This window comes from Bacteroides sp. 1001136B_160425_E2 (assembly GCF_015559655.1).
In the GTDB taxonomy this organism is placed as follows: domain Bacteria; phylum Bacteroidota; class Bacteroidia; order Bacteroidales; family Bacteroidaceae; genus Bacteroides; species Bacteroides luhongzhouii.
In genome coordinates this window covers 1-115343 of sequence record NZ_JADMQH010000012.1, presented here as the reverse complement: position 1 = coordinate 115343, position 115343 = coordinate 1, and the positions used below count along the sequence as shown (strand labels likewise).

Genomic DNA, 115343 nt, shown 5'->3' with positions numbered 1-115343 from the left:
CCGATTCCTAAACTGTCAGCACGGTGATAATAGGAAGGCATCCAATCGGGACGGGCATTGGGAATATCGCACCAGGGTTCCGGTCCGTAATGATGTCCCCAAGCAAAAATATGATGCAAGCCAAGCGGCATCATGTAGTTTACCACTGCTTCTCTTGACTTCTGAAGAACTTGGGAATTGAGTAGAGAGAGTTGAGAGAATAGTTGTTCTTTCTCTTTTTGCGCAACTTTTCCTGTTAAAAGATTGGACTGTGTATCAACGACCGGAAGAAAAGTCTGCCTCAACCACTCTTCACCGATTTGTTCGGAAGAAAGTGAATGTTTCCACGCCAGACGGCCGAAAGCATACCAGTTGGCTTGGGCAAAAGGATGTCCGCACCAATTAGTGTCATCACCGATATTGGTGACACCGGCAATAGCAGTCAATGAATGAGGGAACAAAGAGCCGTCCGTCACACGGGCAATAGTAGAACCTTCACCCTGCATGTATGTATCGCTATCCAGACACTCTTTCCACATAGGAGCAAGAAAAGCAAGATGGTTAGAAAAGCCGAGATATTCCTGTGTTATCTGGAATTCGGGCATAACCGCTGTTTTCTTCATCGCTCCGAACAACGGACTGAATGGTTCGCGAGGTTGGAAATCAATCGGGCCGTTCTTTATCTGCACAATGACGTTATCCCGGAATTTTCCGTCCAAAGGTTCAAATTCAAGATAAGCTTGTTTGGCACGGTCGCTGTCGGTAGGCGAGTAAACGAAAGCGCGCCACATCACGATGCCGTGATAAGGTTTCAATACATCGGCAAGCATATTAGCTCCTTCGGCATGAGTACGCCCGTAGTCACACGGTCCGGGTTGTCCTTCGGAGTTTGCTTTCACCAAAAAGCCTCCGAAATCGGGTATCAGCGAATAGATATCTTTGGCTTTCTTCTTCCACCAGGCAATCACCTCTTTATCTAACGGATCGGAGGTGGATAAACCACCTAAAGCAGCCGGAGAAGAGAAGTTGATTGAAAGATATATTTTCAAGCCATAAGGACGGAAGATGTCTGCCAGAACCTTGACTTTCCGCAAATAATCATCAGATAATATCTTAGGACTTGCATTGACGTTGTTTATCACAGTAGCATTGATACCGATGGAAGCATTGGCACGTGCGTAGGCTTCATAGCGGTGAGAAACAACAGAAGGAAGTTCGTCCCATTTCCAAAGCGAATGTCCGGCGTAACCACGTTCGATTGTACCGTCCAGATTATCCCAATGATTCAAGATACGAATTCGGTAATCCGGTTTCTCGGAGACATTTAAAGACTTCAATGTTGATTCGGATAATTGTCCGGTAGCTTGCAGACGAAGCAGATGATAAGTTCCGTAAAGTATTCCTTGCTCACCGGAAGAGGTAATTGTCAGATGGTTGCCGTCTTTAGAAGCGCGGATGATGTATCCGTCATTTCCTAATGCACGCAGTTCCTTATTTTTCTGTATTTCCAACGTTATGGGGATTCCTCCCTGCCAAAAGTTCTGTAATTCGGAAACGGCGATATTTAATGTAGGAGATTGTTTCTTATTCATTATTATTGCTTTTGCTCCCGTTGGATAACGAAGCCACAAAGCGCTCCCATCTTCTGCATAAACAGAAGGAAAACAGAATAAAAAAACTAATATCAATATAGATATAATCCTCATAAGTAAATGAATCAAATTATCAGTTAATGACTATTCATCCAGTCCTTCAATCGTGATGATTTTTCCATCAGCATCGTATTGCAGTTCACAGACTTTCAGGCTACGAAGCCAGGTTTTCCCTTCGGAAGGTACGCAATCGTGATGGAACAGATACCATTTACCTTTGAACTCAACAATAGCATGATGAGTAGTCCATCCCACTACCGGAGTCAGGATAACTCCCTGATAAGTAAATGGTCCATAAGGATTGTCACCTATCGCATAACAAAGTAGATGGGTATCGCCTGTAGAATAAGAGAAATAATATTTCCCATTATATTTATGTACCCAGGAAGCTTCGAAGAAACGACGTTCTGTATCTCCTGCTGTCAGAGGTTTACCGTTTTCATCCAGAATGACTAACGGACGCGGTTCTTCCGCAAACTCCATCATGTCATCACTCAAACGAACAACACGGGATGGTAAGGCTTCCTCCTTTCCTTCGGGTAAAATGGCTGATTCTAATGCTTTATTATTCCGGTAACGTTGAAGCTGTCCCCCCCACAGTCCGCCGAAATACATATAATAATTACCATCCCCATCATTCCAGACAGCCGGATCGATGCTGTAACTTCCTTTCATCGGGTTTGCTTCCGGAATAAAAGGTCCGTATGGTTTATCGCTCACAGCTACTCCGATACGGAATATGTCGTTTTGGTCTTTCAATGGAAAATACATATAATATTTACCGTCTTTAAAAGCAACATCACAGTCCCAAAGCTGACGGCCTGCCCAAGGAATATCTTCCGTAGAAAGTACAACCCCGTGGTCAGTAATCTCTCCATTCATTACATCATCCATAGAATACACATGGTAATCTTTCATATTGAAATGATCTCCGTTGTCATTTTCGGAAATACCGCTTTCCCAGTCATGAGAAGGATAAATGTAAAGCTTACCATCAAATACGTGTACGGCAGGATCGGCCATATAGTCGCCGGGCACTAAATATCTTTTTTCTGTTTTCATGGTTTTATTCTTTTTACAAAGTTATAGTTCTAAATTAGCTTTATAAATGGGTATTTAATGAGTTCAAATTTGCAGAGGTCGTGTACAGCTCTATACAGAGGTCGTGTACAGCTCTATGCAGAGATCGTGTATAACCCTATGCAGAGGTCATGCAAATTTGAGTCCATTTCGTTAAATTATCATTTCTGCATTGCCTCATTGATAATCAAACTGACTACGGGTTTCGGCTGATAACTGCGGTCGAAAAGTAGCGGATAATCCGTACGCCCTCTCATCGGCCAGTCATTACGCCAAGTATCCAGATCGGTTACCCCCCAAAGGGTAACTCGTGTGATGATATCCTGATGTTTCAAAAACAGGCGGAAGAAATCATTCATCCGTTCGGTCCATGCTTTCGATACATCCTCCGGTAATCCATTGGGATAAGGATTCATATCCTTTTTATATTCGAACGAAGCGGAAACTTCTGCACCTATGTTTTGCTTCGGTGTGGGCAATACCGTCAGATCGAGTTCTGTAACCATCACTTTCACCCCTGCCTCTGCAAATGCAAGCATACTCTTTTCAAACTCGCCGACCTGCGGATAGTCCATACCGATGTGTCCCTGCATACCTACCGCATCAATACGGATGCCACGCTTTTTCAATGCTTTCACCAGTTTTACGACTCCTGCCCTCTTTCCGGGATTAGCCATAGAAAAGTCGTTGTAGTAAAGTTCTGCGTTCGGATCAGCCTCATGTGCATATTGGAAAGCCAACGGAATATACTCTTCTCCCAAAATCTCATAAAACTTGCTTTTGCGATAAGACCCGTCATCTTCTATCGCCTCATTCACTACATCCCAGCCTATGATACGGCCTTTATATCGTTTCACAATAGTAGTGATATGATCTTTCATCCGTTTCTTCAAAACTTCCGGAGAAACATTCTTTCCTTCCCCATCCACACAGAACCAAGGAGAAAGTTGTGAATGCCATATCAAAGTATGTCCCGTGATGACCATCCCGTTCTTCTCCCCAAAAGCAACAAATTCATCCGCTTGCGTAAAGTTATAACGATTTTCCTCCGGGTGCATCTCCTGACTCTTCATACAATTCTCCGCTACAATAGCATTAAATTGTTCCTGAATTACGCGCACTCCTGCTTTATCCTGACCGGACGCTTGTCGTGTATTCACCGCTGTTCCTATCAGGAACTTACCCTTCAAAGCTTCTTTCAAAGTCTTTTTTTCTTGTGCAAAAGCTACCGAAGTACTAGTTATCAGGGCCACAACAGCCAACAAAAAAACTGCGGTTGTTCTTGTCGAAGTCTTCATATAGTCTATCTATTAGTTATAGTTATTAATCAATTGTTTTCCAGACGGCGTTTTGCCAAATCGTCCTGAATATGCTCATTCAACTTCTTAGAAATAGGATAAAAAAACAAAGCAATTACTCCTACAAAGAAAGTGATGGCAGGAATCACGCTAGATGTCAAACGAATGCCGAAAATAGCGCTTTCCGTCTGCACTGTATTAGAAACAAAACCGAACGAATCGACAATTGCACCGCAAATAGCTCCCCCTATACCCAGTCCGGCTTTCAGGGCAAAGACTACACCTGCAAATACAAATCCTGTCGCACGACGATGGTTCACCCATTCGGAATGATCGGCAACATCTCCCATCATTGCCCAAAGCAATGGAATAGTAGGTGCGTATGCCAAACTCTTCAAACAGTTAATAATAAAAATCGTACTGATGTTTGTCGAATCTACCACAAAAAACAGGGCTGTAAAAAGAGCTGTCAATGTCAGGCAGATCAGAAATACATTTCGCTTGCCAAAGATATTGGAAAGAAATCCGGAAAGCAATATTACACCCGCCAAAGTGATAACCTGACCAATCATATTGAACAAACTGAAACCTACAGCAAACACATTACTATGATCGGGTTGCGCAATCAGTCCGAAAGCATCAAGAAAGGTGTGCCACATTCCATAAGTTTCTCCTTCTACCCGTACTAATCCGAAGTTCTGCAAGAAATCAAAAAGGGCTGTTTTATCTACGAAGTAATTAAAGTAGTAAGACATACTGCTTCCCCACATAGCCAATGTCGTAAACAAAAAGAGGGTTAGGATAAACATCGCTTTCCATGGACGGCTGCTTACGATATCTTTGAAATCTTGTTTCACGGAAGTTTTCTGCCCCACGGGAGGCGTGATACGCTCTTTGGCGGAAAAAAATGTGATTACTAAAAGAACAACTCCGATGATGGCAAACAGGGTAATCGTCAGGAACCATCCACGTTGGTCATCGCCTTGCCCGAACTTGGAGACTAACGGCAAAGTAAGTCCCTGCACTATAAAAGTGGCGATTGTAGCAGTCACAAAACGGACGGACGAAATACTGGTGCGCTCCTTTATGTCACTTGTCATCACACCGCCCAAAGAAGCATACGGAGTATTATTGAAGGAGTAAATAGACATTAATAAGGTATAAGTGATACCTGCATAAATAATCTTCCCACGCTCACTCAAATCGGGTGTCGTAAATGCCAGAATGAAGAATACGGCAAAAGGAATAGCTGTCCACAACAACCAGGGGCGATATTTACCCCAGCGGGTGTTGGTCCTGTCGGACAAGATACCTACCACCGGGTCGACAAATGCATCGAAAATACGTGCGACCAACAATATCATACCTGCTGCTGTTGCTTTGATTCCAAAAACATCTGTATAGAAGAAGAGTTGGAACATCATCATCATCTGGAAAATCAGGTTCGCCGAACCATCACCCAAGCTATAACCGATTTTCTCGGCCATCGACACTTTTTGAGTCTGTGTTTTCATGGTACTACTATCTTTTTTAATTTATTTGACTCTTTGTTGAAAGACTGCCTGGGAAACGCGTTGTCCCAACGTCTTTTTATCCAATGGATGAATATCATTCCATTCTCCTAAATCACCGTTTTTAATTAGAGTGACATTTTTATTTGTATTGGCTACTTCTGCCTGCACTTTCCGGAATTCCGCCCAGGCAGCACGTCCTCCTTTATCTTCAGGTGAGAGGAAATCCGCCAGTTCAATCACATAGAAAGGCATATCAGGTCGATTCCAACGCTGTCTCCAATCTGCAATCATCGCCGTCAACAAGTCTTTATATTCATTTCTGCGAGACACATTCGATTCACCCTGATACCAGATAACACCGGATACCGTATAATTCAATAAAGGAGCAATCATGGCGTTATAAAGTCCCACGGGTTTATAATGAAAAGCTGTCTGTCCCGGAGCAGCAGGCATGGGAGCACCAAGACGATATCTCCAGTTACCTTCGAGACTAATCTCCGATTCTCCTTTTTCCGGCTGACCTTTTCCGAAAAGTATCTTATAAGGCTTCTCCTTTACAAAGTGAGGGAAGCCGCCATAGCTGAAAAGGCGTATGGTTATCGTATTTTTTCCAGCTTTCAACAATCCGGCGGGAATGGTATAAATACGTGGTGGATATTGATAAGAAACTGTTCCCACAAACGTACCGTTCACATAGACGGAGTCTGCATCTACAATACATCCCAGACGGAGAGTTGCCTTTTCTCCCGCTTGTTGCCCGGACACTTGAAAATCTTTTCGGAACCAGTGGGAACCATTGATTGTATTCAATCCGTTAGTAGCCCAGCCGGAAGCAAACAAGTCAGTCGGTGTCCAATCACTGTCATCATAGTCGGCAGCATACCAAGGGGTGGCTTCATGCATTCCTTTATCTCCCTGATACAGTGTTACATTCCAGGCACGGCTTTTCTTGCTCTCTTCTTTTTTCATTGACTCTACCAAGTCATCTGATTCGTAGATACGTTTTTCGTTCAGATAATAAGGAAAAGGCTTCAAACCTTCCTCACTGATCCACGCTTCTACCGGTGAACCTCCGACACTAGAGTTTATGATTCCTACCGGAATTTTTGTTTTCTGAAAGTAATCTTTAGCAAAGAAATAAACCAAAGCAGAAAATGACATTACATTTTCAGGAGTCATAGCCTTCCAGGAGATTCCCGGAATATCTGTCTGCGGAGCATGAAAGTTATACAATAGAGGAGTTTTTATATAACGTACCATCGGATAATTACTGTCTGTAGATATTTCATCCCGAAAACGGTCTGTAACCCGTGAAACGGGTAATTCCATATTCGACTGACCGGAACATACCCAAACGTCCCCCACAAGAATATCCTTCAATTCTATATCATTAATAATCATCGTGTAAGGTCCACCAGCTTTCAATGCAGGTAAGGTTACTTTCCAGTTGCCTCGTGCATCAGCAACGGTCTTATATTTCTCTTTTTGGAAAGTGATACCAACAGTTTCATCAGGATCAGCCGTCCCCCAAATATTGACAGGCTCCCCACGTTGAAGCACCATTCCGTCGGAAACAAAAGCGGAAAGTTTAACCTTTGCTTCGCCCAACACAGCGAAGCAAAGGAACACAACTACTAACCCAACCTTATAAAACCAATACTTATTCATTATCCATTCTTTTATGTCTTTATTTCATAGTAATCCGGAAAGAGAAACAATCCGTCCTGAATTCCACTTTGCAAACTTAGGAAGTTTCTCTCCGCTTACCCAGAATTTTTGATTCAAATCATTAGTCGCTTGTTACATCATCGTTTACGTATGTTACAAATACTTGTCGTAATGTTACACCCAAATTGAGATTGCCGATGAATAGGAGGAAAATGAAGGATTTAGAAAGAGCGGATCACAGTAGTTATTGTTATTCATTCTATCTATTTTAAGATGATACCAGCTACTGTAATCCTTACTTTCTCCCTCTTTTATGTTATAAAATCATTTATTGCAAATCTCCGGTAAAGTCCTCGCTGACGTCTTTGCCAGCCAAACCGTCGGCTACTCCTTTGTAAGCATGCTTGCGGGCATAGTTTGCATCCCAAAGGTTAGGAGCATCATTCGGTATCCAATTCACATGTTCTTTTTCATTATCTGATACTCCCCAAATGGTGATACCATATTGCTTATCCACTGGAATATACTTTTTATACATATCAATTACATACTGATACATTTCTGCCTGCTGTGCCAGATTTTCAGTAGTGGGCGACGATGTATTAACCTTGATATCCAACTCGGATACTTTTATCAGCTTACCGGTAGCACCCAGTTTCTGGAACATTTGAGCGATATTGTCTTTATTGGAATCAATAGCAATATGCATTTGTGTACCAATACCATCTACTTTGGCCCCTTTGCTTTCAATGTATTCTACATATTTAATCAGACCATCGCATTTATTGAGGTTATACTCCAGATTATAATCATTAATGAATAGTTTGTCATCCGGGTTTCCATACTGACGCGCAAGTTTAAAGGCTTCTACCGCATAATCTTTCGGAGTTAAGAAGTAATCCTGCCAATAGAATTCATCAGATGCCAAATCAGTTTTGTCTTTACCACTCTTAATATCTGATGTTTTTCCGTCATCCATCGGTTCATTAACTACATCCCATGCATGAACGTGGGATTTGCAATGAGTGACCATCTTAGAAATCCAGTCTTCCATCGCATCTCTAATGATTTCAGCTTTTTGTTCATCGGTCTTTTCGATAATAGTAGGACCGGAAGCGCGGGTAATAGAACGTGTCTCCATCACTTTTTCCGATAATACAATATTATCAAAATAATAATCACCTGCACTAACTCCGAAATTGATGCATAGACGATTCATATCCTCTTTAGACACTGTAAATTCTTTCTTAAACTCTGTCCAAGTCGCACTCACACTTCCATCTACATAACATTCACCTGCATAACTGGTTGAATTCTGAATTTGAATCTGGAAAACTGTTGAAACACTTGCTTTAATCATCGCAGAGAATTCATAAGTCTTGCCCACTTCCAAAGGAGTATCAAGACCATATCCGGCCTGTGCCTTATATGCATTGCCAGCTCCCCCATCAACAGAGCTAGTCAGTTTCATCGAGTATGAACTTCCATACCCTTCACCTTCTTCCGAAATAACAGCCTTTCCACTACTCCAGGCTCCCCATGGACTAATGGTCTTACTTTCAAAGTCACCATTACTAATGAGATTTACAACCGTAGGCTCCGCATCTTTATCTGTCACTACAATATTGTCTACATAATAAGTCACATTTGGTAAATAGCCAAATTCAAATGCAAATTGAAATGTAGTACTCGTAAAATCATTCACAGTAATTTTAACCTGTTGCCATTGAGATGTCGTTTCAAAAGCTTCCGTCCAATTACCACCTGTGGCATACCAGTCTTTATATGGATAGTTATTCTCCAATCCACTAAAGGTCAACCTAGCTTTCCCTGATTCATCCGAACGGACAAAAAATGAAATTTCATAATTATGTCCGCTTACTGCAGATATGTCTGGAGTATATAATTGTACAGAATGAGATGCTGTTACAGATGATCCTACCGCAAACTTCAGCGCTTTGGAAGTTGGCGTCAATCCTTCTCCTTCCACAACAGACATGGCATCACTTCCATTCTTACGATTCCAACCATCAAAAGTGCCATCTTCGATGCCGGATAAGTCTAATAAATTACTTCCAGCCGGTCCCGGAATAACCTCCGGCGCTATCAAGCTATTCAGATAATTCGCATTCTGGTTAGAATGCCAAACCAGACAGTGACCATAAATGCTGATACCGGCTTCTGCCGTCTTGGTAAACAACTGGTCGACCTTATCAAACTTCAAATTGCCTTTAGAATCGACCATAGGTCCATGTTTCATAGCATAGCCAATCGTCAAGTCATTAAAGTTTTCATTTACGATATTGGTCGTTGTCTCGTCACCAAGATATTCATCCATCCCTACTCCAATACCCAACTTAAAGTTGGGATCGGATAAGTATTCTTTCAATGGTTTGTAGCGAGAAATTTTTTCAGCCAACTGCAAAGGTAGTTCGGAAGAAGTAATCGCTCCATGTGCCGGGTCTTTATACCACTCCATTTTATTATCGTCGCACGATGTCAATATGAGAACTGACAAAGCAACAAACGGAAGCATATTTCTGTATTTCATAATCGTTTCAATTTAAAGTCATTATTATTCTGCGTCTTCTCCGTTATCTGGGAAATCTGTATAGTCCGGCTTCGTCAAAGGCACGACACGCCAGTTATCAATATAAATTTTCACAGAAGTAGCTTTGGACAGAAATTCTGTTTCTTTATCCGAGCTTGCACCCGTAATCTTATCCAGTGTGATATCTGAATTTTCAAAATAGAAACCGAAGTTAGCATAAGAAGCAGACGCACGAGTAGCAGCCACATCGGCAAAAGTAACCCAAGCTCCACTAGATGCTTTCGATTTATAGAATTCACTGAACGGAACAGTTACAGTCTGCCAACCGGTTGTCTGGAATGGAACGATTTTTCCATCTACAATCCATGGAACATAATTGTAACAATCTCTCTCCCATTCTCCGCCATTGAATCCGTTCTGACCACATATCTTTAAGAATCCGGATTCAGACCAAGGTTCAGGCACATAAATTTCAAACTGAATAGCACATTCGGCAACAGGAGTTTCAGCAGGAACACCTAGCGTCAGCCAGTCAGGATCAGTGCCATTACCGGCTGTCCAAACTTCAGCACAACGATTTTTCGCCGCAGCTATCGGCAACTGTCTTTCCAACGGTAAGCGGCAATAAGCACCTTGCGACACATTTCCTTCGCCAATCGAAGCTGATTCTAATTCAGTTGTTTGAATCATACTTTCAGCATCGCCCCATGCTCCTTGCGCACCCACTCCATCAAAGTTCAACAACAAGCCTTTCTTATAATTGAAATAAGCAGGAGAATAAGCACCACCATTAGAACCTTCCACGAAAATAGCACCTCCTTCATCAGAAACTCCGGCAGGCATGTCTACCATAAAATATTCACCGTCAGGATCAGAGATTATATCATCTGTTACCACCACACCTCCGGGAAAGACAACTTTTGCTATTTCCGTCAATCCAGTTCCATAGACAATAACAGGCTCACCCACATTCGGCATACAGTTGGATATTTTTGTTATAGACGGTGCAGCAGCACGAATCTGGAAATCATAAACATATTCACCCCCATCTTTCACCAGACGAATCGTATTACGTACATTCTCGTCTGCCTCTGTTGTAGGAACTTTACTGTTTACACTAACCAGAAAAGATTTATTCGAAACAAACACCGGATTAAAATAGCAGTTATATCCATTAATATACACCTTCTTCAATCCGTTGAATCCTTCACCTTCAATTCGTATCAGTTGCCCCAAACGGGCAAAATCAACCAAACGGTCAGGAACATCAGACTTTGCATCTTCCAAATAAACTCCCGTAATACTCATTACAGAACTTCCTCCGTTATTATCATCGTCGTCATCACACGAAACAAATGAACAAGAGCAGATGAGCAGACTCACCAATAAGCCAAAGGCCTTTATGCTGTTTTTATATATCAAACTTTTCATTCGTATTCTCGTTTTTAGTTAAACAAATCGGTTATTCTGTCTTCCTTAAATACGTAAGGAACAGGATCTGCTTTCAGCAAAGGATTTTGTACCGTCTCCGATTCCGGATATGGAAGGAGGAATATACTGGAATCAACATCTCCAATAGCACGCTTGGTCTCATCCGAATCTTCATCCCTCTTCAACGTTTGTGTCTCCGAGTCCCAGATAACAGGAATAGCAGTACCTCTATCCTGTCCTGTGATATAATTTAGTACTTCCTGCTGTTTATAGTAAGCTCTACGCACCAAATCGTACCAATATTGTCCTTCCAGACAGAGTTCCAGTCTACGTTCACGACGAATATCTTCATAAGAAATAGAACTTTTAGGTTCCAGCCCGGCACGTTTACGTACCTTATTAAAATACTCCATTGCATCAACATCATCCGTTGAAGGGTTATTTCCTAATACAGCCTCTGCATAAATCAGATATACTTCTGCCAGGCGCAACATATAAGTATTGATAGGAGTACTACCGGAAGTGATCTTCGCATTATCTTTACTGGAACCACAAACGTATTTCTTACAATAGATTCCGGAAACAGTACCCGATGCTTTCTTCTCACAGGTATATCCTCCGGTTGCCTTTTGTATTTCAGGATAGTAGTCGCCATAAGCCATCCAAGTCGGCTGACGTCGTTTATCCCCTTTTTCATACTCCCAAATCACGTCTGGTTGTGCAAAAACATAACCACCCCATGCACGGTCATTACCAGTGATAGCCGATTCGCAAGCGAAATAATCCTGTATCGTGTTACATTCTCCATACGTTCCGTTACTAACCCATTGCAAGGCAAACAATGTTTCTGAATTGTTATTATTGTCAATCATAAACAGATCGGCATAATCAGTCATCAATTCAAAATTTCTATTTTCTATCACCTTTAAAGCTGCTTTCTTTGCCAAATCCAAATAATTCTGGTTACGGGTCGCACTATTAGGGTTACTACTGTAGCCAGCATACGTCAGATAAACACGTGATAATATTCCAAATGCACTGTATTTATTTACACGTCCGGCAGCGGAAGAAACTTCCGGCAAATATTTAGCGGCAAACTCTAAATCACGTATTGCAAACTCATAAACATCACTAACCGGACTGGTATTCACAATCGGATTGGCTACCAGTTCATCCGTGTTCTCATTAATAATAACATTCCCCCATAACATCGCCAAATAGGAATAAGCAACTCCACGCATAAATCGTGCTTCAGCTATATATGGATTCTTCACTTCTTCACTATTGGATGAATTCCCTTTAATTCCATTAATAATCTTATTGGTTTGCTGCACAACATTATATAATGCCCCCCAAGCTGAAACCAATGGTCCCGTCAATCCGGTTTCTGTCAAGTCGGCAAAAGGATAGACATAATTAGAGGTAGTTGCACAAAGATTGAATCCGCGTCCGTCACCCAGTCCATAATAGAACTTATCGTTAAAGTCGAACCACACTTTATTATACAAAGGTGCCGTTGCTGCCCGGAAGTCATCTTCCGTTTGATAAAAGTTGTCTCCTGCAATATTGGAGTTATCTTCAGAATCGAGGAAGTCACTGCATCCTGTGAACGCTAAAGCCACAGCCAACATGAAAGAGTATATGTATTTACTTGTTTTCATATTTAGTCACTTTAAATGATTAAAAAGTTAAATTCAGACCGAATGTATAAATTCGCGGAGAAGGATAACGATAGTTATCGAAGCCTGTCAGCAATGCATCCTGATTAGCAGAACCGATTTCCGGATCCATACCTTTATATTTCGTGAAGGTATATACATTTTGCAGATTGCAATAAAGTTTCAGATTCTGAATACCAATCGGTGCCAGCCATTTACGTGGAAATGTATATCCGAAAGAAATAGACTGAATACGCAGGAAAGAACCATCCTCTACAAATCTGTCGCTAAAACGGTAATTAGAATCATCCGTGCCTTTAGCAATAGCCATACGGCAAGCATAAGGGTCGCCTCCCACAATCTGTATATTCCGGTAATCATCCGGACCATTCGGGTCAATCAAAGCCAACTGTGCATAGTCTAAAGCCGATTTCAGAATATTATTGTTACCACGTGGATTTTCCAGTTCACGACGTCCCCAGTTTACGACTTCATTACCTACTGATCCTGTCAGGTTAATGCTCAAATCAAAACCTTTATAAGAGAAAGTATTTCCAAAGCCAAAAGTAAAGTCCGGTTCAGGATTACCTATATAAGTACGGTCTTGTTCATTGATAACTCCGTCTTTATTTACATCTTCAAAGATATAATCACCAATCCATACACTATTTTTAGAGATAGACATACCTTCGGGCAACGCTACCGGCTTGACAGCTCCAGAAGCATCTTTATAATAAAAATCTGTTGCCTTTTCAAAGCGCCCAATCACTTTATAACCATAAAACTGCCCGATAGGGTTTCCTACTGATGTACGAGTCAGTACTGTTATCGTTTCACCAGTCTGATTACTTTTATCTATCAAACTGGTCGCTGTATCCAGTGATTTCACTTTATTACGATTCATTGAGAATACTACATTACTCCTCCATTGGAATCCGCCTTTGTCGATATTCACAGTATTTAAAGTCAATTCAATTCCTTTATTTTCCAAAGAGCCTACATTCTTCCAAGGCGCGGAAGTGGATCCCTGACCGGAAGTTCCGACATAAGCAGGCAGAGGCACTTGTAACAACAAGTCATTAGTCTTCTTGTAATAAATATCAGCGATCAATTCTATTCTGTTCTGGAAAAGATTAATATCAAGTCCGAGATTACTTGAATAAGTTGACTCCCACTTCAATTCAGGATTAGGAGTATTACCAGCCAGTAATCCAGTTCCCCAAACAGTAGCTACGGATGAATAAATAGCTTTGTAAGCATTATTGGGCACATTCTGATTACCTACAACACCCCATCCTAAACGGAGTTTTAGATTATTAATAATATTGTTGTCCTTCAAAAAAGATTCATTGGAGACTTTCCATGCCAACGCTGCTGACGGAAACCATCCCCAACGATTATCTTTGTAAAATTTGGAAGAACCATCACGACGAAGAGTAAAGGTAAGCAGATATTTGTCATCATACGAATAGAACAAACGACCGAAGTAAGACAAAATTGAACTTTCTCCGCTATTACCGTTATTCTTAGCCGTTGCAGCATCACCTAATGTCAAGTCAGTTGCTGCATTAGATAAATATCCCATACGACTTCCCATCAGATATTCCCATTTACTTTCCTGCATTTCCTGACCAATCATCGCATTCACATTGTGTACGCCAAAAGTCTTCATATAATTTACAATATTTCTCCAACTCCAGAATTTATTATATGACTTGGAGAAAGTACCCTGACGATCTGTATTTTCAATCGCGCCAAAAGTATATGAAGGATCAAATTTATACGTATTAGTCACACCATAATCAAAAGACAATTCTGTTTTAAATGTCAGTCCGTCAATGATAGTAGCTTCAGCGTAGGTATTTGCACGGATACCCATTTTCTCATTACGGTTATCCTTTATCATGGCAAGCCCTACCGGATTGGTCTGTACCCACTCGTCTGTATCCGGTCCGTCGAATGTGCCTTCTGCATTACGAACAGCAACACTCGGACTCTGTAACAAAGCAGTTCTAATCAACGACTCATCAGACACTGTCAACTTCTGACGAGAATTACTAAATGCGAAATTAATACCCATTTTCAGATACGTTTTCACTTGTGCATCAAAACTCCCCCGTAAGTTCAGACGTCTGAAACCCGAACCGATGGCAATACCGTCCTGATTGAGATAACCTGCTCCTAAAGCATAGTTACTTTTATCGGTTCCTCCGGTAACAGAAAGGTTATGACTGGTCATCATGGCTTTAGAAAACATTTCATCCTGCCAATCTGTACCATCACCCAATAAATCCGGACGAATAAAATTATTATCTTTGTTTACAATTCCCCAATCGTTTCCTGAATAGTCTTTGCCAGAACGAACATTCTTATGTTCTGCATATTCACGCAGATTCAGCATATCCAGTTTTTTGGGCATTTCCTGCCAACCTATATACCCGTCATATGTTATTTGCGCCTCGCCTTTTTGCCCACGCTTGGTAGTAATCATAATTACACCGTTTGCAGCTCGCGCACCATAGATAGCAGTAGCAGAAGCATCCTTTAAAACGTCCATAGAAACAATATCGGAAGGGTTAATAGATGCCAGGGCATTATCACTTCCCGAGCCTGTAGAGCCATCAATGATAACGCCATCAATGACAAAGATAGGCTCATTGGAGGCATTCAACGAATTGATACCACGAATACGTATAGAAGAACTACCTCCGGGCATACCACTATTGGCTTGTACCTGCACACCGGCAGCACGTCCTTGTAGTACCTGGTCAATGGAAGTCACTACAGACTTTTTAATGGCTTCATCATTGACCGATACTACGGAACCAGTCAGGTCACTACGTTTCATCTGACCGTATCCAACTACAACTACTTCATCTAATGCTTTTGCATCCTCTTTTAAAATAACATCAAACTGTTTTTTCCCAGCTACAGGAATTGTTTGTGTCTGATAACCAATAAAAGAAATCTTCAGGCTACCTTTAGCTGATATATTCAACTTAAAGTTACCATCCAAATCGGTAACTATACCATTGGTAGTACCAGCTTCTACTACACTAGCTCCGATAATCGGTTCGCCCGATGCATCTTTGACCACTCCCGTCACGGCAACAGTCTGTGCCAATCCCCATATAGGGAAGAGGCAGAAAAGAATAATAAGACCTAACGGTCGGAAATAATGATTTGTGCTTTCCATAAAATCATTTTTTAAATTAATAATGATAGTGGTTAATCCAAGTTTTAGGTTTCTCTCTCTTATATAATAAGGAATAGAAAAAAGATTCATGTTTTCATACGCAGTTATTATTTTAAGGTGTCCAACAATTCTTTTTTTTGACTAATGCAAATTTATGGATAATATATCAAGCAAAGGTGGAGATTTTGTTTCAAGCAATTGACAGGCGGTTACATGCATTTGCATGTACGTTACAGGCTATTGCACACTCGTTACATACCCTTTCCAGAAGCTCTTTAGAAGGGGGTATGCGTAACATCAGTAAAAGGAAAAGTAACAAAGCTAATACTCTTTTTAATTTAATATATTATCTTTGTCTATGCAAAAAGCGGAAATAACCCTTGCTTATATGAATATGAAGGCACAAATCTTACTCCTTTTTTCTATATACTGCTTCCTGATAGGAGGTACTCCTGTAATGAAAGCACAAACCGGCAGATTCTATTCAACCGACAAAGAACTTTCCAACAGTTTAATTAATGCTGTGTATCAGGACAGGAAAGGTTTTATTTGGATAGCTACTGAAAACGGACTCAATAAATTCGATGGAACACGTTTCTCTATTTATCGACATAATGCCATAGATAGCACTAGCCTGAAAAACAACTATGTACGAACATTATTCGAAGATAGCCGCGGTAATTTTTGGATCGGTTGCATTAATGGGCTACAACGATATGACCGTGCCACTGATAGTTTTCATGAATTATTTATCCCTCGAAAAGATGGACGAAAGAACCCACATATAACTTCCATTATTGAACGGCGGAACGGAGATCTTTGGATAGCGACTTCCGGACAAGGGGCCATATCACTGAAGAAAGACAGTCACCCCACTTCTTTCCATATCGAAACCGAACTGACAGAACGAATGGGGAGTAACTACCTCAACGTAATATTTGAAGATTCCCGGCAGAATTTATGGATTGCTACTGAAGAAAAAGGACTTTACCGTTACTCACCGGAAAGTAAAGAGCTTAAAAGTTACAAAGCTCCTCATAATATAATAGGTGATGATGTTTCTGCCATTTGTGAAGACACTCACGGGCAAATCTTTGTAGGAACTCTAACCAAAGGGCTTTTCAAATTATCGGCCCGTCAGGAAGGAGATTTCGAACCGGTTCCCTATCAAAACCGTATGAACCTGAATATCCGGACTCTTATCCTTGACACCCGGGGAAAACTATTTATAGGAACGGATGGTGAAGGAGTAAAAGAATACCAGCCTCAACAAAATACTATTGTGGACAGCGAAATTAATGCCGGTCCCTTTGATTTTTCCAAATCCAAAGTTCATTCATTAATCGAAGATAAAGATCATAACTTATGGTTGGGTATCTTCCAGAAGGGTTTGATACTGGTGCCCGGCATTTCAAACAAGTTCGATTACTATGGCTATAAATCGATACATAACAATACCATCGGCTCCAGTTGTGTCATGGCCATTCATACAGATGAACAAGCGACAATCTGGATAGGCACAGATAATGACGGGTTGTATGCTATAAACGAGCAGGGAAAACAATTGCGTCACTACACCCATCAGGCAGGTAACATCCATTCAGTCCCCGGAACAATTCTATGTCTTTATGAAGACTCTAACCGGGAACTTTGGCTCGGATCTTACTTCGATGGCTTAGCCCGGATGAATAAGCAAACCGGAGTATGTCAGGATGCCACCTCACTTTTACAAGGTAATCTTAGCGCAGGCAAACCGAAGGTTTCCTGCATCATTGAAGATAAAGATAAGAATCTGTGGGTAGGGACCTATGGTTCCGGATTGTACAAAATAAATCTGCCAACGCAACATGTCACCTATTACGAGTCTACCCGCAATGAAAACAACGACTGGAGTATCAATCGTCTTCCAAACGATTGGATTAGTTGTTTGCTCGAAGACAAAGAAGGAATGATATGGATAGGTACTTACAAGGGACTGGCAGTACTCAATCCTCAAACGGAGAATTTTATCAATTATAAAAAGCAAAACAATCTCCTCCCTGGATATGTAGTTTACAGTTTATTAGAAAGTACCAACGGAGATATTTGGGCCGGAACATCGGAAGGGCTGGTCTGCCTGAATAAAGACAAATTAGTACCTGTGCTTTTCACTACTGCCGACGGTCTCCCCAGTGATATTATTTGTGGTTTGGCCGAAGATGAGGAAAAGAACATCTGGATCAGTACCCACCAAGGTATCTCTAAACTGAACCCTCAAGAAAAGAAGTTTATTAACTACTATGCTGGTGACGGTTTACAAGGTAATGAGTTTACCCGCACCGCTGTATTTAAAGATAAACGCGGCAAAATATTCTTTGGAGGTACCAATGGAGTGACTGCCTTCCATCCCCAAGATATCACTGAAATTAAAAAAGAAATGAATGTATTGATTACCGGCTTCTACATTGGTAACCGCCCAGTGAAGAAAGGTGATAAATCCGGTAATAATATTATCACAGATGCTGCAGTTATGGATACAGAACAATTTACATTGGCATATAATGAAAATACATTCAGCATTGATTTCTCCGTATTAGAATTCAGCAATCCGGAACGGATCAGTTATCAATATAAAATAAAGGAATTAGGAGACGAATGGATCAGTACACAACCGGGAACAAACCGGGTGACCTATAGTAGCCTGAAACCAGGGAAATACACCTTTTCCGTACAGGCACGTGACCATAATAATTTTTCCAATATCCGCACAGTTACTATCGTCATCACCCCACCTTGGTATCAAACCTGGTGGGCTAAAGTGTTCTGGGGATGTCTTGGAGTATTATTGATCTATGCCCTCACTATGTACATCCTGTCACGCATCCGCCACCGGCAAGAAGTGATGCGACAAAAACACATGGAACAGATCAATGAAGCCAAATTACAATTCTTCATTAATATCTCACACGAGATACGTACTCCGATGACTCTCATCATCAGTCCATTAGAAAAGCTACTGGCCGAACATTCCGATAAACAATCGGTTTATCTCATGATTTACCGGAATGCCCAACGTATTCTACGCCTTATCAACCAATTGATGGATATACGAAAGTTGGATAAAGGGCAGATGCATCTTAAATTCCGGGAAACAGATATCGTAGGATTTATCAATGATTTGATGCAGACCTTCAACTATCAAGCTCAAAAAAAGAATATCACATTTACTTTCGAGAAAAAACTGAAAGATACCCGTTCTCTAAAAGTCTGGATTGATTTAAACAACTTTGACAAAGTATTAATGAATGTTCTTTCCAACGCTTTCAAATATACACGTGAAGGAGGGAATATCGAGGTATTATTAAAAACAGGTCATAATGATACTTACCGGGGTGCTTTAAAAGATTACTTCGAAATTGACATTACCGATAACGGAATTGGTATCGATAAAGACAAGATAGAACAAATATTCGAGCGTTTCTATCAGATTAACAACGATATGACGCAGTCGAATTTCGGTACAGGAATCGGATTACATCTTTCGCGGTCATTAGTAGAGCTACACCATGGTATCATTAAGGCAGAAAACCGGGAGGACGGACAAGGAACCCGTTTCATCATCCGTCTGCCACTAGGTAGTAATCACCTGAAAGCAGATGAACTGGAGAATCCGGAAGAAACCGGAAGCGAACTGACCATCTCTCAACTTCCCAAAGACTCTTTATATGAAACAGAAGAAGAGGAAACAAAAGCTAACGAATATAGAAAACCAAAAGCCAAAACGCGCTATCGTGTCTTAATAGTGGAAGATGATGACGAAATACGTCGCTACATACGCAGCGAACTGGATACTGATTTCCGCATCAGTGAGTGTACGAATGGTAAGGAAGGATTGGAAAACATCTTAAAGGAGAAGCCGGATTTGGTAATCAGTGATGTCATGATGCCGGAAATGGACGGAATTACCCTTTGCCGAAAAATGAAACAAAACATCAACGTAAACCATATACCTATTATATTATTAACCGCCAAATCAAAAGCCGAAGACCAGATTGAAGGATTGGAAATCGGAGCAGATGCGTATGTCATAAAACCTTTCAATACCGAACTTCTACGCACGACTATCAGCAACCTGATAGCTAACAGGGAAAGATTACGTAGCAAACTCGTCGGTGAAAAACAAGTAGAAGAGAAAATTGTAAAAATAGAAATGAAATCCAACGATGAAATACTGATAAATAAAGTGATGAAAACCATCAACGATCATCTTGCTGATCCTGCCCTTAATGTAGAGATGTTAGCATCCAATGTTGGTATGAGTCGCGTACATATGCACCGTAAATTAAAAGAATTGACAAATCAGTCTGCACGTGACTTTATTCGTTCCATCAGACTGAAACAGGCAGCCAATCTGCTGCGTGAAAAAAACTTGAGTATCTCGGAAGTCGCATATGCCACAGGTTTTTCCAACCTCTCTCATTTCTCCAATACATTCCGGGACTTTTACGGAATCTCACCTACAGAATATAAAGAACAACCGGACGTTCCGCAAGAGTGAAATTTACTTGTACATAATCAACGCAGACTGACCAGGAATAATCACCTCCGGTCCGGTTTGCGTACCCAATCCACGCACATCTATCACTCCGTCTTTGCATACTACCGTATATTTGCCAACAGGAACTTCCAGTCGTGCAGGAGTCGTACGGGAATTAAAGGCTACGATAATATCTTCCCAGCTATCTCCATTCGCACGTTCTTTGAGTCGGAACGCAATCAGGTTTTGTCCTTCAACCGGAAGGAACTCCAGATGTTTCCGGACCATTTCTGCATTTCCCATACGGAAAGCCGGATGAGATTTACGAAGCTCAATGAGCCGTTTATAGTATGTAAAAACATCTCCGTTCGTCGTTTTGCGTCTCCAATCAATGGCATTGATGGCATCCGGACTTTTATAACTGTTGTCTATCCCTTGTTTATCACGCATCACTTCTTCACCTGCATAGATAAAAGGAATTCCCTGTGAAGTAAAGACTATCGTTTGTGCCAATTTATCAAGTCGAACCAACTGTTCAGGAGTAGCTCCCGGCATACTTGCCTTCAATCGATCCACCAGACACAAACCATCATGGCAGGAAACATAACTAATCATCTGGGTAGGCTGTTCCGCCCACGGTTTCTGACTATAATTTACGGAATCACAGCGTACTTGCGGGTGCTTGATAGCTCCAACAATTCCGAATTTTACACTCATTTCTCCCCCCGGAACCCCGGCAAGAAAAGCCCCTTCCTCCTTTTTCCATACAGGGCCGCAAAGCCCGTCACGCAATTCATCCGAGAAAACAGCAATTCCGGGCATATGGGAAATATTTCCTTTCATCGCCAATGAATCTGCCGGATATTGAGGAGCTTCGGCCGCCCAACCTTCTCCATAGATACAAATAGTAGGATCGACTTTATTGACTGCTTTTCGAATCTCGTTCATTGTTTCAATATCATGCACTCCCATCAAGTCAAAACGGAAGCCGTCAATATGATATTCTTTTATCCAATATAGAACGGACTCTATCATGAACTTACGCATCATAGGTCGTTCACTAGCCGTTTCATTGCCACATCCTGAACCATTTGCCAATGTGCCGTCTTCTTTCTGACGGTAAAAATAGCCGGGAACGGTACGCTCAAAGTTACTTTCAAGCGTATTGAAAGTGTGATTGTAAACCACATCCATTATTACCCTAATTCCGGCTCTATGCAGTGCTTGTACCATCTGCTTGAACTCTTTCACACGAGTGGCAGGCTGATAAGGATCAGTTGAATAAGAACCATCCGGCACATTGTAATTCGCTGGATCATATCCCCAATTATAGTGGTTTTCATCTAATTTTGTTTCGTCGATAGAGGCATAATCAGAGGAAGGAAGAAGATGCACGTGTGTCACTCCGAGTTCTATCAGATGATCGATACCTGTTGGTTGATTGCCAGAATTCACCGTCCCATGTTCAGTCAGTGCAAGGTATTTGCCTTTATTCTTTATTCCCGAAGTAGAATCGACAGAGAAGTCACGATGATGCATCTCATAGATAATCATATCAGCAGGAGATTTCAGAGAAGGACGTCGGTCACTCTCCCACCCCTCCGGATTGGTAGTCTTCCAGTCGATGATAGCAGCACGCTTCCCGTTCACTCCTACAGCGTGAGCATTGATTCCCGGAGTATCCCCTTGCCATTTATCGTTGATTTTTACATTGAAAGCATAAAATTTGCCGAGCAGGTCTTTATCTACTGTAGTCACCCAGGTTCCATCCTCTCCGGGTTCCATCTTCACCGTTTCGTAGGCATGCCCACCCTCACCCGCATCATAAAGCATAAGGCGCACTTCTTCTGCTGTTGGTGACCAAAGGAAGAATTTGGTTGCCGACGGCGTATATTCCATTTCTGTAAGGCTTCCCGTACGAATCGGATATAATTCAAAAGAAGTATACTCCTTTTTCGCAGGAGAACAACTCATCACTGTTGTCACTGTAGTCACACCTAATATTGCTAAATAATTATTTCCCATCTTCATCTCAGACCTCCCCTGTGATACTTCACCTTATATCTATAACCCCTTATAATCAAATGTTTTATTTCACTTTATCCGGATTCTTCGCAATAAAATCCTTCCAACTACTATACCCTTTCTCCATTGTCGGTCGCCCCATTTGCAGGAAATGACAATAGGCTGCTGCCAAGCCATCCGTTGCATCCAGAAAGGTAGGCATATCTTCTTTTGAAAACCGGAGCATCCGCTGCAACATATCCGCAACTTGTTCCTTTGATGCCTGCCCATTTCCGGTGATAGCCATTTTTATCTTCAAAGGGGCATACTCGGTGATTGGAATGTCGCGGCTCAAAGCTACTGCCATTGCTACCCCTTGTGCACGGCCTAACTTCAACATCGATTGCACATTTTTACCGAAGAAAGGTGCTTCAATAGCCAACTCATCCGGTAGATAACTTTCAATAATACTCAACACCCGTTCATGGATATGACGAAGTTTCAGATAGTGATTGGCAAATTTACGCAAGTCGATAATCCCCATCGCAATCATTTCGGGTTTGGTTCCTCTCACCCTTAAAACCCCATATCCCATGATTGTCGTACCGGGGTCAATCCCCAGGATTATCTTTTCTTTTACCGGTTGAATCACTCTATCACCTCCATCAAGGTCGGAAATCCGACCACTTTATCTTTAAATATTTTTGCCAGTTCGTCATTCAGTCGCACCCCCTGTTCCAAATGCCAGCGATGCAATAATCCACTGCTTTCTACCTCCCATTGCAAAGAATACGCACTTCCTTCTTCCCGATGACTCAATATCCGGCAAATGCGGGGTGCCTTCAACGCACCGTGTTTCTGTACTTCAGGGATGTAACTCTCTTTTATCCAAATCAGAAAATTGTCGTGAACGTCATCGTCCACTTGAAAAGTTGTATTATAAATCAGCATATCTTAAATTTCAAACTAATTATTTACCGCAAACATAGCAATTATTTCAGAATATTGCATTATATTTGCGCCAACAAAAAGGATTCGTTTACAAACGTTATCATATAAGACAAAAAAGGGGCGTTAGCTCATCTGGCTAGAGCGTAACACTGGCAGTGTTAAGGTGATCGGTTCGAGTCCGATACGCTCCACTAAGCAGGGAAATCAAGAAATTGGTTTCCCTTTTTTAGTTAAACTAAAGCCCGACTTCGCTTAGTCGAGCGATTTTTGGGGCAAATCATTTAATAAGATTAATTTATAATGCAGCCGCAATTTTTCTAATATTATCAAGTCTCTCCTTTAGCTCATCGCTATTTCCAGCCATATCCAAATTGTAATTCATATTAGAAGTAAAACCGCCCATCATGCGATGGGGGGATCTGCTCTAGTTTCAATATTTCAACATTAAAATCATTACTCCGGCAAACTAAAATAAAAAAGGACCTTTATTCAAGGTCCTTTTTTATCACTTCGTCCATTTCTTTTATACGTTTCTCGCGGTCTTTAATAGGACCGTCTTTCTTGTCATTCTTGAATACGTCATCGGCACGGTCGGCAACCTCGCCGCTCCATTCTTCAAACTGGTCTTTAGCCGGACGGCCATTCGGTTCGATATTTTCTTCGGCTATCGAATCATGCCTGTTAATCATATCATCCATAAGTTCTCGTTTTAAAAGTTTATGGCTATAAGACAATACAAACGAAGAAAAGTTTTCTGTTTTAATGATTTTTGAAGAAATCAGTCATGTTATTATACTATCAAAAGTACTCCAACATAATCCGGCTATTACAGAGTAAAGGTTGTTTCATCGGCGAGAAACTACAGTTCCATCAGTGTGAAACTATAGTTTCATCAGTAAGAAACTAATAGTTCCAAGCAAGAGAAACTAAAGTTTCAAACCTGTGAAACTAAAGTTTCAAGGCATAGAACAAACAGTTTCAAGCCTTGAAACTATCAGTTACAAGGCAGATCCCGCCCCGTAAGTACAAGGATAATAATAGAATAGCTTATCTACCTATGGTTAATACGATTAATTTTAAGCAATGAGATTTCATTTGTGATTTTTACTTGATTCGGGTATGCATCTCTATCATATCTTTGTAGTGCGTTTATCTCTCCTTGGCTTTGCTGTGACAGCATTATTGCCGTCACAGTGCTGTCACCATGTTGCTGTCACGCCATTATTTTATCATTATCAATCAGTTAAGTCACAATCGGTGACAGATGACAGCAAATTTATTTTTTTTATTTATTAGGGAGATCCTAAGTTCAAGTTATAAATGCAATATCTCTTTTTATTAATTGGACTTTGAATGCAAGGTTGCTTATTTATTCCGATAGAGTTGCGGACGGAAAGGAACATAAAGAGTGTAATTACTATCCGCCGGCTTTCCTCCCGCCAATGCAGGTGACCACTTCGGCATTCCTTTGACAATGCGGAGGGCCTCCTCTGCAAATTCTGGATGAGTGGAACGCAGAATATGAGGGCGAAGGATAACCCCTTCTTTATCAATGGTAAACTCACACAAAGCATATCCCGAAACATTCTTCTCTAAAAGTCCTGCCGGATAAACCATTTCACTGGCAATATATTCTTCCGGACTCATCGCAGAGAAATGAGCTGGTTCTTCCACCTGCTTTCCGGAAAGCGTCTTTGCACGGGGACCTACCGGATAAATTCCAACATACATCGGTTGTTTATAAGCATCCGGCTCTTCCTTACTACGCTGTTGCAATACTTTCAATAAAGAAGCAGCCTCTTCCGCCAATGTCTGTTCCGAAATATTCTCCCCCCGGGATAACATATACGCCGACTGACAAACCAATACAAGACGTTCCATCAACGTTCCTTTTTCCGGCGACCATTTACGTCCCATCCGCTCTTTGCCTTTTGCGTCCGTAGAAGAAAAGTAATAGACAATTCCATCCAAACCAGCCGTAGAACCATCCAAATCCTGCACCTGTTCTGTCACCAAACGGAAGATGGCCCCTAAAGACTGATACAGGGAAGCACTGATGACAACCGATTTTGTATCCACCGTCACCGTCCCCTTCTCCGCCTGCCAGTAGGTACGGGATAGTGTGTTCGAAATCAGCGTATAACGCCCGTTCTTCCTTTCTACTGACATTGCATACTCCGGCGAAAAGGAAGGGATAGCTGCAAAACGCGCATAAGGCTGTTTCTGAAAGCCAGCATTAAGTAAAGAAAACACACTACGGTAATATTCGCCTAACTCGCCTGTATAAGAAGAAAAAGGTTTCACCGGCTCCAAATAGTCAATCTGGGCCGCCAGGCGAAAAGAAAAGGTTAAAAGCAGAAGACAGAAAACAATCTTTTTCATAAGTTGCCGGATTTTCGGTACATATCGGCAACAAAGATACAAATTATTTCGATGGTTCGTGATAAAATTATATCTTTGCACGGTTTTTACTAAGAAACTGAATAACAATACATCGAAAATATGATAGCTAAGATTGAACAACTTCTGAAAGAGGTGGAAGCCTTACACGCCTCCAATGCCGAAGAACTCGAAGCTCTCCGCATCAAATACCTAAGTAAGAAGGGAGCCATTAACGACTTAATGGCAGATTTCCGTAATGTAGCTGCCGATCAGAAAAAAGAAGTCGGCATGAGACTGAATGAACTGAAGACAAAAGCGCAGGACAAAATCAACGCGCTGAAAGAATTGTTTGAAAGTCAGGACAATGATTGTGACGGATTGGATTTGACGCGTTCGGCTTATCCCGTGGAACTCGGTACACGCCACCCGCTCACCATTGTAAAGAACGAAATCATCGATATCTTTGCCCGCCTGGGATTCAGCATTGCCGAAGGTCCGGAAATTGAAGATGACTGGCATGTATTCTCGGCACTCAACTTTGCCGAAGATCATCCGGCACGTGATATGCAGGACACTTTCTTTATCGAAGCTCACCCGGACGTTGTATTGCGCACGCATACTTCTTCCGTACAGACCCGTGTGATGGAAACTTCACAACCTCCTATCCGCATCATCTGTCCGGGACGTGTGTATCGTAACGAAGCAATCAGCTATCGCGCACACTGTTTCTTCCATCAGGTAGAAGCACTGTATGTAGACAAAAACGTATCGTTCACCGACTTGAAACAAGTTCTGTTGCTTTTCGCTAAAGAAATGTTCGGTACTGATACAAAGATTCGTCTGCGTCCGTCTTATTTCCCGTTCACTGAACCAAGTGCTGAAATGGACATCAGCTGTAATATCTGCGGCGGCAAAGGTTGTCCGTTCTGTAAACACACCGGCTGGGTAGAAATCCTCGGTTGCGGTATGGTAGACCCGAATGTGCTTGAATCTAACGGTATAGACAGCAAAGTATACAGCGGTTATGCTCTCGGTATGGGTATCGAGCGTATCACAAACCTGAAATATCAGGTGAAAGACCTCCGTATGTTCTCTGAAAACGATACTCGCTTCCTGAAAGAATTCGAAGCGGCATATTAATAATGTGCTAAATTTACCAGTATGCCAATGTTCCCAATGAAACCGTCGGACGGTGATCGGGACATTGGCATATTCATCAACAGACCAATCAGACCAACCGCCCCGGGTTCCAACCCACGCGAATCGGCCGATTGAACGATCATTCATTATGGCAAAGGATAGACTCATTACTCCCAGTTATTGTTTCATCTTGGCAGCCAACTTCCTGCTCTACTTCGGCTTTTGGTTGTTGATTCCTGTTTTGCCGTTTTATTTATCCGAATTTTTCCAAACTGGAAATTCCACTATTGGCATTGTACTTTCCTGCTATACGGTAGCCGCCCTCTGCATCCGTCCGTTTTCCGGTTATCTGCTCGACACGTTTGCCCGCAAACCTCTTTATTTATTTGCTTACTTCATCTTTATGATGATGTTCGGCGGATACCTGATAGCCGGCTCCCTTACCTTATTTATTATATTCCGAATCATTCATGGCGTCTCTTTCGGAATGGTTACAGTAGGAGGAAACACGGTAGTGATAGACATTATGCCATCTTCCCGCCGCGGAGAAGGCTTAGGCTATTACGGGCTCACCAACAATACAGCTATGTCTATCGGACCGATGTTCGGACTGTTTCTGCACGATGCAGGAGTCTCTTTTGCTACAATCTTCTGTTATGCATTCGGTTCCTGCATTTTAGGTTTCCTATGTGCCGGTCTGGTGAAAACTCCCTATAAACCTCCTGTGAAACGGGAACCGATTTCACTCGACCGTTTCATTTTGATGAAAGGACTGCCAGCCGGACTTAGCCTGCTGTTACTTTCCATCCCCTACGGAATGACAACCAACTATGTCGCCATGTATGCCCGCCAAATCGGATTGAACACACAAACCGGATTCTTCTTTACCTTTATGGCTGTCGGCATGGCAATCTCCCGCATCTTTTCGGGGAAACTGGTGGATCGTGGAAAAATAACGCAAGTAATAATGGCCGGATTATATCTGGTTGTTTGCAGTTTCTTCCTGCTTTCAGCCTGTGTTTATCTGATTCAATGGAATGATACTGTTTGCAACATCCTGTTTTTTGGTATCGCATTGTTGATGGGGGTCGGATTCGGGATCATGTTTCCGGCATTTAATACGTTGTTTGTCAACCTCGCCCCCAATAGCCAGCGGGGAACAGCCACTTCCACTTATCTCACTTCCTGGGATGTAGGAATCGGTATCGGTATGCTGACCGGCGGATATATCGCAGAAATAAGTACATTTGATAAGGCCTATCTTTTCGGAGCCTGCCTGACGGTAGTTTCCGCTATCTATTTCAAACTAAAAGTGACGCCTCATTACCATAAAAACAAGCTACGATGAGAAAGAAAGAACGTTATGAGAAAGTAATCGCCTGGTTTCAGGACAACATTCCTGTAGCCGAAACCGAACTGCATTACAACAATCCGTATGAGTTGCTGATCGCTGTTATTCTTTCTGCACAATGCACGGACAAACGGGTGAATATCATTACCCCTCCTTTGTATAAAGATTTTCCGACTCCGGAAGCACTGGCAGCCACTACACCGGAAGTTATTTTCGAATATATACGAAGCGTGTCCTATCCGAACAACAAAGCCAAACATCTGGTTGGCATGGCAAAGATGCTGGTGAATGACTTCAACAGTCAGGTGCCCGACAATCTGGACGATTTGATAAAGTTGCCCGGTGTAGGAAGAAAAACGGCCAATGTCATCCAGTCGGTAGTGTTCAATAAAGCTGCAATGGCGGTAGATACACACGTATTCCGTGTCAGCCACCGCATCGGACTGGTGCCGGACAGTTGCACCACTCCGTTCAGTGTGGAAAAAGAATTGGTGAAGAATATTCCGGAAAAACTCATACCGATTGCTCACCATTGGCTCATTCTGCACGGTCGTTATGTTTGTCAGGCACGCACTCCCAAATGTGACACCTGTGGTTTGCAAATGATGTGCAAATATTTCTGTAACACCTATAAAGTTACGAAAGAGGAACCAAAAGCCAAGAATAAATAACGATTTAATAGCAAGGAACCGAAATAAATAGTAACTTTGCGGTCGTTCTAAAAGAAGAATTTTAAAAACACTTTTAAATAAAAATAGAGTATTATGCAGACAATTGACAAATTCAATTTTGCCGGTAAAAAGGCATTTGTTCGCGTGGACTTCAATGTACCCCTGGACGAAAACTTCAACATCACAGATGACACTCGTATGCGTGCAGCTCTTCCTACTTTGAAGAAGATCCTGGCAGACGGCGGAAGCATCATCATTGGCTCTCACCTGGGCCGTCCGAAAGGCGTTGCCGATAAATTCTCTTTGAAACATATCATCAAGCACCTGTCTGATTTGCTGGGCGTTGAAGTTCAGTTCGCTAACGACTGCATGGGCGAAGAAGCTGCTGTAAAAGCTGCTGCTCTGCAACCGGGAGAAGTGCTGTTGCTCGAAAATCTTCGCTTCTACGCTGAAGAAGAAGGCAAACCAAGAGGTTTGGCTGAAGATGCAACTGACGAAGAGAAAGCTGCTGCCAAGAAGGCAGTGAAAGAAAGCCAGAAAGAATTTACCAAGAAATTGGCTTCTTATGCTGACTGCTACGTAAACGACGCATTCGGTACAGCTCACCGTGCACACGCTTCTACAGCATTGATCGCTAAATATTTCGATGTAAACAATAAGATGTTCGGTTACCTGATGGAAAAAGAAGTGAAAGCCGTTGATAAAGTATTGAACGACATCAAACGTCCGTTCACTGCTATCATGGGTGGTTCCAAAGTTTCTTCTAAAATCGAAATCATCGAAAACCTGTTGAGCAAAGTAGACAACCTGATCATCGCTGGTGGTATGACTTATACATTTACTAAAGCAATGGGCGGTAAAATCGGTATCTCTATCTGTGAGGACGACAAACTTGACCTGGCTTTGGATTTGATGAAGAAAGCAAAAGAAAAAGGTGTAAACCTGATATTGGCTGTTGACGCTAAGATTGCTGACGCATTCTCTAACGATGCCAATACTAAATTCTGTGCTGTTGACGAAATTCCTGACGGATGGGAAGGCCTTGACATCGGTCCTAAGACTGAAGAAATCTTCGCTAACGTTATCAAAGAATCTAAAACTATTCTTTGGAACGGTCCTACAGGTGTATTCGAATTTGACAACTTCACTCACGGCTCACGTGCAGTAGGTGAAGCAATCGTTGAAGCAACTAAGAACGGCGCATTCTCACTTGTTGGTGGTGGCGACTCTGTAGCTTGTGTCAACAAGTTCGGTTTGGCTAGCGGTGTATCTTATGTTTCAACCGGTGGCGGCGCATTGCTCGAAGCAATCGAAGGAAAAGTTCTTCCGGGTATCGCTGCTATTCAAGAATAATAGAACTAGATAATTAGTTAATTTTTTAAATAGTTAATAATAAGAGGGCAGTTCTTTGTGAAAAGAGTTGCCCTTATTCATAAAAACGAGGTATGAAAAAACCGATACTACTTTTTTGGTTCATCCTTTTCTTCCTTTACTCCTGTCAGAGTAAAAAAGGAGACAGCTCTTTTTTACCTCTAACCGAACTGCAACCACTCACCCTGGGCATGATGCCTACACTGGACGGACTCCCTTTCCACATAGCTAAAACACAAGGTATCTACGATTCATTAGGATTGGACCTGAGCATTCTTTCATTCAACTCCGCCAACGATCGCGACGCCGCTTTCCTGATTAGGAAAATGGATGGCATGATTACCGACTATCCCAGCGCAATAGTGCTGCAAGCTATCCATCATGCTGATTTAGGATTTATCTTGAAAAATAATGGTTACTTTTGCTTCATTGTCTCTAAAGAAAGTAATATCAACCAACTGGAACAACTCAAGGAAAAGAATATCGCTGTGTCACGCAACACAGTTATTGAATATGCTACTGACCAGTTATTAAGCAAAGCCGGAATCAGTCTTTCGGAAATGAATATGCCGGAAATCGGTCAGCTTCCTCTCCGCCTGCAAATGTTGCAGTACAATCAGATCGACGCCTCTTTCCTGCCCGACCCTGCCGCATCTATCGCCATGAACAGCAAACATCGTTCATTGGTGAGCACACAAGAACTGGGCATTGATTTTACAGCTACCGCTTTTTCACGAAAAGCGCTCAACGAAAAAAGAAAAGAAATCGAACTACTCATCACAGGCTATAATCTGGGAGTAGATTATATAAAAATGCATCCACAAAAGGAATGGGAGCAAGTGCTGATTGAAATAGGTGTACCGGAAAATCTGACAGGACTTGTCGCCCTCCCCAATTATCAAAAAGCAAAACGCCCTTCGGCTGAAGGGATAGATAAAGCTATACAGTGGTTGAAAGAAAACCACCGAATCCCCGAAACCTACGCTGAAAAGAATCTGATTGACACAACGTATATCCCCACAATATCAACCAAAATCAAATAACAACTAACTCATGCGAAAAACACTACTCCAATTCTTAACCTTTGTTTTATGCATTACAGGTATGCAAAATCCGCTCCTGGCACAGGAGCAGACACCATTAAATCAAGTTGTCAACACACTGAAAGAACGGATTAGCCTCTCCGGATATGCCCAATTGGGATATACTTATGACGATGCAGCGAATCCGGATAATACATTCGACATCAAACGAATCATTTTCATGGCACACGGAAAGATCACCAAACGGTGGACTTGTGATTTTATGTATGACTTCTACAATGGAGGCATGTTACTCGAAGTGTATACCGATTATCAGTTTCTCCCCGGACTTACGGCACGTATCGGTGAATTCAAGGTTCCTTATACCATAGAAAATGAATTATCTCCTACCACAGTAGAACTCATTAATTGTTATTCGCAGTCTGTTTGTTACCTGGCAGGAGTAAGCGGCAGCGATAAGTGTTACGGAATGACGTCCGGACGGGATATCGGTATGATGCTTCACGGGAAATTATTTCGTGACTTCCTGCAATATAAGGTGGCTGTAATGAATGGACAAGGATTGAACACCAAAGACAAAAACAGTCAAAAAGATGTGGTCGGTAACTTGATGGTTAATCCGCTGAAATGGTTATCCGTGGGTGGTTCGTTTATCCGCGGAACAGGACATGCCATAGCAGATTCGGAATATACCGGAATCAAAGCTGGAGAAAATTACGCCAAGAAACGTTGGAGTGCAGGAGGGGTTGTCACCACTTCCACCTTTAATCTGCGTACGGAATATCTCGGCGGAAAAGACAGGAATGTGAAAAGTGAAGGTTTCTATGCAACAGGCAGCGTACGCTTCGCCCGGAATTTCGATTTCATCGCTTCTTATGACTATTTCAACCCGAATAAAGCTGCCGACTTCAAACAGAATAATTATATTGCAGGCGTACAGTACTGGTTTTATCCCAGATGCCGCTTACAAGCACAATATACTTTTTGCGACAAGCAAGGAGACGGACAAAAAGACTCCAATCTGATACAGGCACAAGTGCAGGTAAGATTTTAATTTAACGAAGAATCTTATATTATCAGGCACGGATTACATAAACCAATTAATAACAGAAACCAAGAAATCATGGAACACAAAATCGCCGAAACCAACGCCCGAATAGACGTGGCCGACGTATTAAGAGGATTAGCAGTAATGGGAATTATTCTCTTACACAGTATTGAACACTTTAATTTCTACTCCTTCCCGGAAGAAGTACCTTTTGAATGGATGAAATTTACCGATCAGGCTATTTGGAGAGGATTATTCTTCACATTCAGTAACAAAGCATACGCTGTATTTGCCCTGCTCTTCGGTTTCAGTTTCTATATTCAAGACAACAACCAACAACGGAGAGGGAAAGATTTCCGCTTGCGATTTTTATGGAGATTATTCATTCTCTTCATTATAGGACAGTTCAATGCCGCCTTCTTTACCGGTGAAATATTGACTATGTATGCGATTTTAGGAATTATCCTTCCGATATTCTGCCGGATGAGTGACCGCACGGTTATCATCTTCGCTACTTTACTAATTTTACAACCTATCGATTGGGGGAAATTGATTTATGCTTTGTGTAATCCTGACTATGTGGCAGGAAAAAGTTTGGCAGGTTATTATTTCAGCATTGCTTTCGACGTGCAAAAGAATGGAACGTTCCTCGAAACAGTCCGCATGAATATGTGGGAAGGACAACTGGCCAATATGACCTGGGCACTGGAACATGGACGTATCTTACAGACACCGGGATTATTCTTATTCGGAATGCTTGTCGGTCGCCGCAAATATTTCCTGTACAGCGAACAGAACGAACGCCTGTGGCTAAAGGCATTGGCCGTTTCACTTCTCTGCTTCTTCCCCATCTACGGATTGAACAATATGTTGCCGGAATTCATCGAACGAAGTGCCGTCCTTGTTCCCCTCCAATTGATTTTAAGTTCATTCAGCAGCCTTAGCTTCATGGTATTGCTGGTAACAGGATTACTGCTGACTTTCTACCGCGTAAAGGACCGCAGCTTCTTTATGCGTTTCACATCTTATGGTAAAATGAGTTTAACAAACTATCTCGGACAATCTATTTTCGGTTCTCTTTTGTTCTATCATTGGGGATTCGAACTTGGAAGGTATTTAGGAATCACTTACAGTTTCCTTTTTGGCATCCTTTTTGTTATATTACAAATGGTATTCTGTTCGTGGTGGCTCCGGCACCATAAACACGGTCCTTTTGAGGGTCTCTGGAAACGTTTGACCTGGATTGGAAAAAATAAATAATAAAATAATGATGAACGAAAAAACGATTAATGAACAATACGCATATATACGTACTTTACTTGAAGAGAAAAGACTCAAAGAGGCCCTAATGCAGTTGGAATCTTTGCTGTGGCAGTGTCCCGACTGGGATTTGCGCACTCGCCTGGAACAATTGCAGACCTCTTACAAATATATGCTGGAATACATGAAACAGGGAGCAAACGACCCTGAACGGTGGAATCTGTATCAGAAAATGGTAGCAGACACCTGGGGAATTGCCGACCAATCACGTCTGCTCATGTTGGATAATGCTTCATCAAGATACTATCATGAAGTACGCCGCACTCCCGTATCGGCGGACTTGGCTAACTATGGTATAAAAACAATATTACACATGCTGGAGTCATTTAATGACGACTTGGCAGTCAGCGGATTACTGTCTGACGAAAAGATGGATGAAGTATTAAAGCGGCATGAAGATACGCTCAAGTTTATGTTTATAAGAACATGGACAAACAGCGCATGGACTCCCGAAGACGAGGAAGACGCAAAAGCCATGCTTACCTCGGAATTACTTCCGGGAGATGACTTATGCTTATTTGTCAGTGCCCTTACATTGAGCTTGATGGAATGTTTCGACTTACGAAAAATAGTGTGGCTGCTCAATGCTTACGAACACCCTAACGTCAACATCAGCCAACGGGCATTGGTAGGTACAATGATTATTTTCCACATCTACAGAAACCGTCTTCCTTTTTATCCGGAACTCATCAAAAGGGTAGATCTGATGGAGGAAATACCTTCATTCAGAGAAGACGTCGCACGTATATACCGCCAAATGCTATTATGTCAGGAAACGGAAAAGATTGATAAAAAGATGAGGGAAGAGATTATTCCTGAAATGCTGAAGAATGTCTCCTCCATGAAAAATATGCGGTTCGGTTTTGAAGAAAACGATGAAGAAAACAATGATATGAACCCGGATTGGGAAGATGCATTCGAGAAGTCCGGTCTGGGGGATAAATTGCGTGAAATGAACGAACTGCAGCTAGAGGGCGCAGATGTGTATATGAGTACTTTTGCCGCATTGAAAAATTATCCGTTCTTCCGCGAGGTACATAACTGGTTTTATCCATTCAGCAAACAACAGTCCAATGTGCACAAAGCAATGAAGCAAGCGGGAAATCAGGGAGGCAGTCTGTTGGACTTAATTCTTCAATCGGGATTTTTCAGCAACAGCGATAAGTACTCGCTCTTTTTCACGATTCATCAATTGCCACAGTCGCAACAGGATATGATGTTGAGTCAGCTGAACGAACAGCAGGTGGCAGAATTGGCAGAGAAATCGAATGTTGAAACAATGAAGAGGTTCAATGAACGTCCGGGGACGGTCAGCAACCAATACCTGCACGACTTGTACCGTTTCTTCAAACTTAGTGTACGCAAGAGTGAGTTCAGAGATATTTTTAAAGAGAAACTCGATCTTCATCACGTTCCTGCACTTGACAATATATTGTGTTGGAAAGATGTATTGTTCCCCATTGCCGATTTTTATCTGTCAAAAGAACGTTGGGACGAGGCTACCGAAATTTATGAAGAACTGGAGTATATCGGAGGATTCAAAGGAGAAAGTGCGGAATGTTATCAGAAGTTTGGCTATGCATTGCAGAAAAGAAAAAAATACGCAGAAGCTATTCAGGCTTATCTGAAAGCAGACACGCTGAAGCCGGATAATATCTGGAACAATCGCCACCTGGCTATTTGTTACCGGCTAAACAGAAACTATCAGGCTGCACTCACTTATTATAAAAAGGTAGAAGAAGCTGCTCCGGAAGATACCAATGTGACTTTCTATATCGGTAGTTGCCTGACTGAATTGGGACAATATGAGGAAGCTCTGAATTATTTCTTCAAGTTGGATTTCATCGAGAACAATTGTATAAAGGCATGGCGCGGCATCGGTTGGTGCTCGTTCATCAACCAGAAATATGAACAGGCGATGAAATATTATGAAAAGATTATTGGACAAAAGCCGCTGGCTATTGATTATATGAACGCAGGACATGTGGCCTGGGTAATGGGAGATATTCAGAAAGCTGCCGCTTTCTACGGAAAAGCCATTACGGCTAGTGGAAACCGGGAAAGATTCCTGGAGATGTTCCATAAAGATAAAGACTCTCTTCTCATACAAGGGATTCGGGAAGAAGACATTCCTCTGATGCTGGATTTATTATAGTCTCCTGCATCTTTCAATTTGGGATATTCAGTAAATGTCCCTGCTTAAGAATACAGAAAAAGGCTGTCTCAAAATAGAAAATGAGGCAGCCTTCTCATATTATTGGGTTGAGTAGAGATGAGATAGTCAGATAGATTCACGAGCCCTACTATAACTTTTTCAACTCTCCATACAACTTCTGTATGGGAAGTCCCATAATATTATAGAAGCTACCTGAAATTGATTTCACCCCGATATACCCGATCCATTCCTGAACGCCATAGGCTCCTGCCTTATCCATCGGCAGATAGCGATCGACATAATACAGGATTTCATCTTCTGACAAGACATCAAACAATACTTCGGAGGAAGCAGTAAAGCTTTTTTGCCATTCGGTGGTAGCCAGGCAAACACCTGTGAAAACCTGATGAGAATTTCCCGAAAGAGCACGAAGCATTTCAATGGCTCCTTCCCTGCCCTCCGGTTTTCCAAGTACTTTTCCATCCAGCCAGACTATGGTATCTGCTGTAATCAATAATTCTCCCGGCTCCATCATGGTACGATAGGCATCCGCCTTTTCACGAGCAATATATTCGGGTATTTCAGCACCAACCAATGTATCCGGATATGACTCGTCTACATCCGGCAATGTTCTGACTACATAATCTACTCCCAAGCCTGACATCAGTTCTTTCCGACGGGGAGAATTGGAGGCTAATATAATCTGATATTTCTTTAAGTTATCAAGCATTATTTTATTTACAATTTGACGATTTACTATTTATGATTGAAAATACTTTTTATTGATGTTACCAGTTGATCTCACCAGCCGAAAGCATCTTCTGCCATCCATAGACCATGAGCTTTCAATACCTGCTCCACTACATCACGCCCGCAACCACGTCCGCCGTCTGCATAAGAAATATACTTTGCTACGGATTTCACTTCCGGCACGGCATCTTTCGGACAACATGGAAGTCCGCATTCACGCATCACTTCAATATCAGGAACATCATCTCCCATATAAAGAATTTCATCATCGGTTAATCCATATTTATCACGAAAATCACGATAATCGTGTATCTTGACGGCAGATCCCATATACAGATCCTTCACTCCCAGTCCTTCAAAACGGATACGCACTGCTTCTGTACGACCACCGGTGATGATGGCTATGTGAAGTCCCTTTTTCACAGCCAACTGGATAGCGTACCCATCTTTGATATTCACGGTACGCATCGGTTCTCCGGAAGGATGCAGAGGTACAGTTGTCGAACTCAATACTCCGTCTACGTCAAAAGCTAAAGCCTTGATACGAGATAAATCATAGTTGATGGTGCTCATGGATACTTTTGCTCATTAATTTATATATTTCCTGCAATGCCGGAGAATCTACCAACATGGCAAGATGATTGCTAATCACATTCTCATCATAACGGACAGCGGGTCCGGTCTGTGCATCATGCGGTGCCAGTTCGTGCACTTTACGTGCTGTTTCGTCTATCAGCGGAAGCATGACATCAAAAGGCAAGTTATACCTTTCAAGCAAATCAGCAGCTAATGCATACATGTGATTTGTGAAGTTACAGATAAAAACAGCTGCCAAATGAAGGCTTTTACGCTGCTCGGAAGAAGCTTCGTAAACTTTCTCCGAAAGAGCGGCAGCAACAGCTTTCAAGAACTCTACATCTTCCGGTCGTTTCGCTTCAACAAAGAAAGGTACTTCCTGAAAATTGACTTCACGTTGTTTGCTGAATGTCTGCATCGGATAAAATACCCCATACCGTTCTGCATGCCCTTCCCAGATACTCATCGGGATACTTCCCGCTGTATGCACCAACAATGAATTCTGTTTCCCTTCTGTTATCTGCGGCAACAAATCTACCAAAGCGGCATCTTTCAAAGATACGATATACAATTTGGCATCTTTGGAAATTTCCTGCAAATCTGTGGTATATTCAGCTTCCACTTTCTCGGCTAAAGTACGGGCAGATTCCATTGTCCGGCTATATACCTGCACAATGCGGAATCCTTTATGATAGAGAGCTTTCGCCAGATTAGTAGCCAGGTTGCCTGCACCGATAAACACAATCGGTGTATCTTCTATACTTCTCTTCATTATTTCTTTACCGTTTTGCAAACCAGAATAAAATGATTCCGACAATGAGCAGAGTCAATGGCAACAGATACCCGGATAACGAACCCAGCAATGATATTACCAGACTGATATTCATCACCAGCCAAAGACCAAGCAACACAAAACCAATTGATTTGTCACGTTTAAAAATAAGAAAACAGATCGAAGCATACAATAACATATTGTCCTTATTCATCACCCAAGGTAGTCCAACAGTAGAGAAATGAATCAGTTTATCAATCAGATAAAGTGCTCCGATAACGATAAAGGTAACAGCAGTAGCCAAATAAGTATCTTTGCTGTTACTCGCTTTAGCAGCTCCCATATTTATTTTCCTCCGAATTTATTTATGTGAATTTTCTCCCATTGAAGATGTTCTTCGTTGAAAGGTTTACGTTCCATCCCTTTATGTCCGATAGCAATAACGGAAAGAATTTGAAGTTGCAAAGGAATATCCAGGATTCCATGAACAAATTCATCGGAAGGCATTCCGGTAGCAGTGAAACGTTCGCGAACCTGCACCCAGCAGCTTCCCAAACCCAAATCTTCAGCCTGCAACTGTATCATGATGGAAGCAATAGAAGCATCTTCAATCCAAACATCACTGGCCAACGGATCGGCCATTACCACAATTGCTAAAGCTGCGTCGGCAATGAATGAAGAAGCCTGTTCCTTGCAATGAGACAATTCTTTCAATACCTCTTTATCATCAATCACTACAAACTGCCAACTATTACTACGTTTGGAAGAAGGAGACATCAAAGCTGCTTTCATCAACGTAACTACCTGATCTTGTGTCAACTCTTCATCGGTGAACTTCCGCATACTACGACGGTTCTTTATTAATTCACTGAAATTTTCCATATTATTTTTTGGTCTCATTTGATTAATGTATGCAAAGATAATGCAAACCGAGCGTAATAGGAAATAAAAGTATCTTTTTCATTTCTATTGTCAGAAGGGAATCTATGACATGAAAAGAGCGCCAAATACTCCACTAAATGAAGAATATATTGTATCTTTGCACAGATAAATAATTTCATTATGAAAAAGCGAATTACACAAGACGATTACATTAAAGCGAATCGTAAAGCTAGCCGTGAGGCAGAAATCGAGATGTACGGGCACCCTATTTGTCACAAACGAGTGCACCAGTCAAAGAAAGTATATAACCGCAGAAAGATAAAGGCAGCCGATAAAAAGCTGCCTTATTTTTTTGTCTTCAAAATGGCGTCACTATCCCCCAGACATAGCGACACTATGCAATAGAAATGGCGTCACTATCATGATAGGATAGTGTCACTATATTTAGGAGGTTAAAAAAGAAGGTTATCTATTTACCTATCTATCTAATTATCTATACAATCCGAGTTAATTCCCCGGTCGTAGAATCAATAATAAACCCGTAGACTGTCACATCTGAAGGGATCAAAGGATGGCGCACGATAAAATCGACTGTTCCTCTCACCGACTTTTCCGTATCTTCGAAACCATCCAGCCACGAATGAAAGTCAACTCCGCAGAAGCGCATCATGTCAATATAATCCGGATTGATTCCGCGTGCTTTCATTTTTTCGAGCATTTCTTCACTGTGCATGTGGCAAGCTCCACAATCAGAATGAGCAATCACCATTATTTCCTCCACACCCAGTTCAAAAATAGCAACGAGTAAACTACGTATTACGCTACCGAAAGGATGGGAAATAACACCACCTGCATTTTTTATCATTTTCACATCGCCATTCTTAATTCCTAGTGCGGCTGGAAGCAAAGCAGTCAGTCGGGTGTCCATACAGGAAAGAATAGCTATTTTCTTATCGGGATATTTATTGGTAATATACGATTCGTATCCCTTGTTCTCAACAAATTGCTTGTTGTAAGCTAAAATTTCTTCTAACATAGTTCCGCTTTTTAAAAGTTCTGTTCGATTACACAAAGATATAAAAAAAGGGACATATCATCACGACATATCCCCTCTTTAATTAAAATTTAATCTGTATTGCTATTGTAAAAATCCATCCAGACCAGACTTAGCTGTTGTACCGTATCCATTATCTCCATATTCTTCAGCATTATCAATCTGTTGAAGGAATGTTTGTGATATAGGACGCCATATATTATAAGATTTGAAGCTAGAAGCAGCACGTTTGTTATATTTCGCCAAACGAGTTGAGAATGCTTGATGACGCTGCAACAATGCCCAACGTGAATGTTCTCCACAAAGTTCACGTGCATATTCGTCGTAGATATCTTCTTCGGTGACAGTAGTCAGCTTGTAAGACGACTCCGAAGCTCCGGTGCGAGCTGCACGGGCACGAAGCGTATTCAAATATCCTGCAGCTTTTGTACCGTTACCTAAATGCTGTTCGGCCTCGGCAGCAATCAAATAAACTTCTGCCATACGCATCACAAAAATATCACCATTACGAATTTGCAAGTTACTTCCATAATATACCCCTTCATAACTCCAGATAAACTTATTCAGACATGGATATGTTGCATATACTTTTGAAGTACGATCATAATCGCTAGGCATATCGTTCTGTGTTTTTACGTAATTGCCATTTGTATCAAACAAATCATCGATATTCACACATGCATAAACACGATCTTTCTTGTCTTCCGCTGACAAAGGTTCTTTGGACAAATAAAGAAAGAAACGATTATCATCCGCAGGCAATGGATAATCTATTACATATACTTTTTTAGGAGTCATCAATGTTGATACATCCCCTGTAGTCACCCCTTTGGGCCACACAGATGCTGTATACTGATTTCCTCCATGAGACATCGTTTTGCCATCACAATCAACATAGGGATAAATTTTTTCACCCACATGAGAAGCATCAATACCATACTTCTGACATAAATCGCTAGTCAAAGTCACTATATTCTTAGTATATGGAATCCATGCCACTTTTGCCATAGAAAATGCCCCGAAAGCAGTCTGGAATGAATTCTCCCAACGTTTATCCCAAGTTGGTTCAAAGCAGTCCAACAAATATTTAGATGGTGCGCAGTTGCCATTGTTGGTACGTCCATAAAAATAGTTCTGTTTGTCAGATGTAATCTTACTAATATCCGACAGGTTCGTCTGATTCCAGTAAGTATACGTAAACAATTTATTATATCCCGCATTCGAATAATCCCATGCGTCATCATCACCGGCATCACAACCTGCTGCAACAAAAAGCGCTTCTTTATTAGTACGGTTGTTGCCATCAGCCCACATATCTGATATATCATTATAAAGATAACCTCCGTAAGTACCTCCGCCGGCTTCTGTATCCGCAATAAAGCTTTCCGCAACATCTGCCGCTCTTTGCCAGTAAGAAACACCATTCTCGTTCAATCCCTGACCGGCTCCTTGTATGTAGGCACGAGCCAAAAGTCCCATAGCCGATTTTCTTGAAACACGGGCACGATTATTACCGTAAGGAGTTGTATTCAGATTATCCGCAGCATACTTCAAATCATCAATAATGTATGAATAAATTTCCGACAATGTATTCCGTTTAGGTTCCAACACAATATTATTTCCCGCTTCATTCATGCAAAGAGTGATCGGACCAAAGTAAGTAGTCAATATCAGATGATAAAAGCCACGCAAACAACGAGCTTCGGCTGTTAGCACACGAATATCATCCGCATTTCCTTCTACACTTTCCGCACGGTTTATAACCGTATTACATATCCCCAAAGCAGTATACGCCTGCATAAATAATTTATCCCATGCCTTATCTTTACTCGGCGTCAGAGATTCATAGTAAAAAAGTTCTTTTGAGTTATCATTATTATTTGCCGTCAACCACGTATCCGTACCAGCCTCTGCAACAGATAAAAAGTCTGTCACAGTATACAACTGACTATAAATAGGATTATAACACTGGGTTTGCATTCCGTACCACCCGTCAAACGTAGCCAACGTTTCTTCGCCGGTAACTTCCATTGGATTATATTCATCCAATGAACATGAATTGATAGTAACCATCGCACACAATGCTAAGGCCACATTATATACTAATTTCTTCATTATTTATCAGTTTAGAGAATTAAAATGAAAGATTAAGACCAAAGACCAACTGTTTTGTCAATGGATAGTTCAAACCACCATTCATTTCCGGATCATAATCCTTCAACAAATGACTTTTTGCAATAACGAATGGATTAGTAATCGTTCCATACACACGGAGCTTGCCCAATCCCAGTTTTTTAGCCAATTTATCAGGCATAGTATATCCCAATGTTATATTCTTTATTTTAAAGAATGATCCATCTACATACGACAACGCTGCAAAGCCCGGATAATAGCTCAACTTATCCTTGATAGAAGCATCCATAGCAGGAAAATCGTTCGAAGGATTTGTTTCAGACCATACATTAAAATAAGTAGGATAGTTGTTCAACCCTGTCGGGTCATAATCCGTTAATACAGAATATTTAATCATCTGTCCCCAACGCATATACATATAAATACTTAAATCAAAATCTTTATATGTCAAAGTATTCTGGAAACCCATTGTCCAATCCGGAGAGTTATGTCCCAATACTTGATAATCATCAGCAGACACAGAATATGTATTAGAAGCATCATAACGGATTTCCTGTCCGTCAGCATTCACTTTCGTATAGTAGACACTACCGTCCGTATCCGTATGCCGCACCATATCAGGCACATTGATCTTTATAGATCCCGGTTTCAGTCCAAACACAGCAGCATCAGCTTCTTCACCTTTCTGCCAGATACCATCCAGTTTGTAGTGATAAAAAGAGTTGATTGCACTACCTACCGCATAAGTATAATCGCCATTGATTACTTTATCATTAGCAGTTCCGGTCAGTTTCGTAATCTCTTCCTTATTATATGCAAAAGTCAGAGCCGATGTCCATTGAAAATTTTTAGTTTCAATGTTGCGGGTATTCAAAGCAAACTCAAGACCTTTATTTTTAGTCTCACACAAGTTTATATTGGTCAGATATTGCTCTTTAGAACTATAGGAACCGTTCACTACAGGTAATGATTTTTTCCATATCACACCTTCCGTCTTAGTCTTATACATATCCAATGTCACATTGATACGATTATTCAGGAAAGAAGCATCAATACCGATATTGGTGTTCTTTGAACGTTCCCATGTCAGTTCCGGATTAGCTATTATTTTAGTGAGATTATAAATCTGCGTTTTTTCACCACCTAACGTCAACCATCCGGACTCCAGAGAAGAAGAGGAAGAATAAGGATCAATACTGGCCGTACCAGAAATACCGTAACCCACACGAATTTTTAAATTATCCAACCAGTTTCTTGTACTTTCCATAAACTTCTCGTCAGAAATACGCCATCCCAATGAAACAGCCGGGAAATTAGACCATTTATGATCTTTAGCCAAACGTGAAGAACCATCCCGACGAATAGAAGCAGAAAGCAAATACCTACCCAATAGAGAGTAGTTGATACGTCCTACTAATCCGACTCCTTTAGACATGGTATAACTGGACGAGTTCTTCTGAACGGCAGCTTTTTCCAATCCTTCCCACAAATATTTGTTGTTAGCAATACCTGTTCCTGTCATTTCCGTGTTATCCGTCTGGTTATGATTCCAGGTAGACACACCAGTAAGCGTAAATTCATGTATCTTAGCAATATTAAAGTTGTAAGTTACGATATTTTCCCACTTATAATTATATGATCTGTTTTGAGTAATCTTGGCATTCGTATCTGTCTCTACATTTCCTCCCGCTTTGTAAAAGTTGTACGAGCCATCTCCCTGGAAACTATTCGAACGGGAATAAGTCAACGTCCCATTCACGCGTGACTCCCATGTCAATCCTTTAATCGGAGTTATTTTAATATAAGGATTCACATACAGTTTTGTATTCTGGGATTGGTTTCTCCAATTACTTTTATTATTCATCAAAAGATTCAAATAGCTGGCATCCCCTTCAATCGGATAAGGATTAACATTGCCATTCTCGTCATAGATTTCACCGTAAGGAATAGCCGTCATACCATCTTGAATCTTTGCAAAAGGCTTATTCTGATGCACATAAGATGCCTGGATACTAATTCCTGTAGTAAACCATTTATTGATTGTGTGATCAATGCGAATATTTGTTGAATACAATTTATAATTATCATCGTTGTATTGTCCGTTTTCATCCGAAAAATTCATAGACATATAAGCCTTTGTATTTTTTGTACCTCCTGAAACCGACAAACTATAATTCTGAACAGTCCCCGTATGCAACAATTCATCTACCCAGTCAATGTATTTCCCGTTTTGATAAGCTTCATAATAAGCAGGGTTAGTAAACATATTGGCATCATCCACATAAGTACCCGCATTTTTATGGGCTGTACGCAAACCCTCCATGTAGGTTTCTCCTTGGCGGACTTCCGGCATTGTAGACCAGCTGTTTATACCAAAAAAGGCATTAAAATTGGCAGTCAATTTTCCTTCTTTTCCACCTTTGGTAGTAATGATTACAACACCATTGGCACCGGAAGAACCATAGACAGCCGTAGAAGAAGCATCTTTCAACACTTCAATAGATTCAATATCATTCGGATTCAGTGTCGCATAGTCACCCGGCATCCCGTCAATAATAAACATAGGATTACCACTTGCCGTCAATGAACGGTTACCGCGCAATTGCATTTTCACTCCTGAACCCGCTTGGCCCGATTCTCTCGTAATATCCAATCCCGCTACTTTTCCCTGCAATGCTTCCATCGGATTTGTACCCGGATTCATCGTAATGTCTTCCGATTTCACAGAAGCAACCGCTCCTGTTAAATCACGTTTCTTCACTGCACCGTAGCCAATAACAACCACTTCATCCAATGCCTGCGTATCCGAAATCATTTTCACATTGACCGGTCCGTTGCCCGTCACAGTCACCGTCTGTCCTTTGTAACCGATATAAGAAATGACCAGTTCTTTTCTTCCCGCCGGAAGATCAATAGAGAAGTTACCGTTAAAATCAGTAATCGTACCTGTACTTGTTCCTTTCACAACGATAGAAACTCCAATCAGCGGCTCCCCGCTTTCATCAATGATAGTTCCTTTCACAGTTTTCGTTTGTGTGACAACTTGCACCATAGTATTAGAAACTCCATCTTCCGCATAAACAGCGTATGACAGAGGGGCAGCCAATAAAGACAACCCTAAAATCATGGAAGCGCGTCTATGATGATTCTTCCATGCTTCAACAAATGCATTACATCTCATTCGTTCTAATTTAAAGTTAATATTAATTCTCGTTGTTTTGCAAAAACTATTTGATTATAATCTTAATTTAAGACGAACCTGATTTTAATACGTACTCACTTTTCATACCATATTTCTCCTATAAAATACATTTTTCCATTAAATACGCAAAGATATATTATACTTTACTTCAAGCAACTCCAACAAATTCTTTGTTTTGTTGTTGAATAAAGAATAAAAAGTGTAAATTTGTACCTAGATGCCACTTAAACTAACAACATATTATCATGGGAAGGACATTCCTGAATTGCCGGGAAAAAACACCTTCCATTCCAAAGAGTTATTTCAGATTTATGAAGCAACTCCAGGGTATACTCCTTTATTAATAGTGGCAACAGAAGACGGCAGACCTGTGGCACGCCTGCTTGCCGCCATTCGCAAAGCGAAGAAGTGGCTCCCCTCCTCTTTAGTGAAACATTGCGTGGTATATAGCGAAGGAGAATTTCTGGATGAATCGCTTTCGGCCAACAAAGAAAAGGCAGAAGAAGTCTTTGGCGATATGCTCGAACATCTCACACAAGAAGCATCGCGCAGCTGTGTCTTGATCGAGTTCCGAAACCTCAACAATTCGATGTTCGGTTATCGGGTTTTCCGTGCCAACGATTATTTCCCTGTCAACTGGTTGCGGGTACACAATTCACTGCACAGTATGAAAAAGACGGAAGACCGGTTCAGCCCGTCGCGTATCCGGCAGATAAAAAAAGGGCTCAAGAATGGAGCCAAAGTAGAGGAAGCACATACCGTGGAAGAGATACACAATTTCTCACGGATGCTGCATAAGGTTTACTCCTCCCGCATACGCAGATATTTCCCTGCCAACGACTTTTTCCGCCACATGAACAACATGTTAATCAAAGGACAACAGGCAAAAATATTCGTAGTAAAATACAAAGAGAAAATCATTGGCGGTTCCGTTTGTATCTACTCGGGAGACGATGCGTACCTTTGGTTTTCGGGAGGAATGAGAAAGACCTATGCACTTCAATATCCGGGGATACTGGCCGTTTGGAAAGCATTGGAAGACGCGCGCCAGCGGGGATTCCACCATATGGAATTTATGGATGTAGGACTTCCGTTCCGTAAACACGGTTATCGTGATTTCGTTCTCCGCTTCGGCGGAAAGCAGAGCAGTACCCGCCGTTGGTTTCGTGTCAATTGGAATTGGCTGAACAAACTCTTAGTCAAATTTTATGTCTAAATGTAATCTCAAGATTGCAAAACGACTCTTCATGTTCCTTTCCTACCATTTTTTCTGTTTAATAATCCAATAATTAAATGCAGAAATATTTCTTTATTAGGTAAGAATTGTCTTTCTTTGTGCTGTTTTATGCCTTATAAGCACAGATTTAAAACCAAATAAAAAAAGTATAGTTATGAAGATTTCACACATTGAACATCTGGGCATTGCTGTAAAAAGCATTGAAGAAGCCCTTCCTTACTACGAAAATGTATTAGGTCTGAAGTGTTACAACATTGAAACAGTGGAAGATCAGAAAGTAAGAACCGCTTTTTTAAAAGTAGGCGAAACAAAAATCGAACTGTTGGAGCCGACTTGCCCGGAGAGTACTATTGCCAAATTCATTGAAAACAAAGGTGCAGGCGTTCACCACGTTGCATTTGCTGTAGAAGATGGCGTAGCCAATGCTTTGGAAGAAGCAGAAGGCAAAGAAATCCGCCTTATTGACAAAGCCCCCCGCAAAGGTGCCGAAGGTTTGAATATCGCTTTCCTTCACCCGAAATCAACTTTGGGCGTGCTGACAGAACTCTGCGAACATTAATCATAAACTCTAAAACCAACAAGAACTCATGAGTAATCAACTTGAAAAAATTAAAGAGCTTATTGAACGCCGTGCCGTAGCACGTATCGGAGGCGGTGAAAAAGCAATTGCGAAGCAACACGAAAAAGGGAAATACACAGCACGCGAGCGTCTGGCTATGCTGCTTGACGAGGGTAGCTTCGAAGAAATGGACATGTTCGTTGAGCACAGATGCACGAACTTCGGTATGGAGAAAAAACATTATCCGGGAGACGGTGTAGTGACCGGCTGCGGTACAATCGAAGGACGTCTGGTATATGTGTTCGCACAGGACTTCACTGTTTCTGCCGGTTCACTGTCAGAAACAATGTCATTGAAAATTTGTAAAATCATGGATCAGGCCATGAAGATGGGTGCTCCTTGTATCGGTATCAACGACTCGGGTGGTGCACGTATTCAGGAAGGTATCAACGCTTTGGCCGGTTATGCAGAAATCTTCCAACGCAACATCCTTGCTTCGGGTGTTATTCCGCAGATTTCCGGTATCTTCGGTCCTTGTGCCGGTGGTGCTGTTTATTCTCCGGCTCTGACCGACTTCACGCTGATGATGGAAGGCACTTCCTATATGTTCCTCACCGGACCGAAAGTTGTGAAGACCGTAACAGGTGAAGACGTTAGCCAGGAAAACCTCGGTGGCGCAAGCGTTCACTCCACCAAATCGGGCGTGACTCATTTCACCGCCCAAACAGAAGAAGAAGGTTTCGAACTGATTCGCAAACTGTTGAGCTATATTCCTCAAAACAACCTTGAAGAAGCTCCTTATGTAGATTGCACAGACCCAATCGACCGTCTGGAAGATTCTTTGAACGATATTATCCCCGACAGCCCTACTAAACCGTATGATATGTACGAAGTCATCGGTGCTATTGTGGACAACGGTGAATTCCTTGAAATCCAGAAAGATTATGCAAAGAATATCATCATCGGTTTCGCCCGCTTCAACGGACAATCGGTAGGTATCGTTGCTAATCAGCCTAAGTATCTGGCTGGTGTGCTCGACAGCAACGCATCTCGTAAAGGTGCACGCTTCGTTCGTTTCTGCGATGCATTCAATATTCCTATCGTATCGTTGGTAGACGTACCGGGCTTCCTTCCGGGAACAGGTCAGGAATACAATGGCGTTATCCTTCATGGTGCCAAACTGTTGTATGCTTACGGTGAAGCTACTGTGCCTAAGGTTACTATCACATTGCGTAAGTCTTACGGTGGTTCTCACATCGTGATGAGCTGTAAGCAACTTCGCGGTGACATGAACTACGCATGGCCTACTGCCGAAATCGCAGTAATGGGTGGCGCAGGAGCAGTAGAAGTATTGTACGCACGCGAAGCCAAAGATCAGGAAAACCCTGCTCAATTCCTTGCAGAGAAAGAAGCAGAATACACGAAACTGTTTGCCAATCCTTACAATGCAGCTAAATATGGCTACATCGACGATGTGATTGAACCACGCAACACACGTTTCCGTGTAATCCGTGCTTTACAGCAATTGCAGACTAAGAAATTGAGCAATCCAGCTAAGAAGCATGGTAATATTCCGTTGTAATCCTACTTTTCACATTAAAACAAGAACGATTATGAACAAAACCAAAATCGGAATATTCCTTTCTTTGCTGTTGCTGATTGGTCTGACTTCTTGTGGAGAGCAAAAGTCGAACAATAAGCTGGTGCTAAACGAAATCCTGATAGACAATCAGAGTAATTTTCAGGACGATTACGGATTGCACAGCGCATGGATTGAAATATTCAATAAATCATTCGGTAGCGCCGACCTGGCAGCTTGCTTGCTGAAAGTAAGCAGCCAACCGGGCGATACAGTTACTTATTTTATCCCGAAAGGTGATATACTTACCTTAGTGAAACCACGCCAACATGCACTATTCTGGGCAGATGGCGAACCTAACCGTGGTACTTTCCATACCAGCTTCAAGCTGAATCCGGAAACAGCTAACTGGGTGGGTCTGTTCGACTCCGGCAAGAAGTTGCTCGACCAGATTGTAGTGCCCGCAGGCGCTCTCGGTCCCAACCAATCATACGCTCGTGTAAGCGACGGGGCAGCTGAATGGGAAGTAAAAAGTGGAAGCGGTGACAAATACGTGACTCCGAGCACCAACAACAAGACTCTTGACAGCAATTCCAAGATGGAAAAGTTTGAAGAACACGATGCTGATGGCGTTGGAATGTCCATTTCTGCCATGAGCGTAGTATTCTGCGGATTGATTCTTCTCTTTATTGCTTTCAAGATTGTAGGAAAAGTAGCCGTTAATTTGAGCAAGCGCAACGCTATGAAATCTAAAGGCATCGACAAACATGAAGCTAAGGAACTGTCACAGGCTCCGGGCGAAGTATACGCCGCTATTTCTATGGCATTGCACGAAATGCAAGATGAAGTGCACGACGTAGAAGAAACGGTGCTGACCATCACTCGCGTAAAACGCAGCTACTCACCATGGAGTTCGAAGATTTACACTTTGCGTGAAACTCCTCCCAGAAAGTAAGTCACCTTTTAAAAAGTAAAAACGATGAAAGAATATAAATATAAAATCAACGGTAACTCATATAAAGTAACCATCGGAAATATTGAAGACAACATCGCTCATGTAGAAGTGAACGGTACACACTATAAAGTGGAAATGGAGAAACAGCCGAAGCCTGTTGCAAAACCTGTGACAGTACGCCCGATGCCTAATGCTCCTACTGCTCCTACTCAAGTAGTGAAACCGACCGCTCCATCTACCGGAAAATCAGGAGTGAAATCTCCGCTGCCGGGTGTGATCCTCGACATCAAAGTGAATGTAGGCGATACTGTAAAGAAAGGACAGACCATTATCATATTGGAAGCCATGAAGATGGAAAACAATATCAATGCGGATAAAGACGGTAAGATTACTGCCATCAACGTCAACAAGGGAGACTCTGTTCTTGAAGGTAATGACCTCGTAATTATTGAATAATATGGGAGATTTTATAAACTTTTTAGGAAATAACCTCGCCGACTTCTGGACATACACAGGCTTTGCCAATGCTACGGTAGGGCATGTAGTCATGATTCTCGTTGGCTTGGTATTCATCTATTTGGCAATAGCCAAAGAGTTCGAACCAATGCTGCTGATTCCTATCGGTTTCGGTATATTGATTGGTAATATACCTTTTAATATGGATGCCGGACTGAAGGTCGGTATTTATGAAGAAGGTTCTGTATTGAATATATTGTATCAGGGAGTGACCTCCGGCTGGTATCCGCCGCTCATCTTTTTGGGCATCGGCGCCATGACGGACTTCTCGGCACTTATCTCTAATCCGAAATTGATGTTGATCGGTGCAGCTGCACAGTTCGGTATCTTCGGTGCATATATGATCGCGCTGGAAATGGGTTTCGACCCGATGCAAGCCGGTGCTATCGGTATCATTGGTGGAGCGGACGGCCCGACAGCTATCTTCCTTTCTTCCAAGCTAGCACCTAACCTGATGGGAGCCATTGCAGTGTCCGCCTACTCCTATATGGCGTTGGTTCCGGTGATACAGCCGCCTATCATGCGTCTGCTCACCACCAAGAACGAACGTATCATCCGCATGAAACCGCCGCGTGCCGTTTCTCACACGGAGAAAGTGATCTTCCCGATCATCGGTTTGTTGCTGACTTGCTTCCTGGTTCCTTCCGGTCTACCTTTGCTGGGTATGCTGTTCTTCGGCAACCTATTGAAAGAAAGTGGTGTAACCCGTCGTTTGGCTAATACTGCCAGTGGTCCGTTGATTGATACTATCACTATTCTGTTGGGACTGACAGTAGGTGCTTCTACACAAGCTTCCGAATTCCTGACGCTCGATTCCATCAAAATCTTTGCTCTCGGTGCATTGTCATTTGTTATTGCAACTGCCTCCGGTGTCATCTTCGTTAAGATCTTCAATATCTTCTTGAAGAAGGGTAATAAGATTAATCCGTTAATCGGTAACGCAGGGGTTTCTGCTGTTCCTGACTCTGCACGTATCTCGCAAGTGATTGGTTTGGAATATGATTCGACCAACTACCTGTTGATGCACGCTATGGGTCCGAACGTTGCCGGAGTGATCGGTTCAGCTGTTGCTGCCGGTATCCTGCTCGGATTCCTGATGTAAGATATAAGACAAGTATAAAATCACCTTTACTGTATATCATTATAGTAAAGGTGATTTTTTATTGTAAGAACTTGTCGATTTAAAAATATTGCATTTGCTATTCCGTATATATCGTATTGCGTTTTGTTGCGGATAGAACTGTAAAGAGACAAAAAAGGCTGCCACCGTCAACCGGTAGCAGCCTTTCTTTTATTTATGGAATAACCCGAAGATTACTGTGCCAATTTGTTGTCAGAACCGAGCACGTTGATAATTTTGTGCTTGTACAGTTTTTCCATGTTGTCACGAGCCGGACCAAGATACTTACGTGGGTCGAATTCAGCTGGTTTTTCAGCGAAAGTCTTACGGATAGCTGCAGTCATAGCCAGACGTGAGTCAGAGTCGATATTGATTTTGCAAACAGCAGACTTAGCAGCCTTACGCAACCATTCTTCCGGAATACCGATAGCAGCTTTCAGTGCACCACCGTATTGGTTGATAGTTGCCACTTCTTCCTGTGGAACAGAAGATGAACCGTGAAGAACGATAGGGAATCCCGGAAGTTTTTCCATTACAGCGTCCAATACTTCGAATGCCAATGGAGGAGGAACCATTACGCCTGTAACCGGGTCGATGTGGCATTGTTCCGGAGTAAATTTATAAGCACCGTGAGAAGTACCGATTGAGATTGCCAAAGAGTCGCAACCAGTGCGAGTAGCGAAGTCGATTACTTCTTCAGGGTCAGTATATGTGTGGTGGTCAGCAGAAACTTCATCTTCTACACCAGCCAATACGCCAAGTTCACCTTCTACAGTTACGTCAAACTGGTGAGCGTATTCAACAACTTTCTTAGTCAATGCTACGTTTTCTTCGTAAGGAAGGTGAGAACCGTCGATCATCACTGAAGAGAAACCTGAATCAATACAAGATTTACAAGTTTCGAATGTATCTCCGTGGTCAAGGTGAAGAACGATTTCCGGATGTGCGCAGCCTAATTCTTTAGCATATTCTACAGCACCCTGTGCCATGTAACGCAACAAAGTAGCGTTAGCATACTGACGAGCACCTTTAGAAACCTGAAGAATCACAGGAGATTTAGTTTCAACAGCAGCCTTGATGATAGCCTGCATTTGTTCCATATTGTTGAAGTTGAATGCTGGGATAGCATATCCACCTTTGATAGCCTTAGCAAACATTTCTCTTGTGTTTACCAATCCTAAATCTTTGTAATTTACCATTTTGTTTAAAGTTTATTGTTAGTGAATAAAAATTCTACGCAAAAGTAAGCATTATCCATCGAATAACGAACATCGGAAAGAAAAATATAGTAGAAAAAGGTTTAAATCAGACTGCAAAATTTAGCAGGAATACGAGTGTGACATTAGATTGTAATGTCTACCTTGCAAACTTTGGGATTTATGATTTCTGAATTCTGATTTATGCCTTCGGATTTATATCTCCTTATTTATACCTTATTTATACCTCATTTTTCATTCATTTAATCACCAAAATCTGCATAGCAAATCAGAAATCATAAATTAGAAATCAGAAATTTTAGAAAACCTTTTTCTATTTCACAGAAAAGCATTATCTTTGCGCACTGAAAATGACCATTACACTATTTCTTACCAAAATAGTAACAGAATATAAATTAAAAAAACAGATACTGAAATGAAAAAAGGCCTTCATCCAGAATCATACCGTCCGGTAGTATTTAAAGATATGTCAAATGGTGACATGTTTTTGTCTAAGTCAACTGTAGCAACTAAAGAAACCATCGAATTCGAAGGTGAAACTTATCCGTTGCTGAAGATTGAAATCTCAAACACTTCTCACCCGTTCTATACAGGTAAATCTACATTGGTAGATACTGCAGGTCGTGTTGACAAGTTCATGAGCCGTTACGGTGACCGTAAGAAGAAATAATTCGATCTTTCGTGAAAGATGAAAAAAGAGGAGATTCTCGCAGAGAATTTCCTCTTTTTCGTTTTCTATATTCCTTAGCGTCAAGCATCATCCAACAGGAAATCGGCTATATGACGATGCCTGACACCCTCCACATTATCCTGCCACAAGCTGTCCATGCTAACTACATATTTAGGATAATGGTCGTTAATGGCGAGCAAAGGAGCAAACTCCCTCTCAACAGTGGCCTGTGAAGCTAACTGATACGTTACTTGCACATAAATCTTTTCTTCCCGACGGATGGCTACAAAATCCACTTCTTTATCATCCTGTTTGCCTACATACACTTCATACCCCCTTCTTTTCAACTCCAGACAGACCAGATTCTCCAACATACCTGCAATCAACCGGTCACGATAGCCCATCACGGAATAAATCAAAGAAAGGTCACTTACAAAATACTTTTCATTCGTCTGCAGAATTTCCTTTCCTTTAATATCATATCGGGGAATACGTTGAATGATAAAAGCACTTTCCAATGCATTCAGATAATTATAGATGGTATTCATATCCACCTTCCGTTGCTGACTTTTGAAGTAATCAGCTATATTTTTAGCGTTCAGCTTATTGCCTATATTATCGAAAACAAACTTCACTACCCGTTCGAGCAATTCCACATTCCGGATATTGTGACGCTGCACCGTGTCACGAAGAATAACAGAAGAATAGATGTCGTAGACAATTTTATAGATGGCCTCATATCCATAATCGGCAGTATGTATGGCCGGAAATCCTCCCATGCGGAGATATTTCTGAAATTCCTCCTTCCGGTTGAGCGTCGGATCATTGGCCTGCAAGTCATGGAAAGTCAGATATTCTCTAAAAGACAAGGTCATGACATGGAAAGCGACATACCGTCCCGTTAAATAAGTTGCCAGTTCGGACGATAACATACGTGAGTTGGAGCCGGTCACATAAATATCCGTATCCAAATCTACCAGAAGTGAGTTGACCACTTTTTCCCAACCGTCCACTTCCTGAATTTCATCCAAGAGAATATAATATTTACCCGCATCTCCTGCCTGCCCCCGAATATAAGCATACAAAGCCTTCGCCTCTTTCAGATCTATCCACTGAAAACTTTCAAAATTCAGATAGATGATACGTTCTTCACGAACTCCTCTCCTCAACAGTTCGTCACGAATCAGACGCAGCACTACCGACTTTCCACTGCGACGAATACCCGTTATCACTTTTACAAACGGCTTATCTATAAAAGGAACGATTTGTTCCATATACTGTTCACGATTAATCATATTCAAAAGTTTTTAGGGTTATAAGCACAAAGATATACTATTTTCGGAAAGTTTTTAGGGTTATAACCCTAAATAAATCCATAAATTCAGATTCTTTTAGGGTTACAAGCCGAAAAATAAATAAAAGAAATATGACTAAATCCGATTTATTACCAAATAAAGAAAGTACCTTTACCCGACTAATTAATAAAAAATGGAAATAACCGATTTAAAACAAATGACAAAGGAAGAAGTTTTTAATTTCATCAGACAACGCCTTTCTTTCAGTAAAGAACTGCAAGAACAATTCAGGCATGTGAATAAAGACGATCTCGCAAAAGAACATCGCAGATTCGAAATGTCCGGAAATGAATCAAAGACAGGCCAATGCACGATTTTCAACACAGCGATTCTGAACGAGTTTGCCGATCTTGGCATCTATGATTATACTTCTTACCTTTTTCTCGACTTCCACAATGGCACTCCAACCGTTTATCTCAAATACTTCTCCGAAAATGAAAATTTGGAATATACATTTACCGGATATACCACAACGGAAATCATCTTTGCAATTCTTGAACTGACTATCTTCTCCGGAAAGCCTAAAAGAAATCGCAGCTAAAAAAAGAATTGCACGGAAAGACAATGCGAAGTCAAAAGACTTTTATGGCTTTCATTTAGGCACGGATTACACGGATTTCACGGTTCCATTAGACTAAAACCGTGAAACCCGTGTAATCCGTACTTAAATAATATCAATCTTGGAGATGGTTTTACTTTTGGCTCCCTCCTTTTTATCATCACATTATATTTGCCACCCGTATAGCATATTTACCATCTTTATACCATACTCTCTATTCTCATACCATATTTCCTGCATTTATTTCCTCTTTTCCATCCTATTCCGAAAAAAACATATATCTTTGTCATACGCTTTCTGCCCATCAGCGTGATGAAACAGGCAAAGGCGGTTTTTATTCCTTAATGGAGTAAATAACGTATTGTTTCCCAAATCGAAACTTAGCAAATTTCATGTACCGGGAAATGATACAACAGATACTCCACGTAGATGATCGTATATCAACATATCGATTAGAGATTTGTTATATATAAACGTTTGGCGTGGGTGTCTGTTGTTTATCATTATCTGGTGCACGGTATGCTAAGACCTCGATTTAGATAATGGTACAACAGCACTCACGCTTTTATTGTATCCGGTCGGTTTCAACAATCCTTATACCCCAACCAATTCCCCAGCCGACCGAAATCACAAAAATCGTGGGTGTTCGTTGCACCTCTCCGGACAATACGTTATTTACTCCTTTTTCTTATAACACATTAAAACAAAAGCAATATGCCAAAATGGATTAGTGTAGAAAAAGCAGTGATTAAGTATCACATCGAAAAAGAAGCGATCCTGCTTTGGGTGGAAATGGGACAATTCCCTATGTTATACATAGACAATGTTCCGAACGTTGACGAAGAATGTATTCTGGAACTCTTTCGCCGAAGTAAAGCCGGTATTACAGCAGAATATATTGATACGCTGGAACAACTGTGTATAGATAAAACAATGGTCTGCGAGAAATACGCCCACATTATTCAATTGAAAGAAAAGGAAATTCAGCTGCAGAAGGAAATAAATACGTTGATAAACGAAATACAGGCAGCAATGAAGAGACAAAACGAACGAATCCGGGATTTGAAAAAAGCGATTGGAGAGAATAATAATGTTATACGTAGCGACAGTTGGATAAAAAGACTACGCAAAAAGTTCCAATAGTGAATAATTATCAGTGTACCAATTACCATGTCGGACACAGCGTAAACAATTAGCATATTGGCACATTCTTGCACGGTTTTGAATCCATTGCCACTAATGATTTCATTCGTTACTTTTAGGTAATTGCTTCCCTATTAATATGTATTTCATAGCCTAATGAGTTTTCGTTTGACAGTTGTCGAACGAACGCTTAACTTAAGTTGAACTATCGCTTGACAGTTGTCAAACGAAAACTCATTAGGCAATCAAAGAAATAATATAGGCAAGAAGAAAAAATAAAAGTAGCATAGTAGCGAGGTATAATTAACTAGAGCATAGTTTATTCATTCTTGCACTGAAATGAGCAAATAGTGCGATTTTAGTTTATTTCTACACACTTCTTTGTTAAATAGGAATTTATATTTCACCACAGAGGACAAGGAGGACACAAAGGTTTACTATTTCTTATTCACTATAAAGTAACACAGAGTAATCGTATTTATCGCTCTGTTTTACTTACGGAAAAAGAAAGAAGAACTCTGTGTCCCCTGTGGTGAACTCGTAAAGTTCCCGTTTTTTGTGTTCCATATAAAAGTTAAGAGACAGAATATGAAAAAGATAGGAATGTTGAACATAAATAAACGGGAGTTGTTTTAGTATATTATTCGCTATTTATCAACGCAAAACCTCTAAACATCAACGTGGTATATGAAAAAGAAATTTGGATTCGTCCTGGCGGCTGCAATCTTGCTGGCCGGCTGCGGACAGAAAAAAGAAACGACAACGACAACTGCCCGTCCCGTAAAGACTACGATTGTCGAGTCAAGATCGATTATCAGAAAAGATTTCTCGGGAATCGTGGAAGCGGTGGAATATGTGAAGCTGGCTTTCCGGGTCAACGGACAAATCATCCAGCTTCCTGTCATCGAAGGACAGAAAGTGAAAAAAGGACAACTCATCGCAGCTATCGACCCCAGAGATATCGCATTGCAATATGCCGCTACGAAATCGGCATACGAAACGGCTTCGGCACAAGTGGAACGTAACAAACGGCTCCTCTCCCGGCAAGCGATCTCCGTACAGGAATATGAAATCAGCCTCGCCAACTTCCAGAAGGCGAAGTCTGAATACGAACTGTCTGCCAACAATATGCGCGACACCAAGCTGACAGCTCCTTTCGACGGTTCTATCGAAAAACGGCTGGTGGAAAACTATCAGCGTGTCAATTCCGGTGAGGGTATCGTTCAGCTTGTCAATACGCACAATCTGCGTATCAAATTCACCATTCCGGATGCGTATCTTTATTTATTGCGCGCCAAAGACCCGCGTTTCCTTGTAGAGTTCGACACATTTAAAGGACACGTGTTTCAAGCGAAGCTGGAGGAATATCTTGATATTTCTACGGATGGCACAGGGATTCCAGTCAGCATCACGATTGACGATCCGTCATTCGACCGCGATCTGTATGCTGTGAAACCCGGTTTCACGTGTGGCATTCGTTTCACGGCAGATATAGGTCCGTTGGTGCAGGATAGCTGGACGATTGTACCGCTGAGTGCCGTATTCGGCGAAAGCGAAGGGAATAAAATGTATGTCTGGGTGGTAGAAGACAACAAAGTCCACAAACGGGAAGTGACCGTCAACGCCCCGACAGGAGAAGCACAGGCGCTCATCTCGGAAGGTTTGAAACCCGGTGAAAAAATCGTCATAGCAGGCGTACACCAACTAGTAGAAGGAGAATCTATTACAACTGTTGACAGGTGATAGGTGATAAATGATTAACTATCATTTATCCGCTGTCATTCATCAACTATCAACGATCATTTATTATGAGTTTAGCCAGATATTCATTAGATAATACGAAAATCATCTATTTCTTTCTCGCTGTGCTGCTGATTGGAGGAATCACTTCTTTCGGCAAGCTGGGCAAGAAAGAGGATGCTCCTTTCGTCATCAAGTCGGCGGTTATTATGACCCGCTATCCGGGTGCCGAACCGGCAGAAGTGGAGCGGTTGATTACCGAGCCTATCTCTCGCGAGATCCAAAGTATGAGCGGTGTGTACAAGATTAAATCAGAATCTATGTACGGGCTCTCAAAAATCACATTCGAGTTGCAACCTTCCTTGCCGGCAAGCTCCATTCCGCAGAAGTGGGATGAGTTGCGACGGAAGGTGCTTAATATACAGCCACAGTTGCCGAGCGGTGCTTCCGCGCCGACGGTTTCCGATGATTTCGGCGACGTGTTCGGCATCTATTACGGTCTGACGGCAGACGACGGTTACACATACGAAGAGATGCGCAACTGGGCGGAACGTATCAAGACGCAGGTAGTGACGGCGGACGGAGTGATGAAAGTCGCCCTGTTCGGGACGCAGACGGAGGTGGTCAATATTTTTATTTCCACCAATAAGCTCGTAGGTATGGGCATCGACCCGAAACAGCTTGCCAGTCTGTTGCAATCGCAGAACCAGATTATCAATACCGGAGAAATCCGTGCCGGCGAACAACAGCTCCGGGTGACTGCCAACGGTATGTATACCACCGTAGACGATATCCGCAACCAGGTGATTACCACCAAAGCCGGACAGGTGAAACTGGGTGATATCGCCGTCATCGAAAAAGGGTATATGGACCCTCCATCCAATATCATGCACGTGAACGGCAAACGTGCCATCGGCATCGGTGTCTCCACCGACCCGCAACGGGACGTGGTGCAGACGGGCAAGAACGTGAAAGCCAAACTGGACGAATTGCTGCCACTGATGCCTGTGGGACTGGAACTGCAAAGCCTGTATCTGGAGAACGAAATTGCCAACGAAGCCAACAACGGATTTATCATCAATCTGATCGAATCGATTCTGATTGTAATTGTGATTATCATGTTGGTGATGGGGTTGCGCGCAGGTGTGCTGATCGGCTCGTCACTGATTTTCTCTATTGGCGGCACACTGCTTATCATGTCTTTCTTCGGTGTCGGACTGAACCGTACTTCATTGGCGGGATTTATCATCGCCATGGGTATGCTGGTGGATAACGCCATCGTGGTGACGGACAACGCACAGATTGCCATCGCCCGCGGAGTAGACCGGCGGAAAGCGCTGATAGACGGCGCAACCGGTCCGCAATGGGGATTGCTTGGGGCTACGTTCATCGCTATCTGTTCGTTCCTCCCGCTCTACCTTGCTCCTTCTGCCGTGGCGGAAATCGTGAAACCGCTTTTTGTGGTGCTCGCCATCTCGCTGGGATTGAGCTGGGTGCTCGCGCTGACGCAGACCACTGTTTTTGGTAATTTCATCCTGAAAGCGAAAGCAAAGGACGGCGCGAAAGACCCGTATGACAAACCGTTCTATCACAAATTCGCCTCCATCCTCCGCACACTGATTCGCAGGAAAACATTGACACTAGGTTCGATGGTAGTGCTTTTTGTTGCTTCGCTGGTTATCATGGGAACGATGCCGCAAAACTTCTTCCCTTCTCTCGACAAGCCTTATTTCCGGGCAGACGTGTTCTACCCTGACGGGTATAGCATCAACGATGTAGTGAAAGAGATGAAATCCGTGGAAGAGCATCTGGCAAAACAGCCGGAAGTGAAGAAAGTGTCGATCACCTTCGGCAGCACGCCGCTAAGGTATTACCTCGCTTCTACTTCGGTGGGTCCGAAACCGAATTTTGCCAATATATTGATTGAATTGACAGACAGTAAATATACGAAAGAGTATGAGGAAGATTTCGACGCGTACATGAAGGCGAATTATCCGAATGCAATTACCCGCACCAGTCTGTTTAAACTGTCGCCTGCGGTGGATGCCGCTATCGAAATCGGGTTTATCGGTCCGAATGTGGACACGCTCGTGGCGCTCACCAACCAGGCTTTGGAGATTATGCACCGGAATCCGAATTTAATCAATGTGCGTAATTCGTGGGGAAATAAAATTCCTGTATGGAAGCCTGTATATAGTCCCGAACGGGCGCAACCGTTAGGGGTATCGCGTCAGGGAATGGCACAAAGCATCCAGATCGGAACCACAGGCATGACACTTGGCGAGTACCGTCAGGGAGACCAGGTGCTTCCTATCTTATTGAAGGACAACACGGTGGATTCGTTCTACATCAATGACCTGCGCACGTTGCCCGTGTTCGGCACGGGGAATGAAACGACCAGTCTGGAACAGGTGGTATCGGAATTTGATTTCCAATATCGTTTCTCGAATGTGAAGGATTACAACCGGCAAATGGTGATGATGGCGCAATGCGATCCGCGTCGCGGAGTGAACGCGATTGCTGCTTTCAATGAGGTTTGGCCACTGGTGCAGAAAGAGATTAAAGTGCCGGAGGGATATACGATGAAGTATTTCGGGGAACAGGAAAGTCAGGTGGAGTCGAACGAGGCGTTGGCCAAGAATTTACCTTTGACGTTCTTCCTGATGTTCGTCACTCTGTTGTTCTTGTTCAGGACGTATCGTAAGCCGACAGTGATCTTGTTGATGTTACCGCTTATTTTTATCGGTATCGTTTTGGGATTGGTGTTGCTAGGCAAGTCGTTCGACTTCTTCTCCATCCTTGGTTTGCTCGGATTGATTGGGATGAATATCAAAAATGCGATTGTACTGGTAGAACAGATTGATCTGGAGACAAAAACGGGTAAAAAGCCGTTGGATGCTGTTGTCAGTGCTACAACGAGCCGTATTATTCCGGTAGCGATGGCGTCCGGCACTACCATTCTGGGTATGTTGCCGTTGTTGTTCGACGCAATGTTCGGCGGTATGGCGGCTACAATTATGGGAGGTCTGTTGGTGGCTTCAGCTCTGACGCTGTTTGTTCTTCCGGTTGCCTATTGTGCCATTCAAAGAATCAAATAATTGAATAAAAATGAAAACTCAACTTATAACTCTGTCACTGTTGCTCCTCGGCCTCACAGCCGGGGCACAACAGCCCTATCTTAGCCGGGAAGCTTACCGGAATAAAGTGGAAGCTTACAGTCAAATTCTGAAACAACAGAAACTAAAAACGATAGCAAGTACGGAAGCACGGAAGATTGCTCACACGGGATTCTTGCCCAAAATTGATGTCAATGCGGACGGAACCCTCAACATGAGCGACCTTAATGCATGGAACGAACCGGTAGGCGAATACCGCAATCACACCTATCAAGGTGTCTTTATCGTCTCGCAACCGTTGTACACGGGCGGGGCACTCAACGCCCAGCACAAGATTGCCAAAGCGGACGAAAAACTGGATCAACTAAATGAGGAGCTTACCATCGACCAGATTCATTATCAGAGCGATGCGGTTTACTGGAATGCTTCCGCTTCACAGGCTATGTTGCAGGCGGCAGACAAGTATCAAAATATCGTGAAGCAACAGTATGACATCATTCAGGATCGTTTCAACGACGGGATGATTGGCCGCACGGACTTATTAATGATTTCCACCCGGCTGAAAGAAGCGGAATTGCAATATATCAAGGCACGTCAGAACTATACGCTGGCACTGCAAAAGCTGAATATCCTGATGGGAGAAGAGCCGAACAATCCCATAGACAGTCTGTACACGATTGACACGGCTTCCGCTCCGGTGCAGATCCTTTCTCTGGAGAATGTACTGCAACGTCGGGCGGATTATGAAAGTACGGAGGTGAACATCATGAGGAGTCAGGCGCAACGCAAAGCGGCTCTTAGCCAATTCAACCCGCAGCTGAATATGTATTTCAGCGGTGGATGGGCTACCGGAACGCCTAACCTCGGTTATGATATTTCTTTCAATCCCATCATCGGCATTAACCTGAATATACCGATCTTCCGTTGGGGAGCCCGATTCAAAACAAACCGTCAGCAGAAAGCGTATATCGGCATACAGAAACTGCAACAAAGCTATGTGACCGATCATATCAATGAGGAACTTTCTGCCGCCCTGACCAAACTGACGGAAACGGAATATCAAGTGAAAACCGCCAAAGAGACTATGAATCTGGCTAATGAAAATCTTGATTTGGTTTCTTTCTCGTATAATGAGGGAAAGGCAAATATGGTGGATGTGCTCTCCGCGCAATTGTCATGGACCCAGGCGCACACCAATCTGATTAATGCGTATCTGTCGGAAAAGATGGCGGTAGCGGAATACAGAAAGGTAATTAGTGAATAAATTTAGAAACAAAAGAAACTTGTTCACAAAGTCTTAGTCTTATAAAAGAAATCGTCCTGTTATCACGTAACCGTGAAACAGGACGATTTCTTTTTATATCATAAGGATTACAAAATACCGTTTTGCTTCAGGATATCTTCTATTTCCTTATCTGTCAAACTTTCACATTCGGACTTGTCGTAGATAGTAAGCAACTTTATTTCCGAATCTACCTCTGTCAGAATCACCGTATAGGTTATCACTCGCGCACCTCCGCTCTTTCCTTTATTCTTCGAAGTAATGGCCATACGAACCTTACGAAGATTATTACCCAAACTGACTCCTTGTTCAGGATTCGCTTTCAGAGATTCCAATAAATTGGCATAATCCAACTTCAGAGATTTGTAATGTTTGCTCAATTTTTTCAATTCTCTCGCAAAACGAGGAGAATACGTTATATCACAACTCATCCAGCAAATCCTCCGCTGGCTTAAAATCCAGCTTACCTTCCAGATTCAACTTCAATTCCTTGCACGCCTCATCAAGGCTTTCCAGAATTTCGGTCTTTGTCCGATAAGGAGTTGCCTCTTCAGCAACTACCCTCACCTGTTCTTCTTCATGATTCAACATTGATCTTATCTTTTTCAGGATAGCTATATCATCCACATCCAGAATCTGACGAATCAGTGCATTCTTTTCCGCCTCTAATGACATTGTGCTCATACGCTTTCCGTTTTTACTGTTATACATTACTCACAAAGGTAGCGTTATCAAATGAGTCTGCCAAACTTGAATGTATAAAAAGTATTTCTCCATGAAGAAATAAAATCTTCAATGATGAAGATTCTCCTCGCTTACGCAAGGAAGGAAATCAACACACCCGCAGCTACGGCAGAACCGATTACTCCGGAGATGTTGCTTGCCATGCAATACTGCAATACGTGATTCTTCGGATCGTATTTCAAAGCAATCTCATTGGCTACACGGCTCGCCATCGGAACGGCACTCAAACCAGTGGCGCCGATAAGCGGATTGATTTTCTTCTTCGAGAAGAGATTTACCAGTTTCACAAAGAAAATACCACCGGTTATAGAAAGTGCAAACGCAAGGAATCCACCGATCACAATACCGATTGTTGTCCAGTTGAGGAATGCTTCGGCTGTCATCGTTGCTCCTACGGACAGTCCGAGGAAGATGGTGGCAGCATTCATGATACTATTAGAAGCAGCATCGAACAAGCGGAATGTGTTGGTTCCGATTTCTTTCACCAGGTTACCAAACATCAACATACCCACCAAAGGCACTGCACTTGGCACGAAGAGGGCAACAATAGTAGTTACCACAATCGGGAAGATAATCTTCAATACACGCAGGTTCTTGATTTCAGTCTTCGAAGGGTACTTCTTTTCCTGTTCTTTCATGTTGATGCTCAACTCTTTCTTCGTACAGAACAGTTTCACTACCAGCGGAATAATCACCGGAACGAGCGCCATATACGAATAAGCGGCAATGGCAATCGGGCCCAGCAAATGCGGCGCCAGTTTGATGGTGGTAAAGATGGCTGTCGGACCATCCGCGCCACCGATAATGCCCAGAGAAGCGGCTTCCTGTGGAGTGAATCCCATCAGGATGGCTACCAGCAACACGGTAAAGATACCCAACTGTGCAGCTGCACCGAATATAGAAAGATGCAGGTTACGCAACATCGGCCCGAAGTCCGTCAGCGCACCGACACCCATAAAGATGATCGGAGGCAGGAAACCTGTTTTAATCAGCATATAGTAGATGAAGTTCATGATTCCCAGTTCGTGGGCAATGTCATGCAAAGGCATTTCCCAGATGTTCTTCAACACTCCGTTTACCATCACCATACCATTCTCGTCTGCCTGAATCACGCCCATATCTCCTCCGGGGAAGTTGGCTAGCAACACACCGAAAGCGATGGGAACAAGCAGCAACGGCTCGTACTGTTTCTTAATACCCAAATAGAGCAGGACGAACGCGATGGCATACATTATCAGGAACTGCGGTTCGGCAATGATATTGCTGAACGCAGTCATGTCATATAAGTTCTCAAATATTTCGTTCATTATCCTATCTTCATTAATACGTCATCTTCTGAAACAGCATCTCCCGGGTTGACACAGATAGCAGTCACCGTACCGCCAAACTCCGCACGGATAGCATTGTAGGTCTTCATCGCTTCTACATAGCAGATTACATCACCTTCTTTCACTGTATCACCTACTTGCAAAGGAGTTTCCTGCGCACCTTTCACTAAGAAGAACTTGCCTTCCAACGGAGAAAGTACTTCTTTACCCTCTCCTGCCGGAGCTGCAGCACTTGCAGGAGCAGCAGGTAGTTCGGTATCACCGTATGCTACCGTCACACGATAAGCCTGTCCGTCCACTTGTACGGTCAGTGTCTTCGGTTTGGCGTCTTCTTCCGGAGATTTATCTTTTTCGGCACGACGTTTGGCTACGTCTTCCAGGAAGTCTTCTTTTGCTTTGCCACTCTTATAAGCCTCATATTGAGCCGGGTGCATAGCATATTCGAAGAGTTCTTCGTCGTCCTGTCCCACTTCCCATTTGTTCTCTTTCATCAGTTTGCGGTATTTGTCGAGGGCATCAGGATAGTTATTCTGCGGATCACCTTCAAAGAACTTACGGCCTTCACGTTCCGCCTTTTCAATGATTTCGGGAGCAAGTTTGCCCGGCAGACGTCCGGCTTTACCCAGAATCATATCCCAGATATCATCTGCAATCATTCCCCAACGTTCTTTTCCTTTTTCCATGGCCATCACGTTCATCATGGCGAGGTTCTTCACGTATTGGCTGAACGGAGTCACCAATGGAGGATAACCGACACGAGGCCATACATAAGCCACTTCATCAAAAAGCTTGATGAGCAACTGGTCTTGCGTCATAAACGGCAGATTGTGTTTTGCCTTATATTTATTGATTGATTCCAAATTGGATTCGAGGTCGGCCATCAGACTACCCATCATACCGCCGGGAAGTCCGGGAGCAATCAGCAAGGAGTTCATCAGACGGTTTTTCGGGCTGATATACAAGCCGAGGAAGTCGTCCATAAATTCCTGAATCATGCCGCGCACTTTCATGTAGGCTTCCATATTGATTTCGGGCACTTGATATCCGGCGTCTTTCAGCATTGCCTGCACACTAAGCAAGTCAGCGTGACCTGTTCCCCATGATAGTGGTTCCATGCCTACGTCGATGTAGTCACAACCGGCTTCGCATACTTCGAGGATGCTTGCCATGTTGAATCCGGGACCTGCATGGCTGTGATACTGAACAGGGATTTCGGGATGTGCCGCCTTGATATTTGCTACGATCTTACCTAATGATACGGGACGACCGATGCCTGCCATGTCTTTGATACTGATTTCGTCTGCTCCCAGTTTGATAAGTTCCAACGCCATATTGGTATAGTACTCTACGGTATGGATAGGCGAATGAGTGATGCAAAGCGAACATTGCGAAATCATGCCTGCTTCCTTCGCGTATGTGATGGAAGGAGCAATGTTACGCACGTCGTTCAATCCGCAAAATGTACGGGTAATGTCTGTTCCTTGTGCTTTCTTTACTTTGTAGAATAATTTGCGGACGTCTGCCGGAACGGGGCTCATACGGAGTCCGTTCAGTGCGCGGTCGAGCATGTGGGTTTGAATACCGGCTTCATGGAACGGTTTTGTCCATTCACGCACAGCTTTATTCGGGTTTTCACCAAACAATAAATTTACCTGTTCAAAACCTCCGCCATTTGTTTCTACGCGGGCAAAACAGCCCATTTCAATGATGGCAGGAGCTACCTTTACGAGTTGGTCTACACGAGGTACGTATTTTCCGGCAGATTGCCACATATCTCGGAAAACCAAACTAAACTTTACTTCTCTTTTCATGTCTTTCAGTGATATTCTTTATAGATTTATAATTTTTCTACTTTAGTGATTTTTCCTTTACCTTGTGTCACCACGTTTACAGCAGCTGTAATGGCGGCTAAGATGTTTCCCGGAACAGGGGCAGGACCTTGCGATGCTTCCCGCTTCACAGGAACCACTTCTTCAGGAGCATACTTGTTGACTAATGTAATCAACAACTTACCTAAACAAATCACAATCAGCAGAATAACAAACACGGTAGCCATTCCGACCACCATCAGCAGGATCGCTGTTTCGATATTTTCCATATAATAAACTATTAGTATTTTAAGTTGTTTGTCCAAAAAGCGTTCGAAAATACCAAATTTTTATTATAAAATAAATTAAGAAAGGAATATAATGTATAAAAACGTCATTTCTCTGATTGAAAAACCAGATGATTTACCATTGAACGATTTATCGTCCCTACAAAAAAATGTGAGAGAAAGCCCCTCAACTTTCTCTCACACTCTGATAAAACAATTATTAAATAAAAATACTCAATGATAGACCGGTTCAGCCCTTTTCTGGTTTTATACTCTCTTAACCTACTATTAAACTACCAGATAAAACCGGTCTTGTTAAACCTCTCATGCGCCATCACGGCTTTCATTCTTTTAATTAGCGTAGCAGTCTAGCAGAAAAACCCTTTTAAGCCAACTAAGTCTGTTTGATCGGAAAAAAACAAGCCTCTAAAGCTCATATTACTTCCGATGAGGGAACCTTTCCGGCTTACGTCTGTGGCAGGAATGATTCATCTGCCACTGTCTATTGTTTGCTTTGAGTCTTAGTTTGTATTTCTTTTAAAACATTGTTTGTTTTGAATCCCGGCCTTATTTCTACCGGATAGTTTCTAATTTCTTCTACAACATTTAATCTTCTAATCAATTCTACCGTTTTCTTCAAACATCATTAAATAGCTCATCTATTAGAAAGAGAAGCACTCGTTGCTTTTTTACCAAGAAAAAACGAAGAAAATTTGAAGAAAAACAAAAAAGCCTCTTCCGGATAGTCAGAAGAGGCTTTTTTTATTGCAAAATAATTTCTTTCCCTCGTATTTGATAACTGATTCCACACGATCCGAAAACTTTTTCCAGTGTGGCGTTCAGGTCTTTCGTTAAGACCGTCCCGTTGTAGGTCAGTCCCTCGCACTTCTCATGCCCGACGACTGTTACCTTAAATATATGCTCAATATCTGCCACTACATTTATCAGCGGGTCATCTTCATATCCTAACACTTCAGGGAACTCCGATTCTTCCGCCTTTTTTTCTACAGGTACAATCTTGGTTTCATCGCAACGCACACTTTCTCCGGCAAGCAATGTATGATTACCTACGGCAGTCTCAACTTTCACGCTTCCTTCCTCACAGTTTACGAACATCTTCTTTCCCTGCTGATCGACCAGGAATTTAGTGCCGAGCACCGTCACGTCACCGGCTTCAGTGCTGACGGTAAATGTCTTGCCTTTAGTCACATTGAAAGAGGCTTTACCCAACAATTGCAACTTACGTTCCCAAAGCCATGTTATATGATTGTAAGTCAAACGTGAGTTTTCCATCACCTGCACACTACTGCCATCGGGCAATTCATAATTCATTGCAGTATTACTTGTCGCCACTTTTTCCTCTGCCAGGAAGTAACTGCCTACCCCCAAAAGAAAGACAACCGCAGCTGCCACTCCCCAAGAAAAGGAGAAGCTTTTTCCGACACTTTGTTTTCTTTTCCGGCTTAAGGTAATCTTATGGCTTTCTTCGCGCTGCAACTTTAATTTATCGCCTATCTCTTTCTTACGGGAAAATATTTCGCCCATTAGAGGAAGCTTACCTTCCTCCAGGTATTTATCTAAAGATTCTGTCCACTTTTCCATATCTCACCTCAATTAAAAATCCACAAATTAGCCGCCACCAGTAACAAGAAAGATTTGCTCATGCGCTCCCGTAAACTGGATATAGCCATATGAGTAGTATTGTAAACTGTACGCGAAGTGAGCCCCATCACCTGGGCTATTTCTTCCGGACTCATCTTCTTATAGTACTTCAGATACAATACCTCCCGCTGTTGCTTTGTCAAATTATTCAGTTCTTTCTGCAAAACTTCCAGCTGTTCTTTTTCCAACTCTGAATGGATAATAGCAGTTTCAATATCGATCTCCAGATCAAACTGATATTCGTTTGTGCCTACTTCATCCAGTGATTTGAATGATCCACTATTCTCTTTTTTCAGCTCGTTCACTATCATGTGTCTCAACGAAACACACAAGTAAGCGGGTATGGATTGAGGCGCCGCGCAAGTTTCTCTTTTCTCAAAGATATAAACAAACAACGACTGTATCGCTTCGGTCACCAGAGTATCATCACCGGCTATCTTCATGCCATATCCATACAGTAAATCTGCATATTGCTCATAAAGCTGCCGGAATGCCTCTTCATCCCCTTGCTGAATCTTATCCCAAGATAGTGTCTTCATTTCTCTTCACTCATTTATATGAGATATGTTTTTCCTTTTTTTACCTGATTTTTTAGTTAAAATCGTACGAATATGTCTTAAAACTCGCTCGTAAAGTGGAATTTTATGTGTTTAAAGTCTATCTGAGCCATCTGAAGTACATAACCGGAGTCTGCCAGGAACACATCGCGCCCTTCTCTATCCTTTGCCATGTATTGGTATTTACGTTTCTTGAAAGCCTCCAGTTCCGCCGGATCATCACTCTCCACCCAACAAGCCTTATAAAGGCTTACCGGCTCCCAACGACAGGACGCATTGTATTCATTCAACAAACGATACTGAATGACCTCAAACTGCAACTGTCCCACCGTACCAATAATCTTACGCCCATTGAACTGATTGACAAACAGCTGTGCCACACCTTCATCCATCAACTGATCGATACCTTTTGCCAACTGTTTCTGTTTCATCGGATCGGCATTCTCGATATACTTGAACATCTCCGGCGAGAAGCTCGGCAATCCGCGGAAATGAAGCTGTTCACCCTCTGTCAATGTATCGCCAATCTTAAAAGTACCATTATCCGGCAGACCGATAATATCTCCTGCATAAGCTTCGTCGATCGTTGTTTTGCGCTGTGCCATAAACTGGGTAGGCGATGAAAAACGCACTGTTTTTCCATGACGAACGTGTGTATATGGAGCATTGCGGACAAACTTACCCGAGCAAATCTTACAGAATGCCACACAAGAACGATGGTTAGGATCAATATTGGCAGTTATCTTAAAAATGAAGCCGGTGAATTTCGGTTCGTCAGGTTTCACTTCACGCTCTTCTGCCTGTACAGGACGAGGGCTGGGAGCTATCTCTACGAAACAGTTCAGCAACTCTTGCACACCGAAGTTGTTCAACGCCGATCCAAAGAATACAGGCGCACAGTCTCCTGCCAAATAGGATTCCGAATCAAATTCCGGATAAACACCCTCAATCAGTTCCAAATCACCACGCAGCTTGTCTGCCAACGACTTGCCAATTTGCTGATCCAGTTCTTCCGAATGAATATCGACTGCCACTTTCTCTGTCACCATCTGTTTGGATGGCTGATACAAGTCCAGTTTCTGTTCGTAGATATTGTATACTCCTTTAAAACGTGCTCCCTGCTCGATCGGCCAGGACAAGGGACGAACCTGAATCATCAGTTCTTCTTCGAGTTCATCGAGCAAATCGAACGGGTCTTTTCCTTCACGGTCCATTTTGTTGACGAAGATAATTACCGGAGTCTTTCTCATACGACACACCTCCATCAGTTTACGCGTCTGCGTTTCCACACCTTTTGCACCGTCTACAACGATGATAACGCTGTCCACAGCCGTCAGCGTGCGGTATGTATCTTCGGCAAAGTCCTGGTGACCGGGAGTATCGAGAATGTTAATCTTATAGTCCCGATAGTCGAATTCCATCACGGAAGTCGTTACCGAAATACCACGTTGTTTCTCGATTTCCATCCAGTCGGATGTAGCCGTCTTTTTAATCTTATTACTCTTTACCGCGCCAGCGACCTGTATCTGACCTCCGAAAAGCAATAACTTTTCCGTCAAAGATGTCTTACCGGCATCCGGATGCGCAATAATGGCGAACGTCCGCCGTCTCAAAATTTCTGTATTATCTGCCATAGTTTTTTAGTTAGAATTATGAATTATAAGCATGAATGGGCTATGCTGGAATAACATAGCCAAATTCATTATTCATCTTTCATAATTTTATCAATGCATTGTTTGAGGCTCTCCTCCCAATGAGGAATCTCTATATCGAACGTTGTTTTTATTTTTGTTTTATCAAGCACGGAATATGCCGGACGGTTTGCTTTCGCAGGATATTCGGCTGTATGCAAAGGGGTCACTTTGCAGGTGGTTATTCCTGCCAGGCGATGAATAGCTACTGTGAAATCGTACCAGGAACAAACTCCCTCATTGCTGAAATGGTAAATACCGCGAACTATACCTTTATTAATAATGGTATAGATAGCCCGTGCCAAGTCATTGGCATATGTCGGAGTTCCGATTTGGTCGAAAACAACCCCCAAACTGTTACGCTCTTTTCCAAGACGAATCATCGTCTTCACGAAATTATTACCGAAAGTGGAATAGAGCCATGCAGTACGGATAACGACTGTTTTCTCACAGCAATTCATTGCCTCCTTTTCTCCCTCCAGTTTAGTGGTGCCGTACACAGAATCCGGGCAGGGATCGCACTCTTCTGTGTATGGAGTATGCGCAGTACCGTCAAATACATAGTCAGTAGATACTTGTATCATGGCAGCACCATTGGCTTGGGCCGCACTTGCCAGTTGTTTTGGTGCTTCACAATTCAATTTGTATGCTAATTCTTGATTATCTTCTGCTTTATCTACAGCTGTATAAGCTGCACAATTAACAACAAGCTCAATCTGCTTCTCTGCCATATAAGCCCAAACAGCTTGCGCATCACAAATGTCGAGCTCCTGCACATCTGTGAAATAATACGTATGTTGCGGGTTCTCTTTCGCAAGCACCTGCATCTCATTGCCAAGCTGACCGTTGGCACCCGTTACTAAAATTCTCATTTATTCATCCAGTTTTAATTCACCTTTACGGTCTTTATCATAATAATTTGCCAACATAGAAAGGAAACTAGTGATAGCTTCCACTGCCTTGGCAGTGCCTTCGCTGATAGGTTTCTTTTGAAGACGAAGCAGGAGCACTCCATACAACGCTTCAAAACAGGTTTCCAGTTCGGGCTCATCTTTCTTGCCGTTTTTATTCCGTAATTCTACGATAAATGGCAATGCCTTGAAATAAGCGGCACTGTAAAAAGGAAATTTAGGAGAAGAGGACAATGCGTTGTGCAACTCTGTCAGATTGATAATCACGTTCTTATTAATCTGCAGATGCCCTTTTTCCCGTACTCCTTCCTCGCCCATCATCGTTATCAGATTGGTATACCATTCTCGCATGGCAGGCCGCTGATCTTCCGGATAACGGACAATTACATTTGCCTCCATCTCTTCCGGTTCACAATGATTGGCGCGGATCAAGTCTTCCTCTTGCCACATATATATAAGGTATTCGGCAATATTTCTCTCTTTCAGTTGTTGTGCTATCTGATTCATAAGTTATCTCTTAATAAAGTGACTCTCCCAACAAAGTATAAATTAGCCCTGCAAGGGATACCAGCATTACGATACTTCCTACAACACGATTCAGTATCCAGATACCACGCAAGTTGAATTTGGTACGCACCTTGTTCACAAAGTAAGTGATTCCCAACCACCAGGTCAATGCTCCTATAGCAATTGCAAGATATCCCGTGATCTCTTCAAACACCAGGACTCCCGGCTGCACAAAGGCAAAGCGGGCAAAAAGTCCGATAAACAGGAAGATTATCAAGGGGTTGGATAGAGTGACGAAAAAGGCGGTAATAAAATTATGGAAATAAGAACCTTTACTGGACGAAGCCGGACGAATGGATTGCACCGGATTGCTACGAAAGGTATATATACCAAAAAGGAGTAGCATGACACTCCCCAATAACTGCAGATAGAAAATATTCTTATTAATATAATCGAACACAAAACTCATCCCGTAACCGGTGAGCAAAGCATAGGCTATATCGCTCAACGAGGCTCCCAGCCCCGTTACGAATCCGTACCAACGCCCTTTATTCAGAGTCCTCTGGATGCATAATACGCCCACCGGACCGAGGGGTGCGGACACAACAACGCCAATAATAAAGCCTTTCACTAATATATCGAATATTGTCTCTATCTGAATCATGTCGCAAATATCGCACTTTTTTGTGATATGGGGATAGTATATTAACGTTTTTTCCACACAAGAATCACTATATATAGCGATAATAAGTAAAACGTACATCGAAAATAAACATATTAAATAAGGTATAGGAATTTATTCTCTATTTTTTTCCTACCACCAACGAAATTGATTATCTTTGCGCCACAGAAAAAGAGAAGAGTTTCTCCTGCAGGAACTTCAATCGTAAAATCGTAAATCGTAAAATCGTAAATATACAACATGATTCTTTTTTTCAGAACCCCTTCCAAGAGCGTGATTGCCGTAGAGAGCAACCATCAGCTCACCCCTGACGAAAGTAATAAACTCTGCTGGCTTTTTGGCGAAGCCGTGATGGAAAGTGAAGAAAACCTGAAAGGCTGTTTCGTTGGCCCACGCCGCGAAATGATCACTCCCTGGAGTACAAACGCAGTAGAAATCACCCAAAACATGGGGCTCGAAGGCATCAGCCGCATCGAGGAGTACTTCCCTGTTAAGGACGAAAACGCTGACTACGACCCGATGCTCCAACGCATGTACAAAGGACTCGACCCAAACGTATTCACGACAAACCGTCAGCCGGAACCGATCATCTACATCGAAGATCTCGAAGTGTATAATGAAAAAGAAGGTCTGGCTCTTTCTAAAGAGGAAATGGACTACTTGAAGAAAGTGGAAAATGATCTCGGACGAAAACTGACTGACTCTGAAGTATTCGGTTTCGCACAAATCAACTCCGAACACTGCCGCCACAAAATCTTCGGCGGAACGTTCATCATCGACGGTGTAGAACAGGAGTCCTCTCTGTTCCAGATGATTAAAAAGACGACACAGGAAAATCCAAATAAAATCATCTCTGCTTATAAAGATAATGTAGCCTTCGCTGAAGGTCCGGTTGTTGAACAGTTTGCTCCGGCAGATCATTCAAAACCTGATTTCTTCCAGATAAAAGACATCAAGAGCGTTATCTCACTGAAAGCGGAAACACATAACTTCCCGACTACCGTAGAACCGTTCAACGGCGCTTCTACCGGTACTGGTGGTGAAATCCGCGACCGTATGGGTGGTGGTAAAGGTTCATGGCCGATTGCAGGTACTGCTGTCTACATGACTTCTTACCCGCGTACCGATGAAGGACGCGAATGGGAAGAAATTCTTCCGGTACGCAAATGGTTGTACCAGACTCCGGAACAGATTCTTATCAAAGCATCCAACGGTGCTTCCGACTTCGGTAACAAGTTCGGCCAACCGCTGATCTGCGGTTCGGTACTGACTTTCGAACATACGGAAAACAAGGAAGTTTATGGTTACGATAAAGTAATCATGCTTGCCGGCGGTGTGGGTTACGGCACACAACGTGACTGCCTGAAAGGTACACCGGAAGCAGGAAACAAAGTGGTAGTAATCGGTGGTGACAACTATCGTATCGGACTGGGTGGCGGTTCCGTATCTTCTGTAGATACCGGTCGTTACAGCAGTGGTATCGAGTTGAATGCCGTACAACGCGCTAATGCTGAAATGCAAAAACGCGCCAACAATGTGGTACGCGCTCTTTGTGAAGAAGAGGTAAATCCGGTGGTTTCTATCCACGACCACGGCTCTGCCGGACACGTAAACTGTCTGTCCGAACTAGTGGAAGAATGTGGTGGTTTAATCGAGATGAGTAAATTGCCTATCGGTGACAAGACTTTATCGGCAAAAGAAATCATCGCCAACGAGAGCCAGGAACGTATGGGTCTATTGATTAAAGAAGAAGCCATCGAACATGTACGTAAGATTGCCGAACGCGAACGCGCTCCAATGTATGTAGTCGGTGAAACAACCGGCGATCATCGTTTCGCCTTCCAACAGGCTGACGGTGTACGTCCGTTTGATCTTGCCGTAGAGCAGATGTTCGGTTCTTCTCCCAAGACATATATGGTAGACAAAACCGTGGAACGTCATTACGAAATGCCGAAATACGAATTGTCTAAATTACATGAATATCTGACAAATGTATTGCAGCTTGAAGCTGTTGCCTGCAAAGACTGGTTGACGAATAAGGTAGACCGTTCGGTAACAGGTAAAGTGGCACGCCAGCAATGCCAAGGTGAACTTCAGTTGCCGTTGAGCGACTGCGGTGTCGTAGCACTTGATTACCGTGGTGAAAAAGGGATCGCTACTTCTATCGGACATGCTCCGCAAGCTGCATTGGCTGATCCGGCTGCCGGTTCTATTCTTTCCGTATCCGAAGCACTGACCAATCTTGTTTGGGCTCCGATGGCGGAAGGTATGGACAGTATTTCTCTGTCTGCCAACTGGATGTGGCCTTGCCGTTCTCAAGAAGGTGAAGATGCCCGTCTGTACACGGCTGTAAAAGCATTGAGCGACTTCTGCTGCGCACTGCAAATCAATGTGCCTACCGGAAAAGATTCTTTGTCTATGACACAAAAGTATCCGAACGGTGAGAAAGTGATTTCTCCGGGAACTGTGATTGTTTCTGCCGGCGGTGAAGTTTCCGACGTGAAGAAAGTGGTATCTCCGGTATTGGTTAACAATGAAAAGACTACGCTTTATCATATTGACTTCAGCTTCGACGAACTGAAATTAGGTGGTTCGGCTTTCGCACAATCTTTGGGTAAAGTGGGTGACGAAGTACCTTGCGTACAGGATGCCGAATATTTCCGTGACGCTTTCCTTGCCGTACAGGAACTTGTAAACAAAGGATTGATCCTTGCAGGACACGATATATCTGCCGGTGGTTTAATCACTACATTGCTCGAAATGTGCTTCTCTAATGTAGAAGGCGGTTTGGAAATCAGCCTCGACAAGATGAAGGAAGAAGATATCGTTAAAATTCTGTTCGCGGAAAACCCAGGTATCGTTATCCAGATCAGCGACAAGCATAAGGATGAAGTGAAGAAGATTTTGGAAGACGCCGGCGTAGGCTATATAAAGCTGGGTAAACCGACTGACGAACGCCACATTTTGGTATCTAAAGACGGTGCTACTTACCAATTCGGTATCGATTATATGCGTGATGTATGGTATTCTTCTTCTTACCTGCTCGACCGCAAACAATCGATGAACGGTTGCGCAAAAGCACGTTTCGAAAACTATAAGATGCAACCTGTTGAATTCGCTTTCATGCCGGAATTCAAAGGTAAGCTTTCTCAATACGGTATCACTCCGGACCGTCGTACCCCAAGCGGTATCCGTGCGGCTATCATCCGTGAGAAGGGTACAAACGGTGAGCGCGAAATGGCTTACTCACTCTATCTGGCAGGTTTCGACGTAAAAGACGTTACGATGACCGACCTCATCAGCGGACGCGAAACACTGGAAGACATAAACATGATTGTTTACTGCGGTGGTTTCTCTAATTCCGATGTTTTGGGTTCTGCCAAAGGATGGGCAGGCGGCTTCCTGTTCAACCCGAAAGCGAAAGAAGCGCTCGACAAGTTCTATGCTCGTGAAGACACACTTTCACTAGGTATCTGTAACGGTTGCCAGTTGATGATGGAACTCGGTCTGATCAACCCTGAACATAAGGAAAAAGGCAAGATGCTACACAATGACTCCCATAAATTCGAGTCTACTTTCGTCGGCCTGACTATCCCAACAAACCGCAGTGTGATGTTCGGTTCACTAAGCGGAAGTAAACTGGGTATCTGGGTAGCACACGGAGAAGGTAAATTCTCACTGCCATACGATGAAGACAAATACAATGTAGTGGCGAAATACAGCTACGATGAGTACCCGGGCAACCCGAACGGTTCAGACTACTCCATCGCAGGACTTGCCAGTGCAGACGGACGTCATTTGGCGATGATGCCCCACTTGGAACGTGCCATCTTCCCATGGCAAAACGGTTGTTATCCGGCAGACCGCAAGAACAGCGATCAGGTTACTCCATGGATAGAAGCGTTTGTCAACGCTCGCAAATGGGTGGAAGCTAAAATGAAATAAATCATTCCTATATTTACAGAGGCTGGTACTTTTTAAAGTGCCAGCCTCTTGTTTTACGTAACTTTTCGCTCTACCGAAAGTCCCTTTATAGATACCAAAACTCCGAAAACAAACAGTATGTATAAATACCTATAAAATAGTCTGTTTTCTTTCATTTGGAGAACGCTGTTATCTTTCTTCAAAATTTTGTAATATCGGAAAATCTTCTTAATTTTGTCAAACTTTCCCCCTCATTAAAGATTCAATAACCCTTAAAAGTCCTATTTGTATGAAAAAATGGCTTTTTCTAATCTTATTGTTTCCTCTAACTTGTGTCGCGCAGACGTATCGATATCTTGGAGTGGAGGATGGGTTAAGTAACCGGCGGGTTTACTGCATTCAAAAAGATAAAACCGGCTACATGTGGTTCCTTACACACGAAGGTATTGATCGATACAACGGAAAAGATTTTAAACGATATAAGTTAATGGATGGTGATGTAGAAATAAACTCTCTGTTAAATCTGAACTGGCTTTATATCGATCAGGAAGGAGTTTTATGGGAAATCGGAAAGAAAGGAAAAGTGTTCCGGTATGACCAGATTCACGACTGTTTCAATCTTGTATATAAGTTACCGATGGAAAGCTTCAGTGAGCAACCGGATCCGGTCACTTATGCCTGGCTTGACGAGAGTAAACACATCTGGCTGTGCAATAAGGATACAATCTTTCTCTATAACACAGAAACCCAACAGGTCACCCATATAAAGAACGATATCAGTGAAGAAATCACTGATATTGAACAGATAGACGAGTCGCATTTCTTTATCGGCACAGAGATGGGTATTCATTACGCCAAGCTGGAAAATAACGCATTGGAACTTATCAATTGTGATAAGCTGGAGAGCCTGAAAGCCCAGGTTATCGATCTATATTTCGACAAAAAGATTCGTAAACTATTCATCGGCACTTTTCTACGGGGAATCATGATTTACGATATGAATACCAAATCTGTCATACGCCCGGAACAGAATTTGAAAGATATCAGTATCACACGATTCAGACCATTAAATGATAAGGAATTACTGATAGCAACCGACGGTGGAGGAGTACACAAAATAAATGTGGACACTTATCAGATACTACCCGAAATTGTGGCTGATTATAACAGTAACAATGGTATGAATGGTAACAGCATCAATGACATCTTTGTAGATGATGAAGAACGGATATGGCTAGCTAATTATCCCATCGGAATCACCATACAAAACAACCGTTATACCGGCTACAAATGGATCAAACACTCCATCGGCAATAAACAGTCTTTAATCAACGATCAGGTGAACGCCATTATCGAAGACAGAGACGGAGATTTATGGTTCGCAACAAACAATGGCATCAGTTTCCTCAATTCAAAAACCGGCCAATGGCGTTCGGTGCTTAGTACTTTTGAAGAGTCGCAAGGTAATAAAAGCCATATCTTTCTTACCGTATGCGAAGTAGCTCCCGGAATTATCTGGGCAGGCGGGTACTCTTCCGGTGCTCACCAGATAGATAAAAAGACGTTCAACGTCAGCTATTTCATGCCGCCCTTGTACACTCATAGTAACAAGCGACCGGATAAATACATACGTGATATCCGTACAGATATGCAGGGTTATATCTGGTCCGGAGGTTTCTATAACCTCAAACGCATCAATCTAAAAACGCAGGACATACGGTTTTATGATGGATTAAATTCCATTACCGCCATCGTTGAGAAAGATGAAAAAAGCATGTGGATCGGTAGTGCGGCCGGCCTGTGCCTTTTAGATAAAGAATCCGGGAAATTTGAACGTATCAAACTTCCGGTAGAATCGAACTATATCTACTCTTTGTATCAGGCAAAAAACGGATTATTATATATAGGTACCAGCGGATCGGGACTATTGATTTACGATGTCAACAAAAAACTGTTCACTCATTACCACTCTGAAAACAGTGCTTTAATATCCAATAATATCTACACTATATTATCGGATGCGGACAAAGACATTATAATGAGTACAGAAAGCGGACTGACAAGCTTCTATCCCGAAGAAAAGAAATTTCATAACTGGACCAAAGACATGGGATTGATGACTACACATTTCAATGCGTTGTCAGGCACACTGCGAAAAAACAATAAATTCATTTTAGGCAGTTCAGACGGAGCCGTAGAGTTTGACAAGGACATGAAATTACCCAGAAGCTATACCTCTAAAATGATTTTCAGCGATTTCAAGCTTTTCTATCAGACAATCTATCCGGGTGATGAAGATTCTCCGTTAAAAGCAAGCATCAATGAAACAAAGGAACTGAAGTTGAAATACAATCAGAATATTTTCTCTTTGCAGGTTTCTTCCATCAATTATGACTACCCCTCCAACGTTCTTTATTCCTGGAGATTAGAAGGTTTTTATGACGAATGGAGCAAACCCGGAACCGAGAATACGATTCGTTACACCAATCTTGCGCCGGGCAAATATACGCTAAGAGTGCGTGCCATCTCCAATGAAGACAAACGCATCATGCTTGAAGAAAGAAGCATGGACATTGTCATAGCCCAACCTTTCTGGCTGACATTTTGGGCTATGCTGCTTTATGCGGCTTTCCTTTGTCTCATTGCCATCATTCTATTGCGTATCCTGATTTTAAGAAAGCAGCGCAAAGTCTCCGATGAGAAAATACACTTCTTTATCAATACGGCACATGATATCCGTACCCCATTGACGCTTATCAAAGCACCTTTGGAAGAACTACGCGAGAAAGAGGAGTTGAGCAAAGAAGGTATTTCCAACATGAATACGGCATTACGAAACGTAAATGCCTTGCTGCGTCTTACCACCAATCTTATCAACTTTGAAAGAGCGGACGTATATTCTTCCGAATTATATATTTCAGAGCATGAGCTAAACACGTTTATGAATGAAATATTCAATGCGTTCCTGCAGTACGCCAACATCAAGCACATCAACTTTACTTATGAAAGTAATTTCAGGTATATGAATGTATGGTTTGATAAAGAAAAGATGGAATCTATCTTTAAGAACATCATTTCGAACGCACTGAAATATACTCCGGAAAATGGAAATGTACAGATTTTCGTTTCAGAAACATCTGACTCATGGAGCGTGGAAGTCAGAGACACAGGAATCGGCATCCCGGCCAACGAACAAAAGAAATTGTTCAAACTTCATTTCCGTGGCAGTAATGCTATTAATTCCAAAGTGACAGGAAGTGGCATCGGGCTGATGCTTGTATGGAAACTAGTCCGCCTGCATAAAGGAAAGATTAATCTGTCAAGTATTGAAAACCAGGGATCAGTCATCAAAATAACATTCCCTAAAGACAGCAAGCGCTTCCGGAAAGCACATTTGGCAACTCCTAGCAAACAGCGTCAGGAAATAAAGGCTATCGACAACGTTCCGCCTCCATCACCTGAAATTTACGAGAACGCACAGAAAAAAGAAAATATAAACCATCGTCGAATCTTGATTGTAGAGGATAATGATGAGTTGCGTAACTATCTGTCACAGACATTGTCAGAAGAATATGTCGTACAGGTATGCTCCAATGGAAAAGAAGCACTGACGATTATCCCCGAATACAAACCGGAACTGGTCATTTCAGACATTATGATGCCGGAAATGCGAGGGGATGAATTATGTCAGGCTATCAAGAATAATATCGAGACTTCTCACATCCCTGTCATCCTGCTGACAGCTTTGAATAATGAGAAAGATATTCTTTCGGGACTTCAGATTGGTGCGGATGAATACGTTGTGAAACCGTTCAACATCGGTATATTGAAAGCAAACGTTTCCAATCTGCTGGCCAATCGTGCACTCTTGCGCAGTAAATACGCCAATCTGGATCTAGATGATGAGGAGCATGATGAAGACTGCATCAACTGTTCACAGGATATTGATTGGAAATTCATTGCAAACGTCAAAAAGAACGTGGAAGATAACATTGACAATCCGGCTCTCACGGTAGATGTATTATGCAGCCTGATGGGAATGAGCCGCACGAGTTTCTATAATAAATTAAGGGCATTGACCGATCAGGCGCCGGGAGATTATATCCGGCTGATTCGTCTGAAACGTGCCGTACAATTACTAAAAGAAGACACACATACCATAACAGAAATTGCAGAAATGACAGGATTCAGTGATGCCAAGTACTTCCGCGAAGTATTTAAAAAGCATTATAATGTAAGTCCCAGTCAATATGGCAAAGAGAAAAAAGCAGTTAGTAAGGAAGGAGGAGAAAAGAAAGAATGAACATTTATCTAGAAGCATTTGGAATCTTTTTTAAAATAGGCGCCTTTACCATTGGAGGAGGGTATGCAATGGTGCCACTGATTGAAAATGAAATTGTCACCAAACGGAAATGGATTGCGCAGGAAGATTTTATCGATCTGCTGGCTATCTCCCAATCCGCTCCGGGAATTTTGGCAGTCAATATTTCTATCTTTATAGGATATAAACTGCGTGGAATCCGGGGAAGTATTATCACGGCATTGGGAACAATCTTGCCATCTTTCATTATTATATTAGCTATCGCCCTGTTCTTTCATAGTTTCAAAGACAATCCGATAGTGGAGCGCATCTTTAAGGGAATCCGACCGGCAGTGGTAGCACTCATTGCCGCACCGACCTTTACCATGGGACGATCTGCGAAAATCAACCGCTACAATCTGTGGATTCCGGTTGTTTCGGCATTATTAATCTGGCTGTTGGGCTTCTCCCCTATCTGGATTATTATTGCTGCCGGTGTAGGAGGTTTCCTGTGGGGAAAGATTAAAAAAGTTGAAAGTTGAGAATGGAGAGCTGAGAAGGCACGGATTACACGGATTAACGCTGTTGTTTTACAGATTCATAATTCTAAAAGCCGTAAAATCCGCGTAATCCGTGCCTGAAATTATTATATAATAAATTATTAATCAAATGATTTACCTACAGTTATTCTATACATTTTTCAAGATCGGGCTTTTCGGCTTCGGTGGCGGTTATGCCATGCTTTCCATGATTCAAGGCGAAGTGGTGACCCGCTATGGATGGGTGAGTTCGCAGGAGTTCACGGATATTGTCGCAATCAGCCAGATGACACCGGGCCCTATCGGTATCAACGCAGCTACTTATGTAGGATTTACTTCTACGGGTAGCGTATGGGGTTCCATCATTGCTACCTTTGCCGTAGTCCTTCCCTCTTTCATCTTGATGTTGACCATCAGTAAATTCTTCCTGAAATACCAGAAACATCCGATAGTAGAATCTATATTTAGCGGATTACGCCCGGCAGTAGTCGGATTGCTCGCCTCCGCCGCGTTGGTACTAATGAATGTAGAAAACTTCGGTTCACCTACGGAAGATACTTACTCATTCGTTATCAGTATCATTATCTTCCTGATTGCTTTCATCGGAACAAGAAAATATAAAGCCAATCCGATATTAATGATTATCGCTTGCGGCATTGCGGGATTGCTGCTCTATTAATAGCAAGCGGCTGAACAGTAAACAAAAAACGGTGAACAAACTGCGTTATCATGCTGCAGAGTGTTCACCGTTTTATCGTTGTTTATTCTATACCTTTACAGTTTCAACTTCTTACTTACGGATTTCGATTCATTATGTAAACGATCTAAAGCAGTCACTACATAACGGTATTTTGTTTTTCCTGTTTCATAAGGAAGTTTGTAGAACGGATTGCGAGTGATAGCTACAATATGTGAAGGATCGTCCAAATTCACTTTCTCTTTGCTGCCAAAGCGATAGACTACATATCGAACAGCCTTATCCATCTCCGTATCGGCTTTCGGAGCAGTCCAGAACAGAATATAGCCATCTTCTGTCCATACCTTTTTCATTTTGCGCACCTTGTCCGGAGCTTTATCATCCATAAAATCAAAGACTGGAACCAAAGCCGGATACTTATGATATTCACTGATTAAAGCATCACGATATCTACCCTGATTCTCAACAACAGCTGCCGCATACCATTGGCAACTACCTCCGATTGTCTGATAAGCACGTTGCAAAGCCATCTTACGGGGAAGCTGATTGATAGAAGGATTCTGCGGATCGGCAAACTGAACAGTCTTCGGCACAGATTGACCGATAAACAACGGCCGGTTTTCCGAATGAGTAGCCCACCATTTCACCAATGTCTCATAGTCAGCCGCTTTATGACCAATTTCCCAATAAACCTGCGGAATATTATAATCAATCCATCCTTCACGTGCCCAAAGCAGTACATCAGCATAAAGATCATCATAGTTTTGCAAGCCATTGGTATTGCTTCCCAACGGGTCACTCTTCTGGTTACGATAGATACCAAACGGACTGATACCGAACTTCACCCAAGGCTTGATGCCACGAATCGTTTCGTGAAGCTTCTTTATCAACACATTCACATTACTACGACGCCAATCTGCCTTATTCGTGAAACCTCCACCATAACGGGCAAAGCTCGCATTATCCGGGAAATCCAATCCATTAACCGGATAAGGATAGAAATAGTCATCCATATGGATAGCGTCCACATCATAACGAGACACGATATCAGTCACAATTTTACAGATGTACTCCCGACTTTCAGGAAGTGCCGGGTCGAAGTATAGCTGATCGCCATAAGTAACAAACCATTCCGGATGCTGGTGATAAATATGCTCCGGCGCCAACTTGTTTTTTAATGAAGTCTTCACACGATAAGGATTGATCCAGGCATGAAACTCCATATTCCGTTTCTGACATTCTTCAATCATAAACTGCATCGGATCCCACATAGGAGAAGGCATCTGTCCTTGTGTTCCTGTCAGGAAACGGCTCCACGGTTCATATTGGGAAGCGTATAATGCATCCGCTTCAGGGCGCACCTGAAAAATGATCGCATTAATACCGGCTTCCTGAAGAGAATTCAACTGGCTAATCAATGTTTGCTTCAATCGCTCTGTGGGAATACCACGAAACTGGCCGTTGACAGCCTGTATCCATGCTCCACGGAATTCACGTTTAGGATATTTATTGCCTGACGGCACCTGCGCCCTCACTCCTGCCACCAGAAGAAGAGCTAAAAGTAAAAGATAGTTTTTCAGCTTCATAATATTCTTAAATCGTAATAATGTGACGCAAAGATAATACAAACTCCCGATAAATTCGCTAACTTTGCCGACTACCATAAAAAAGGAGTATTTTATGTCAGAAAACAACTATATTTCGATCAAAGGCGCACGAGTCAACAACCTAAAAAACATCGATGTAGATATTCCCCGCAACAAACTTGTTGTTATCACCGGATTGTCGGGTTCGGGAAAATCATCACTTGCTTTTGATACCCTTTATGCAGAAGGACAACGCCGCTACGTAGAAAGTTTAAGCAGCTACGCGCGTCAGTTCTTGGGGAGAATGAGCAAACCGGAATGTGACTTTATCAAAGGGATTCCTCCCGCCATTGCCATCGAACAAAAAGTAAACAGCCGTAATCCCCGTTCCACTGTGGGCACCTCGACTGAAATTTACGAATATCTACGCCTGTTATATTCACGGGTGGGGAAAACGTATAGTCCCATCAGCGGGCAGGAAGTGAAGAAGCACTCCACAGAAGACATCGTCAACTGTATGCTTTCCTATCCGGAAGGCACAAGATATACGGTACTGACGCCTATCCGCCTGCGTGAAGACCGCACATTGCAACAGCAACTGGAGATAGACCTGAAACAAGGATTCAACCGTATCGAAGTGAACGGTGAAATGAAACGAATCGATGAATATACACCTGTGGCAGGTGATGAAGTCTATCTGCTGGTTGACCGTATGGCGGTTGCCACTAGCAAGGACGCCATCAGCCGACTGACTGATTCTGCCGAAACAGCCATGTACGAAGGCGACGGAACCTGTATGCTGCGCTTTTTCCTATCGGATGGCACCACAAAACTACATACTTTCAGCACTAAATTCGAAGCGGACGGCATCATCTTTGAAGAACCGAACGACCAGATGTTTTCATTCAACTCGCCTATTGGCGCTTGTCCGGTGTGCGAAGGATTCGGCAAAGTTATCGGCATTGACGAGCACTTAGTCGTTCCGGATCGTTCATTATCGGTATATGAAGGAGCCATCGTATGCTGGCGTGGAGAAAAGATGGGTGAATGGAAAGAAGAACTGATCCACAATGCGGATAAATTCGATTTTCCTATTTTCACTCCTTATTATGAGTTGACGGATGCACAGCGCCGGTTACTTTGGGAAGGCAACCAATACTTCCACGGCATCAATGATTTCTTCAAGATGCTGGAAGAGAATCAATATAAGATACAATATCGGGTAATGCTGGCACGTTACCGGGGGAAGACGCTTTGCCCGAAATGCCACGGCACCCGCCTGAAACCGGAAGCCGGATATGTACGGGTGGGCGGAAAGAATATTTCCGAACTGGTGGATTTGCCTATCACAGAACTGAAGCAATTCTTCGATCATCTGGAACTGGATGAGCACGACAGCAATGTGTCCCGACGTATTCTGATTGAAATAAACAGCCGGATTCGCTTTTTAATCGATGTAGGTTTGGGCTATCTGACTTTGAACCGGCTTAGTAATTCCTTATCGGGTGGAGAAAGCCAGCGTATCAATCTGGCAACTTCATTGGGAAGTAGCCTTGTGGGTAGTCTTTATATTCTCGATGAGCCAAGTATCGGACTGCATAGCCGTGATACAGACCGCCTGCTCCATGTGTTGCGTCAACTGCAACAATTAGGAAATACGGTAGTGGTGGTAGAGCACGATGAAGAGATTATCCGTGCGGCGGATTACATTATCGACATAGGTCCCAATGCCGGACGCCTGGGCGGAGAAGTCGTTTACCAAGGCGATCTGAAGGATTTGAAGAAGGGAAGCAATAGTTATACGGTACGTTATCTTTTAGGAGAAGATGAAATACCCGTTCCGGAGCATCGCCGGCCGTGGAATAACTATATCGAACTGAAAGGTGCACGTGAGAATAATCTGAAAGGAGTAAACGTACGTATCCCGCTCAATGTAATGACAGTTGTTACGGGTGTTTCCGGTTCCGGAAAAAGTACATTGGTGAGAGATATTTTCTTCCGGGCATTGAAGCGTGAATTAGACGAATGTAGCGACCGACCGGGAGAATTCTCTTCAATCGGAGGAAGTTTGCGTGACCTGCGGAATGTAGAATTTGTAGATCAGAACCCGATTGGCAAATCATCGCGCTCAAATCCGGTGACTTACATCAAGGCTTACGACGAAATCCGCAAACTATGGTCCGAACAGCCTTTGGCGAAGCAAATGGGATATACCCCCGGATTCTTCAGTTTCAATAGTGAAGGCGGACGTTGCGAAGAGTGTAAAGGAGAAGGAACCATCACTGTAGAAATGCAGTTTATGGCAGATTTGGTATTGGAGTGTGAATCTTGTCACGGAAAACGCTTCAAATCCGACACGCTGGAAGTGAAATTCAACGATAAAAGCATCTACGATGTATTGGAGATGACCGTCAACCAAGCGATTGAGTTCTTCAACGAACATGGACAGAAGAAAATTGTGAAAAAGTTGCTTCCTTTGCAGGACGTAGGACTGGGATATATCAAATTAGGACAGGCTTCTTCTACCCTTTCCGGTGGTGAGAACCAACGTGTCAAACTCGCATTTTATTTAAGTCAGGAGAAAGCCGACCCGACGATGTTTATCTTTGACGAGCCGACTACAGGATTGCACTTCCATGATATCCGCAAACTTCTGGATGCTTTCGACGCGTTGATTCGCCGGGGACACAGCATCGTTATCATCGAGCATAACATGGACGTCATCAAATGTGCCGATTATGTAATCGACCTCGGACCGGAAGGTGGAGATAAAGGTGGAAATATCGTAGCAGTGGGTACTCCGGAAGAAGTTGCCGCCTGCGGAGCAAGCTATACAGGGCAGTTTCTGAAAGAAAAACTAGGATAAGAACAATTCATTTTCTTTGATTCTTTATATCTTATCTCGCCCCACATATGCAAGGCATTTGTACCCTCTACTTTTAGGAGGAGTGTTCAAAGCCTTGCACTTTACTTCCTTTATCCCAATTACGCCTTTTACTTCTTGATATAAATAACAAGCCTAACACACAAACAACCAATCCATTAATGATTCTTAAACTGACTACATTTTGATAGGCTTCAGCTTCCCCTTACACAACAGACAAAGAATAGAAATGTTAAAATCACAAAAGATATGCAGTCTTTGGGAGTTCTATATATCATATCTAAAATAGACTGTCGTATAGAACATAAAAACACATGAACCAAAAGGAACTTATAGAGTTATGTAAAAAAGGAGATAAGTCAGCTCTAAGCTGGCTCTACCAAACCTATGCCGATAAAATGACAAGAATATGCTTTCATTATGTTTCTGACAGACAAATAGCACAAGACCTCCTACATGATGGCTTCATTATCATCTTCACCTCTATAGACACCCTACATTCTCCTGATAAATTAGAATATTGGATGGGAACCATTATGAAAAACATATCTTTAAGATATTTGAAACAGTGCAGTTCAAAGTCCACAATCTCTTTAGAAGAAATGAGTGAAGATGAAGTCCCCATTGACACTTTTCCCTCTAATGATTTTCCAGCTTACAAGACAATGATCAGAATGATAGAATCGCTCCCTGAAGGCTATAACAAAGTTTTCAAATTGGCTGTATTAGAAGGATTGTCTCACAAAGAAATTGGTTCATTATTAAATATAGCTCCTCATTCTTCCTCATCGCAATTATCAAGAGCGAAAGATATATTACGGAGACTCATCTCCCAACACCGTATTATGATTGGATTATTTATATTGTCATCTATCATTTTTATACAAATATGGCTATATACATCTAAGAAAGCTATTACTACAGAACAAAACATTGTGACTACACAGAAAGAGAAAAAACAAAATGCTAAAAGCATATTATCAAAAGATTCTATAAAAACTATTTTAAATCATGTCCCCACTACTCCTCGGTATACAGATTTACAATCTATAAGAAAGATATCCAAACAAGAGGTTATTTTACAAGGCAGCGTTCCAGAAGGAAACGACAGCATTCAATTGTCTAATCATCAGATCATAGAGAATCAAGATACAAAAAAGCGGAAAGAATTTTACAACACCTATACTTCAAAGCAACTTTCCAACAATAAAAAAAACTGGTCGTTGGCTGTTTCTTATTCAGGAGGAGAAAAACAAGTCAACTCTCACAAATCAAGAATCCCCGGTGATATTTCATCCGAATCCCCCAAAGAAGTAGTGGAGAAATCATATCATCACATCCCTGTTACACTATCACTTTCGTTGCGTAAAAACATAAATGAGAACTGGGGTATAGAAACCGGAGTACAATATACATACCTACGTTCTGACTTCACGACCATCAGCGATTCTTATTTAGAGAAAATACAGAAAATCAGTTATATAGGAATTCCAATCAAAGGCTCTTTCAATATATGGAAACAACGAAGATTCTCTCTATACACTTCCGCTGGAATGACTTTGGATATACCTGTAAAAGCAACTTCAGAAGAATTCACGTCAGAAAATGGGCAAATTATATCTGAAAAGAAGAGTAGCTTATATCCACATTTACAGTGGTCAGCGGATTTTGGTATAGGCATCCAGTATCATATAACACCCTCTATCGGAATCTATGCAGAACCGAATTTACGATACTACTTCAACAATGAGAATAAGCTGAATACAATTAGGACAACAAAGCCATTCAATATGACATTGCCTATAGGTATTCGCCTATCTTGGTAAAAAAACAAAGATTATCATGCAGTCTTTCAGAGAATAGTTTATCATCATTATAGAAAGTAATTTTAATTGTGTTACTCTTTATATATGAAACTATTATTATGCAAGAACGTCATGAGAACCGGAATATCTATTTCAAAGAATTGTCCATAACAAGCAGGAATTATTTTATCCCATATATCCAATGTTGGCATGCAATAGAAGCAAGAATGAATGTATTGGAAATTGGTTGTGGTGATGGAGGTAATTTGCTTCCTTTCTCGGAAATGGGATGCAATATTATAGGGGTTGATATGGCTAAAAGCCGTATTAAAGATGCAAAAAACTTTTTTAATGTACACCATGCAGAAGGTGAATTTATAGCATCAGATATATTTAAGCTAAAGGAATTGGAGCAGAATTTTGATATTATTATCTGCCATGATGTATTTGAGCATATCACAGAAAAAGAACAATTCTTATCTAATTTGAGTAAATATCTGAAGCCACAAGGCATTGTTTTTATGTCATTCCCAGCATGGCAAATGCCATTTGGAGGTCACCAACAAATATGTAGAAACCGTATCTTGTCCTATCTGCCTTTTATTCATTTATTCCCTGTTTCTATATACCGATCAATTCTAAAAGCCTTCAGAGTAGACACTGATTGTATCAAAGAGCTGCTTTCCATAAAAAAGACAGGCGTATCAATAGAATTATTCGAAAGATTAGTTCAAAAGACAAATCTAATAATACAAAACAGGCAACTATGGTTCATTAATCCCCATTATAAAATAAAATTCGGGCTATCCCCACGTCAACTGAATCAGATGATTTCTGGAATACCTTATTTGAGAAACTTTGCAAGTACAAGCTGTTTCTACATCTTAAAAGAAAAAGACTAAACGAATAAGACTAAACAAGACATCAAGAGGCTGAATGTGTCAAAACTCTTATAAACAAAAAGTCACCCTCGCTACAATTATCTGCGACGAGGGTGACCCCATAGAAAGGGGAGTTTTGACACAAGCCCCAATATATAAAATATCGATTATACTACTATAAGTAGAAACCGAATCCAATCTTCACACCGAAACGTGACATATCTCCATCATTGAAACGCCATTTATAATAAACGGCAGGTTCAATGGTTACCGTACGCGAAAGGAAGTAAGCGTATCCGGCTTCGATGCCCAGTCCCCAGTCTGTCTGATGTTTTCCACCACTCCAACGGAAGCGGTTCCAGTCGAGTCCGCCACCCAGATAAATACCGGTTTTATTGAAGTAGAAACGTACTCCGGTACCTAGTGTATATTCGTCTACCGGTTTCGACCAGTCGGCTCCGGCATTTACCATCAAGGCAATACCTTCGGCAAAGAATGTACCGACCTGTGCACCAACTCCAAATTTTGCTTTATCATTTTTACTATACGAAAAGTCCAACCCCGACAATGAAGGATTAATAATCGTAGTTCCTTTCTCAAATTGCGCCTGTGCAGTGAAAGAGACTGCTAATAAGCAAAGAGCCAAAGCTAATTTCTTCATAAACTTACTTTTTTAAGTGAATAGATTGTTCGTCTTTTTTGCGGCGTTCACGCATTTGTTCCTTTTTCCGAAGCACCAGCCAAAGAAGAAGGACGATGACATAAGAAACTGCCACCGTAATTATTTTCTCTGTCAGGCTGACTTCCGTATTACGAGGCAACAAATAAGCCGCTGTTACGGATACATAAATAAGGAATGCAAGCGCAACCCCTGTTGATTTTCTTATTTTCTTCATTCTGATAATTTTCTTGTTTTTTGCTTATTTATCCAGATATAGAACCAAACTGCCGCAACTACTACGCACACTACACCAATGCCATAGGAAACTGCATGCGAAAGTCCCAATCCTTCAGGAGCAATACATATATAAGTAGAACATACACATGTCATAAACAGTGCCGGTATCAAAGTGATGATATAAGGTTTCTTGGATACCGCCAGAAAAACTGTTATAGCCCACAAGGTAAACACAGCCAATGTCTGATTTGCCCAGGCAAAATAACGCCATATCATATTAAATCCGTTTGCGTCACGCAAGCTATACAAAAGCAGACCGATAGCAATTACGAACATCGGAATGCAAATGTACAAACGACGACGCATACTTTTTTGCTCCATCCCCAAGAAGTCCGCCACAATCAGACGGGCGGAACGGAAGGCCGTATCTCCCGAAGTAATCGGAGCGGCAATGACTCCCAAAATAGCAAGTACTCCGCCGATTGCCCCCAACCATTCTTTTGTAATGGCATCAACAATAACAGAAGCATTGCTTTCTTCCATTCCGTTCTCATGGAAAAAATAAGTAGCGGCAGCTGCCCAAATAAGAGCAACAATGCCCTCGGTAATCATTGCACCGTAAAACACCGGACGTCCGTGCCGTTCCGAGGTCATACAACGTGCCATCAATGGGCTTTGCGTAGCATGGAAACCAGAAATGGCACCACAAGCAATACTCACAAACATTATCGGGAAGATAGGAAGTTCGCTCGCTTCCGGGTTAGTATTTTGCAATCCGTCCCATAACTCCGGCAAAGCCGGATGGTTAACATAAAGCATCACCAAAATGCCTACTGCCATAAACAACAAGGCAACCGCAAACAACGGGTAGATTTTACCAATTATTTTATCAACAGGCAGCAAAGTAGCCAAAATATAATATGCAAATACAACGATAATCCAAAACGTAGCATCCAAACTTTCCGGAGTGAGTTTTGCCAACAGTCCGGCAGGCCCCGCAACGAAAACCGATCCCACCAGAATCATTAAAATGACAGTGAATCCTCTCATCACTTGCTTGGTAGTCAGTCCCAAATAACGGCCTATTATTTCCGGCAGGCTTTCACCTCCATTACGCAAAGAAAGCATTCCGGCAAAATAATCATGCACTGCACCCGCAAAAATACTTCCCAGCACAATCCACAAGTATGAAGAGCTGCCAAATTTCGCTCCCATAATTGCTCCGAAAATAGGACCTAATCCGGCAATATTAAGAAATTGAATCATGAAAATCTTCCAGGTGGGCAATGGAATATAGTCCACTCCATCCGCCTTGGTAAGAGCCGGTGTTTTACGGTCATCGGGACCAAAGACGCGTTCCATCAAGCGTCCGTACGTAAAATAGCCTACTATCAGCGTCAGCAGGCATAGAGTAAATGTAATCATAGCGTGTCGTTTTTTAACTTGGCAAATGTAACATAATCTCACGAAACAGCCCAACAATACCGACACTTTTACTAACTTTGCAGGGATTTAAAACAAAAAATAAAGAATATGCGCTATACTATTTTCATTCTTTCACTTTTGTTTCCTTTCCTCTCAATTGTTGCGCAACCCAAACACGAAGTTCGTGCCGCATGGGTGACAGCGGTGTACGGCTTGGATTGGCCTCGCACACGTGCGACAACTCCTCAAACGATCCGCAAGCAGAAAGAAGAATTAATAGATATTCTTGATAAGTTGAAGGCTGCCAACTTCAACACTGTCCTATTTCAAACCCGTACTCGTGGAGATGTGTTATATCCTTCGGCAATCGAACCTTTCAATTCGATTCTGACGGGAAAGACAGGAGGAAATCCGGGATATGATCCGCTGGCCTTTGCCGTTGAAGAATGTCATAAGCGAGGAATGGAATGTCATGCCTGGATGGTAACTATCCCGTTGGGGAATAAGAAGCACGTTGCTTCGCTCGGCAGTCAGTCTGTCACCAAGCGGGTGAAAGATATCTGTGTTCCTTACAAAAGTGAATATTTTCTCAATCCGGGACATCCGGCAACGAAGGAGTATTTGATGAAACTGGTGCGGGAAGTCGTTAGCGGTTATGATGTAGACGGAGTGCATTTCGACTATCTGCGTTATCCGGAGAATGCTCCTCTTTTTCCTGATAAATATGATTTCCGCCGATATAATAAAGGACGCACACTGGATCAGTGGCGCCGGGATAATATCTCCGAAATTGTACGTTATATATATAAAGGCGTAAAAGCCATGAAGCCTTGGGTAAAAGTAAGTACCTGCCCGGTAGGTAAATACCGGGATACTTCGCGTTACCCCTCCCGTGGATGGAATGCTTTCTTTACCGTTTATCAAGACCCGCAAGGCTGGATGGGAGAAGGTATTATGGATCAAATTTATCCGATGATGTATTTCCAGGGAAACAATTTCTACCCTTTTGCCCTCGACTGGCAGGAACAGAGTAACGGACGGCAGGTGATTCCGGGACTCGGCATTTATTTTCTCCATCCCGATGAAGGCAAATGGACACGCGACGAAATAGATCGTCAGATGAACTTTATCCGCAGTCAGAAAATGGCGGGTGAAGGGCATTACCGGGTGAAATACCTGATGGAGAACACACAAGGCATTTATGATGAGCTAGCCGAAAACTTCTACGCATATCCAGCTTTACAACCCCCGATGCCTTGGCTGGACAATGTTCCGCCTACGGCTCCGTCGGAGTTGAAAATAACAAATATCGAAAATGGATATACGGAACTAAAATGGCAGGCGGCTACGGATAATGACGAACGCAACAAACCGATGTATGTTATTTATGCTTCCAATGAGTATCCGGTAGACACCAGCCGACCGGTAAATATCGTAGCGCAGAATATCAGGGAGACAAGTTATATCTATGCCCCTATCCTGCCTTGGAATGCTAAAAAGCATTTCGCTGTTACGGCCGTAGACCGTTACGGAAATGAAAGCGTAGCGATACAAGAATAATTTCATTCCCAAGGCGTAAACCGAACTAAATACTTCATAGAGAAAAGAACATCTATCATACTATCATCAATACCCATATTATCCTAATTGTCAGTGAAATAAGCATGATAGATATCTTTTTAAAAAAGTATCTATCATACTTTTATTGCAAAAAATGGACATCTATCATTCCTATACTTTGTCTATTTGGGCGTAGCATATAGGTAAAATGCCCATTTAAAGGCATAAGAATGCACACTTTACAGGATGATAATCCGTATTTGGCAACTTAATAATCCAGTTAGAATATCAGTCTTTTTATAGCCCACACAGGCAGGCTGTACAGCCCACGTATGCAAACCGTACAGCCCACACATGCAGCCTGTACGGCACACATGTGTGGGCTATAAAATTAACGCCATTCAAGTCGGATTATTAAGCTATGATAGTCGGATTCATACGGGTTCATTGCAACAAAAACAAGCCATCTCACGCCCATGCAACCTTTATTCGACTGTTTTATCAATGATAGATACCCTATTTTCGCAGTAAAACTATGATAGATATTTATTTCATTATGTAATGTTGATAGCAGTATCAAGTGAGAGACATAGATAAAAATCAAAGAGGAATAACAACTTTATGCTCCTTCTGATTTCTAAAAATAATGAACTCGACTTCTTTTTGTGTATCCGCGCGTTTCAATGCCTCTTTCATATCACTTAATTTATTGACAGATTTTCTATTTATTCCAAGCACAACATCATTCGGAGCAATAAAATCTCTGACAGGACTGCCTAGGGCATCTACTGAAATGACATAAACTCCCCGTTCCGTATCCATACCGGTAGCGGAGCGTTCTTCCAATGTGTCCAGATTCTTAAACGTCACTCCTTTCCAAAGCATCGTCTTGGTATCCGTAACATGACCTGCCACAAGCGGAACGGGCATAACAGGACTTTCAGCCAACTGTTTCAAATGAAAAGACAACACTCCGAAATTATTCATCGGAAAATTACGGAAACCTCCTTTAATTATCGCTTCAGAATCGTCCGCTACATTAAAATCACCTTTCGCAGCATCTATAAACCTGATCGCAGCTACTATAGAATGAGCATCTCCACCAAGTTGGCGAGCTGCAAGATACGATAAACTGTCTGTAAAGATATTATAGTCTACTTCCCTGCCCCAGCCATACACTCTTATAGGTTTATATTTGGTCATTACAATATTACGCGAAAAAACATCTCCGCTGTTTTTAAACCATAAATGCGGATGGAGCGTGTTATTAACAATGATATTATTTTCAACAGTCCGATAAAAGCCTTCACGTAATTTTATGCCGCCATTCAGACAAAGATTATTGTAGATTTGATAATTACTGGAACCATCGTCCAAATCAATATCCCATCCTCTATCACAACGCAACCGATTATGACGGATAATGATAGGTTCAACTACATCTGCCAGAATCAACGCAGGGTTTTCATCCGTAATTTGTGTCATTACATTATAATTCGGATGCCAAAAACGATCACGTCCCCAAGAGTTGATAGTTCCATGGTCGCCTGTTTCTTTCACGGTGTTAAAAATATCGTTGTATTCGATAATATGTCCTCCCCAAGTTCCTTCACTGATATTAATTCCGGCACGGGGAGTATCGTAAATACTGTTATGACTTACTGTAATGTTACGACACATGGAAAGTTCCACTCCTGTAATCTGCTTTTCAAACAAACCGATAGTACATATCAAATTATCATAGACCTCACAATAAGCAGGATGATTGTCATTCTGCGAACCTTTAGCAGTATCCATTTTATCCAAAGGAACAAATTCCCCGTACCTAAAACTCGGTGAACGTACTCCCGCCACATCTCCGACAAAACAGATGGCACTGGCTCCAATAGAAGTCAGGCAAGAACCGGTCACCGCAGAATTGCGATTATATTTATCAAAAAAGACACCGTTTCCACCTACATGATGGATATAGCAATCACGCAGGATACATTTTTCCGTTCCCCTGAAAATAACGGCTCCTCCCCGGTATATCGTCCAGTCCGAACGGAGCAAAGGCTCATAATGTTCCATAAATGTCCGCATCGTTTGCGTCAGTTCTATTCCTTCAATAGTTATGTTTTTCACCGGATGGGATGAAGTTCCTGCAATTTCAATCAAGTTTTTAAGTTGCGGAGTTTCAAACACCAGCTCGTTTATATTTTCATCGAACAAAGGATAATAATACAACCAGCCTTCTTGTTTATCATAGTACCATTCTCCCGGAGCATCCAGTTCTTCAAAGATATTCTCTACCATCCTGTTTTCAGGATGGATTCCCATTGGACGATTATTCTGCCAGCCACCTTCCAGTTGCAACTCTCCCTTTTCATTCTTACCTGTAATACGATAATGAAAATCACCCCAATCATGACTATGCATGGCATGAAGGTAACCTCCTTCCGGATTCTTCCATTTTTTCACTCGTTCCGGGGCTGTTGCCAAAGCAGATGTACCATTAAAACGAACAGCAGTTTTATCATAATCAGGATAACGTGCCATAGACCTCAAATCTCCGTTTACGATAAGCATATCCATAACCGGATTCCCTTTCACAGCAGCCCGCATGATACCATTCTTGTACTTTTCCCATTTCAAGTCCAAGGTAATTCCGCTTGATATTATAGCTTTCTCGCCGGGATAATTCCTTATTATTAATTCTTTCGAATCATTTCCATCAGCAGAGGTCAGCACCAAGGGGGTATCTAAAATATATTCCCCTTCCCTCAAATAAATTGTAGTACAGTTCTTATCCTTCCGAGCTTTTTCCACTGCTTCATGAATGATATGAAAAGGAGTTGCCGGACTGCCATCTCCACCGGATGATGCATGAGGAGAAACGTAATATATCGATTGGGCATAAATGCCTATAAATGGCATTATTAATAAAAAAAGAAAGATTGTTTTTATTCTTCGTGTTTTCATATTGATATGATTATTTGGGCTATATGTATGAGCAAAGATAGACTAAATAAAACACTTAATTAACAAATAATAAAATTTTAATAACTTTACGTACCATAAAAGAAATGGTATGGGAGTTACATCAAAAACAATCAATCCCATACCATTTCAGTTACCTGAAAAAAGAGCCAAATTACAAATTCATCTCTATATCAAAACTTTTACCTATGATACAAATATCAAAATAAAAAAATCTATTTTAATTTATAAGATAAATCGTACTTTGTACCACCTACGGAAACTTCTACAGAAACACCATCGGCATGGAATGTGCCGGGAGTTGCACCTGTATTATCTGTAAATTTAGCACTAATATTCAATTTTGCACGATCAGCCTCATTCGTAAACGGGTGGATTACCGTAATAAAACGTGCCGCACCTCCCATCGGTTTGGTTATACTCACTCGATACCATTTGCGTTGAAGTGTTTTCTCATTCTGCTTACTAGAGGACCAATTAGTACTCCATTTAGCTACATATCCGGAATTAGTTTCAACAAATGTTTTAAACTGCATGTTATTATTATCGTCAAATTTTGTGTAAGCACCATACTGAAAGTTCTCCTTATCAGCTTCATCAACAACAACCTTAGGCGCATTACCCAAATTGAAAGTCACATCCACCACCGGGGTAGTTTTACCGGCATCATAGCCCTCGTCCACCAAAACAAAGAATGTCTTGTTCACAAAAAATATGGCACGACGATGTGTCAAGTCACCATAGGACTTATTTTCCGTTACAAGCACATCGATATTATCTTTGCTTTCTTGCAACAAGAATTTTCCGTTCATATAGCCATCCGCTATAGTAGCTGCATTTTTAGTCATGGTATTATGCATGGTTGTTGCCCGATATTGTTTACGCAAGTTATCACTTGCAGCATCTCCTCCATAAGTAAAGAAACCTGCGTCCGGTAAGAAATTACGTCCGTCACGATATAAACTAAAGGTTCCGTTATCCGGCTGACAGTGCACATAGTTCTTGGGATTATTGTTATTCTTCAAAACCATCATTGTTGCATCCGGTGCCCACTTGCTGCGCAACATATAATAACCTCCATCCTTATAGAGCTGGATTAATTCTTCAGGAGTCTTACCTTGTTTCCCTTCGGTTGCCATCCATGCGATTTCTTTATCATCAGGGAACATGGCCATATATCTACGGAAATTACCTAACAGTACACTTTTAGTCCATGAACTGGCACCTGTATCATTAAAATTATCAAAAGAATAATCGGGATACGTAATATCCATTACGAAACGGGCAGCTTTCTTCAATAATCCGACATAATTGGCCGGGAAATATCCGACTTTATTGTTGACTTGTGCCATATTATAGAGCTTATTGCAAGCATAAACAGCTTCTATATGATAACCGGGAGTCAGTTCTACATGTACCCCATCACCTAAGAATTGTGCTTCCACCTGTTCAGTGATTTTTGCTGTACCTTCATTCAACCATTCTCCTGCTTTCTTAAATTCCGGCATTAATATTCCGGCAGAAACAACACTCTCCACTTGAGTAATAAGAATATTAGTCTCTTTATAATAATTCTTACGAATACATTCCACTCCATCCGACAGGGCAACGAGAAATGTAGAAAGCCATTCAGGAGTAAAGTTCTCCGATTGAATAAAATAAGACATTATATCAAGTTGTGCTTGTACTCGATGAGCAGGTTGAAGTCCATACCATTCCACATTTTTGTTTTTATCGACTTTCCCTTCAGGGCAAGGAAACGTTTTCAGCCAATCGCCATAAACCTCTATCCATGATTTGACATATTTTTCATCATGAGTAACCGTATATGCATTAGCCTGATATATCATCCACTGATGGCGATGCAACTGATAAACAAATTCAGCATCTCCCTTGTACTGTTCAGGGACATAATTCCAGTTTATTTCATCATCTTGTTTAAACAGGACATACGTTTCTTTCCCAGATGCATCTTTAGACTCATATTTATCTTTTATATAAAAACGATATTCTAAAGCTTGGTCAGCAATATTTTTATTGAAATCGCCAATAGAGGTCTGACCCAGATTTATATTAGGATTGGTAACATCCTCTCTATTCCGGTAGTATTCCAACAATTCGGAAGTAGCCGAGCTGTAATCTTTCTTATCATAATATGCTTTCACTTTTTCCAAACCGGGATAATCAAGATTGATTACTTCAAAAAGTCTCGGAACTGTTGTTTCACTTCCACCATTATCCTCTTCCTTGACATGATTCTCAAAGAAAATAATCTTATCATCATTGCAGGCAGTCATGAACAGAGCCAGCAAAAAAAGCAAACTAAATATTTTTGAATTCATATTGTTTCAAATTTAATTAATTACCATTACTCCATCCCGGGTTTTGCCCCAAATCCGGATTCATATAAATTTCATTCTGGGGATAAGGGAATAAATACATCTTATCATTCCAGTACATTTGCTGTAACAACACCTTTTCATAAGAGAGGGAAGTGCCGCTCTTTGTTATCTTTACTCCATAAAGATTTCTGACTTCATCCAACCCTGCTATCCTCCAACGGCGAATATCATAAAAGCGATGTCCTTCAAAAGCCAGCTCAATGCGGCGTTCGTTGCGAACCTTTGCTGTAAAGTCCGCTCCATTTTCAGTCACATGTTTCATATCAGCGCAATCACGAACCTGATTCAAGGCTGCACGTGCCGTCAATGGACATCCTTCTGCCGTAGCATCCGGGCCTTTCCACTCATTCATAGCCTCCGCATAATTCAACAATATCTCGGCATAACGGAACAAGACATAGTGATGATACAGTTTATTCGGTTTGTCCGGGTCGAGTGATACGGACGGATTCATATATTTACGCAGATAATATCCTGTTTTCGTTGAACCATCCAAGATCTTGTTTTTGCCACCTTCGAAAGTCTCCACCTTTTGTTTCTGCCATATAGAACCATTGGTCAGTACGTTTTTGTATAAACGCGGATCACGTGTTTCCTTATTGGAAGCATCATAATACATATTTGCCACATGAGTAGGATTATTCCAGTCAAAAGGAGTCCCGTCCTTCATTTCATAAGCATCTACCAAATTCTGTGTAGGCGTATTTCCTCCTTCCGCACCTTCATATCCCATCGGTTCATTGCGTGATTCAAAATCACTGGTAGTTGCAATGGCACGACGCTCTAAAATCAACTGTTTGGACTTCAAGACCTCATTACCACCCAAATCCGAATACAACGGGTCAGTAGAAACGTTAGGCAATTGATATTTATTCATTTTTATAACCTCATAAGCCGCTTTAGCTGCCGCTTCCCACTTTATCAAATCATGACCGGGGTTATACAAATCACTCGCCACATACAATAGAGCCCTTGATTTTAAAGCCAATGCCGCACCTTTGGTCACCCTGCCTGTCTCGCCTCTGACACCATCTTCCGGCAGTCCTCCTTCCCGGGTTATCTCCGTACATTCCTTTGCTATAAAATCTATCACATCCGCAAATGAAGTCTTTCGTACAGAATTAATCTCCTCCTGCGTATAAGTACGTGTTATCAAAGGAATATCCCCATAGCGCTTAGCCAGTTCGAATAAATAAAACGCACGCAAGAAACGGACTTCCAAAGAAAATTTAGAAGCCTTGTCTATCATTTCATCATAATCTTCATTATACTGAAAACGTTCAAGCACTTTCGGATCAAAATTTTCCAGGAATAAATTGGCGCTACGAACTCCGTTCCAAAAACTCCAGCCATCATCGACACGCTTTAGCGGGCTCCAAATACCATTGGTTATATAATAGATACTATTATTTTCCCAAGTATAAACAGAGTTATCGGTAGCAGATTCCATCATCGCATCACTCACCCTCCCAAAATCAGTCGGCAAGAAACTGTATATATAAGCTACCGATGAGTTCATATTATTAAAATAACTGTAGGCTTCTTCCTTGGTTTTTCCGCTAGTTTCATCGTAATCAAGAAAATCACATCCGTCCAATAAAAACAGAGCGAAAGCCGCTACTACATAGTTCTTTATATTTCGCATAACTATCTTTATTTAAAAGTTAATATTCAGTCCTAGACATACAGAGAATAAATCCGGATACCCCAATGTCAGATCTTCACAATTGAAATAATCAATCTTATCTATAGAAAATACATTCTGTGCCTTAGCGTAAATCTGAAGTTTATCCAATTTTATCTTTTTCACCCATTTCTGCGGCAGATTATAATAGACATTCAGATTACGTAATTTCAAAAATGAACCATCTTCAATCCATTGTGTACTAGTCTGATAATTATTTTCATTTGACAATGTAGAAAGACGGGGTACATTGGCGACATCTTTCATAGCTTCCGTCCAACGAATCTTATCTTTCAAATACCAAGTCGCGATATTGGTATTGCCATTACGTAAGGGCTGATGTACATTTGCCACATTCAATTGTTTGGTCAACCCACTCACTCCATTAAAGACCATATCTATTCCAAAGCCCTTATATTCAAAACCCAAATTCAATCCGAACACCATTTCGGGCACCGTTGTAGACTTGCCGATTGCTATCCTATCCTCACTATCTATCCTTCCATCTCCATTCTGGTCTTTATATTTCACATCTCCCGGACGAACCACCGAAAATGTTTGTTCCGGGCTCTTGGCAATATCCTCTTCATCACGGAAATAACCGACGGCTTCCAATCCAAACAGTTGCCCGACTTTATGTCCACGTGTATATAAATAGTCGTAAGGCTGATAGGCCTGTCCGTTTTCAACAATCTCACTATCATTCAATGCCCAATTCGCATTTACAAAATAATTGAAGTCCTTATGTTGTCCACTCCATCCCAAACTCAATTCTACACCACGGCTCTTTACTTCACCTATGCAGGCTTTCGGCGGGTCGATGCCTAGTATACCGGACACATTATTATTAGCAACTAAAATATTAGTACGATGGTCATAGTACACCTCTGCCGTTGCCGTGAAGTTCTTCCATAAACGCAGGTCTACCCCCACATTATATTTGTCTGCAGTCTCCAGATTCAAGCCATATACAGGCAACCTTTGTTCTTTCAAACCATTGACTACTGTCATACCATCTCCAAAAGGATATCCTGTCCCCCCTGTCCAGAAATAATTCCCCAATCCATAATCAAGTTCATCTACCGCAGAACGTCCCCAAGAAGCCCGAAGTTTCAACAAGTCCAGGTTAGAAGCCCCTTTCAGGAAATCTTCGTTAGCCAAATTCCAACCAGCAGAAACAGCCGGATAGAAACGAAACTTATCACCTTTCAACAGAACACTTGTACCATAATAGTTGCCGACAACATCTACCATATAACGGTTGTCATAATTATAACCGACAAATCCCATGATATTCTGCCGATAATAAGAGGCGTTATTTTCTAACGGTTCTTTCATATCCTGCCGATAGACAGCCGAAGCCGACAATTGATGCTTACCGGATGTATAGTCATAATTCAATTTAGCCTCAACGCTGGCACGTATCAATTGGGCAGACAATACAGATTTGGTTATCTGCACCTTGCTATCCGTACCATAAGTTTCACTTACCGGGAGTCCCTCTTCCGACAGATAACCGACTTCATACTTATAAGTCTTACTACCTATATCCTGAAAAGTAGCGGTATTATCATAAGCGACAGCCACTTCCGCACTCAACCCTTTCAGGAACATAGAGAAATCTTGAGTAATCCGCATATCCGTTTCCAACATACGATGATTTTCCTGTACATATCCCACATCTGCAATAGCCGCAATCGGATTCATCTTAAAAAGAGTGTTACTCCCCCAATTATCATTCAATGTCTTCACCGGAAACGCAGCGGCAGGTACCTTATAAAAATTCTGGAAGATTGTATTAATAGCCGTATTCGGTCGTTTATCTTCTCCAATAATACCATATAAGCCAAACTTCATCTGGGTGCTGGAAGTGATATCCACATCCAAATTCATACGCAGCCCTAGTTCATAAGTCCGTATTTGAGAATTATAACGGTCTGAATAGTGAGTATAATCTTCATTCAACAAACCAAACTTATTCTTATAATCCAACAATGCCATATAGCGTACTCTTTTTCCGCCACCACGCATCATTACATTAAACTGATTGTTTTCGCTGAAATTCCTTGTACCCTCTTCATACCAGTTGACGTTCGGATAATAATTCGGATTCGTACCATCCTTAAACCGTTCCAAGTCTCTTTTCGTGTATTGCAAAGGCAAGCCATCATAATACAGCGCTTCATTCTGCGCCATAGCATACGTATAAGCATCCGCCATTTCCGGCTGGTTGACAGGAAAATCGAAACCATGACGATAATTCACATCTACATCAAACGAATTATAAATACCTCTTTTTGTATTCACCAAGATTACTCCATTAGCCCCTCTGGCACCCATCAAAGCCGTAGCGGCACCATCTTTCAAAACTTGGACGGACTCTATTTCTTCTATTGTCATATTAGTCAGTCCCCGTTCAAATCCATCCACCAAAACCAAGGGAGCTCCGCTACCCAAACCACCACGACCACGTATATTCATGCCGGCATTAGCATCCCAACCAACCGTTTGAGTCAGATGAAGCCCTGATATCAATCCGAAAAGCGCATTATTCACCCGGTCGGGAGAAGTCGCGTTCTTTTCCAGTAAATCAGCATAAATAGCAGTCACAGACTGGGTTTGGGTATCTTCTGTCCGCTTTAGAAATCCCAAATCAACAACCGCGTCTTTCTTGATATCAAACACCAAATTCAGGGTATCCCCTGTGATTTTAATCCGTTTGGTTGCTACATCTGCATAATTTAGTTCAATATAATCACCTTTCTTCAACAGGAGTGAAAACAAACCGTCTTCATCAGTGACATTGTTATTTCTGTATTCTCCTACCTTTGATACCTTTACACCCGAAAGAGGTTTACCGGAGCCATCTTTCACAATGCCATTCATCATCTCCTGCGCCACCAGACTTACCGAAGAGATGAATAACAAGCCTATCGTAAATAATAATTTATTCATAATCAAATCGTTTAATTAATCTTATTACCAGCCGGGATTTTGAATCAATCCATATTTCTTATTGATTTCGCTTACAGGAAATGGCAATAAATACCAGTATTCATTCCAATAATATTTAATATCGTCACGCGTACTCACTACATACTCGAAACTACTTCCAACCTTCGTCGTTTCCAGCATTTCCATAGGACGTGTAGCCCATTCCGCACCTTTTTTATGACGTATCATATCAAAGTAGCGGACATCTTCCTGTCCGAATTCACGGGCACGCTCATCCAATAAATAGTTCAGCAAGGCATCACCTTGCGGCACTTTAGCGGAAGTTACTGCCGGCAACCCTGCACGTTCGTGCACGAGGTTCAGATAATCATAAGCGGTTTTCTCAAATTCATCGGGCACGTTAGCCTTTCCCAATTGGTTCATAGCTTCGGCTATACTTAAATAAATCTCTGGCATACGAATCATAGGACAAGAATAAGGCTTGCCTTTCATCTCATTCTTCTTGTCACGAATAAACTTGCGGAATCCATAGCCAAATTGAGTTTTCTTCTGCACAGAACTTCCCGAACCGTATCCTTCGCGTCCGCCTTTATAAACTTCTGCTGTCCGTCCCTGCCATTTATCACCATTTACAAGCAAGTTCTCATATAAACGCACGTCACGGTTCGGCTGCCCTTTTTCATCAAAAAACGGATGCGCACGGTGTGTTTGATTATTCCAGTCGAACGTAGAACCATCCTTCCATTGGAACATGTCCGCATAATTTCCACGCGGGATACCATAACCGGATTCATACATACGGAACGGTTTATCTACGCCATCATAGGTTCCCCAACGGAAAGAAGCCATCACAACCTCCTGGTTGCCTTTCGTAAAATAGCCGTTTACATAGTCCTCTCTAGGATTTCCTGTATTTTCAATCCGATAATAATCACCATTCTGTTTGTTCAGACGCAAGAACTCTCTTCCTGCCTCCAAAGCCGCTTCCCAACGACTATCCTGCTGATTTCCATACCAAGTAAGAAGTTCAGTAGCCGCTTGTCCGTCATAATAGGGTGCTTTATTGTTAAATAATGGACTGGCAACAAACAAGAGTAAACGAAACTTCAACGCTTTAGCAGCAGCTGCTGTCATGTGTCCATATTCTTCAGCGGTGGTGGACCAAGGCAAATCGGTTGCCGCCTCATCCAACAACGCAGCTGTTTTATTAACCGTTTCTTCCAACGTCAGACGAGGAAACTGGAAAATCTCATCTGCCGCATACGCATGGTCTATCCAAGGCATACCACCATAGAAACGAATCATTTGAGTATAGTGAAAAGCAATGACTACTTTAGCTTCCGCTTTTCGAATACGCTTTTCGTCATCAGTCATATCGGGAACTTTATCTACATTTTCAATATAGATATAAGCTTTCCTTATACCAAAAGAGGGATTTCCCGTCACTTCAGTAATCTGTGAATGAAAAGGGAAATAAGGAAAGTTGATACAACTGGAAGAAGAATTAATGTCTCCGCGTGTCCATGAGATTGGTTGCGCATATCCTATATCAGTATATCCATCTAAAATAAGCCCCTCCGGATGACACCCTCTCAAAGTAGGCATAAAATCCCACAAACTTTTATAGAACTGGTTCATAGCCTGATCCGCATATTTTTTGGAAGAAAACACCGTATCAATAGATACATCGTCACTATTAGGTTTCTCCAAAAAATTATCACCGAACTTCAGGTCTTCACATCCGATGAATAAACTAGCCAGAAGTCCGCCTAAAATAATTAAACTTTTGTTTTTCATAATAATCATTTTAAAAAGTTACATTCACTCCCAGACTGAAGATTTTCATAATGGGATACGTATTCGTATCACGTGTCAATTCTCCTTCGGGATCAAAAACTTTCAATTTGTCAAATGTCAAAAGATTATAGCCTGTAAATTGAACAGTCAACTTAGAGGCACCGATTGCTTTTAAAATTTTCTGTTGAGTGATATTATACCCAATCGTCAAATTTTTAAGTTTTATGTATGAGGCATCTTTTAGCCACACACTTGATGTCTCCTGATTGGCCGTACTCGAAACGGATAAACGTGGATACACAGCCGTTGCTGCTGTTTCAGGCGTCCAACGCCCGTCGGCCATATACTGATAAAGTACCTGCCCCTCATAAAAAGGACGCTTATAAGCATTTGCCATTTCAATATCACATTGAGCTGCTCCCGTCCAATTCATAGAAGCAAAAAAGCCTTTATATTCTCCGCCTAAATTTAAACCGAACGTATAAGCCGGACGTTTGGGATTCCCTATTTTGGTCTGGTCGTCATTATCAATTATATTATCACCGTTCAAATCTGCAAACTTAATATCGCCAGGGTACTTTTTCCCTTGCGGTTGAGGCAGCTCCGCACGAACATTACCATCCGCATCAAAGTCGTCCTCGTTATAGAACCCCTGTGCTAAATATCCGAATCGGGCTCCCACTTCATGTCCGGTACGCCACATATAAGGTTCGTTCGGTTCTACTTCATCCTGATAAATAATCTTATTTTTAGAATAAGAGACATTTGTATTTATATAATATGAAAAGTCCTTAATACGATCATTCCATTTTAAATCCACTTCATATCCTTGATTATTTACTTTACCCATGTTAACCACAGGTAATATACCATTCATTGCAATCAAGGAAGGGACTGTACTACGCTGTATCAGAATATCACGACGATTTTCCCGGAAGTAATCGACTGTCAATTTCAAACGGTCGCTGAAGAAATAAGCGTCTATACCATAATTCTGCTTTAAGGCAGTTTCCCAGGTTACATTCGAATTTCCCAGCATAAGTTCTTTCGCTGCTGCCTGATAGACCGTATTTGTCAATCCGAAAATATACCCGTTCTTATCCTGATAGGCTTTTTGAAGCCAATCGGAATTGTTTATTGAATAAGAGTCCGGCAAATAAAGGAAGCGGTTACTGGACATGTTGTCATTACCGACCAATCCAACAGAAGCACGCACTTTCAGATAGGTTAAGAAGTCATTTTTGGGAATGAATTTCTCTTCTGTTATAACATAGCCGATAGAACCTGCAGGGAATGTACCAAAACGTTTATCCGGCGCAAAGTTCTCGGAACCATTATAACCAATATTAAATTCTGCTATATATTTCGACTTATAATCATAAGTCAAACGACCTACCAAGCCAACATAAGCAGTCGGGACATCCCAAAACTTATTAGGATAATTAGGATAGTACTTTTTACTTTGGTTGTACAGCAATAAGGCACCTACATTATGTTCTCCGAATTTGCGATTATAACGAATACTTCCTTCCACATACCAGTCACGGGCACGTTTTTTATCCCCGGTTCCATAAGTTTTCATCATATTTTCCCCCGTTATCCGATACACAAGGCTCTTATCAAAATCAGGGTCTTCAACATCAAGTCCTGATCCGTCTATTTCGGATTTATAAAAAGGAGTATATGTTTCCACATGTCCCCGTACGGTTTTAATGTAAGAGTAATCCGTATTATATGCCCCTTTCACTTCGATGGAAAGCCCCTTGGTTATAAAATCCAGATTTTGAGACAAGTTCAAATCGAATGTCATATTATTCGAGACTTTGCGATCATAACCATAGCCATAAAATCCATTAATTACTTGATTCTCCATTTTAACTCCGGGAAAACGTGTACTCTGTGTCACCACTTTTTTTCCATCGACAATTCCCGGAGATGAGAATGGCAACGACCACGTAAGCTGTTTCCATACATTGCCACTGCCTCCCGGGTCACGCTGGTTGCCTACAATTCCGCCCATGCCGAACTTTAACGTAGTGGTACGTGTGAGGTTTACATCGAGATTGGCACGATAGTTATAACGGGTATAGCTGTAATTGTTATCATAATCAAGCCCGTCCAGTTGTTTAAACAAACCATTCTGAAACAAAAAACCTAACGATACAAAATAACGGATATCTTTTGTTCCTCCGGAAATGCTTACATTATGTTGAGTTTGAACAGCAGCCTTATTCATCAAATAATCATACCAGTTCACATTAGGATATAGAATAGGGGAATCTCCCAAACGAAAACGTTCCATATCATACTCCGAGAAAGCCAACTGGTCATCTGCAACTCCGTCATTACGTTGTGCCTCTCTGAATAAAGAAGCGGTTGTATAGCTGTCTGCCACATCCAATATACGGGTAGGCATCTGAATACCGACATTCGAACTAATCGAGATTTTAGCCTTTCCTTCTTCTCCCCGGCGGGTAGTGACCAATATGACTCCGTTTGCACCACGCACTCCGAATACAGCCGTAGCCGAAGCATCTTTTAATACATTAATAGATTCTATCTCGTTAGGATCCATTTGATAGAAAGAACGCTCCACGCCATCCACAAGAATAAGCGGAGCAGCTCCCCCTTCCGTCAATGAACCTACACCACGTACAAATATTTTCGCATTGTCAGCTCCCGGTTGTCCACTTGCCTGCATGGAAGAAACTCCCGGCAACTGCCCTGCCAAAGAGTTAGTGACACTGGCACTAGGTGATTTCAGTAAAGCCTCCGTGCCGACACTTGATATAGCACCGGTCAATGTCGCTTTTTTCTGCACACCGTATGCAACAACCATTACTTCATCCAGACTTTGTACATTTTCCTGCAAACGTACATTAATCCCCCTTCGGGAGTTCACCTTTATTTCTTGTGACTGGTAGCCAATAAATGAAACCGATAAAATTGAATTTCCATCAGGTACCGTAATTGTATAACGGCCGTCAATATCTGTGATAACTCCTGTGGAAGTCCCTTTCACTTGTACAGTAGCACCAATAATAGGTTCGCCACCCTCACTCGTAACAACCCCTGTTACTTTTATACTATTGTTCTGTTGTAAACCGGAACTTACCCACTCTTTGCCGGTGTCACTGCCCGACCAAATCCTACTCGTCTCTGCGGAATAACAAATCTCGCCCCACAAAGACGACCTGATACATACGGCGATAAATAAAACCTTCCGCATGCGACCTGTTAAGATGTTTTTCATACTTTGATAATATTAAATAGTTAAACAAAAAGCATCATTATAATTTCTGCTTAAATTTGAAAACCAGCGATTCATTTTTCAATCCTTTCGGCAGAGTTACTGTCACTTTGCCATCTTTCGTCCGATACTTCACGCTACGACCAGTTTGAAGCAATACCATCTTGCCGGCAGGTTCATTTCCTTCCCATACAATTTCCTGCGGCAATTCTACATTGTCCGGTAGTACATAGATAGCATACAGCGTCTTTCCATCTTTATTAGCCGTGAACCAGACATTCTCACTTTGATAGACAGGAGTAGTGCGTGTGTTGTAGATTGCTTCACCATTTATTTTCAGCCATTGACCTATCTCTTTCAAGCGCCGTATTCCCTCTTCCTCGATAGTGCCTTCCGGCGTAGGCCCCACACCCAAAACCAAAGAACCGCCTTTAGCCACAATCTCCGTGAGAATATTGATTACTTGAGCTGCCGATTTGTAAGGAGCGTCTTTCCACCATCCCCAATGATTGGTCAGTGTGATGCAACTTTCCCAAGGATGATCCAGTTGCTGCTTGGGAATAGTCAGTTCCGGCGTTTGGTAATTTTCGTTCCGTCCGGGCACAGTCCGGTCTACCGCTATCAATCCGGGTTGGTATTCGCGTGCCTTATCTATGATTTGATCCATCTTGATGTCTTCCTTGGGAGCCCTTACCCAGCCCCCGTCCAGCCAAAGAAGGTCTACCCGACCATAACGTGTCATGAGTTCATTGATTTGATTAGCCGTATATCCTTGAAAACGTTTCCATTTATCCGGATTCAGCTTGATGTCATAATTCACATTCCGGGTGGGCGTTGCCCTGTCTCTACTCCAGTAATCATTGCAATGCCAATCGGGCTTGGAGAAGTAAGCACCTATCATAAAGTCTTTCTGACGGAAAGCATCAAACACTTGATAGGTCACATCTTTTAAAGGATTGTTTCTAAATGGCCCTTTAGTTATCGAGAAATCAGTTTCCTTCGTGTCAAACATACAAAAGCCGTCGTGATGTTTGGTAGTGAAAATCATATATTTCATGCCGGCATCTTTCATAATGTCTGCCCATACTTCCGGAGCAAACTTGGTGGGATTGAAAGATTCGCTTAATCCCCAATACCATTTTTTGAAATCATCATAAGGCATATCACCGAAGATTTTAGTGCGGCGCGGAATAAATTTTTCTTCCGAACACAACAGCCACGACTCGAAAGTACCCGGTACGGAATAAAGTCCCCAGTGGAACAGTACACCGAATTTCAAGTCTCGCCATTGGTCTAATTTCTGCAGTACTGCCGGATCTGTCGGATATTCATAAGAGGTGGATGATTTGTGCACATACCCTTGATCTTTAATATCACTTTGCTGTGCACATACATTCCAGGAAAAAGAGAGTCCGAACAAAGCAGACAATACCACTTTCATGTTTTTCATTTTTCTCATACTTATCGTCGTTTTAGAGGTTTTAAATTCCACCACTAAGATATGAGGATTAAAATGAAAGGGTGTTTTGTATCATTTTTTGTTTGTCCGATAACTGCCAGAAGAGTGCTAAAAACTATCAAAGTTTTTTAGATTTTATTCAAAAGAGCCTCTTGGACACTATTTCCTCTGCTTTTTCACATAATCAGAAGGCATACAACCCATATATTTTTTAAAACTAGTAGAGAAATAAGACCGGGAGGCAAAACCTACCATGGCACTCACTTCCGATATGGAATAACGTCCGTCCAACAATAATTTGCACGCCATATTGAAACGTATTCGCCGAATAAAATTTGCCGGCGGTTCACCTGATATGGAATTCATTTTGTAGTATAGTGACGAACGGCTCATAAAAAGTTTCTCCGCAAGATCATCGGCTGTAAAGTCTTCATCAGAGATGTTTTCTTCCACAGTCTGAATAGCCTTGGTAATAAACTCCTCGTCCAGTTTATTCGAAGTCATTTTTGCCGCATCAATATCAATCGTGCTGGAATAATAGTATCTCAAACGCTGCCTGGCTTTCAGGATATTATTGATTTTTCCTTTCAAGAGATACATAGAGAAAGGTTTGGGGATATAATCGTCCGCACCTGCCTGAATACCCGCAGTCTGCGCCTCAAGACTGCCTTTCGCCGACAACAGAATAACCGGAATATGGCAGGTTTGCATGTTCTTCTTCACAATCTCACATAACTTAATACCGTCTATCCCCGGCATCATGACATCAGAAAGAATTAAATCCACTTTCTGTTCCTTCATCATTTCCAGTGCTTCTTCCCCGTTTCCGGCTATCAACGTGATATAATCCGATTTAAAATTATCTTTCAAATAATCAACCATTTCCTTATTATCATCCACCAGCAGGATAGTCGCTCTCCCTTCTTCTTCCATACCATCCGGTTTCTCCATGTCAGTAGAATCAACTGCAACCTCTTCCATATAGGAAACATCCATAGGAGAATACATAGGTTCTGATAAAGTGAAGGTCGCTTTCGTGTCCTGTTTTTGCTCTTCAGCTGGAAATACATGGATGTCTGCCGGCAAAATCACCCTGAATTCTGTGAATTTCCCGATTTCACTAGCGACCTCTATCGTACCCCTATGCTTGTCTATCAACAATTTCACCAAAGACAAGCCAATACCGGAACCTTTCTGATTATCGTCCACTTGGTAAAAGCGTTCGAAAATACGGGAAAGCTTCTCTTCTGGAATACCTATACCATTATCACGTATCGTAAATCCGTAAACAGCCTCCTTCTTCCACAATGATAATGAGATTTCTCCACTGTCAGGAGTAAACTTAAACGCATTGGAAAGTAAATTCATCAATATCGTTTCCAAATACATCCTGTCGACAGGAAATAATTCATCTTTCAAATCCGAACGAAAATGAAAATTAATATTTCGTTTCCGTGCATTCTCTTTAAATAAATTGAATACATTCATTGTCATGCTCCCAACCGGCCCTGAAACTATATTAATAGGTAATGTTCCCGACTCTGCCTTCCTGAAGTCAAGTAGTTGATTGACAATGTGCAGTAATTTCTGTCCATTCTTATAAACATAAGACAATTTTTGCTGCACAGCGGGCTCGAAAGAGTTCTTTTCGCCCAGCAATTCCTCTAACGGAGCTAATATCAGACTTAAAGGTGTGCGCAATTCATGAGACATATTAATATAAAAACGGACTTTCTCCTGGCTGATTTCTTCTATCTTATTCCGTTCGATATGCTCAATCTGTACCTGCATCCTCATCTTGGCACGAACAATAAAGAAATAAAATATAAAAACTAAAATACCGATGATAAAGAGGAAAAACAACGTTTTTGCCCACCATGTCTGATACCACATCGGAATAATATCAATAAAAAATTCCGCAGGGGTTTCAGCCCATTGTCCACTGTCACTACATGCCTTTACTTTAAAAACATATCTACCCGGAGACAAATTCCAATAGTTCACTCCACGGCTTCCTGCCCATGTAGCATAAATCCAATCCGAATCGTAACCTTCCAGCTTATAGGCAAACCTGTTACGGCTGTTTGACAGGTAGTTAATTACAGAAAAAGTGATTCTGAACATCTTGAGTTCCGAAGGAAAAGAGACTCCCAGCAACTTCCCGTTGTCAGCCTGATAAAAATCGACATCTCCGTCTTTAGCCTGCCTTATCGGAAGATTCTGTATGGACAATCCGGTTATCACTGCATTAGGCGTAAAAGGACTGCCGGAGAAGTGTTCGGGATTAAAAAAAACGACTCCATTCAAAGTTCCTAAAAAGAAAGTGCCGTCTTTTGAGCTACATACTGCCGACTGCATAAACTGATTGTTCGGCAAACCATCTTGTTTGATATAGTTGCAGAAATTCCTTTTATGTAAATCAAAACAGGAAAGCCCCCTGCTTGTTGTGAGCCACAACCTTCCTTTTTTATCTTCCAAAATACCGCTGATACAATCATTAGGCAAACCGTCAATCATAGAATAACGCTCCCATGAAGGAGAAGTCCCTTCTTTATAACGGTACAATCCGGAAGAAGTGCCTACCCAAATGGCATGGCTACTGTCTTCATATACACACAACGCCTGTATCAGGCCAAGAGAATAAGCCCCTGCCGAATCAGCCATCACTCGCATTTCTCCGTCAGCACACATGTACAAGCTTTCTTCCGTGCCAATCCAGACACGCCGTCTTGAATCACGGAACAAGGTAGAGACAAGCACATCTTTCAGTTGAGGATATCTGATTGCCAAAGGATGCAAGGAGATTTGTCTTGTTTGATAATCAAAACGATACAAACCAGCCATCGAACCAATCCAAAGTGTACCATCGTCTCCATCCAACAACGAATAGCAACTATTTTCCAAGGATGCGGCATCGGGAATATCATAATTACTTATATGTCCGGTCTTGATATTCAAATGGCTCAACCCGCCGTTATGCATACCGATATAAACTGAACCATTTTTCTCGGGAAACACACATTTAATGTTATTCGAACGCAAGGAGCCGGCTTTGTTGCCTTTATCAGAATAACAAGTGAAATGCCCGGTTGTCCTGTCATAATGATTCAACCCTCCATCATTTGTACCAATCCAAAGATTATTATCAAAAGGGGCTTCCGCTATGCAACTGACGGTATTGTCACTCAAAGAATTACGGTAGACGGAATGTTGCAGGACACGAAAATCAGGAGCTAATACATGATAATAATTAAGCCCTCCGTGATAAGTACCTACCCACATTCCCCCCTGATGATCCCTTAGAAGAGAACGTACGGAATTATGCCCCAAAGAAGAAGAGTCTTCATAGGAAAAGCGATATTGCGAAATACTTTTTGTATCCGGTTGGAGAATCAGCAGTCCTTCTACCGTTCCAATCCATAATCTTCCCCGGTCATCCAGTTGCAAAGCCCGGACAGCATCAGAAACAAACTGTTTCGGATAGTTTTTCCGGCTATAATGCTCTTGAATCTGGAATCTTTCATTTACCAAATATACCCCGTTTGTCAAAGAGGCTAACCAACAATTCCGGGTTTTATCATCATAAATAATATTGGAGATTACTTCATTCTTCAGCTCTGGAAGCAACTGAACAATATTGCCATTACGAAAATAATAGAAATAAATGCCTTTTGAAGTTCCAAGTAATGCTCCGTCTCCTATAGCACGAACTGAATAAACATTCTTCCCCTCTAACTGGGGAAGAATGTTCATCTTGCCATCCGTTTTCTCAAAAAGCACTAATCCCCGGTTGGTTCCTAACAACAACTGTTCCCTGTCTGCCGGCTCTTCCATCGCAAACACCTGAACCGACTGATTACCCGGTAATGAGTAATTTGTAAAATCATTGCCTATAATATTATACCGGGAAAGTCCGACCATTGTCCCTGCCCACACAGTTCCCTTGCGGTCAGTATAAAGAGAATAGATGTAGTTATTCCCCAAACTGGCAGTATCGCCCAAAGATTTATAAAAAGACGCAAAGCGGAAGCCATCATGCCAGTTCAATCCTTCAGTAGTGCCTACCCATATCTTATTGTTATGATCTTGAGTTAAAGCAAGCACTGTATTGTACGACAGTCCATCATCTACAGACAAACGTTTAAAACGAACTGGAGTCTCATCTGCCAATAAAGTAGACACCGGAATAAATTGGAAACAAATGGCTAAAACAATCAAATAACAAATTTGTATATATCGGTCTTTCATAAGTAATCACGGTTCAAGAACATTTTAACTAAAACAAAGATATATATTTCCAGCCACTTTTATCACATATACCCGTTAGCTTTAATTTCTTTATATCGTTTCAAAGCCTCCAGATAATAATAATCGGCATAAATCAATGGAGTATCGACTTCACTTTTGTGAGGGAAGCTACCCACCGAATGCATGAGAATAAATCCGTGATTCTCTCCTTCCCTTGCCAGGTATGTTTCTGAAGAAAGCTGTTTCAAGATTTGTCCGGCATAACGGAAATACTTCCGCCCTTGTTTTTTGTCCCCATAACCGCTTAATTCCAACAATGCGGAAGCTGTAATGGCAGCCGCCGAAGCATCGCGAGGTTCATTGGGAATGTTCGGAGCATTATAATCCCAATAAGGGATAAAATCTTTTTCGGACGGGCAATGGCTCATTATAAATTCAGCGATCTTATAAGCCGCTTTCAGATAGGCCTGTTGTTTTGTGAAACGATAACACATGGTATATCCATATACGGCCCAAGCCTGACCACGTGCCCAAGACGATTCATCATCATATCCTTGGTAAGTACCTTTCGACTCGACTGTACCATCTTCCGGCAAATAACTGACTACATGATAAGATGTCATATCTTCCCGAAAATGATTCTTCAGTGTGTTGTCGGCATGTGCTATGGCAATTTCCCGATACTTCGGATTACCGGTCTGCTCCGATGCCCAGAAAAGCATCTCCAGATTCATCATGTTATCAATAATGACAGGATAACTCCAATTGCCAAAGTCCCATGAACGAATCAATCCGACTTTCGGTTCAAAGCGCGTACAAAGGCTTTCGGCAGCGCGAACGAGAATCAGGCTGTCCGCTGGTTCCGGTTTTAGACGGATGCCCTGACCGTAACTACAAAACATCATAAAACCCAAATCGTGATTTTTCGTATAATACTGCATCGCTTCCAGACGGTCAGTATACAAACGTGCCTGTTTTGCCAATTCTTCCTTAGCTGTAAGTTCATACGCCAGCCACAGGCAGCCCGGAAAAAAACCGGAAGTCCAATCCGAAGGTTTTTCCAAGCGATATTTTCCATCTTTCAAAGAACGTGGAAAACAAAGGGTATCCGGTTCGTTTTTCAACTTTTCTGCCATATAGAGCAATTGATGTCCGGATGTATTCACCGCACGGTCAAACCATTTCATCTCATTTTCTTTCGGAACATTACAAGCAGCCAGGAAAATAATTCCTGTTGCCACCATTAGAAGTTTGCTATTCATTGTTTCAATCTATTTCTGTTATTACTTCTCCATATATTAGCAACAAAGGTAGACTAACTTACAGACATCGGTTTTACAAAACTCTTTTTTTATGTCCGTTTCCATATTAGTAATGTTTGATTTTGTACAAAAGTTGTCCGCTTTCAGATATTCATAATTGCATAGAAACGAGTTAAACGTTGCGCTAATGAATGGGTCAAGGGTGAGGGGTGGTGAGGGTAGATTTATAACTTTC

The 115343-nt window shown here is 42.0% G+C and carries 78 protein-coding genes and 1 tRNA gene (1 of these 79 running past the window's edge); 31 read left to right on the top strand and 48 right to left on the bottom strand.

The window, feature by feature from the left end; genetic code table 11:
• The 9 genes from I2I04_RS13600 to I2I04_RS13560 form a co-directional block, all read right to left on the bottom strand.
• Window positions 1–1685, bottom strand: partial view of an alpha-glucuronidase family glycosyl hydrolase gene (locus tag I2I04_RS13600; protein ID WP_195655250.1) — the 5' portion only. The gene continues 457 nt to the left of window position 1, outside the view; the window shows 1685 of its 2142 coding nt (coding positions 1–1685); its start codon is at window positions 1683–1685; its stop codon lies off the left edge, out of view.
• A 30-nt stretch (window positions 1686–1715) separates the two neighbouring features.
• Window positions 1716–2693, bottom strand: a complete 978-nt coding sequence (locus I2I04_RS13595) for a glycoside hydrolase family 43 protein (protein WP_195655249.1) — start codon at window positions 2691–2693, stop codon at window positions 1716–1718.
• Between the two features lie 179 nt (window positions 2694–2872).
• Complete coding sequence (locus tag I2I04_RS13590) at window positions 2873–4009, bottom strand: endo-1,4-beta-xylanase (RefSeq protein ID WP_195470916.1); 1137 nt, start codon at window positions 4007–4009, stop codon at window positions 2873–2875.
• A 29-nt stretch (window positions 4010–4038) separates the two neighbouring features.
• Entirely contained in the window at window positions 4039–5523 is a 1485-nt protein-coding gene (locus I2I04_RS13585) for an MFS transporter (RefSeq protein ID WP_143259434.1), read from the bottom strand.
• Between the two features lie 21 nt (window positions 5524–5544).
• Complete coding sequence (locus I2I04_RS13580) at window positions 5545–7191, bottom strand: sialate O-acetylesterase (protein WP_195655248.1); 1647 nt, start codon at window positions 7189–7191, stop codon at window positions 5545–5547.
• Window positions 7192–7519: 328 nt separating this feature from the next.
• The gene (locus tag I2I04_RS13575) at window positions 7520–9742 is read right to left on the bottom strand and encodes an endo-1,4-beta-xylanase (RefSeq protein WP_195655247.1); all 2223 of its coding nucleotides are present in this window, start codon (window positions 9740–9742) and stop codon (window positions 7520–7522) included.
• A 24-nt stretch (window positions 9743–9766) separates the two neighbouring features.
• The gene (locus I2I04_RS13570; RefSeq protein WP_195655246.1) at window positions 9767–11173 is read right to left on the bottom strand and encodes a glycan-binding surface protein; all 1407 of its coding nucleotides are present in this window, start codon (window positions 11171–11173) and stop codon (window positions 9767–9769) included.
• 14 nt (window positions 11174–11187) lie between these two features.
• Window positions 11188–12834, bottom strand: coding sequence for a RagB/SusD family nutrient uptake outer membrane protein (locus I2I04_RS13565; RefSeq protein ID WP_195470913.1), 1647 nt, complete (start codon window positions 12832–12834; stop codon window positions 11188–11190).
• 19 nt (window positions 12835–12853) lie between these two features.
• Entirely contained in the window at window positions 12854–16027 is a 3174-nt protein-coding gene (locus I2I04_RS13560; protein ID WP_143259429.1) for a SusC/RagA family TonB-linked outer membrane protein, read from the bottom strand.
• 388 nt (window positions 16028–16415) lie between these two features.
• Between I2I04_RS13560 and I2I04_RS13555 the strand changes: the two genes are divergently transcribed.
• The gene (locus tag I2I04_RS13555; RefSeq protein ID WP_195655245.1) at window positions 16416–20564 is read left to right on the top strand and encodes a two-component regulator propeller domain-containing protein; all 4149 of its coding nucleotides are present in this window, start codon (window positions 16416–16418) and stop codon (window positions 20562–20564) included.
• Between the two features lie 3 nt (window positions 20565–20567).
• On the opposite strand, the gene pulA is transcribed toward I2I04_RS13555, so the two are convergent.
• Genes pulA through I2I04_RS13540 form a run of 3 tightly spaced genes read right to left on the bottom strand, consistent with a single transcriptional unit; the run spans window position 20568 to window position 23498 of the window.
• A complete protein-coding gene (gene pulA, locus I2I04_RS13550; RefSeq protein WP_143259427.1) occupies window positions 20568–22574 on the bottom strand; it encodes a type I pullulanase in 2007 nt (668 codons plus the stop codon).
• Between the two features lie 58 nt (window positions 22575–22632).
• Window positions 22633–23199: a crossover junction endodeoxyribonuclease RuvC gene (ruvC, locus tag I2I04_RS13545; RefSeq protein ID WP_143259426.1), complete on the bottom strand. Its 567-nt coding sequence runs from the start codon at window positions 23197–23199 to the stop codon at window positions 22633–22635.
• Complete coding sequence (locus I2I04_RS13540; RefSeq protein WP_143259425.1) at window positions 23196–23498, bottom strand: DUF4286 family protein; 303 nt, start codon at window positions 23496–23498, stop codon at window positions 23196–23198. Before I2I04_RS13540 ends, ruvC begins: the two co-directional genes overlap by 4 nt.
• Before the next feature lie 117 nt (window positions 23499–23615).
• Between I2I04_RS13540 and I2I04_RS13535 the strand changes: the two genes are divergently transcribed.
• Window positions 23616–23689: transfer RNA gene (locus I2I04_RS13535), tRNA-Ala, on the top strand.
• A 294-nt stretch (window positions 23690–23983) separates the two neighbouring features.
• On the opposite strand, the gene I2I04_RS13530 is transcribed toward I2I04_RS13535, so the two are convergent.
• Window positions 23984–24196, bottom strand: a complete 213-nt coding sequence (locus I2I04_RS13530; protein WP_004312688.1) for a hypothetical protein — start codon at window positions 24194–24196, stop codon at window positions 23984–23986.
• A 667-nt stretch (window positions 24197–24863) separates the two neighbouring features.
• A complete protein-coding gene (locus tag I2I04_RS13525) occupies window positions 24864–25880 on the bottom strand; it encodes an energy transducer TonB (RefSeq protein WP_143259410.1) in 1017 nt (338 codons plus the stop codon).
• A gap of 120 nt (window positions 25881–26000) precedes the next feature.
• Between I2I04_RS13525 and pheS the strand changes: the two genes are divergently transcribed.
• The 8 genes from pheS to I2I04_RS13485 all read left to right on the top strand — a co-directional run bounded on the left by pheS (window position 26001) and on the right by I2I04_RS13485 (window position 35979).
• Window positions 26001–27020, top strand: coding sequence for a phenylalanine--tRNA ligase subunit alpha (gene pheS, locus I2I04_RS13520; protein WP_195655244.1), 1020 nt, complete (start codon window positions 26001–26003; stop codon window positions 27018–27020).
• Window positions 27021–27168: 148 nt separating this feature from the next.
• Window positions 27169–28368, top strand: a complete 1200-nt coding sequence (locus I2I04_RS13515; protein ID WP_143259408.1) for an MFS transporter — start codon at window positions 27169–27171, stop codon at window positions 28366–28368.
• Window positions 28365–29042, top strand: a complete 678-nt coding sequence (gene nth / locus I2I04_RS13510) for an endonuclease III (protein WP_143259407.1) — start codon at window positions 28365–28367, stop codon at window positions 29040–29042. Before I2I04_RS13515 ends, nth begins: the two co-directional genes overlap by 4 nt.
• Window positions 29043–29135: 93 nt before the next feature.
• Window positions 29136–30395, top strand: coding sequence for a phosphoglycerate kinase (locus I2I04_RS13505; protein ID WP_143259406.1), 1260 nt, complete (start codon window positions 29136–29138; stop codon window positions 30393–30395).
• Window positions 30396–30487: 92 nt separating this feature from the next.
• A complete protein-coding gene (locus I2I04_RS13500; protein ID WP_195655243.1) occupies window positions 30488–31456 on the top strand; it encodes an ABC transporter substrate-binding protein in 969 nt (322 codons plus the stop codon).
• 10 nt (window positions 31457–31466) lie between these two features.
• Window positions 31467–32510 (top strand): porin, encoded by a 1044-nt coding sequence (locus tag I2I04_RS13495; protein ID WP_143259404.1) that lies wholly within the window; start codon window positions 31467–31469, stop codon window positions 32508–32510.
• 69 nt (window positions 32511–32579) lie between these two features.
• Window positions 32580–33764, top strand: a complete 1185-nt coding sequence (locus tag I2I04_RS13490) for a DUF418 domain-containing protein (protein ID WP_195655242.1) — start codon at window positions 32580–32582, stop codon at window positions 33762–33764.
• Window positions 33765–33771: 7 nt separating this feature from the next.
• The gene (locus I2I04_RS13485; RefSeq protein ID WP_195655241.1) at window positions 33772–35979 is read left to right on the top strand and encodes a tetratricopeptide repeat protein; all 2208 of its coding nucleotides are present in this window, start codon (window positions 33772–33774) and stop codon (window positions 35977–35979) included.
• A gap of 148 nt (window positions 35980–36127) precedes the next feature.
• Here I2I04_RS13485 and I2I04_RS13480 read toward each other — a convergent pair whose 3' ends face one another.
• From I2I04_RS13480 to I2I04_RS13460, 5 genes are all read right to left on the bottom strand, one after another.
• Complete coding sequence (locus tag I2I04_RS13480; protein WP_195655240.1) at window positions 36128–36709, bottom strand: Maf-like protein; 582 nt, start codon at window positions 36707–36709, stop codon at window positions 36128–36130.
• 71 nt (window positions 36710–36780) lie between these two features.
• On the bottom strand, window positions 36781–37302 hold the full coding sequence (locus I2I04_RS13475) for a KdsC family phosphatase (RefSeq protein ID WP_008026011.1): 522 nt from the start codon (window positions 37300–37302) through the stop codon (window positions 36781–36783).
• Entirely contained in the window at window positions 37283–38077 is a 795-nt protein-coding gene (locus I2I04_RS13470) for a Rossmann-like and DUF2520 domain-containing protein (RefSeq protein ID WP_143259401.1), read from the bottom strand. The genes I2I04_RS13475 and I2I04_RS13470 overlap by 20 nt, the downstream gene beginning before the upstream one ends.
• A gap of 7 nt (window positions 38078–38084) precedes the next feature.
• On the bottom strand, window positions 38085–38420 hold the full coding sequence (locus I2I04_RS13465; protein ID WP_143259400.1) for a hypothetical protein: 336 nt from the start codon (window positions 38418–38420) through the stop codon (window positions 38085–38087).
• Window positions 38421–38422: 2 nt separating this feature from the next.
• Window positions 38423–38959, bottom strand: a complete 537-nt coding sequence (locus tag I2I04_RS13460) for a nitroreductase family protein (protein WP_004321512.1) — start codon at window positions 38957–38959, stop codon at window positions 38423–38425.
• Window positions 38960–39139: 180 nt separating this feature from the next.
• Here I2I04_RS13460 and I2I04_RS13455 point away from each other — a divergent pair, with 180 nt between their 5' ends.
• Window positions 39140–39364: a hypothetical protein gene (locus tag I2I04_RS13455; protein ID WP_143259399.1), complete on the top strand. Its 225-nt coding sequence runs from the start codon at window positions 39140–39142 to the stop codon at window positions 39362–39364.
• A gap of 88 nt (window positions 39365–39452) precedes the next feature.
• On the opposite strand, the gene I2I04_RS13450 is transcribed toward I2I04_RS13455, so the two are convergent.
• The 3 genes from I2I04_RS13450 to I2I04_RS13440 form a co-directional block, all read right to left on the bottom strand.
• Window positions 39453–39995 carry a beta-class carbonic anhydrase gene (locus I2I04_RS13450; RefSeq protein ID WP_004321516.1) on the bottom strand — a complete coding sequence of 181 codons (543 nt, stop codon included), beginning with the start codon at window positions 39993–39995 and terminating at the stop codon, window positions 39453–39455.
• Between the two features lie 102 nt (window positions 39996–40097).
• Window positions 40098–42128 (bottom strand): RagB/SusD family nutrient uptake outer membrane protein, encoded by a 2031-nt coding sequence (locus I2I04_RS13445; RefSeq protein WP_195655239.1) that lies wholly within the window; start codon window positions 42126–42128, stop codon window positions 40098–40100.
• Window positions 42129–42147: 19 nt separating this feature from the next.
• Window positions 42148–45327: a SusC/RagA family TonB-linked outer membrane protein gene (locus tag I2I04_RS13440; RefSeq protein WP_143259397.1), complete on the bottom strand. Its 3180-nt coding sequence runs from the start codon at window positions 45325–45327 to the stop codon at window positions 42148–42150.
• A 238-nt stretch (window positions 45328–45565) separates the two neighbouring features.
• Between I2I04_RS13440 and I2I04_RS13435 the strand changes: the two genes are divergently transcribed.
• The 6 genes from I2I04_RS13435 to I2I04_RS13410 all read left to right on the top strand — a co-directional run bounded on the left by I2I04_RS13435 (window position 45566) and on the right by I2I04_RS13410 (window position 51296).
• The gene (locus tag I2I04_RS13435) at window positions 45566–46564 is read left to right on the top strand and encodes a GNAT family N-acetyltransferase (RefSeq protein WP_195655238.1); all 999 of its coding nucleotides are present in this window, start codon (window positions 45566–45568) and stop codon (window positions 46562–46564) included.
• Window positions 46565–46739: 175 nt separating this feature from the next.
• On the top strand, window positions 46740–47144 hold the full coding sequence (gene mce / locus I2I04_RS13430) for a methylmalonyl-CoA epimerase (protein WP_143259395.1): 405 nt from the start codon (window positions 46740–46742) through the stop codon (window positions 47142–47144).
• Window positions 47145–47172: 28 nt separating this feature from the next.
• Window positions 47173–48726, top strand: a complete 1554-nt coding sequence (locus I2I04_RS13425) for an acyl-CoA carboxylase subunit beta (RefSeq protein ID WP_004300890.1) — start codon at window positions 47173–47175, stop codon at window positions 48724–48726.
• 31 nt (window positions 48727–48757) lie between these two features.
• Window positions 48758–49678 carry an OadG family transporter subunit gene (locus I2I04_RS13420; protein ID WP_004314216.1) on the top strand — a complete coding sequence of 307 codons (921 nt, stop codon included), beginning with the start codon at window positions 48758–48760 and terminating at the stop codon, window positions 49676–49678.
• 24 nt (window positions 49679–49702) lie between these two features.
• Entirely contained in the window at window positions 49703–50134 is a 432-nt protein-coding gene (locus tag I2I04_RS13415) for an acetyl-CoA carboxylase biotin carboxyl carrier protein (protein ID WP_195655237.1), read from the top strand.
• Between the two features lies 1 nt (window position 50135).
• Window positions 50136–51296 (top strand): sodium ion-translocating decarboxylase subunit beta, encoded by a 1161-nt coding sequence (locus tag I2I04_RS13410; RefSeq protein WP_143259393.1) that lies wholly within the window; start codon window positions 50136–50138, stop codon window positions 51294–51296.
• Between the two features lie 212 nt (window positions 51297–51508).
• Here I2I04_RS13410 and I2I04_RS13405 read toward each other — a convergent pair whose 3' ends face one another.
• Window positions 51509–52513, bottom strand: a complete 1005-nt coding sequence (locus tag I2I04_RS13405; RefSeq protein WP_008648889.1) for a class II fructose-bisphosphate aldolase — start codon at window positions 52511–52513, stop codon at window positions 51509–51511.
• A gap of 433 nt (window positions 52514–52946) precedes the next feature.
• Here I2I04_RS13405 and I2I04_RS13400 point away from each other — a divergent pair, with 433 nt between their 5' ends.
• Window positions 52947–53201: a type B 50S ribosomal protein L31 gene (locus tag I2I04_RS13400; protein ID WP_005678397.1), complete on the top strand. Its 255-nt coding sequence runs from the start codon at window positions 52947–52949 to the stop codon at window positions 53199–53201.
• Window positions 53202–53281: 80 nt separating this feature from the next.
• On the opposite strand, the gene I2I04_RS13395 is transcribed toward I2I04_RS13400, so the two are convergent.
• Window positions 53282–54496: an ATP-binding protein gene (locus I2I04_RS13395; RefSeq protein WP_004300908.1), complete on the bottom strand. Its 1215-nt coding sequence runs from the start codon at window positions 54494–54496 to the stop codon at window positions 53282–53284.
• 193 nt (window positions 54497–54689) lie between these two features.
• Between I2I04_RS13395 and I2I04_RS13390 the strand changes: the two genes are divergently transcribed.
• From I2I04_RS13390 to I2I04_RS13370, 5 genes are all read left to right on the top strand, one after another.
• The gene (locus I2I04_RS13390; RefSeq protein WP_004304410.1) at window positions 54690–55097 is read left to right on the top strand and encodes a hypothetical protein; all 408 of its coding nucleotides are present in this window, start codon (window positions 54690–54692) and stop codon (window positions 55095–55097) included.
• A 732-nt stretch (window positions 55098–55829) separates the two neighbouring features.
• A complete protein-coding gene (locus I2I04_RS13385; RefSeq protein WP_008774791.1) occupies window positions 55830–56258 on the top strand; it encodes a hypothetical protein in 429 nt (142 codons plus the stop codon).
• A 687-nt stretch (window positions 56259–56945) separates the two neighbouring features.
• Entirely contained in the window at window positions 56946–58001 is a 1056-nt protein-coding gene (locus I2I04_RS13380; protein ID WP_143259392.1) for an efflux RND transporter periplasmic adaptor subunit, read from the top strand.
• A 65-nt stretch (window positions 58002–58066) separates the two neighbouring features.
• Window positions 58067–61096, top strand: coding sequence for an efflux RND transporter permease subunit (locus tag I2I04_RS13375; RefSeq protein ID WP_195655236.1), 3030 nt, complete (start codon window positions 58067–58069; stop codon window positions 61094–61096).
• Window positions 61097–61106: 10 nt separating this feature from the next.
• Window positions 61107–62378, top strand: coding sequence for a TolC family protein (locus I2I04_RS13370; RefSeq protein ID WP_195470904.1), 1272 nt, complete (start codon window positions 61107–61109; stop codon window positions 62376–62378).
• A gap of 107 nt (window positions 62379–62485) precedes the next feature.
• Here I2I04_RS13370 and I2I04_RS13365 read toward each other — a convergent pair whose 3' ends face one another.
• From I2I04_RS13365 to I2I04_RS13315, 11 genes are all read right to left on the bottom strand, one after another.
• Entirely contained in the window at window positions 62486–62827 is a 342-nt protein-coding gene (locus I2I04_RS13365) for an addiction module toxin RelE (protein ID WP_195655235.1), read from the bottom strand.
• Window positions 62817–63080, bottom strand: coding sequence for a hypothetical protein (locus tag I2I04_RS13360; protein WP_049703533.1), 264 nt, complete (start codon window positions 63078–63080; stop codon window positions 62817–62819). Before I2I04_RS13360 ends, I2I04_RS13365 begins: the two co-directional genes overlap by 11 nt.
• A 131-nt stretch (window positions 63081–63211) precedes the next feature.
• Complete coding sequence (locus I2I04_RS13355) at window positions 63212–64447, bottom strand: sodium ion-translocating decarboxylase subunit beta (protein WP_004300937.1); 1236 nt, start codon at window positions 64445–64447, stop codon at window positions 63212–63214.
• A complete protein-coding gene (locus I2I04_RS13350; protein ID WP_195655234.1) occupies window positions 64447–66279 on the bottom strand; it encodes a biotin/lipoyl-containing protein in 1833 nt (610 codons plus the stop codon). Before I2I04_RS13350 ends, I2I04_RS13355 begins: the two co-directional genes overlap by 1 nt.
• 26 nt (window positions 66280–66305) lie before the next feature.
• Complete coding sequence (locus I2I04_RS13345; protein WP_004311386.1) at window positions 66306–66566, bottom strand: OadG family protein; 261 nt, start codon at window positions 66564–66566, stop codon at window positions 66306–66308.
• Between the two features lie 759 nt (window positions 66567–67325).
• A complete protein-coding gene (locus I2I04_RS13340) occupies window positions 67326–68165 on the bottom strand; it encodes a FecR family protein (RefSeq protein WP_195655233.1) in 840 nt (279 codons plus the stop codon).
• A gap of 8 nt (window positions 68166–68173) precedes the next feature.
• Window positions 68174–68764 (bottom strand): RNA polymerase sigma factor, encoded by a 591-nt coding sequence (locus tag I2I04_RS13335; protein WP_004300948.1) that lies wholly within the window; start codon window positions 68762–68764, stop codon window positions 68174–68176.
• Between the two features lie 77 nt (window positions 68765–68841).
• A complete protein-coding gene (locus I2I04_RS13330; RefSeq protein WP_143259387.1) occupies window positions 68842–70416 on the bottom strand; it encodes a peptide chain release factor 3 in 1575 nt (524 codons plus the stop codon).
• Between the two features lie 68 nt (window positions 70417–70484).
• Complete coding sequence (gene rfbD / locus I2I04_RS13325; protein ID WP_195655232.1) at window positions 70485–71345, bottom strand: dTDP-4-dehydrorhamnose reductase; 861 nt, start codon at window positions 71343–71345, stop codon at window positions 70485–70487.
• Window positions 71346–71891 carry a DUF4924 family protein gene (locus I2I04_RS13320; RefSeq protein WP_143259385.1) on the bottom strand — a complete coding sequence of 182 codons (546 nt, stop codon included), beginning with the start codon at window positions 71889–71891 and terminating at the stop codon, window positions 71346–71348.
• Between the two features lie 10 nt (window positions 71892–71901).
• Window positions 71902–72555 carry a LysE family translocator gene (locus tag I2I04_RS13315; RefSeq protein ID WP_195655231.1) on the bottom strand — a complete coding sequence of 218 codons (654 nt, stop codon included), beginning with the start codon at window positions 72553–72555 and terminating at the stop codon, window positions 71902–71904.
• A 258-nt stretch (window positions 72556–72813) separates the two neighbouring features.
• Here I2I04_RS13315 and purL point away from each other — a divergent pair, with 258 nt between their 5' ends.
• The 4 genes from purL (at window position 72814) to I2I04_RS13295 (ending at window position 82015) form a co-directional block, all read left to right on the top strand.
• A complete protein-coding gene (gene purL / locus I2I04_RS13310) occupies window positions 72814–76518 on the top strand; it encodes a phosphoribosylformylglycinamidine synthase (RefSeq protein ID WP_195655230.1) in 3705 nt (1234 codons plus the stop codon).
• A 268-nt stretch (window positions 76519–76786) separates the two neighbouring features.
• Window positions 76787–80800: a response regulator gene (locus I2I04_RS13305; protein ID WP_195655229.1), complete on the top strand. Its 4014-nt coding sequence runs from the start codon at window positions 76787–76789 to the stop codon at window positions 80798–80800.
• Window positions 80797–81339 carry a chromate transporter gene (locus tag I2I04_RS13300; RefSeq protein WP_195470897.1) on the top strand — a complete coding sequence of 181 codons (543 nt, stop codon included), beginning with the start codon at window positions 80797–80799 and terminating at the stop codon, window positions 81337–81339. Before I2I04_RS13305 ends, I2I04_RS13300 begins: the two co-directional genes overlap by 4 nt.
• Before the next feature lie 127 nt (window positions 81340–81466).
• Window positions 81467–82015, top strand: coding sequence for a chromate transporter (locus tag I2I04_RS13295; protein ID WP_143259381.1), 549 nt, complete (start codon window positions 81467–81469; stop codon window positions 82013–82015).
• Between the two features lie 95 nt (window positions 82016–82110).
• Here I2I04_RS13295 and I2I04_RS13290 read toward each other — a convergent pair whose 3' ends face one another.
• Window positions 82111–83697: a glycoside hydrolase family 10 protein gene (locus I2I04_RS13290; protein WP_185911523.1), complete on the bottom strand. Its 1587-nt coding sequence runs from the start codon at window positions 83695–83697 to the stop codon at window positions 82111–82113.
• Window positions 83698–83713: 16 nt separating this feature from the next.
• On the opposite strand from I2I04_RS13290, the gene uvrA reads away from it, so the two are divergent.
• The 3 genes from uvrA to I2I04_RS13275 all read left to right on the top strand — a co-directional run bounded on the left by uvrA (window position 83714) and on the right by I2I04_RS13275 (window position 89210).
• Entirely contained in the window at window positions 83714–86485 is a 2772-nt protein-coding gene (uvrA, locus tag I2I04_RS13285; RefSeq protein ID WP_143259380.1) for an excinuclease ABC subunit UvrA, read from the top strand.
• 332 nt (window positions 86486–86817) lie between these two features.
• Window positions 86818–88329, top strand: coding sequence for a sigma-70 family RNA polymerase sigma factor (locus I2I04_RS13280; RefSeq protein ID WP_143259379.1), 1512 nt, complete (start codon window positions 86818–86820; stop codon window positions 88327–88329).
• Window positions 88330–88427: 98 nt separating this feature from the next.
• Window positions 88428–89210, top strand: coding sequence for a class I SAM-dependent methyltransferase (locus I2I04_RS13275; RefSeq protein ID WP_143259378.1), 783 nt, complete (start codon window positions 88428–88430; stop codon window positions 89208–89210).
• A 154-nt stretch (window positions 89211–89364) separates the two neighbouring features.
• Here I2I04_RS13275 and I2I04_RS13270 read toward each other — a convergent pair whose 3' ends face one another.
• The 3 genes from I2I04_RS13270 to I2I04_RS13260 are packed head-to-tail and all read right to left on the bottom strand — an operon-like array spanning window position 89365 to window position 91512.
• Entirely contained in the window at window positions 89365–89850 is a 486-nt protein-coding gene (locus I2I04_RS13270) for an outer membrane beta-barrel protein (RefSeq protein ID WP_004300961.1), read from the bottom strand.
• 4 nt (window positions 89851–89854) lie between these two features.
• The gene (locus I2I04_RS13265) at window positions 89855–90085 is read right to left on the bottom strand and encodes a hypothetical protein (RefSeq protein WP_004300962.1); all 231 of its coding nucleotides are present in this window, start codon (window positions 90083–90085) and stop codon (window positions 89855–89857) included.
• Entirely contained in the window at window positions 90082–91512 is a 1431-nt protein-coding gene (locus I2I04_RS13260) for a carbon starvation protein A (RefSeq protein WP_195655228.1), read from the bottom strand. The genes I2I04_RS13265 and I2I04_RS13260 overlap by 4 nt, the downstream gene beginning before the upstream one ends.
• Window positions 91513–91620: 108 nt before the next feature.
• On the opposite strand from I2I04_RS13260, the gene I2I04_RS13255 reads away from it, so the two are divergent.
• Window positions 91621–93072 carry a glycoside hydrolase family 10 protein gene (locus I2I04_RS13255; RefSeq protein ID WP_195655227.1) on the top strand — a complete coding sequence of 484 codons (1452 nt, stop codon included), beginning with the start codon at window positions 91621–91623 and terminating at the stop codon, window positions 93070–93072.
• Window positions 93073–93672: 600 nt separating this feature from the next.
• Here the strand turns inward: I2I04_RS13255 and I2I04_RS13250 are convergent.
• The 9 genes from I2I04_RS13250 to I2I04_RS13210 form a co-directional block, all read right to left on the bottom strand.
• Window positions 93673–96033 carry a right-handed parallel beta-helix repeat-containing protein gene (locus tag I2I04_RS13250; RefSeq protein ID WP_195655226.1) on the bottom strand — a complete coding sequence of 787 codons (2361 nt, stop codon included), beginning with the start codon at window positions 96031–96033 and terminating at the stop codon, window positions 93673–93675.
• Between the two features lie 233 nt (window positions 96034–96266).
• Window positions 96267–98393 carry a heparin-sulfate lyase HepC gene (hepC, locus tag I2I04_RS13245; RefSeq protein ID WP_195655225.1) on the bottom strand — a complete coding sequence of 709 codons (2127 nt, stop codon included), beginning with the start codon at window positions 98391–98393 and terminating at the stop codon, window positions 96267–96269.
• A gap of 16 nt (window positions 98394–98409) precedes the next feature.
• Window positions 98410–100098, bottom strand: a complete 1689-nt coding sequence (locus I2I04_RS13240; protein ID WP_195655224.1) for a RagB/SusD family nutrient uptake outer membrane protein — start codon at window positions 100096–100098, stop codon at window positions 98410–98412.
• Window positions 100099–100110: 12 nt separating this feature from the next.
• Window positions 100111–103092, bottom strand: coding sequence for a SusC/RagA family TonB-linked outer membrane protein (locus tag I2I04_RS13235; protein WP_195655223.1), 2982 nt, complete (start codon window positions 103090–103092; stop codon window positions 100111–100113).
• 24 nt (window positions 103093–103116) lie between these two features.
• Window positions 103117–104889: a RagB/SusD family nutrient uptake outer membrane protein gene (locus I2I04_RS13230; protein WP_195655222.1), complete on the bottom strand. Its 1773-nt coding sequence runs from the start codon at window positions 104887–104889 to the stop codon at window positions 103117–103119.
• A 10-nt stretch (window positions 104890–104899) separates the two neighbouring features.
• Window positions 104900–108142, bottom strand: coding sequence for a SusC/RagA family TonB-linked outer membrane protein (locus I2I04_RS13225; RefSeq protein WP_151921919.1), 3243 nt, complete (start codon window positions 108140–108142; stop codon window positions 104900–104902).
• A 37-nt stretch (window positions 108143–108179) separates the two neighbouring features.
• The gene (locus tag I2I04_RS13220) at window positions 108180–109598 is read right to left on the bottom strand and encodes an alpha-L-fucosidase (RefSeq protein ID WP_410489777.1); all 1419 of its coding nucleotides are present in this window, start codon (window positions 109596–109598) and stop codon (window positions 108180–108182) included.
• A gap of 159 nt (window positions 109599–109757) precedes the next feature.
• A complete protein-coding gene (locus tag I2I04_RS13215; protein ID WP_195655221.1) occupies window positions 109758–113846 on the bottom strand; it encodes a hybrid sensor histidine kinase/response regulator transcription factor in 4089 nt (1362 codons plus the stop codon).
• 62 nt (window positions 113847–113908) lie between these two features.
• Window positions 113909–115108 carry a glycoside hydrolase family 88 protein gene (locus I2I04_RS13210; RefSeq protein ID WP_195655220.1) on the bottom strand — a complete coding sequence of 400 codons (1200 nt, stop codon included), beginning with the start codon at window positions 115106–115108 and terminating at the stop codon, window positions 113909–113911.
• Window positions 115109–115343 lie beyond the last annotated feature (235 nt).

What these genes read in the sequence shown, in the direction of transcription:
- I2I04_RS13210 (WP_195655220.1), bottom strand. Translation starts at nt 115,108, where the DNA reads ATGAATAGCAAACTTCTAATGGTGGCAACAGGAATTATTTTCCTGGCT.
- I2I04_RS13525 (WP_143259410.1), bottom strand. Translation starts at nt 25,880, where the DNA reads ATGAAAAAGATTGTTTTCTGTCTTCTGCTTTTAACCTTTTCTTTTCGC.
- I2I04_RS13255 (WP_195655227.1), top strand. Translation starts at nt 91,621, where the DNA reads ATGCGCTATACTATTTTCATTCTTTCACTTTTGTTTCCTTTCCTCTCA.
- rfbD (WP_195655232.1), bottom strand. Translation starts at nt 71,345, where the DNA reads ATGAGAATTTTAGTAACGGGTGCCAACGGTCAGCTTGGCAATGAGATG.
- I2I04_RS13380 (WP_143259392.1), top strand. Translation starts at nt 56,946, where the DNA reads ATGAAAAAGAAATTTGGATTCGTCCTGGCGGCTGCAATCTTGCTGGCC.
- pulA (WP_143259427.1), bottom strand. Translation starts at nt 22,574, where the DNA reads ATGAAGATGGGAAATAATTATTTAGCAATATTAGGTGTGACTACAGTG.
- I2I04_RS13320 (WP_143259385.1), bottom strand. Translation starts at nt 71,891, where the DNA reads ATGAATCAGATAGCACAACAACTGAAAGAGAGAAATATTGCCGAATAC.
- I2I04_RS13365 (WP_195655235.1), bottom strand. Translation starts at nt 62,827, where the DNA reads ATGAGTTGTGATATAACGTATTCTCCTCGTTTTGCGAGAGAATTGAAA.
- I2I04_RS13470 (WP_143259401.1), bottom strand. Translation starts at nt 38,077, where the DNA reads ATGAAGAGAAGTATAGAAGATACACCGATTGTGTTTATCGGTGCAGGC.
- I2I04_RS13370 (WP_195470904.1), top strand. Translation starts at nt 61,107, where the DNA reads ATGAAAACTCAACTTATAACTCTGTCACTGTTGCTCCTCGGCCTCACA.
- I2I04_RS13435 (WP_195655238.1), top strand. Translation starts at nt 45,566, where the DNA reads ATGCCACTTAAACTAACAACATATTATCATGGGAAGGACATTCCTGAA.
- I2I04_RS13475 (WP_008026011.1), bottom strand. Translation starts at nt 37,302, where the DNA reads ATGAGCACCATCAACTATGATTTATCTCGTATCAAGGCTTTAGCTTTT.
- I2I04_RS13250 (WP_195655226.1), bottom strand. Translation starts at nt 96,033, where the DNA reads ATGAAAACACGAAGAATAAAAACAATCTTTCTTTTTTTATTAATAATG.
- I2I04_RS13270 (WP_004300961.1), bottom strand. Translation starts at nt 89,850, where the DNA reads ATGAAGAAATTAGCTTTGGCTCTTTGCTTATTAGCAGTCTCTTTCACT.
- I2I04_RS13465 (WP_143259400.1), bottom strand. Translation starts at nt 38,420, where the DNA reads ATGGGAGCTGCTAAAGCGAGTAACAGCAAAGATACTTATTTGGCTACT.
- I2I04_RS13215 (WP_195655221.1), bottom strand. Translation starts at nt 113,846, where the DNA reads ATGAAAGACCGATATATACAAATTTGTTATTTGATTGTTTTAGCCATT.
- I2I04_RS13560 (WP_143259429.1), bottom strand. Translation starts at nt 16,027, where the DNA reads ATGGAAAGCACAAATCATTATTTCCGACCGTTAGGTCTTATTATTCTT.
- I2I04_RS13235 (WP_195655223.1), bottom strand. Translation starts at nt 103,092, where the DNA reads ATGAATAAATTATTATTTACGATAGGCTTGTTATTCATCTCTTCGGTA.
- I2I04_RS13515 (WP_143259408.1), top strand. Translation starts at nt 27,169, where the DNA reads ATGGCAAAGGATAGACTCATTACTCCCAGTTATTGTTTCATCTTGGCA.
- I2I04_RS13225 (WP_151921919.1), bottom strand. Translation starts at nt 108,142, where the DNA reads ATGAAAAACATCTTAACAGGTCGCATGCGGAAGGTTTTATTTATCGCC.
- I2I04_RS13440 (WP_143259397.1), bottom strand. Translation starts at nt 45,327, where the DNA reads ATGAGATGTAATGCATTTGTTGAAGCATGGAAGAATCATCATAGACGC.
- I2I04_RS13305 (WP_195655229.1), top strand. Translation starts at nt 76,787, where the DNA reads ATGAAAAAATGGCTTTTTCTAATCTTATTGTTTCCTCTAACTTGTGTC.
- uvrA (WP_143259380.1), top strand. Translation starts at nt 83,714, where the DNA reads ATGTCAGAAAACAACTATATTTCGATCAAAGGCGCACGAGTCAACAAC.
- mce (WP_143259395.1), top strand. Translation starts at nt 46,740, where the DNA reads ATGAAGATTTCACACATTGAACATCTGGGCATTGCTGTAAAAAGCATT.
- I2I04_RS13505 (WP_143259406.1), top strand. Translation starts at nt 29,136, where the DNA reads ATGCAGACAATTGACAAATTCAATTTTGCCGGTAAAAAGGCATTTGTT.
- I2I04_RS13395 (WP_004300908.1), bottom strand. Translation starts at nt 54,496, where the DNA reads ATGATTAATCGTGAACAGTATATGGAACAAATCGTTCCTTTTATAGAT.
- I2I04_RS13405 (WP_008648889.1), bottom strand. Translation starts at nt 52,513, where the DNA reads ATGGTAAATTACAAAGATTTAGGATTGGTAAACACAAGAGAAATGTTT.
- I2I04_RS13295 (WP_143259381.1), top strand. Translation starts at nt 81,467, where the DNA reads ATGATTTACCTACAGTTATTCTATACATTTTTCAAGATCGGGCTTTTC.
- I2I04_RS13575 (WP_195655247.1), bottom strand. Translation starts at nt 9,742, where the DNA reads ATGAAATACAGAAATATGCTTCCGTTTGTTGCTTTGTCAGTTCTCATA.
- I2I04_RS13355 (WP_004300937.1), bottom strand. Translation starts at nt 64,447, where the DNA reads ATGAACGAAATATTTGAGAACTTATATGACATGACTGCGTTCAGCAAT.
- I2I04_RS13280 (WP_143259379.1), top strand. Translation starts at nt 86,818, where the DNA reads ATGAACCAAAAGGAACTTATAGAGTTATGTAAAAAAGGAGATAAGTCA.
- purL (WP_195655230.1), top strand. Translation starts at nt 72,814, where the DNA reads ATGATTCTTTTTTTCAGAACCCCTTCCAAGAGCGTGATTGCCGTAGAG.
- I2I04_RS13585 (WP_143259434.1), bottom strand. Translation starts at nt 5,523, where the DNA reads ATGAAAACACAGACTCAAAAAGTGTCGATGGCCGAGAAAATCGGTTAT.
- I2I04_RS13530 (WP_004312688.1), bottom strand. Translation starts at nt 24,196, where the DNA reads ATGGATGATATGATTAACAGGCATGATTCGATAGCCGAAGAAAATATC.
- hepC (WP_195655225.1), bottom strand. Translation starts at nt 98,393, where the DNA reads ATGAATTCAAAAATATTTAGTTTGCTTTTTTTGCTGGCTCTGTTCATG.
- I2I04_RS13300 (WP_195470897.1), top strand. Translation starts at nt 80,797, where the DNA reads ATGAACATTTATCTAGAAGCATTTGGAATCTTTTTTAAAATAGGCGCC.
- I2I04_RS13265 (WP_004300962.1), bottom strand. Translation starts at nt 90,085, where the DNA reads ATGAAGAAAATAAGAAAATCAACAGGGGTTGCGCTTGCATTCCTTATT.
- I2I04_RS13330 (WP_143259387.1), bottom strand. Translation starts at nt 70,416, where the DNA reads ATGGCAGATAATACAGAAATTTTGAGACGGCGGACGTTCGCCATTATT.
- I2I04_RS13425 (WP_004300890.1), top strand. Translation starts at nt 47,173, where the DNA reads ATGAGTAATCAACTTGAAAAAATTAAAGAGCTTATTGAACGCCGTGCC.
- I2I04_RS13240 (WP_195655224.1), bottom strand. Translation starts at nt 100,098, where the DNA reads ATGCGAAATATAAAGAACTATGTAGTAGCGGCTTTCGCTCTGTTTTTA.
- I2I04_RS13220 (WP_410489777.1), bottom strand. Translation starts at nt 109,598, where the DNA reads ATGAGAAAAATGAAAAACATGAAAGTGGTATTGTCTGCTTTGTTCGGA.
- I2I04_RS13595 (WP_195655249.1), bottom strand. Translation starts at nt 2,693, where the DNA reads ATGAAAACAGAAAAAAGATATTTAGTGCCCGGCGACTATATGGCCGAT.
- I2I04_RS13350 (WP_195655234.1), bottom strand. Translation starts at nt 66,279, where the DNA reads ATGAAAAGAGAAGTAAAGTTTAGTTTGGTTTTCCGAGATATGTGGCAA.
- I2I04_RS13275 (WP_143259378.1), top strand. Translation starts at nt 88,428, where the DNA reads ATGCAAGAACGTCATGAGAACCGGAATATCTATTTCAAAGAATTGTCC.
- I2I04_RS13415 (WP_195655237.1), top strand. Translation starts at nt 49,703, where the DNA reads ATGAAAGAATATAAATATAAAATCAACGGTAACTCATATAAAGTAACC.
- I2I04_RS13410 (WP_143259393.1), top strand. Translation starts at nt 50,136, where the DNA reads ATGGGAGATTTTATAAACTTTTTAGGAAATAACCTCGCCGACTTCTGG.
- I2I04_RS13445 (WP_195655239.1), bottom strand. Translation starts at nt 42,128, where the DNA reads ATGAAGAAATTAGTATATAATGTGGCCTTAGCATTGTGTGCGATGGTT.
- I2I04_RS13420 (WP_004314216.1), top strand. Translation starts at nt 48,758, where the DNA reads ATGAACAAAACCAAAATCGGAATATTCCTTTCTTTGCTGTTGCTGATT.
- I2I04_RS13400 (WP_005678397.1), top strand. Translation starts at nt 52,947, where the DNA reads ATGAAAAAAGGCCTTCATCCAGAATCATACCGTCCGGTAGTATTTAAA.
- I2I04_RS13455 (WP_143259399.1), top strand. Translation starts at nt 39,140, where the DNA reads ATGAAAAAGCGAATTACACAAGACGATTACATTAAAGCGAATCGTAAA.
- nth (WP_143259407.1), top strand. Translation starts at nt 28,365, where the DNA reads ATGAGAAAGAAAGAACGTTATGAGAAAGTAATCGCCTGGTTTCAGGAC.
- I2I04_RS13555 (WP_195655245.1), top strand. Translation starts at nt 16,416, where the DNA reads ATGAATATGAAGGCACAAATCTTACTCCTTTTTTCTATATACTGCTTC.
- I2I04_RS13290 (WP_185911523.1), bottom strand. Translation starts at nt 83,697, where the DNA reads ATGGTAGTCGGCAAAGTTAGCGAATTTATCGGGAGTTTGTATTATCTT.
- pheS (WP_195655244.1), top strand. Translation starts at nt 26,001, where the DNA reads ATGATAGCTAAGATTGAACAACTTCTGAAAGAGGTGGAAGCCTTACAC.
- I2I04_RS13485 (WP_195655241.1), top strand. Translation starts at nt 33,772, where the DNA reads ATGATGAACGAAAAAACGATTAATGAACAATACGCATATATACGTACT.
- I2I04_RS13460 (WP_004321512.1), bottom strand. Translation starts at nt 38,959, where the DNA reads ATGGAAAATTTCAGTGAATTAATAAAGAACCGTCGTAGTATGCGGAAG.
- I2I04_RS13570 (WP_195655246.1), bottom strand. Translation starts at nt 11,173, where the DNA reads ATGAAAAGTTTGATATATAAAAACAGCATAAAGGCCTTTGGCTTATTG.
- I2I04_RS13565 (WP_195470913.1), bottom strand. Translation starts at nt 12,834, where the DNA reads ATGAAAACAAGTAAATACATATACTCTTTCATGTTGGCTGTGGCTTTA.
- I2I04_RS13340 (WP_195655233.1), bottom strand. Translation starts at nt 68,165, where the DNA reads ATGGAAAAGTGGACAGAATCTTTAGATAAATACCTGGAGGAAGGTAAG.
- I2I04_RS13230 (WP_195655222.1), bottom strand. Translation starts at nt 104,889, where the DNA reads ATGAAAAACAAAAGTTTAATTATTTTAGGCGGACTTCTGGCTAGTTTA.
- I2I04_RS13360 (WP_049703533.1), bottom strand. Translation starts at nt 63,080, where the DNA reads ATGAGCACAATGTCATTAGAGGCGGAAAAGAATGCACTGATTCGTCAG.
- I2I04_RS13345 (WP_004311386.1), bottom strand. Translation starts at nt 66,566, where the DNA reads ATGGAAAATATCGAAACAGCGATCCTGCTGATGGTGGTCGGAATGGCT.
- I2I04_RS13385 (WP_008774791.1), top strand. Translation starts at nt 55,830, where the DNA reads ATGCCAAAATGGATTAGTGTAGAAAAAGCAGTGATTAAGTATCACATC.
- I2I04_RS13390 (WP_004304410.1), top strand. Translation starts at nt 54,690, where the DNA reads ATGGAAATAACCGATTTAAAACAAATGACAAAGGAAGAAGTTTTTAAT.
- I2I04_RS13450 (WP_004321516.1), bottom strand. Translation starts at nt 39,995, where the DNA reads ATGTTAGAAGAAATTTTAGCTTACAACAAGCAATTTGTTGAGAACAAG.
- I2I04_RS13580 (WP_195655248.1), bottom strand. Translation starts at nt 7,191, where the DNA reads ATGAATAAGTATTGGTTTTATAAGGTTGGGTTAGTAGTTGTGTTCCTT.
- I2I04_RS13335 (WP_004300948.1), bottom strand. Translation starts at nt 68,764, where the DNA reads ATGAAGACACTATCTTGGGATAAGATTCAGCAAGGGGATGAAGAGGCA.
- I2I04_RS13500 (WP_195655243.1), top strand. Translation starts at nt 30,488, where the DNA reads ATGAAAAAACCGATACTACTTTTTTGGTTCATCCTTTTCTTCCTTTAC.
- I2I04_RS13490 (WP_195655242.1), top strand. Translation starts at nt 32,580, where the DNA reads ATGGAACACAAAATCGCCGAAACCAACGCCCGAATAGACGTGGCCGAC.
- I2I04_RS13260 (WP_195655228.1), bottom strand. Translation starts at nt 91,512, where the DNA reads ATGATTACATTTACTCTATGCCTGCTGACGCTGATAGTAGGCTATTTT.
- I2I04_RS13375 (WP_195655236.1), top strand. Translation starts at nt 58,067, where the DNA reads ATGAGTTTAGCCAGATATTCATTAGATAATACGAAAATCATCTATTTC.
- I2I04_RS13495 (WP_143259404.1), top strand. Translation starts at nt 31,467, where the DNA reads ATGCGAAAAACACTACTCCAATTCTTAACCTTTGTTTTATGCATTACA.
- I2I04_RS13540 (WP_143259425.1), bottom strand. Translation starts at nt 23,498, where the DNA reads ATGCTGATTTATAATACAACTTTTCAAGTGGACGATGACGTTCACGAC.
- I2I04_RS13590 (WP_195470916.1), bottom strand. Translation starts at nt 4,009, where the DNA reads ATGAAGACTTCGACAAGAACAACCGCAGTTTTTTTGTTGGCTGTTGTG.
- I2I04_RS13315 (WP_195655231.1), bottom strand. Translation starts at nt 72,555, where the DNA reads ATGATTCAGATAGAGACAATATTCGATATATTAGTGAAAGGCTTTATT.
- I2I04_RS13480 (WP_195655240.1), bottom strand. Translation starts at nt 36,709, where the DNA reads ATGCTTGATAACTTAAAGAAATATCAGATTATATTAGCCTCCAATTCT.